Source organism: Streptomyces sp. NPDC002809 (assembly GCF_040295435.1).
In the GTDB taxonomy this organism is placed as follows: domain Bacteria; phylum Actinomycetota; class Actinomycetes; order Streptomycetales; family Streptomycetaceae; genus Streptomyces.
The window spans coordinates 1-114299 of the sequence record NZ_JBEOVJ010000009.1 but is presented as its reverse complement, the minus strand read 5'-3'; the positions used below and the strand labels follow the sequence as shown (position 1 = coordinate 114299).

The 114299-nt window shown below is 71.4% G+C and carries 100 protein-coding genes and 3 pseudogenes (1 of these 103 running past the window's edge); 43 read left to right on the top strand and 60 right to left on the bottom strand.

Annotated elements, in window-relative coordinates; translation table 11 throughout:
• From ABT025_RS08685 to ABT025_RS08670, 4 genes are all read right to left on the bottom strand, one after another.
• A protein-coding gene (locus tag ABT025_RS08685; protein WP_350991378.1) for a thiolase family protein crosses the window boundary here: on the bottom strand, positions 1-1119 show its 5' portion. It extends 102 nt beyond the left edge of the window; only the first 1119 of its 1221 coding nucleotides appear in the window; it begins with the start codon at positions 1117-1119; its stop codon lies beyond the left edge, outside the window.
• 244 nt (positions 1120-1363) lie between these two features.
• Complete coding sequence (locus ABT025_RS08680; RefSeq protein ID WP_350991376.1) at positions 1364-2638, bottom strand: ribonuclease D; 1275 nt, start codon at positions 2636-2638, stop codon at positions 1364-1366.
• Positions 2639-2753: 115 nt separating this feature from the next.
• On the bottom strand, positions 2754-3416 hold the full coding sequence (locus ABT025_RS08675) for a helix-turn-helix transcriptional regulator (protein ID WP_350991374.1): 663 nt from the start codon (positions 3414-3416) through the stop codon (positions 2754-2756).
• A gap of 259 nt (positions 3417-3675) precedes the next feature.
• Entirely contained in the window at positions 3676-4335 is a 660-nt protein-coding gene (locus ABT025_RS08670; protein ID WP_350991372.1) for a DUF3000 domain-containing protein, read from the bottom strand.
• Positions 4336-4427: 92 nt separating this feature from the next.
• On the opposite strand from ABT025_RS08670, the gene hemE reads away from it, so the two are divergent.
• The gene (gene hemE / locus ABT025_RS08665) at positions 4428-5501 is read left to right on the top strand and encodes a uroporphyrinogen decarboxylase (protein WP_350991370.1); all 1074 of its coding nucleotides are present in this window, start codon (positions 4428-4430) and stop codon (positions 5499-5501) included.
• Positions 5502-5525: 24 nt separating this feature from the next.
• Here hemE and ABT025_RS08660 read toward each other — a convergent pair whose 3' ends face one another.
• Complete coding sequence (locus tag ABT025_RS08660; RefSeq protein WP_350991368.1) at positions 5526-6908, bottom strand: FAD-dependent oxidoreductase; 1383 nt, start codon at positions 6906-6908, stop codon at positions 5526-5528.
• An 84-nt stretch (positions 6909-6992) separates the two neighbouring features.
• Positions 6993-7940 carry a DUF4349 domain-containing protein gene (locus tag ABT025_RS08655; RefSeq protein WP_350991366.1) on the bottom strand — a complete coding sequence of 316 codons (948 nt, stop codon included), beginning with the start codon at positions 7938-7940 and terminating at the stop codon, positions 6993-6995.
• Positions 7941-8067: 127 nt separating this feature from the next.
• Here ABT025_RS08655 and hemG point away from each other — a divergent pair, with 127 nt between their 5' ends.
• Positions 8068-9597: a protoporphyrinogen oxidase gene (gene hemG / locus ABT025_RS08650; protein WP_350991365.1), complete on the top strand. Its 1530-nt coding sequence runs from the start codon at positions 8068-8070 to the stop codon at positions 9595-9597.
• 4 nt (positions 9598-9601) lie between these two features.
• On the top strand, positions 9602-10336 hold the full coding sequence (gene hemQ / locus ABT025_RS08645; RefSeq protein ID WP_148021503.1) for a hydrogen peroxide-dependent heme synthase: 735 nt from the start codon (positions 9602-9604) through the stop codon (positions 10334-10336).
• Between the two features lie 134 nt (positions 10337-10470).
• On the opposite strand, the gene ABT025_RS08640 is transcribed toward hemQ, so the two are convergent.
• The 5 genes from ABT025_RS08640 to ABT025_RS08620 all read right to left on the bottom strand — a co-directional run bounded on the left by ABT025_RS08640 (position 10471) and on the right by ABT025_RS08620 (position 15612).
• On the bottom strand, positions 10471-11274 hold the full coding sequence (locus ABT025_RS08640; protein ID WP_350991362.1) for a TIGR04222 domain-containing membrane protein: 804 nt from the start codon (positions 11272-11274) through the stop codon (positions 10471-10473).
• Positions 11275-11338: 64 nt separating this feature from the next.
• A complete protein-coding gene (locus tag ABT025_RS08635) occupies positions 11339-12367 on the bottom strand; it encodes a TIGR04222 domain-containing membrane protein (RefSeq protein WP_350991360.1) in 1029 nt (342 codons plus the stop codon).
• 5 nt (positions 12368-12372) lie between these two features.
• The gene (locus tag ABT025_RS08630) at positions 12373-13728 is read right to left on the bottom strand and encodes an MbnB/TglH/ChrH family RiPP precursor modification enzyme (RefSeq protein WP_350991358.1); all 1356 of its coding nucleotides are present in this window, start codon (positions 13726-13728) and stop codon (positions 12373-12375) included.
• A gap of 133 nt (positions 13729-13861) precedes the next feature.
• Positions 13862-14599, bottom strand: a complete 738-nt coding sequence (locus ABT025_RS08625; protein ID WP_350991355.1) for a DUF4142 domain-containing protein — start codon at positions 14597-14599, stop codon at positions 13862-13864.
• Between the two features lie 266 nt (positions 14600-14865).
• The gene (locus ABT025_RS08620) at positions 14866-15612 is read right to left on the bottom strand and encodes a peptidyl-tRNA hydrolase (protein WP_350991351.1); all 747 of its coding nucleotides are present in this window, start codon (positions 15610-15612) and stop codon (positions 14866-14868) included.
• Positions 15613-15683: 71 nt separating this feature from the next.
• Here ABT025_RS08620 and ABT025_RS08615 point away from each other — a divergent pair, with 71 nt between their 5' ends.
• From ABT025_RS08615 to ABT025_RS08600, 4 genes are read left to right on the top strand one after another with little or no spacing between them, the layout of a single operon-like run.
• Complete coding sequence (locus tag ABT025_RS08615) at positions 15684-16361, top strand: AIM24 family protein (protein ID WP_350991349.1); 678 nt, start codon at positions 15684-15686, stop codon at positions 16359-16361.
• Positions 16362-16387: 26 nt separating this feature from the next.
• A complete protein-coding gene (locus tag ABT025_RS08610; protein WP_350991465.1) occupies positions 16388-17245 on the top strand; it encodes an ATP-binding cassette domain-containing protein in 858 nt (285 codons plus the stop codon).
• Positions 17242-17913 (top strand): ABC transporter, encoded by a 672-nt coding sequence (locus ABT025_RS08605; protein WP_350991347.1) that lies wholly within the window; start codon positions 17242-17244, stop codon positions 17911-17913. Before ABT025_RS08610 ends, ABT025_RS08605 begins: the two co-directional genes overlap by 4 nt.
• Positions 17914-17927: 14 nt before the next feature.
• Positions 17928-18128 (top strand): hypothetical protein, encoded by a 201-nt coding sequence (locus tag ABT025_RS08600; protein ID WP_350991345.1) that lies wholly within the window; start codon positions 17928-17930, stop codon positions 18126-18128.
• Positions 18129-18134: 6 nt separating this feature from the next.
• On the opposite strand, the gene ABT025_RS08595 is transcribed toward ABT025_RS08600, so the two are convergent.
• The 8 genes from ABT025_RS08595 to ABT025_RS08560 form a co-directional block, all read right to left on the bottom strand.
• Positions 18135-18995: a polysaccharide deacetylase family protein gene (locus tag ABT025_RS08595; RefSeq protein ID WP_350991464.1), complete on the bottom strand. Its 861-nt coding sequence runs from the start codon at positions 18993-18995 to the stop codon at positions 18135-18137.
• Positions 18996-19112: 117 nt separating this feature from the next.
• Positions 19113-19961 carry an NAD-dependent epimerase/dehydratase family protein gene (locus tag ABT025_RS08590; protein WP_350991343.1) on the bottom strand — a complete coding sequence of 283 codons (849 nt, stop codon included), beginning with the start codon at positions 19959-19961 and terminating at the stop codon, positions 19113-19115.
• A 9-nt stretch (positions 19962-19970) separates the two neighbouring features.
• A complete protein-coding gene (locus tag ABT025_RS08585) occupies positions 19971-22193 on the bottom strand; it encodes an FAD-dependent oxidoreductase (RefSeq protein ID WP_350991341.1) in 2223 nt (740 codons plus the stop codon).
• Positions 22194-22202: 9 nt separating this feature from the next.
• Positions 22203-24494 (bottom strand): hypothetical protein, encoded by a 2292-nt coding sequence (locus tag ABT025_RS08580; RefSeq protein WP_350991339.1) that lies wholly within the window; start codon positions 24492-24494, stop codon positions 22203-22205.
• Between the two features lie 53 nt (positions 24495-24547).
• Positions 24548-25426 (bottom strand): carbohydrate ABC transporter permease, encoded by an 879-nt coding sequence (locus ABT025_RS08575; RefSeq protein ID WP_350991337.1) that lies wholly within the window; start codon positions 25424-25426, stop codon positions 24548-24550.
• Positions 25423-26376, bottom strand: a complete 954-nt coding sequence (locus ABT025_RS08570) for a carbohydrate ABC transporter permease (protein WP_350991335.1) — start codon at positions 26374-26376, stop codon at positions 25423-25425. The genes ABT025_RS08575 and ABT025_RS08570 overlap by 4 nt, the downstream gene beginning before the upstream one ends.
• Positions 26377-26382: 6 nt before the next feature.
• On the bottom strand, positions 26383-27762 hold the full coding sequence (locus ABT025_RS08565) for an ABC transporter substrate-binding protein (RefSeq protein WP_350991333.1): 1380 nt from the start codon (positions 27760-27762) through the stop codon (positions 26383-26385).
• A gap of 75 nt (positions 27763-27837) precedes the next feature.
• Positions 27838-28821: a LacI family DNA-binding transcriptional regulator gene (locus ABT025_RS08560; protein ID WP_350991331.1), complete on the bottom strand. Its 984-nt coding sequence runs from the start codon at positions 28819-28821 to the stop codon at positions 27838-27840.
• 188 nt (positions 28822-29009) lie between these two features.
• Here ABT025_RS08560 and ABT025_RS08555 point away from each other — a divergent pair, with 188 nt between their 5' ends.
• The gene (locus ABT025_RS08555) at positions 29010-30152 is read left to right on the top strand and encodes a mandelate racemase/muconate lactonizing enzyme family protein (RefSeq protein ID WP_350991329.1); all 1143 of its coding nucleotides are present in this window, start codon (positions 29010-29012) and stop codon (positions 30150-30152) included.
• 60 nt (positions 30153-30212) lie between these two features.
• Here the strand turns inward: ABT025_RS08555 and ABT025_RS08550 are convergent, their stop codons facing one another.
• The 8 genes from ABT025_RS08550 to zapE all read right to left on the bottom strand — a co-directional run bounded on the left by ABT025_RS08550 (position 30213) and on the right by zapE (position 39330).
• Positions 30213-31586 carry an alkaline phosphatase PhoX gene (locus ABT025_RS08550; RefSeq protein ID WP_350991327.1) on the bottom strand — a complete coding sequence of 458 codons (1374 nt, stop codon included), beginning with the start codon at positions 31584-31586 and terminating at the stop codon, positions 30213-30215.
• Positions 31587-31667: 81 nt separating this feature from the next.
• Positions 31668-33194, bottom strand: a complete 1527-nt coding sequence (locus ABT025_RS08545; protein ID WP_350991463.1) for a sensor histidine kinase — start codon at positions 33192-33194, stop codon at positions 31668-31670.
• 23 nt (positions 33195-33217) lie between these two features.
• On the bottom strand, positions 33218-33937 hold the full coding sequence (locus tag ABT025_RS08540) for a response regulator transcription factor (RefSeq protein ID WP_350991325.1): 720 nt from the start codon (positions 33935-33937) through the stop codon (positions 33218-33220).
• Positions 33938-34116: 179 nt separating this feature from the next.
• Positions 34117-35922 carry a CotH kinase family protein gene (locus ABT025_RS08535; RefSeq protein WP_350991461.1) on the bottom strand — a complete coding sequence of 602 codons (1806 nt, stop codon included), beginning with the start codon at positions 35920-35922 and terminating at the stop codon, positions 34117-34119.
• 14 nt (positions 35923-35936) lie between these two features.
• The gene (locus tag ABT025_RS08530; protein ID WP_147969506.1) at positions 35937-36614 is read right to left on the bottom strand and encodes a DUF4956 domain-containing protein; all 678 of its coding nucleotides are present in this window, start codon (positions 36612-36614) and stop codon (positions 35937-35939) included.
• Positions 36611-37507, bottom strand: a complete 897-nt coding sequence (locus ABT025_RS08525; protein ID WP_350991459.1) for a polyphosphate polymerase domain-containing protein — start codon at positions 37505-37507, stop codon at positions 36611-36613. The genes ABT025_RS08530 and ABT025_RS08525 overlap by 4 nt, the downstream gene beginning before the upstream one ends.
• A 218-nt stretch (positions 37508-37725) precedes the next feature.
• Positions 37726-38151: an OsmC family protein gene (locus tag ABT025_RS08520; RefSeq protein WP_148021515.1), complete on the bottom strand. Its 426-nt coding sequence runs from the start codon at positions 38149-38151 to the stop codon at positions 37726-37728.
• Positions 38152-38235: 84 nt separating this feature from the next.
• Positions 38236-39330 (bottom strand): cell division protein ZapE, encoded by a 1095-nt coding sequence (zapE, locus tag ABT025_RS08515; RefSeq protein WP_350991322.1) that lies wholly within the window; start codon positions 39328-39330, stop codon positions 38236-38238.
• A gap of 35 nt (positions 39331-39365) precedes the next feature.
• Between zapE and ABT025_RS08510 the strand changes: the two genes are divergently transcribed.
• The 4 genes from ABT025_RS08510 to msrB all read left to right on the top strand — a co-directional run bounded on the left by ABT025_RS08510 (position 39366) and on the right by msrB (position 42582).
• Positions 39366-40130 carry a pyrimidine reductase family protein gene (locus ABT025_RS08510; protein WP_350991320.1) on the top strand — a complete coding sequence of 255 codons (765 nt, stop codon included), beginning with the start codon at positions 39366-39368 and terminating at the stop codon, positions 40128-40130.
• Between the two features lie 148 nt (positions 40131-40278).
• The gene (locus ABT025_RS08505) at positions 40279-40731 is read left to right on the top strand and encodes an indole-3-glycerol phosphate synthase (RefSeq protein ID WP_350991457.1); all 453 of its coding nucleotides are present in this window, start codon (positions 40279-40281) and stop codon (positions 40729-40731) included.
• Between the two features lie 41 nt (positions 40732-40772).
• Positions 40773-42167 (top strand): UDP-N-acetylmuramate--L-alanine ligase, encoded by a 1395-nt coding sequence (gene murC / locus ABT025_RS08500; protein ID WP_350991318.1) that lies wholly within the window; start codon positions 40773-40775, stop codon positions 42165-42167.
• 10 nt (positions 42168-42177) lie between these two features.
• Positions 42178-42582: a peptide-methionine (R)-S-oxide reductase MsrB gene (gene msrB / locus ABT025_RS08495; RefSeq protein WP_350991316.1), complete on the top strand. Its 405-nt coding sequence runs from the start codon at positions 42178-42180 to the stop codon at positions 42580-42582.
• 31 nt (positions 42583-42613) lie between these two features.
• Here msrB and ABT025_RS08490 read toward each other — a convergent pair whose 3' ends face one another.
• The 3 genes from ABT025_RS08490 to ABT025_RS08480 form a co-directional block, all read right to left on the bottom strand.
• On the bottom strand, positions 42614-43075 hold the full coding sequence (locus ABT025_RS08490) for a hypothetical protein (protein WP_350991314.1): 462 nt from the start codon (positions 43073-43075) through the stop codon (positions 42614-42616).
• A 94-nt stretch (positions 43076-43169) separates the two neighbouring features.
• Positions 43170-45629, bottom strand: coding sequence for a GTPase-associated protein 1-related protein (locus tag ABT025_RS08485; protein ID WP_350991312.1), 2460 nt, complete (start codon positions 45627-45629; stop codon positions 43170-43172).
• A 131-nt stretch (positions 45630-45760) separates the two neighbouring features.
• Complete coding sequence (locus ABT025_RS08480) at positions 45761-46036, bottom strand: hypothetical protein (protein ID WP_350991310.1); 276 nt, start codon at positions 46034-46036, stop codon at positions 45761-45763.
• Between the two features lie 204 nt (positions 46037-46240).
• On the opposite strand from ABT025_RS08480, the gene ABT025_RS08475 reads away from it, so the two are divergent.
• Positions 46241-46735 (top strand): hypothetical protein, encoded by a 495-nt coding sequence (locus ABT025_RS08475; protein ID WP_350991308.1) that lies wholly within the window; start codon positions 46241-46243, stop codon positions 46733-46735.
• 87 nt (positions 46736-46822) lie between these two features.
• Here ABT025_RS08475 and ABT025_RS08470 read toward each other — a convergent pair whose 3' ends face one another.
• On the bottom strand, positions 46823-47644 hold the full coding sequence (locus ABT025_RS08470; RefSeq protein ID WP_350991306.1) for a hypothetical protein: 822 nt from the start codon (positions 47642-47644) through the stop codon (positions 46823-46825).
• Positions 47645-47934: 290 nt separating this feature from the next.
• Here ABT025_RS08470 and ABT025_RS08465 point away from each other — a divergent pair, with 290 nt between their 5' ends.
• Complete coding sequence (locus tag ABT025_RS08465; RefSeq protein ID WP_350991304.1) at positions 47935-48849, top strand: LysR family transcriptional regulator; 915 nt, start codon at positions 47935-47937, stop codon at positions 48847-48849.
• On the opposite strand, the gene ABT025_RS08460 is transcribed toward ABT025_RS08465, so the two are convergent.
• On the bottom strand, positions 48810-49772 hold the full coding sequence (locus ABT025_RS08460; RefSeq protein ID WP_350991302.1) for a helix-turn-helix transcriptional regulator: 963 nt from the start codon (positions 49770-49772) through the stop codon (positions 48810-48812). The genes ABT025_RS08465 and ABT025_RS08460 overlap by 40 nt on opposite strands.
• Positions 49773-50071: 299 nt before the next feature.
• On the opposite strand from ABT025_RS08460, the gene ABT025_RS08455 reads away from it, so the two are divergent.
• The gene (locus ABT025_RS08455; RefSeq protein ID WP_350991300.1) at positions 50072-53077 is read left to right on the top strand and encodes a S8 family serine peptidase; all 3006 of its coding nucleotides are present in this window, start codon (positions 50072-50074) and stop codon (positions 53075-53077) included.
• An 83-nt stretch (positions 53078-53160) separates the two neighbouring features.
• Here ABT025_RS08455 and ABT025_RS08450 read toward each other — a convergent pair whose 3' ends face one another.
• The 3 genes from ABT025_RS08450 to ABT025_RS08440 all read right to left on the bottom strand — a co-directional run bounded on the left by ABT025_RS08450 (position 53161) and on the right by ABT025_RS08440 (position 55121).
• Entirely contained in the window at positions 53161-53931 is a 771-nt protein-coding gene (locus ABT025_RS08450; RefSeq protein WP_350991298.1) for an SDR family oxidoreductase, read from the bottom strand.
• A 132-nt stretch (positions 53932-54063) separates the two neighbouring features.
• Entirely contained in the window at positions 54064-54309 is a 246-nt protein-coding gene (locus tag ABT025_RS08445; RefSeq protein ID WP_350991296.1) for a DUF397 domain-containing protein, read from the bottom strand.
• Complete coding sequence (locus ABT025_RS08440) at positions 54306-55121, bottom strand: helix-turn-helix domain-containing protein (RefSeq protein ID WP_350991294.1); 816 nt, start codon at positions 55119-55121, stop codon at positions 54306-54308. Before ABT025_RS08440 ends, ABT025_RS08445 begins: the two co-directional genes overlap by 4 nt.
• A 153-nt stretch (positions 55122-55274) precedes the next feature.
• On the opposite strand from ABT025_RS08440, the gene ABT025_RS08435 reads away from it, so the two are divergent.
• Positions 55275-55748: an ATP-binding protein gene (locus ABT025_RS08435; RefSeq protein WP_350991292.1), complete on the top strand. Its 474-nt coding sequence runs from the start codon at positions 55275-55277 to the stop codon at positions 55746-55748.
• Between the two features lie 16 nt (positions 55749-55764).
• On the opposite strand, the gene ABT025_RS08430 is transcribed toward ABT025_RS08435, so the two are convergent.
• The 3 genes from ABT025_RS08430 to ABT025_RS08420 all read right to left on the bottom strand — a co-directional run bounded on the left by ABT025_RS08430 (position 55765) and on the right by ABT025_RS08420 (position 58459).
• Positions 55765-56175 (bottom strand): RidA family protein, encoded by a 411-nt coding sequence (locus ABT025_RS08430; protein WP_350991290.1) that lies wholly within the window; start codon positions 56173-56175, stop codon positions 55765-55767.
• A gap of 82 nt (positions 56176-56257) precedes the next feature.
• Positions 56258-56878, bottom strand: coding sequence for an L-threonylcarbamoyladenylate synthase (locus ABT025_RS08425; protein ID WP_350991288.1), 621 nt, complete (start codon positions 56876-56878; stop codon positions 56258-56260).
• Between the two features lie 120 nt (positions 56879-56998).
• On the bottom strand, positions 56999-58459 hold the full coding sequence (locus tag ABT025_RS08420) for an MFS transporter (RefSeq protein ID WP_350991286.1): 1461 nt from the start codon (positions 58457-58459) through the stop codon (positions 56999-57001).
• Between the two features lie 175 nt (positions 58460-58634).
• Between ABT025_RS08420 and ABT025_RS08415 the strand changes: the two genes are divergently transcribed.
• Positions 58635-59081, top strand: coding sequence for a MarR family winged helix-turn-helix transcriptional regulator (locus ABT025_RS08415; protein ID WP_350991284.1), 447 nt, complete (start codon positions 58635-58637; stop codon positions 59079-59081).
• Between the two features lie 75 nt (positions 59082-59156).
• Here ABT025_RS08415 and ABT025_RS08410 read toward each other — a convergent pair whose 3' ends face one another.
• Positions 59157-61148, bottom strand: coding sequence for an RICIN domain-containing protein (locus ABT025_RS08410; RefSeq protein ID WP_350991282.1), 1992 nt, complete (start codon positions 61146-61148; stop codon positions 59157-59159).
• A gap of 352 nt (positions 61149-61500) precedes the next feature.
• On the opposite strand from ABT025_RS08410, the gene ABT025_RS08405 reads away from it, so the two are divergent.
• The gene (locus ABT025_RS08405; protein ID WP_350991280.1) at positions 61501-62337 is read left to right on the top strand and encodes an alpha/beta fold hydrolase; all 837 of its coding nucleotides are present in this window, start codon (positions 61501-61503) and stop codon (positions 62335-62337) included.
• Positions 62338-62346: 9 nt separating this feature from the next.
• On the opposite strand, the gene ABT025_RS08400 is transcribed toward ABT025_RS08405, so the two are convergent.
• Positions 62347-64137 carry a flavin-containing monooxygenase gene (locus ABT025_RS08400; RefSeq protein WP_350991278.1) on the bottom strand — a complete coding sequence of 597 codons (1791 nt, stop codon included), beginning with the start codon at positions 64135-64137 and terminating at the stop codon, positions 62347-62349.
• A gap of 181 nt (positions 64138-64318) precedes the next feature.
• Between ABT025_RS08400 and ABT025_RS08395 the strand changes: the two genes are divergently transcribed.
• On the top strand, positions 64319-65338 hold the full coding sequence (locus ABT025_RS08395) for an SMP-30/gluconolactonase/LRE family protein (RefSeq protein ID WP_350991276.1): 1020 nt from the start codon (positions 64319-64321) through the stop codon (positions 65336-65338).
• A 22-nt stretch (positions 65339-65360) separates the two neighbouring features.
• Here ABT025_RS08395 and ABT025_RS08390 read toward each other — a convergent pair whose 3' ends face one another.
• Together ABT025_RS08390 and ABT025_RS08385 are read right to left on the bottom strand one after the other, a co-directional pair.
• Complete coding sequence (locus ABT025_RS08390; protein ID WP_350991274.1) at positions 65361-65948, bottom strand: TetR/AcrR family transcriptional regulator; 588 nt, start codon at positions 65946-65948, stop codon at positions 65361-65363.
• A 75-nt stretch (positions 65949-66023) separates the two neighbouring features.
• The gene (locus tag ABT025_RS08385; RefSeq protein ID WP_350991272.1) at positions 66024-66752 is read right to left on the bottom strand and encodes a TetR/AcrR family transcriptional regulator; all 729 of its coding nucleotides are present in this window, start codon (positions 66750-66752) and stop codon (positions 66024-66026) included.
• 141 nt (positions 66753-66893) lie between these two features.
• Between ABT025_RS08385 and ABT025_RS08380 the strand changes: the two genes are divergently transcribed.
• The 5 genes from ABT025_RS08380 (at position 66894) to ABT025_RS08360 (ending at position 71935) form a co-directional block, all read left to right on the top strand.
• The gene (locus tag ABT025_RS08380; RefSeq protein WP_350991270.1) at positions 66894-67655 is read left to right on the top strand and encodes an SDR family NAD(P)-dependent oxidoreductase; all 762 of its coding nucleotides are present in this window, start codon (positions 66894-66896) and stop codon (positions 67653-67655) included.
• Positions 67656-67948: 293 nt separating this feature from the next.
• Positions 67949-68977, top strand: coding sequence for an L-threonine 3-dehydrogenase (gene tdh, locus ABT025_RS08375; protein ID WP_350991268.1), 1029 nt, complete (start codon positions 67949-67951; stop codon positions 68975-68977).
• Positions 68978-69102: 125 nt separating this feature from the next.
• A complete protein-coding gene (locus ABT025_RS08370; RefSeq protein ID WP_350991266.1) occupies positions 69103-70296 on the top strand; it encodes a glycine C-acetyltransferase in 1194 nt (397 codons plus the stop codon).
• Positions 70297-70354: 58 nt separating this feature from the next.
• Positions 70355-71275 (top strand): LysR family transcriptional regulator, encoded by a 921-nt coding sequence (locus ABT025_RS08365; protein WP_350991264.1) that lies wholly within the window; start codon positions 70355-70357, stop codon positions 71273-71275.
• Between the two features lie 96 nt (positions 71276-71371).
• A complete protein-coding gene (locus tag ABT025_RS08360; protein ID WP_350991262.1) occupies positions 71372-71935 on the top strand; it encodes a cysteine hydrolase family protein in 564 nt (187 codons plus the stop codon).
• A gap of 16 nt (positions 71936-71951) precedes the next feature.
• On the opposite strand, the gene ABT025_RS08355 is transcribed toward ABT025_RS08360, so the two are convergent.
• Positions 71952-74555 carry an FtsX-like permease family protein gene (locus tag ABT025_RS08355; RefSeq protein ID WP_350991260.1) on the bottom strand — a complete coding sequence of 868 codons (2604 nt, stop codon included), beginning with the start codon at positions 74553-74555 and terminating at the stop codon, positions 71952-71954.
• Positions 74552-75301 carry an ABC transporter ATP-binding protein gene (locus ABT025_RS08350; RefSeq protein WP_502971905.1) on the bottom strand — a complete coding sequence of 250 codons (750 nt, stop codon included), beginning with the start codon at positions 75299-75301 and terminating at the stop codon, positions 74552-74554. Before ABT025_RS08350 ends, ABT025_RS08355 begins: the two co-directional genes overlap by 4 nt.
• Before the next feature lie 129 nt (positions 75302-75430).
• Here ABT025_RS08350 and ABT025_RS08345 point away from each other — a divergent pair, with 129 nt between their 5' ends.
• From ABT025_RS08345 to ABT025_RS08335, 3 genes are all read left to right on the top strand, one after another.
• Positions 75431-76660, top strand: coding sequence for a sensor histidine kinase (locus ABT025_RS08345; protein WP_350991254.1), 1230 nt, complete (start codon positions 75431-75433; stop codon positions 76658-76660).
• Positions 76648-77307 (top strand): LuxR C-terminal-related transcriptional regulator, encoded by a 660-nt coding sequence (locus ABT025_RS08340; protein WP_350991252.1) that lies wholly within the window; start codon positions 76648-76650, stop codon positions 77305-77307. The genes ABT025_RS08345 and ABT025_RS08340 overlap by 13 nt, the downstream gene beginning before the upstream one ends.
• Positions 77308-77515: 208 nt before the next feature.
• Entirely contained in the window at positions 77516-79939 is a 2424-nt protein-coding gene (locus tag ABT025_RS08335) for a family 20 glycosylhydrolase (RefSeq protein ID WP_350991250.1), read from the top strand.
• Between the two features lie 79 nt (positions 79940-80018).
• On the opposite strand, the pseudogene ABT025_RS39470 reads toward ABT025_RS08335, so the two are convergent.
• From ABT025_RS39470 to ABT025_RS08325, 3 genes and pseudogenes are all read right to left on the bottom strand, one after another.
• Positions 80019-80300: pseudogene (locus ABT025_RS39470) on the bottom strand (CLIPPER-2 domain-containing protein); the annotation flags it as partial.
• Positions 80301-80384: 84 nt separating this feature from the next.
• Positions 80385-81872, bottom strand: a pseudogene (locus ABT025_RS08330) (exo-alpha-sialidase); the annotation flags it as partial.
• Positions 81873-82145: 273 nt separating this feature from the next.
• Positions 82146-82532 carry a VOC family protein gene (locus ABT025_RS08325; RefSeq protein ID WP_350991248.1) on the bottom strand — a complete coding sequence of 129 codons (387 nt, stop codon included), beginning with the start codon at positions 82530-82532 and terminating at the stop codon, positions 82146-82148.
• Positions 82533-82616: 84 nt separating this feature from the next.
• Here ABT025_RS08325 and ABT025_RS08320 point away from each other — a divergent pair, with 84 nt between their 5' ends.
• Complete coding sequence (locus ABT025_RS08320) at positions 82617-83258, top strand: nucleoside/nucleotide kinase family protein (protein ID WP_350991246.1); 642 nt, start codon at positions 82617-82619, stop codon at positions 83256-83258.
• Between the two features lie 68 nt (positions 83259-83326).
• On the top strand, positions 83327-84457 hold the full coding sequence (locus ABT025_RS08315) for a M24 family metallopeptidase (protein ID WP_350991243.1): 1131 nt from the start codon (positions 83327-83329) through the stop codon (positions 84455-84457).
• Positions 84458-84517: 60 nt separating this feature from the next.
• On the opposite strand, the gene treZ is transcribed toward ABT025_RS08315, so the two are convergent.
• A complete protein-coding gene (gene treZ / locus ABT025_RS08310) occupies positions 84518-86281 on the bottom strand; it encodes a malto-oligosyltrehalose trehalohydrolase (protein ID WP_350991240.1) in 1764 nt (587 codons plus the stop codon).
• A 165-nt stretch (positions 86282-86446) separates the two neighbouring features.
• On the opposite strand from treZ, the gene ABT025_RS08305 reads away from it, so the two are divergent.
• A complete protein-coding gene (locus tag ABT025_RS08305) occupies positions 86447-87802 on the top strand; it encodes a GH1 family beta-glucosidase (RefSeq protein ID WP_350991238.1) in 1356 nt (451 codons plus the stop codon).
• A gap of 33 nt (positions 87803-87835) precedes the next feature.
• Here ABT025_RS08305 and ABT025_RS08300 read toward each other — a convergent pair whose 3' ends face one another.
• On the bottom strand, positions 87836-88747 hold the full coding sequence (locus ABT025_RS08300; RefSeq protein ID WP_350991236.1) for a GNAT family N-acetyltransferase: 912 nt from the start codon (positions 88745-88747) through the stop codon (positions 87836-87838).
• A gap of 230 nt (positions 88748-88977) precedes the next feature.
• Entirely contained in the window at positions 88978-89934 is a 957-nt protein-coding gene (locus ABT025_RS08295) for a GNAT family N-acetyltransferase (RefSeq protein WP_350991234.1), read from the bottom strand.
• Between the two features lie 175 nt (positions 89935-90109).
• Here ABT025_RS08295 and ABT025_RS08290 point away from each other — a divergent pair, with 175 nt between their 5' ends.
• Positions 90110-90676: an FHA domain-containing protein gene (locus tag ABT025_RS08290; protein ID WP_350991232.1), complete on the top strand. Its 567-nt coding sequence runs from the start codon at positions 90110-90112 to the stop codon at positions 90674-90676.
• A gap of 10 nt (positions 90677-90686) precedes the next feature.
• Here ABT025_RS08290 and ABT025_RS08285 read toward each other — a convergent pair.
• Positions 90687-90839: pseudogene (locus tag ABT025_RS08285) on the bottom strand (oxidoreductase dimerization domain-containing protein); the annotation flags it as partial.
• Between the two features lie 288 nt (positions 90840-91127).
• On the opposite strand from ABT025_RS08285, the gene ABT025_RS08280 reads away from it, so the two are divergent.
• Entirely contained in the window at positions 91128-92141 is a 1014-nt protein-coding gene (locus ABT025_RS08280; RefSeq protein WP_350991230.1) for a cytochrome P450, read from the top strand.
• On the opposite strand, the gene treY is transcribed toward ABT025_RS08280, so the two are convergent.
• Both treY and glgX read right to left on the bottom strand, forming a co-directional pair.
• On the bottom strand, positions 92101-94494 hold the full coding sequence (treY, locus tag ABT025_RS08275; protein ID WP_350991228.1) for a malto-oligosyltrehalose synthase: 2394 nt from the start codon (positions 94492-94494) through the stop codon (positions 92101-92103). The genes ABT025_RS08280 and treY overlap by 41 nt on opposite strands.
• Positions 94495-94628: 134 nt before the next feature.
• On the bottom strand, positions 94629-96785 hold the full coding sequence (glgX, locus tag ABT025_RS08270) for a glycogen debranching protein GlgX (RefSeq protein WP_350991226.1): 2157 nt from the start codon (positions 96783-96785) through the stop codon (positions 94629-94631).
• Positions 96786-97163: 378 nt separating this feature from the next.
• Here glgX and ABT025_RS08265 point away from each other — a divergent pair, with 378 nt between their 5' ends.
• Complete coding sequence (locus ABT025_RS08265) at positions 97164-98396, top strand: DUF5919 domain-containing protein (RefSeq protein WP_350991224.1); 1233 nt, start codon at positions 97164-97166, stop codon at positions 98394-98396.
• Between the two features lie 91 nt (positions 98397-98487).
• Positions 98488-99216, top strand: coding sequence for a 3'-5' exonuclease (locus ABT025_RS08260; protein ID WP_350991222.1), 729 nt, complete (start codon positions 98488-98490; stop codon positions 99214-99216).
• A 139-nt stretch (positions 99217-99355) separates the two neighbouring features.
• Here the strand turns inward: ABT025_RS08260 and ABT025_RS08255 are convergent, their stop codons facing one another.
• A complete protein-coding gene (locus ABT025_RS08255; RefSeq protein WP_350991220.1) occupies positions 99356-100222 on the bottom strand; it encodes a phosphotransferase enzyme family protein in 867 nt (288 codons plus the stop codon).
• Between the two features lie 126 nt (positions 100223-100348).
• Between ABT025_RS08255 and ABT025_RS08250 the strand changes: the two genes are divergently transcribed.
• The 7 genes from ABT025_RS08250 (at position 100349) to ABT025_RS08220 (ending at position 107164) form a co-directional block, all read left to right on the top strand.
• A complete protein-coding gene (locus ABT025_RS08250; protein WP_350991218.1) occupies positions 100349-101311 on the top strand; it encodes a carbohydrate ABC transporter permease in 963 nt (320 codons plus the stop codon).
• Positions 101308-102147, top strand: a complete 840-nt coding sequence (locus ABT025_RS08245) for a carbohydrate ABC transporter permease (RefSeq protein WP_350991216.1) — start codon at positions 101308-101310, stop codon at positions 102145-102147. The genes ABT025_RS08250 and ABT025_RS08245 overlap by 4 nt, the downstream gene beginning before the upstream one ends.
• Positions 102147-103439, top strand: coding sequence for an ABC transporter substrate-binding protein (locus ABT025_RS08240; RefSeq protein ID WP_350991214.1), 1293 nt, complete (start codon positions 102147-102149; stop codon positions 103437-103439). Before ABT025_RS08245 ends, ABT025_RS08240 begins: the two co-directional genes overlap by 1 nt.
• 421 nt (positions 103440-103860) lie before the next feature.
• Positions 103861-103941, top strand: a complete 81-nt coding sequence (locus ABT025_RS08235; RefSeq protein WP_350985409.1) for a tryptorubin family RiPP precursor — start codon at positions 103861-103863, stop codon at positions 103939-103941.
• Between the two features lie 113 nt (positions 103942-104054).
• The gene (locus ABT025_RS08230; RefSeq protein WP_350991212.1) at positions 104055-105101 is read left to right on the top strand and encodes a cytochrome P450; all 1047 of its coding nucleotides are present in this window, start codon (positions 104055-104057) and stop codon (positions 105099-105101) included.
• Positions 105102-105371: 270 nt separating this feature from the next.
• Positions 105372-106574 (top strand): S8 family peptidase, encoded by a 1203-nt coding sequence (locus ABT025_RS08225; RefSeq protein WP_350991210.1) that lies wholly within the window; start codon positions 105372-105374, stop codon positions 106572-106574.
• A gap of 206 nt (positions 106575-106780) precedes the next feature.
• The gene (locus ABT025_RS08220) at positions 106781-107164 is read left to right on the top strand and encodes a nuclear transport factor 2 family protein (protein ID WP_350991208.1); all 384 of its coding nucleotides are present in this window, start codon (positions 106781-106783) and stop codon (positions 107162-107164) included.
• A gap of 4 nt (positions 107165-107168) precedes the next feature.
• Here ABT025_RS08220 and ABT025_RS08215 read toward each other — a convergent pair whose 3' ends face one another.
• Together ABT025_RS08215 and ABT025_RS08210 are read right to left on the bottom strand one after the other, a co-directional pair.
• Positions 107169-108008 (bottom strand): ABC transporter ATP-binding protein, encoded by an 840-nt coding sequence (locus tag ABT025_RS08215; RefSeq protein WP_350991206.1) that lies wholly within the window; start codon positions 108006-108008, stop codon positions 107169-107171.
• A 14-nt stretch (positions 108009-108022) separates the two neighbouring features.
• Entirely contained in the window at positions 108023-108892 is an 870-nt protein-coding gene (locus tag ABT025_RS08210; protein WP_350991204.1) for an aldo/keto reductase, read from the bottom strand.
• A gap of 96 nt (positions 108893-108988) precedes the next feature.
• On the opposite strand from ABT025_RS08210, the gene ABT025_RS08205 reads away from it, so the two are divergent.
• Together ABT025_RS08205 and ABT025_RS08200 are read left to right on the top strand one after the other, a co-directional pair.
• Positions 108989-109573 (top strand): TIGR03086 family metal-binding protein, encoded by a 585-nt coding sequence (locus ABT025_RS08205; RefSeq protein ID WP_350991202.1) that lies wholly within the window; start codon positions 108989-108991, stop codon positions 109571-109573.
• Positions 109574-109641: 68 nt separating this feature from the next.
• A complete protein-coding gene (locus ABT025_RS08200; protein ID WP_350991200.1) occupies positions 109642-110274 on the top strand; it encodes a mycothiol-dependent nitroreductase Rv2466c family protein in 633 nt (210 codons plus the stop codon).
• Between the two features lie 34 nt (positions 110275-110308).
• Here the strand turns inward: ABT025_RS08200 and ABT025_RS08195 are convergent, their stop codons facing one another.
• The 4 genes from ABT025_RS08195 to ABT025_RS08180 are packed head-to-tail and all read right to left on the bottom strand — an operon-like array spanning position 110309 to position 113913.
• Complete coding sequence (locus ABT025_RS08195) at positions 110309-111067, bottom strand: sirohydrochlorin chelatase (protein ID WP_350991198.1); 759 nt, start codon at positions 111065-111067, stop codon at positions 110309-110311.
• Positions 111068-111074: 7 nt separating this feature from the next.
• On the bottom strand, positions 111075-111980 hold the full coding sequence (locus tag ABT025_RS08190) for an ABC transporter permease (protein WP_350991196.1): 906 nt from the start codon (positions 111978-111980) through the stop codon (positions 111075-111077).
• Positions 111967-112758, bottom strand: coding sequence for an ABC transporter ATP-binding protein (locus tag ABT025_RS08185; protein ID WP_350991194.1), 792 nt, complete (start codon positions 112756-112758; stop codon positions 111967-111969). The genes ABT025_RS08190 and ABT025_RS08185 overlap by 14 nt, the downstream gene beginning before the upstream one ends.
• Positions 112759-112797: 39 nt before the next feature.
• Positions 112798-113913 (bottom strand): aliphatic sulfonate ABC transporter substrate-binding protein, encoded by a 1116-nt coding sequence (locus tag ABT025_RS08180; RefSeq protein ID WP_350991192.1) that lies wholly within the window; start codon positions 113911-113913, stop codon positions 112798-112800.
• Positions 113914-114299 lie beyond the last annotated feature (386 nt).

Sequence of the window (114299 nt, the reverse complement as noted above, 5' to 3'; positions counted from 1 at the left end):
CTCCTCGAACTGACGGGCCAGCTGGGTCATCAGCCGGACACCGGAGGAGGCCAGCGGGTGGCCGTAGGCGATCGCGCCGCCGTACTGGTTGACGCGGGCGTCGTCGTCGGCGATGCCGTAGTGCTCCAGGAAGGCGAGCACCTGCACGGCGAACGCCTCGTTGATCTCGAAGAGGCCGATGTCCGAGATGGACAGGCCGGCCTTCGACAGAGCCTTCTCCGTGGCCGGGATCGGGCCGTAGCCCATGACCTCCGGCTCGACGCCCGCGAAGGCGTAGGAGACGAGGCGCATCCTGACCGGGAGGCCCAGCTCGCGGGCGACGTCCTCGGCGGCGAGCAGTGAGGCGGTGGCGCCGTCGTTGAGACCTGCGGCGTTACCGGCCGTCACGCGGCCGTGGGCGCGGAACGGGGTCTTCAGACCGGCCAGGGACTCCATCGTGGTGCCCGGACGCATCGGCTCGTCGGCGGTGACCAGGCCCCAGCCCGTCTCGCCGGCCTCGGGGTTGGTCCGGCGCACGGAGACCGGCACCAGGTCCTGCTGGATCTTGCCGTTGGCGTACGCCTTGGCGGCCTTCTCCTGCGAACGCACCGCGTACTCGTCGGCGCGCTGCTTGGTGATCGTGGGGTACCGGTCGTGCAGGTTCTCCGCGGTCATGCCCATGAACAGGGCGGACTCGTCGACCAGCTTCTCCGACACGAAGCGCGGGTTCGGGTCCACGCCCTCGCCCATCGGGTGGCGGCCCATGTGCTCGACACCGCCGGCGACGACGACGTCGTACGCGCCGAAGGCGATGGAGCCGGCCGTCGAGGTGACGGCGGTCAGGGCGCCCGCACACATGCGGTCGATGGAGTAGCCGGGGACCGACTGCGGCAGCCCGGCCAGGATTCCGGCGGTGCGGCCGAGCGTGAGGCCCTGGTCGCCGATCTGCGTGGTCGCGGCGATGGCGACCTCGTCGATCAATGCGGGGTCCAGGTCCGGGTTGCGGCGCAGCAGCTCCCGGATGGCCTTCACGACGAGATCGTCGGCGCGGGTCTCGTGGTAGATGCCCTTCGGGCCCGCTTTGCCGAACGGGGTGCGGACGCCGTCGACGAAGACGACGTCCCGGATGGTACGAGGCACGGTGGCTCTCCTCCAGGGTGCGGGATGGCACTGCTGCGGGGCACGCCCAGGAGCGCGCCGCCACCCTCATGCTACTTGCGGGTAACCAGACTGCCCAGTCCTTGTGGCGGGAGCGGCGAAGGTCACACCCGCGAAAAAGCCCGGACGGCCCCGAAATGGGGCCGTCCGGGTCATGGAGGGAACGTGGTGAGGCGGCCGTGGACCGCACCAACCTGGCGTGAATACGCCCCTGGCGGATGCCTTCTCAGGCCTCCGAAGCGAGCGCGCGCAGCAGGATCGGGGCCACTTGGCCGATCTGCCAGTGCCGTGCCCCGTATCCGAGGAGCGCGCTCTCGACCGTGTCGGGCGTCAGGTTCTTCGGCGGTTCCCAGCACACCCGGCGGACGGTGTCGGGGGTGATGAGGTTCTCCTGCGGCATGTTCAGCCGTTCGGCGAGCTCGGACACGGCCGCGCGGGCGGCAGAGAGCCGGGCTGCGGCCACCGGGTCCTTGTCCGCCCAGGCGCGGGGCGGCGGCGGTCCGGACAGGGGTGCGCCGGGCTGGGGGAGCTCCGAATCGGGCAGCTCCTTCGCGCGGTCCACGGCCGCCTGCCACTGCTCCAGCTGACGCCGGCCCATGCGGTGCCCGAAGCCGGGCAGCGCGGTCAGGGCCTGGGCGTTGGGCGGGAGCGCGAGGGCGGCCTCCACGATCGCGGCGTCCCCGAGCACCTTGCCGGGGGAGATGTCGCGGCGCTGGGCGATCTGGTCACGCATGGTCCACAGCTCCCGGACCACCGCCATCTGCCGTCGCCGCCGGACCTTGTGCATGCCTGACGTGCGACGCCACGGGTCCTGGCGCGGGGGAGCGGGCGGCGCCGAGGCGATGGAGGCGAACTCCTCCTGCGCCCACTCCAGCTTGCCCTGCCGGTCGAGCTCCTCCTCCAGGGCGTCGCGCAGATCGATCAGCAGCTCGACGTCGAGCGCCGCGTAGCGCAGCCAGGGATCGGGCAGCGGACGCGTCGACCAGTCGACGGCCGAGTGGCCCTTCTCCAGGGAGTAGCCGAGCACGCTCTCGACCATCGCGCCGAGGCCGACCCGCGGGAAACCGGCCAGCCGTCCGGCCAGCTCGGTGTCGAAGAGCCCCGTCGGCGTCATCCCTATCTCGCGCAGACAGGGCAGGTCCTGGGTCGCCGCGTGCAGGATCCACTCGGTGCCGTGCAGGGCCTCGCCGAGACCGGACAGGTCCGGGCAGCCCACCGGGTCGACGAGCGCGCTGCCCGCGCCGTCACGGCGCAGCTGTACGAGGTAGGCGCGCTGCCCGTACCGGTAGCCGGAGGCGCGCTCGGCGTCCACGGCCACCGGGCCGGAGCCCGCGGCGAAGGCCGCGATCACCCTGGCCAGGGCGTCGTCGGAGGCCACCACCGGTGGGATGCCCTCGCGAGGTTCGAGCAAGGGGGTCGGCGCCGGGGCGACGTCGTCCGGGGGAGCGCCCCCGGTGTTTCGCAGTGAAGTGTCTGCTGCGGTCTCTTGGGCGTCGGTCACGTATCAAGGGTATCTGTGTATGTACGGCGCCCGTCGACGGAATGATCCGTCGACGGGCGCCGATGCATGTAATCCAGCCGGTTCCGCATCTCTGCACACCGGCGGGGGTGCGGAATCAGTGGATGATGCCCGTTCGCAGGGCGACGGCGACCATGCCTGCGCGGTCTCCGGTGCCGAGCTTGCGGGCGATTCGGGCGAGGTGGCTCTTGACGGTGAGGGCGGACAGCCCCATGGAGACGCCGATGGCCTTGTTGGACTGCCCTTCGGCGACGAGCCGCAGGACCTCCACCTCGCGGCCGGACAGTTCGCGGTAGCCGCCCGGGTGGCTCGGGGTGCCGGGGGGCCGGCGGTGCATACGGGCGGCGGTGGCGCCGATGGGTACGACGCCGGGACGGGTGGGGTGGCCGATGTTGGTACGGGTGCCGGTGACGACATAGCCCTTGACGCCGCCCGCGAGGGCGTTGCGCACCGCGCCGATGTCATCGGCGGCGGAGAGGGCGAGGCCGTTCGGCCAGCCGGCGGCTCGGGTTTCGGACAACAGGGTCAGCCCGGAACCGTCGGGCAGATGGACGTCGGCAACGCAGATGTCGCGCGGGTTGCCGACGCGGGGGCGGGCCTCCGCGATGGACGACGCCTCGATGACGTCACGTACTCCGAGTGCCCACAGATGGCGGGTGACGGTGGAACGGACGCGCGGGTCGGCCACGACGACCATGGCCGTCGGCTTGTTAGGGCGGTAGGCGACCGGGCTTGCGGGCTGCTCTAGGAGAACGGACACCAGGCCTCCTGGGGAGTGGCGGGACGGGCCGGCTCGGGGATGAAGCCGGGGCGAACCGTGCTTGAAGGGTCACTGACTCCTTCGGCAGCAGACCCCTGCTCCTTTAGAGGAAGATCACGATTTGGTGAGTAACAATTCGGGCAAATAGGACGCGCGATCGATTGTACGAAGAGAGAGCCGGTAAATGTGCGAGGTTCCGTGACGCAGCGTCACGGAACCTCGGATCGTCGGAGAGCGCGGGGAGCGCGGGGATCGCGCCCTACGAAACCTGCGGCCCGCGCCGCTGCGGCAGCGTCACCACCGCCGCGTCCACGTGCTCCGACGGCGGCAGACCCGCGATCTGGCACAGCAGGTCGCCCCACGCCATCAGATGCGCCGCCGAGTCCGGCACACCGCCGCGGCCCTCGCGCGGCGTCCAGGACGCCCGGATCTCGATCTGCGTCGCCGGACGCCGTGTCGCCAGCGCACCGAAGTAGTGCGAACCCGCCCGGGTGACCGTGCCGCCCGCCTCCCCGTACGAAAGGCCGCGCGCCTCCAGCGCGCCGGTCAGCCACGACCAGCACACCTCCGGCAGCAGCGGATCGGAGGCCATCTCCGGCTCCAGCTCGGCGCGCACCAGCGTCACCAGCCGGAAATTGCCCTGCCAGGCCTCGTGCCCGGCGGGGTCGTGGAGCAGGACGAGCCGCCCGTCGGCAAGATCGTCCTCCCCGTCCACGACGGCCGCCTCCAGTGCGTACGCGTACGGAGCCAGGCGTTTCGGCGGCCGTGTCGGCTCCACCTCGAGCTCGGGCCTGAGCCGCGCCGAGCGCAGTGCGTCCACCGCCGAACGGAACGCGGACGGGACGGAGTCACCCTCCGCACTGTCCGTGCCGTCAGCACCATCGGATTGATCGGAGAAGTGTCCCTGCGCCGGAGCCATGCGGGGAAGAGTAGGCGGAACCGGAGCCGCGCGCGCGAAAGGACACCCGCGCGAGGCAGGGCTCCCTCCGTGTGCGTGCGAAGATTCTGTGTGTGAGCGCTATTGACCGCCCCTCGGGCCACCAGACGAAAACCCCCGCCACCCACGAGTCGGTGTTCCTGAAGGCGTGCCGGCGCGAGTCCGTGCCGCACACGCCCGTCTGGTTCATGCGCCAGGCGGGGCGCTCGCTGCCCGAGTACCTGAAGGTGCGCGAAGGCATCCCGATGCTCGACTCCTGCATGATGCCGGAGCTCGTCGCCGAGATCACCATGCAGCCCGTCCGCCGCCACAAGGTCGACGCCGCGATCTACTTCAGCGACATCGTCGTCCCGCTCAAGGCGATCGGCATCGACCTCGACATCAAGCCCGGCGTCGGACCGGTGATCGCCGAGCCGATCCGCACCCGCGCCGACCTCGCCCGGCTGCGCGATCTCACGCCCGAGGACGTCTGGTACGTCACCGAGGCCATCGGCCTGCTCACCGCCGAACTCGGCTCCACCCCGCTGATCGGATTCGCGGGCGCGCCGTTCACCCTCGCCAGCTACCTCGTGGAGGGCGGCCCGTCCCGCAACCACGAGCACACCAAGGCACTGATGTACGGCGACCCGGAGCTCTGGGCCGACCTGCTCGACCGTCTCGCCGAGATCACCGGCGCCTTCCTCAAGGTCCAGATCGAGGCCGGCGTCTCCGCGGTGCAGCTGTTCGACTCCTGGGTCGGCGCCCTGGCCCCGGCCGACTACCGCCGCTCGGTGCTGCCCGCCTCCGCGAAGGTCTTCGACGCCGTCGCGTCGTACGGCGTCCCGCGCATCCACTTCGGTGTCGGCACCGGTGAACTGCTCGGTCTCATGGGCGAGGCAGGCGCGGACGTCGTCGGCGTCGACTGGCGGGTCCCGATGGACGAGGCCGCCCGCCGCGTCGGCCCCGGCAAGGCGCTCCAGGGCAACCTCGACCCCGCCGTGCTGTTCGCCCCGACCGCCGCCGTGGAGGCCAAGACCCAGGAGGTGCTGGACGCCGCCGCCGGTCTGGAGGGCCACATCTTCAACCTGGGCCACGGTGTGATGCCGAACATGGACCCGGACGCGCTGTCGCGCCTCGTCGAGTACGTCCACACCAGCACCGCACGCTGAGCCCGCGGGGGCGGGCACGGCCTCTCAGGCGGTGCCCGCCTTCCGCAGCACGGCCACCGTCCTGCGGGCCGCCACCAGGACGGGGTCCCAGACCGGTGAGAACGGCGGGGCGTATCCGAGGTCCAGGGCCGTCATCTGCTCGACGGTCATGCCCGCGGTGAGCGCCACCGCCGCCACGTCCACCCGCTTCGCCGCCCCGTCACGGCCCACGATCTGCACACCCAGCAGCCGCCCCGTGCGGTACTCCGCGAGCATCTTCACCGTCATCGGCTGCGCCCCCGGGTAGTAGCCCGCCCGGCCCGTCGACTCGATCGTCGCCGTGACGAAGCGCAGGCCCACCGCACGGGCGTCCTTCTCGCGCAGCCCGGTCCGGGCGATCTCCAGGTCGCAGACCTTGCTCACCGCCGTACCGACCACGCCCGGGAACGTCCCGTAACCGCCGCCGACGTTGGCCCCGATGATCTGGCCGTGCTTGTTGGCGTGCGTGCCCAGCGCGATGTGGCGGGTGCGCCCCGCCACCAGGTCCAGCACCTCGACGCAGTCCCCGCCCGCCCAGATGTTGTCGTGGCCCACGACCCGCATCGACAGATCGGTGAGCAGCCCGCCGTGCGGGCCGACCGGCAGCCCGACCGCGCGGGCCAGCGTGGTCTCGGGCTCGACGCCGATGCCGAGCACCACCACGTCCGCCGGGTAGGACGCGTCGGCCGTCTCGACGGCGGCGACCCGGCCGTCCGGCCCGGTACGGATCGCGGTGACCGCGGCCCGGTTCACCGTGGTGATCCCGAGCCCGTCCATCGCGTCGTGGACGAGGCGCCCCATGTCCGGGTCGAGCGTCGCCATCGGCTGCTCCCCGCGGTTGAGCACGGTCACCTCGAAGCCGCGCTTCAGCATCGCCTCGGCCATCTCGACCCCGATGTAGCCCGCGCCGACGACGACCGCGCGCCGCCCCGTCGCCCGGTCCAGGGTGTTCAGCAGGGCCTGTCCGTCGTCCAGGGTCTGCACGCCGTGCACCCCGGCCGCGTCCATGCCGGGCAGCGCGGGCCGCACCGGCCGGGCGCCCGTCGCGATCACCAGCTTGTCGAAACCGGTCCAGGAGGTCTCGCCCGAGTCCCGGTCCAGGGAGCGCACCCGCTGCCCCGCGACATCGATCTCCGTCACCTCGGTGCGCATCCGCAGGTCGATCGCGCGGGCCCGGTGCTCCTCGGGGGTCCGCGCGATCAGGTCGTCCCGCTCAGGGACGTCGCCGCCCACCCAGTAGGGGATGCCGCAGGCGGAGTACGAGGTGAAGTGGCCCCGCTCGAAGGCGGTGATGCTCAGCTCGTCCGGGCCCTTGAGCCGGCGCGCCTGTGACGCTGCGGACATGCCCGCAGCGTCACCGCCGATGACCACCAGTCGTTCCGCCGCCATGCCAGGTCCCTTCGACGCACAGTCCGAGGGGCACACGCTACGGCGCCGGGGACCCCGGGGGCGCCGCGGCGCCCCCGGTCCCGCCTACTCGGCGGCCGGCGGCTGCTGCCCCGCCTTCCCGCCCCGGCGGCGCAGCCTCCGCCACAGGACCAGCAGGACGGCCGCAGCGGCCAGGAACGGGGCCGTGGCGCCCGCCGCCATCGCGAGCCACCGCAGCATCGTCAGGAAGGCGTGCCAGCCGCCGCTGAGCGCGTCCAGGAACCCCGGGTCGCCCTCCTCCTCGGGAGCGGCCTCCGGTTCCGTCAGATCGAGCGTGATCGTGGCCAGCGTCGTGCGGTCCTTCAGCGAGGCCTGCTGGGCGAGCAGCGACTCCAGAGTGGCCTGACGGCTGCTCAGCTCGCCTTCCAGGGTCACCACGTCGACCAGCTTCTCGGCCTGGTCCATCAGCTTGCGCACCCGCGTCACGCTCGCCCGTTGTGTGGCGATCCGGCTCTCCACGTCGACGACCTGGTCGGTGACGTCCTTCGCGGTCGACGTGCGGGAGAGCAGCTTCCCCGCCCCGGCGAGCTCGCGCAGCACACTGTCGTACTCGCCCTGGGGCACGCGCAGGACGAGATGCGAGGAGTCGTGCGTGTCGTCCACCTGCTCGGTGGACTCGTTGGCGACCAGCCCGCCCGCGTTCTGCACGACGGTACGGGCCGCGGCGGCCGCCCTGGACGCGCTCTTCACCTCCACGGACAGTGACGCGGTGCGGATGACGTGCGCGACGGTCACCGGATTCGGCTTGCTCGGAGCCCCCGGCTTCGCCGCGCCCTCCTTGGAGCCGGCCGCCGCCTCACCGGCGGCGGCCGCCTTGTTCTGGTCGCCGGCGGACAGCGCGCGCTCGTCGGAGGCCGAGCCGGAGTCGCTGCTGTCACCGGACGCGCCGCAGCCGCTCAGCGCGAGGACTGCGGTGAGCAGCCCGGCGGCGAGCGCGGTGCGTGTGCGGCGGCCTGATCGTCTGTCGGTACGGATGACGGGTGCTGCCTGCATAACTGTCCCCCCAGGACGAGTGGTTGATTGCGCCGGTTCGACGTACGAGGTGGTGGTCCGGGTTTCGGGAAACCGGTTTCGAAGCGGTCACGGTCAGGACTCGGATGAGGTTTGAGAGAGTGGGGGCATGCAGCGTTCAACACACCGTGCGGACAGTGCCCCCGGCCACGTCGTCGTCATCGGCGGCGGCATCGCCGGACTCGCGGCCGCCCACCGGCTCGTCGGCACCGGGCTGAGGGTCACCCTCCTGGAGGCGACCGACCGGCTCGGCGGCAAGCTCATGACCGGTGAGGTCGCCGGCGTCCAGGTCGACCTCGGCGCCGAATCGATGCTCGCCCGGCGGCCGGAGGCGGTCGGGCTGGCCCGAGCCGTCGGCCTCGGCGACCGGCTGCAGCCGCCCGCCACGGCCACCGCCTCGCTGTGGACGCGCGACGCTCTGCGCCCCATGCCCAAGGGGCATGTGATGGGTGTACCGGGCGACCCGTCGGTCCTCGGTGACGTGCTCTCGCCCGAGGGCCTCGCCCGTATCGCGCAGGAACGCGACCTGACCCCGACCGCCGTCGGCGACGACGTGGCCGTCGGCGCGTACGTGGCGGACCGGCTCGGCCGCGAAGTGGTCGACCGGCTGGTCGAGCCGCTCCTGGGCGGGGTATACGCGGGTGACGCCTACCGGATCTCGATGCGCGCCGCCGTACCGCAGCTCTTCGAGGTCGCCCGGCAGGGGGGCTCCCTGCTCGACGGGGTCACCCGCATCCAGGAGCAGGCCGCCGCCCGGCAGCAGACCGGACCGGTCTTCCAGGGGATCGAAGGAGGCCTCGGCACCCTGCCGGGCGCCGTGGCCGACGCCGTACGCGCCGGGGGAGGCGAGATCCTCACCGAGACCCCTGTGCTGGGTCTGACCCGAAGCGCCGAAGGCTGGGACGTACGCACCGACGCCCGGGTGATCTCCGCCGACGGCATCGTCCTCGCCGCCCCCGCCTGGTCCGCCTCCACCCTGCTCGCCGCCGAGTCGCCGGCCGCCTCCGCCGAGCTCGCGGGCGTCGAGTACGCGTCGATGGCCCTGGTCACCATGGCCTTCCGGCGATCCGACGTGGCGGGTTCCGAGGCCTTCGACGGCTGCTCCGGCTTCCTGGTGCCGCCGGTCGACGGCCACACCATCAAGGCCTCCACCTTCTCCACCCACAAGTGGCAGTGGGTCTCCGACGCGGCACCGGACCTGTTCGTCCTGCGGACCTCGGTGGGCCGCTACGGCGAGGAGGACCATCTGCACCGCGAGGACGGCGAACTCGTCGACGTGTCGCTGAGCGACCTCGCCGCGGCGACCGGACTGGCCGCGAAGCCGGTCGCCACCGAGGTCACCCGGTGGATCGGCGGACTGCCCCAGTACCCCGTGGGCCATCTCGGCCGCGTCGCCCGGATCCGCGAGGAGGTCGCCAAACTGCCCGCGCTGCGCGTCTGCGGCGCGGTCTACGACGGGGTCGGCATCCCCGCCTGCATCGCGAGCGCCCACCGTGCCGCGGACGAGATCGCCCGTGACGTCGCGGGAGCGGGCGCCGGGGGAGAGGACGTGGCGGGAGCGGACGACACGCGGAACGGCGGAGAGATCATCGCCACCCCCACCCTGGTTCAGGGCACACGGAGCGAGGCGGGACAATAGCCGTATGAGTGCTCCTGAGACTGTGACATCAAGCAAGGCCCCCAACGCCGGCAAGAAGGCGAAGGACCTCAACGACGTCGTCCGCTACACACTGTGGTCCGTCTTCAAGCTGCGCGACGTGCTGCCCGCGGACACGGACCGTGCGGCGTACTCCGGTGAGGTCCAGGAGCTGTTCGACCAGCTCGCGGCCAAGGACATCACCGTGCGTGGCACCTATGACGTCTCGGGGCTGCGTGCCGACGCCGACGTCATGATCTGGTGGCACGCCGAGACCTCGGACGCGCTGCAGGAGGCGTACAACCTCTTCCGGCGCACTCGGCTCGGCAAGAGCCTCGACCCGGTCTGGTCGAACATGGCGCTGCACCGCCCCGCCGAGTTCAACAAGTCGCACGTCCCGGCGTTCCTCGCGGACGAGACGCCGCGCGACTACATCAGCGTGTACCCCTTCGTGCGCTCCTACGACTGGTACCTGCTGCCCGACGAGGACCGTCGCCGCATGCTCGCCGACCACGGCAAGATGGCCCGCGGCTTCCCCGACGTGCGCGCCAACACCGTCGCCTCCTTCTCCCTCGGCGACTACGAGTGGGTGCTGGCGTTCGAGGCCGACGAACTGCACCGCATCGTCGACCTCATGCGTCACCTGCGGGCCTCCGAGGCGCGGATGCACGTCCGCGAGGAGGTCCCCTTCTACACCGGCCGGCGCAAGTCGGTCGCAGACCTGGTGGCCGGGCTCGCGTAGCGAGCGGGTTCCGACCACCCCAACCCGGAAGATCAGACGGCGGAATCAGCGGCACCCTGTGCCGGCCGCCGTTCCAGCGACACCGGGTTCGGCTTCCGGTGCGGCGCGCTTCCGGCGCGCCGCACCGGCGTCATTCACGGGATCCGCGCGGCGCCGCCACGGCCGCCGAGCGCGGCCCGCAGCGCCGGATCGGCCACCGCCCCCACACCCCGCACGGCGACCGCCATCAGCACATCGCCCTCCGGGCCGCCCACCGATGCCGTGCGCGCGTTCAGCAGCCGCAGTCCGGCGGGGGAGGCCCACGCGCTGTACGGCTGCACTTCCATCCGGGCGATGGCCAGGCAGCCCAGGGTCAGTACGAGCGGCAGCCCGAACCAGACGAGCACCGGTACGCCCGAGCCGCCCGGACCCTGCTCCCGGCCGGGCGTGAGCAGCGCGGCGGTGCCCATCGCGGTCACCAGCATCGCCGCCCCGCGCACCGCGCGCACCGCCGACACGATGTCCGTCCCCGCCCCGCCCGGCAGCGCCAGGCCCGCGGAGACGAGCCGGTCGGCGAGGGCGCGTACGGCATCGGCGGCGGCCGCCGCCGAGCGGACCGGCGGTATGGGAGACTGGCCCTGCGGGCCGATCGCGCGGATCACCGTGCGTTCAACCTCGTCCCGGCCGTCCGGGTCGACCACCGTTGCCCAGCCCGTGTGGGCGAGCAGCAGCCGGCGGCGCAGATGCATGGTGACGAGCGCGAGATCGGCGACCCGGTGCGGGCCGCCGGCCAGGAACGCGGTCTCGTACAGCGTGAGTTCAGGGCCGTCCGCCGCGCGCGGCGCGTCCTGGGACGAGGTGCCGGGCGGCGGGGCCAGGCGGGCGGCCGCGAGACAGAGCCGGACACAGGAGACGGCCGCCGCACCCCATGCGACCAGCAGGAACAGAACCCAGAGCATGGCGGATTTCTATGCGAGACGGGCCCGGAGCGCCAGGGGGTTTCATGATGCGGACGGCGAACGCTCAGGAACTGCTGCCGCAACTGGACCCGGAACTGCTGCCGCAGCTGGACCCGGAGCTGCTGCCGCAGCTCGATCCGGAACCGCAGCTGGAGCCCGAGCCGCAGCTGGACCCGGAGCCGCAACTCGATCCCGAGCCGCACCCGCCGCCTCCGCTGACGCCACTGTTCCCGGCGGAACTGCCGCAGCCGCCGTCCCCGGGGCTCGATCCGGCACACCACACCGTCGGCACGAGCAGCAGCCCCGAGGAGTCCGCCGCGTGGTGCGGGGGTGCGGGCGACCCCGCGGGCCGCAACCGCGCCGCCGTGACCAGGTGCGTGCGCACCACCGGGTCGGGGAGCGCCCGGGGCCCGGCCGTCGCCACCAGGTGGGCCGCGTCCGTCCGGGACGTGTGGGCGAAGCGGAACTCCGCGGCGGCCCTGCGGCCCGCCTTGGTGATCCGGGAACGGGCGGCGGCCGCGCGGACCAACCCGATGACGGTGCCGGCGGCCAGGGCCGGGAACACCAGGAGGAAGAACGGGAAGGCCACGTCGGACGAGTCGTCCTCCCCGACGAACCGGCTGATGGTCAGCACGAAGGAGACCGGGAGGCCGAGCAGGCAGACGAGCCCCTGCGTCGTGCCCCAGAGGCGCCACTTCCGGTTCGCCCCGGGCGCGTTCAGCAGACCACGCTCGGCCAGGCCGTCGCCGAGCTCCTGCACGGCGGGATGGCGCATCACCGCGATCCGCAGCGTGTGCAGGGCACCGCTCGGAGCCGCGGCCTGCTCCTGGAGCACGGCCCGCTCCACCGGGTCGTGGGCGACCGGCCGTTGGACCGCGACGATCCCGGGCCCGCCGACGACCAGCCGGCCGTCCTCCAGCATCGCGGCGAGCGCGGTGTCCGCCACCCGGCCGGGCCCGCCGTTCAGGAACGCCACCTCGGACAGGTCGTGGACGGGGCCTCCGGACCCGCGACGGGCACGGCCCGACCCCACGATCAGGAGCGTCGAGGAGACCGCCACGGCGAGTGTCAGGACCAGGGCCAGTGCGTTCATCCCGGTCACCTCCCTATGAGAACGGAACGGGCCGCCCGGACCAGCCGGACGGTGCGGCGGGGCGGCCGGGGAGCCGCGCGGTCCTGCCACCAGTGGGTCAGCCGGCGCCGGGCCGCGTCGTCCGCGGGGCGGCCCGCGATGAGCAGCTGCTCGGCGAAGTCCAGGGCGTCACGCCGGTATCCGGCGGACATCGGACGGTTCCTGGCGTACGCGAGGAAGACGCCCCGGTAGTCGCGGCCCAGGATCTCCGGGAGCTCGGGGGCCACCTTGGCGACGACATCGGCACGCTTGGCGGCCAGGGCCCGGCTCTGGATGCCGAGCCGGCGGAGGTCGAAGCCCTCGGGGGCGGGGGTGCCCGCAACGAGCGCGGAAAGCAGCGAGGTCTGTGCGACCGCGACCCGGTCACGCAGGGGCTCCGACGCCGCGTGCGACGGGGTCTCGCGCGACGGGGCTTCGCCTGCTGGTGCCGCGGGCGGCGGGGCCGGGGTCTTCGACGGGCGGGAGGCCGGGGTTCCGGAGTCCGGCCGCGGCCGGGAGCCGTGCCCCGCGTCGAGCGTGGCGCGGATCGCGTCCAGTTCGCCCGCCAGCTCGGCGGCGGGCGGGAAGTCGTCGTCGCGTTCCAGCAGGACACCGGGAGGGGCGATGCGGGAGCGCAGCTCGGCGAGGATGCCGAGCACCGGAGCGGTGACCGGGTGGGCGTGCGTGTCGTGCCAGACGCCGTCCTTCTCCACGCCGCCGGCCACATGGACGTACGCGATGGCCTCCACCGGCAGCTCGTCGAGGGCCGTGGCCGGGTCCTCGCCCCGGTTGACGTGGTTCGTGTGCAGGTTGGCCACGTCGATGAGCAGCCGCACCCCCGTGCGGTCGACCAGCTCCGCCAGGAACTGCCCCTCGGTCAGCTCCTCGTCCGGCCAGGAGATCAGCGCGGCGATGTTCTCCAGGGCCAGCGGCACCGGCAGCGAGTCCTGAGCGATCCGTACGTTCTCGCACAGCACGTCCAGAGCCGCCCACGTACGCGGGACGGGCAGCAGGTGCCCCGCCTCCAGCACCGGTGACCCGGTGCGCGTGCCGCCCGCGCGGACGAACGCGATGTGCTCGGTCACCAGAGGAGTGCCCAGCAGGGTGGCACGAGTCGCGAGGCCCGCGAGCCGGCCCGGGTCGGGGCGGTCCGCCCCGCCCAGGCCCAGCGAGACCCCGTGCGGCACCACGGTGACGCCGCGCTCCCTCAGCCGGACCAGGGACGCGGGCAGATGGTCGGCGCAGAGGTTCTCCGCCACCGCTTCCACCCAGTCGATCCCCGGCAACGCCTCCACCGCATCGGCGATCTCCGGCCGCCAGCCGATCCCGATTCCCAGCTTCATGGTGTCCCCCTCCTCCGCTCCGTGCAGGGGTCATGGCCCCGCCGCGCAGCGGTGAACCCGAAGAGGGGGACGTTCAGAGCCCGATTTGAGGTTCCGGAGCTCGGCCGGCCGGGTGACCCGCCCCTTGGGGCCGTCAGGGCATCGGCGCCGTGGAGGGCCGCGAGGTGAAGGACCGGTCCCCGGTCGGCGCCGCGGGAACCGGCTGTGGGAGGACGGAGCCGTTCGGCGCCACCGGCGGTCCCGTCGGACTGGCCGTGGCCGCCCCGGCCGCCTCGCGGGCGATGGCGTCGAAGTCCACGAAGCTCGTGCTCTCCAGCATGGTGATGTGGTCGAGCACGGTCTGGTTGGCGTCGGTGGCCAGCTGCCGGATCAGCGTGTTGCGGGTGGTGTGCCGGACCTGGGCGATCAGCGCGAAGACCTTGCCGTGCGCGTTGCGCAGCAGGTTGGCGAACTTCCGCTCGTACTCCTCGCCGCTCGCCGCGGTCAGCTCCCGCAGCCAGCCCTGCTGCTGCTCGGTCGGCTGGTTCGGGAGCTCCACGCCGAGCTTGGCCGCCACGTCCCGGGCCCGGCGGTCGAGATCGGTGTGCCCGACGACCAGATGGTCCCCGGTGGCCTTGACCGCCTCGGTCGGTGCCCGCTCGATGGCCTGCTGCCCGGCGGGCAGCTCCCAGAGCCCGGCCAGGCGCACCTTCACCAGGAAGTCCCGGTCGGTCGCGGAGAGCGGACCCCACTGGGTTGCGGTGGACGACGCGTCGAGGTTCGCCCGACCGGTGCCGGAGCGGTCGGCGTACGACCAGACCGGGTAGGCCAGCGCGCCGAGCGTGGCGACGAGCGCGGCGATGATGAGGGCCGTTCCGTTGATGCGTCGCACAGAGGTCTCTCCCGGGCCGAGGCGTGACGGCGTCCAAGCAACCGCCGGTCGCAACGGCCGGGAACTGACCGGCCGTTCAACCTACTGGGCAGTATTGCCAGTGGGGCGGCGTCAGGGGATACGTATCGGCGGACCGGACCGTTCAGTGGTCGGAACCATGGGCGCTGTCCGGCCCGGACCGGTCCGGACCGTTCAGCGGCGTGAACCGTTCAACGGTCCGGACCTTTCAACGGCCCTGGCGGAGACCTGCGTACGGGGCGGGCGGATCAGCGGCGCAGTGCCGGATGGTCGGCGACCACCGTGCACGACCCGGGGGCGATCTCCGTGAACCCGGCGTCCTGCACCACCGGCAGCCCGCTCGCCGTGAGTTCCTGCCAGCGGTCCGCTCCCGGAGTCGCGACCGAGAGCGGGAAGCCCGCCTCGCGCCACGCCTTGCGTTCCGTCTCCGAGAGCTCCCACCAGGCGAGCTGGGCCCCGTGCCCGGCCTGCGCCATCTCCTTGCCCGCCGACATGCCGAGCTCCGGGTTCAGCCAGAGGACCGGCCCGGCGAGGTCGGGCGCGGCGGGCGGCTCGGGGTCGTCCAGGTCCGTTCCGGAGACCTGGAGCTTGGCGAGCTCCTTCGGCCAGCCGTCGAGGGGCACCGGCGGGTAGACCCGTACTTCGGCCTCGTCGCCCGTGACCGTGACCCCGGGCAGCGCGCAGGCCTTGCGCCACTCCGCGCCGCGCGCCCGCCGCACCACCTTGCGGATCCGGGCGTCCTGCCAGTCGCGCATCACCTGCGCCCACTCGCCGTCGCCCGTCGACCGCTCGTCGGAGAGCATCACCAGCACCGCCCTGGCGGCCGTGCGCAGCGCGTCGGTGCGGGCCGGGGGAGCGCTCTTCTCGATATGTACCACCAACGGCAGTACGTACTGAGGTGCTTCGTCCCGGTTCGTCCGCTCGGAACGGAAGGGGCTGTCCGACGGCAGGGCTGCGGGAACGGACGGGGACTCGGGGGTGTCGTTGCTGCTCACTCGTCCAGTCTGCCAGTCGCCCCGGAACCCGTTCTTGGCGGAATGAAACCCTCCGGGTGAGGATGCACCGCATGAAGAGCGATCTCTTTTCCAGCGAGCACATGGCACAGCAGGCCACCGCCCCCGGAATGAGCCTGCAGAACGCCAAATCCATCAAGTACGCGGTCAACGGGGAGATGCACGCCCGCCAGGGATCGATGATCGCCTTCCGCGGTGATCTCCAGTTCGAGCGCAAGGGCCAGGGCCTCGGCGGCATGCTCAAGCGTGCCGTCACCGGCGAGGGCCTGCCGCTTATGGCGGTGCGCGGCCAGGGCGAGGCGTGGTTCGCGCACGAGGCGGCCAACTGCTTCATCGTGGAGATCGAGCAGGGCGACGTCCTGACCATCAACGGCCGCAACGTCCTGTGTTTCGACGCCACACTCGCGTACGAGATCAAGACCGTGAAGGGTGCCGGGATGACCGGCGGGGGACTCTTCAACAGTGTCTTCACCGGCTACGGGAAGCTCGGCCTGATGTGCGAGGGGAATCCCATAGTGATCCCCGTCACGCCCCAGCAGCCGGTGTGTGTCGACACGGACGCGGTCGTCGGGTGGAGCGCCCACCTGAACACGTCGCTGCACCGTTCGCAGAGCGTCGGCTCGATGCTTCGCGGCGGCTCGGGGGAGGCGGTCCAGCTGCGCCTGGACGGCGAGGGGTTCGTGATCGTACGTCCCAGCGAGCTCAAGACCGAGAAGGCGTCGTCCAACTGAGTGCCGGACAACCGAGTGCCGAAGTCCTGCGACTGAGCGGAGTCGGCCGGCGGTACGGCCTCGCCGGACCATGGGTGTTGCGCGGGGTGGACCTCGGTCTGCCCGCGCGCTCCCTCGTCCGCGTCGAAGGGGCCAACGGCACGGGCAAGTCCACCCTGTTGCGGCTCCTCGCCGGGGTCGATGCCCCCACCGAGGGCCGGATCACCGGCGGCCGGCCGCGCACGGCGTACGTTCCCGAGCGGTTCCCGGCGGCGCTGCCCTTCACCGCCGCCGGCTACCTCGTCCACCTGGGCCGGATCCACGGGCTGCGCCGGGCCGAGGCGACCGCGCGGGCGCAGCAGTGGCTGAGCCGCTTCGGGGCCGCCGGGTACGCGCGCACACCGCTCGCGGAGCTCTCCAAGGGCACCGGCCAGAAGGTCGCGGTCGCCCAGGCGCTCCTGGCCGAACCGGAGTTGCTGGTGCTCGACGAGGCCTGGACCGGCCTGGACGCCGCGGCCCGGGACGAACTGGACCGGGCTGTCGCGGCACGCGTGGCCGCGGGCTCCACCGTCGTCTTCGTCGACCACGACGCGCAACGGCTCGCGGGCGCGGTCGACATGGTCCTGCGCGTCCAGGGGACCGGGCCGGCCGCAGCACCCCTTGCCCCTGCCGGGACGGTGGCCGGCCCCCGGGTGCGGATCGAGGTCACGGGCCCGCCCGGCGCGACACTCCCCGCCGGACTGCCCGGCGCTCCCGCGCGGACGGCCGCCGGGGACGGAGCGCTGCGGCTCACCGTCGCGGCCGTGCACTCCGACGCACTGCTGGGCGCCCTGCTCACCGCCCGTCCGCCCTGGCACATCAGGCACCTCTCGACTCTTCCCGGCAACCCCGACGAGGCGGCATGACCGCGCTGATCCGCTACCAGGCCGGCCTTCTGCTGCGCTCCCAGCGCTGGCTCGCGCCCGTGCTCCTGTACGTGGCCCTCCTCGGCGTCGGGGTCCGCTCGGGACAGCCGGTGCTGGACTCGCTCGGCTACACGGCGGCAGGGCTGCTGCCCGTCACGGCGTGGCTCGTGCAGGTCTGTGCCACCCAGGAGCCGGCCGCCGCCCGGACGGTCGTCGCCGCGGCGGCGGGCGGGCAGCCGAGAGCCCACCTGGCGGCCCTGCTCACCGCGCTGGGGTGTGCCGGGCTGCTCGGCGCGGCCGCCACCCTGGTCGTGCTGCTGATCAGCGAGCCGGCCGGCACCGACCACGCGGCCGAGGTCCCGCTGCCGTCCGCCGGGCTCGCCGGGCTGCTCGCCACCGCCTGCTGCGTCCTGCTCGGGGCGGCGGTCGGCGCGTTGTGCACCCGGCCGCTGCTGCACCGGCGCGGCCCGTCGATCGCTGCGACCGTGCTCGCGTCGCTGCTGGCCCTGGTGACCAGCGGATCGCCCGCGAAGTACGCGGTGGCGGGGCTGGTCACCGGTTCGCACACCGGCACCGTCACTGTGCCGGTCCTGCCGCTCCTCGGCGCGGCGGCCGTGGCATCCGCGGCCGCCGCGATCGCCTGCAGACTCACGTCGGTGCGCGGCTGAGTAGGCTCGTACACATGGATGAGAGCAGGGACGAGACCGCGAACGAGGCCTACTGCGAGACTCCGGCCGCCACCCCGGACAGGGCCGCGGGCCCCCCGTACGCCGAGTGCGTGCTGTGCCGGAAGCCGACCGAGTACGCCGAGTCCGTCAAGGGCGTCACGCTCTGCCCGGTCTGCGAATGGCAGGAGGCCCAGCGCACGGCCTGTTCCGGCTGAGGTGCGTCAGCCGGACATCAGCTCCGACACCTTCACGAAGCGGTATCCGCGCTTCCGTAGCTCCGGAACCACCTGGTCCACCGCCTCGTCCGTGACCGGTGCCGCGCTGCGGGTGCAGTGCATGACGACCAGCGATCCGGGCTTCACCCCGTCCAGCACCTGCTGTGCCACGGCGTCCGCGTCCGTCGCGAACGCGTCACCGCTGACGACGTCCCACTGCACCGCCGTCACCTTCTCCGGCGCGAGCGCACGCAGCGAGGCGTCGTCGTAGCAGCCGCCGGGGAAGCGGAAGTACGGCACCACATGGCGGGCGCCGGTCTTCCGGATCGCGCCGAAGGCCCGTTCCACCTCGCCGCGCATCGCGTCGTTCCCCACGGTCGGCAGCCCGTAGCAGGGCGAGGTGAAGGCGTAATGGCTGTAGGAGTGGTTGGCGATCTCGAAGAGCGGGTCCGTGCCGATGGAACGGGCCTGGGACGGGTACTCCTCGGCCCACCGGCCGGTCATGAAGACCGTCGCCGGCACCTTCAGCCGTCGCAGCAGGGCGATCAGCTCCGGATTGTCGAAGTGCTCGCCCTCGGCCGCGCGCGGCCCCTCGTCAGCCGTCATGTCGGCATCGAAGGTGAGCGCCACGACCTTCTCGGCACTTGCGCGGCCGCGCTCGAACACGGGCGTCAGCCCGGCAGGGCCGGGCGCCATGGTGGGCGGCTGCGCTGCCGGGGGTGCCGAGGGCGGGGTGTGGGCCGGTGCGTGGGCGGCGACCGGTGTGCGCCCCGTGGCCGGGTGCGTCTTCCCGCGGGAGTCCCCCGAGCCCCCGCAGCCGACGAGGCCGCCTCCGAGCACCGCGCCCAGAACGGTCATCGCCGTCAGTTTCCGCACATATGTGGTCACTCTTGGAAGCTAACCGATCAATCGGCAGGGTCCCGTCCGCGGCACCTCCTCTGCCGGGAAGCGGCCCCCGGATTCACCCGGTCGTCGAGGATCCGCTCAGTCGTCGAGCAGGTGCTCCGCCGTGAAGCCGAACAGCCGCACGGCCGCCGTGGTGTCGACCGGGGCGGTGCGTCCGGGCAGTGGACGCAGCAGCGGGGTCGTCGGGTGGTAGCGGCGCATCAGCTCCTCCGTCGGGAACGGCACGAGGGTCTCGGGGGCGCACACATGGACGGCGTGGGCGCCCGGGCCCGGGACACCGAGAGCCTGCAGCGCGGCCCGTGCCGCGTCCCGCACCTCCAGATAGGTCCACAGGTCCCGGGCGCCCGCGGCCGGTTCGGCGGTGAGCCGCGCCGCGTGCGCGCGCAGCCGTTCGTCGAATCCGCCGACGAACGGATAGCGCAGGGAGACCACGCTCATCGCATGCCGCCTCGCCATCGTCGCGGCCGTCAGCTCGTCGACCTGCTTGGACAGCCCGTACGCGTCCGCCACCTGGGACTCCATCGCCTCGTCCACCGGGACGTACGCGGGGTGCGGCGACGGCTGCGCCGTCCAGGGCAGTCCCGTGATCCCCCAGGAGCTGGCGACCACGGCGTGCCGCACACCGGCCGACCCCGCCTCCTCCAGGACGGTGAACGTGGCGAGGGTGTTGGTGGCGAAGACCTCCTGCGCGCTGTTGTGCTCCGGTGTGGGGATCGCCGCCAGGTGGATCACCCCGTCGGCGCCGTCCAGCGCCGCCCGCACCGTCGCCGGGTCGGCGGCGTCCCCGGCGACGACCAGCCGGGCGGTCAGGTCGCCCGGGTCCTCCAGGACGAGTGCGTTCGCCTCGACGGAGCGTTCGGCGAGAGTTGCGAGGACCGCCCGGCCGATTCGCCCGGCCGCCCCGGTGACCAGGACTCGTGTGACCACGCGTTGCTCCTATGCGTATGCGCGTACGGCGACGATGTGCGCCGACGCGGCTCCGTTGGTCGATTCGACGACGATCCTCACCGCTGCGGTGGTGACCGGCTCGTCCGGAGTGTGCACCCGGCGGCGGCGCCGGTTGTCCGAGGTGCGCGACAGGACGTGCCAGCTGCCGTCCGGCCTGCGTGCCTCGACGCGGTAGTCGCGCAGCAGGGTGGGAAGCGTGTCGAACGGTGTCCTGTGGTGGTGCAGGTTGATCAGGTCCTCGTTGACGTCGTCGTCGGCGAGCACCTCGATCCGCGACAGGGTGACCGGCCGGGGCCAGGACAGCTGCAGCCATTCCTCCCCGCCCTCCCGCAGCGGCTCGGAGACCCACATGTGCGGTCCCGAGTACGGGCGTGCGTACCCGTCCACGGCCTTGGCGGGGGCGTACGCCGAGGTCTCTCCCGCACGGAGGCAGAAGGTGCGCCTCTGCAGTCCCGCGTCGGTCCATTCACGCAGCGGCTGCGGCGACTCGTCCTGTGGGCGCAGCGGCACCCGGGTGAGGCACAGGACGCCCGGGGCCGGTCCGCCGGCGCTGTACAGGGCGAGGTCCTTGTTGGCGCGGACGACGACGAAGGCGTTGCGGGCGGTGTCCGGCGACCAGCGCAGTCCGGTGCGAACCCACTGCTTCGGCCCGGCGGCCACCGGGACGGTGACGGAGGTGACGAGGCGCCGCGGGACGTAGTTCTGGCCGAGCTCGGGGTCGTACAGCTCGACCACGATCTCCGTGTCCCGGCCGGCGTCGACGAGCAGGTCCAGTCCGGTCAGTTCGGGGTCGACGGGCAGCAGCAGCCCGGCGTCGGCGGTCAGCGGCCACCGCTCCCCGGGCGTCGGCGCATCCGGGCCCGCCAGGGTCGAGGACGCGGTGGCCTCGGCGTTCAGGGCCAGGTCCTCCGGGTCCGCGGAGGCCAGACCGATCACCGAGGCGTCCTCGCGCAACAGCGTCCGCTGCAGCTCGGCGATCTCCAGCGCGCGCGGCGCGACACCGCCCGAGGCGCACAGCGCGGCGGCCGTGCCCGCGGCCTGCCCGATCGTGGCGCAGGTCGCCATCACCCGGGTCGAGCCGAAGGCGACATGGCTGGCGGAGATGTTGCGCCCGGCGAACAGCAGGTTCGTCGTGTTCACCGAATAGAGGCTGCGGTACGGAATGTGGTAGATCCCGTCCGCGTACCGCTGCTTGGCCCCGTCCTCGGTGGCGTACACACCCTTCGGCGGATGCAGGTCGATGGACCAGCCGCCGAAGGCCACCCGGTCGGCGAACTCGGTCTGGCCGAGGATGTCGCTCTGGTGGAGGACGTGGTCACCGAGGAAGCGCCGGTACTCGCGCTTGCCGGGCACCGAGCCCACCCACTCCAGCGTCATGGTCTCGGCGTCGAACTCGCCCGAGTTCTTGATGTGGTCCCAGATGCCGTGGATGACCGCCCACAGTTCGTCGCGGATGCGCTCGTTGTCGTGCACCGTGTCGAGCTCGCCGCCGAACTCGATCCACCAGTAGGCGCAGCCGTTGTCACCGGACTTGATGATGCGGCGCTGCGGGATGGACGTCTCCGCGATGTTCCTGGCGAAGTCGGGCGGCACGAACTTGACGGGGCGTCCGGCGTCCTTGGTGTAGAAGAGCAGCGTAGAGCCGAGCGTGAGCGAGTCGGCGGTCACGGGCGCCCACGGCTCGTCGTACTCCGCCCGGGACTCCCGCCCGATGCGGTGCCGGGCGCCGGCGAGATATCCGATGAGCCCGTCTCCCGAACAGTCCAGGAACAGGTCGCTCTCGAAGCGGATCCGCCGCTCGGAACCCATCATCCAGCCGGTGACGGCGGTGATGTGCCGGGCGTCCTCGGGACCGTCGGCGTCCACCTCGCGCACATCGGTGTTGAGGTAGAGGGTGATGCCGGGTTCGGCGCGGACCGCGTCCAGCACCACGGCGTCCCAGTAGTACGGGTTGCCGTCCGGGTTGCGGAACTGGTTCTCGACGAACAGCTCGCCCATGATGCCGCCCTCACGGGCGTAGTGGTTCCTTCCGTGCCCGGTCGCGCCGCACACCCAGACGCGGACCTCGCTGCTCGCGTTGCCGCCGAGGACGGGCCGGTTGTTGATCAGGGCGACGGTGCGGCCCAGCCGGGCGGCGGCGATGGCCGCGCTGACCCCGGCCAGGCCGCCGCCGACGACGGTGATGTCGTGCCGTGCGGTTTCGTTCCTCATGGGAGGCTCTTACTTCCAGTCAGGGTTGGCGGCGAGGCCGTAGTAGATGCGCGGGGCGCCGTCGAGGGTGAGAGTGACCTTGCCGCCGGACGCGGTGAGGGTGCGTTCCTGTCCGATGCAGTTCAGCTCCTTCACGGTGCCGCCGACCGCCGCGGAGTGGGCGACGACGGCGGTCCTGGTCCTCCAGGTGTCGGTCCACGGCTCGGGCGAGGCGTACCAGGGGTCCTCGCCGTGATCGGCGTTGAGGATGTAGCCGTCCTTCCGGCTCCACAGGATCGAGACCGGGCCGTCCGGGGTGGTGAAGAGCAGGCCCTTGACGTCCGGGTCGGCGAAGACGAGCGGCCGGACGTACGCGGCGCGGTCCAGCACGCGTGCGGCCGTGGCGAAGGCGAGCAGCGAGGGCTTGGGGCTCGTGTCGCGGTTCATCAGGCCGTAGTGGTACTCGGGGTTCGCCGGGTCCGCCTCCTGCGGGTGCAGGACGGTGGAGTCGTGCAGCTGGTACCAGTTGACGCCCCGGACGCCTTCGGCCTTGGCCAGGGCGAGCGTCAGCAGCACGTTCTCCGCAGCGTGCCGGTAGGTGTCGGCCCACCAGGCGTTGGGCTTCGTCGGCGCGTACGCCTCGGTGAGCCACAGCTCCTTGTTCCCGCCGTACTCGGCGATGATCGCGTTGGCCTTGCGGACGGCCCCGAGGAAGTTCCAGTACGTGCCGGCCGAGCCCTGGGTCCACTCGGCCGGGTCCGGTGCGTAGTCGGGGGTGAAGTTCCCGCGGCCCGGATGCACGGCGAAGGCGTCGATGAGGTCCCAGCCGCCCGCCGCCCGGAAGTTCTCGGTCCAGACGTAGTCCATGCCGCCGAGGCCCGCGTTCATCACCTTCATGTCCGAACCGGCCGCGGCCAGCCGGTCGGTGACCTGCTTCAGACCGTCGCGTACGTACAGGTCGGCGCCCCTGCCGGACATCCACGGCTGGTTGACCTCGTTGCTGACCTCGAAGTACCGGGCCTGCGCCGCCAGGGCCTTGGCGACGTTGGTGTCCGCCCAGGCGGCGATCTGCTCCGCAGTGCCGCCGGTGGGGATGCCGCTGAGCTCGACGTTGTGCGCGATGCCGTTGGCGTCCAGGGTCGCGATGTCGATGCCAGGGGCGCCGGCGTACGCGATCCGCACCCATTTGATGCCGAGCGTCTTCAGCAGGCCGAGCACCGCCTCCTTGCCCGGCTTCAGCAGCCAGGGGTAGTTGGCGATCCCGAACATCGACTCCGTACCGGCCTCGTAGGCGAAGTCGGGGAGCACGGCGAGGTTGGTGCGGGCGAGCGCGCTGTCGCTGCCCGAGACGACCTCCACCTCGGTGAAGACGATGCCCTGGGCCGGTGCGGTGACCGGGAAGGACACATCCCAGGAGCCGCCCGCCGCCACCGTCCTTCCGACCGTGGAGCAGCCGAGCTTCCTGCCCGCGAAGTCGCGCGCCCACCAATTCAGGGTCACCGGCTTCGGCGCGGCCCCGCCGTTGACCACCTGCGCCCTGAGAAGCATGGACTGGCCGGCCTCCCGGTAGAGGTTGAACGGCTGGTCGGTCCACACCTCGACGCCCAGCGGACGGCCCGCCGCGAGCGCCCCGGCGGCCCGCGGCCGCAGCTCGCCGAGCACGAACTCGGCCTCGGTGACGGCGGTGTCCGGGCCGGTCGACGTACCGGGGGAGTGGATCCAGGTCGCGTTGGTGTAGGCCGGGTTGGTGGACGTGAGGCAGAAGAATCCCTTGGTGCCGGTCCAGGTGTCGGCGTAGACACCGCCGGCGTTCCTCTCGTACGGTATGCCGCCGCGCGCGTCCCGCTCCCAGACGGTCAGCGCCTCGTACGACTCCGGGGCGCTCGCCCCCTGGAGCGTACGGGCGAACATGAAGCCGGTCGGCGTCAGCGTGCCGGAGCCACCGGCCTCCCACTTCATGTGCACCGTGCGTGCGGTGACGTCGAACGTGCCGCGCACGGTGACGCCCGGTGCGTCACTGCCCATGGTGTACGTGACCTGGAGTGCGGGCCGGCCGTCGGGCAGCGTGATCTGCGCGGGTGTGCCGCCGAAGGTGCGCCGCTGGCCCAGCACACTGTCTTTGATCATGAAATGGCTGATCAGGACGTGGCCAGTGCCCGAGCCGTCCTGGACGAGCACGTTGCCGTCGCTCTGACCGACGATCGTGACGCCCTCGGCGGAGAGGGTGACCGGGGCCGCGGCGTGCGCGGCCCCCGTGGGGAGCAGGGCCGCGCCGGTGGCGGCGGCCGTGCCCTGGAGGAATCTGCGGCGGTGTACGGACATGGTGGTGCCTTTCTCTTGTCCCGAAGAGGAAGGTGCGGGGGGCAGGGCGGAGGTCAGCCCTTGACGCCGGTGAAGCCGAGTCCGGCGACGATGTACTTCTGGCAGACGGCGAAGACGAGCACGGGCGGCGCGACGGCCAGCACCATCGCGGCGATGAGCTGGTCCTGCGGGGCCTGGGTGGCGAGCTGGGCGAGCGCGACGCTGATCGGCTGCTTCTCCGGGTCGGTGATCGCGACCAGCGGCCAGATGAAGTCCTTCCAGCTGTGCATGACCGCCAGCAGGCTGATCACGGCGATCACCGGCCGGCTCATCGGCAGGACGATCTTCGTCAGCAGCTGGCGGGTACTGACGCCGTCGACCCGCGCGGCGTCGAAGAGTTCCCTGGGCAGCGCGTCGAAGAACTGCTTGGCGAGCAGCACGGTGAAGGCGTTCGTGCCTGCGGGGAGCCAGATCGCCCAGTAGGTGTCACCGAGGTTGAGATGGAGGAACGGCACGTCGATCACGGTCATGAAGAGGCTGACCATGTTCACGGTGTACGGCACGAACATCGTCGCGAGGATCGCCCCGTAGACGACCTTGCCGAACCGGGGCTTGAGCACGGAGAGCGCGAAGCCCGCGGTGGCCGAGACGAAGAGCTGGACCAGCCACGAACCGCCGACCACCAGGAAGGTGTTCATCAGATAGTGGCCGACACCCAGGTCGGTGTACGCGGTGGAGAAGTTGCCCGGCACCGGCCGGTCCGGCCAGAGGGCGAGCGGCTGTGTCGTGAGCTCGGTCGGCGGCGACACCGCGCCCTTGACCATCCAGTAGAGCGGCCCGATGCCGATGAGCAGCAGCAGGATCAGTGTGAGGCCCTGCACGGACCGCACGGCCGCCCGGACGGCGGGCCGCTGCCGGTCGTTGGTCGAGACGAAGGTGGTGAGGGAGGTCATGTCTTGCTCCAGCTGCGGGTGGCCCGCAGATAGACCGCGGAGAGCAGGGCGAGGGTGAGCACCATCAGGAAGGAGAGCGCGGCCGCCTGGCCGTACGCGCCGTCCTGGAAGGCGTACCGGAAGATCAGCAGCAGCACGGTGAGGGTGGAGTTCTCCGGGCCGCCGCCGGTGAAGACGTACGGCTCGGTGAAGACCTGCACCGTGTTGATCAGCTGCACGAGCAGCAGCAGCCCGATGACCGGCCTCAGCTGCGGAAGCATGATGTGCCAGAGCCGGCGCCAGATCCCGGCTCCGTCGACCTCGGCCGCCTCGTAGAGTTCGCCCGGGATGCCGACCATGGCCGCGAGATAGATCAGGACGGCGCCGCCCATGCCCGCCCAGGTCGCCTCCAGGACGAGCGACAGCATCGCGCTGTCGGAGGACTCCAGCCAGGGGTACGGGCCGAGTCCCACCTTGCCGAGGGCGCTGTTGAAGAGTCCGCTGCCCGGGTCGTAGAACCACTTCCACAGCAGGATGGCGACCACCGGCGGGATGACCACGGGCAGATAGACGAGGAAGCGGTACACCCCGCCACCGCGCCGGACCGTGGACATGATGGCGGCCAGTACCAGGGGTGCGGGGAAGCCGATCAGGATGCCGAGGCCGACGAAGAGCAGCGTGTTCTGGACGGCGGTGCCCAGCAGCGGATCGTCGAAGACCGCCCGGAAGTTGTCGAGTCCCACCCAGACGGCAGGATCGACGAGATTGGTCCGCTGGAAGCTGATCAGCAGGCTGCGGACGATCGGCCACCAGGCGAAGAGACCGAAGATCAGCAGCGTCGGGACCAGGAACAGCCACGCGGTGACCTGGTTGCGCAGGGCCCCGGTGCGTGGACCGGACCGGCCGGCGGACGCCGCGGGCGGCTCCTTGAGCACGGTGGCGGGGCGCCGGGAGGGGGTGAGCAGGCTCATGGCGGTCTACTTCTGGCCGGCGGAGAGCTTGGTGTTGACGTCCTTCTCGGCGGCGGCCAGCAGGGCGTCCACATCGGCGTCCCGCTTGGTCAGCACCGACTGGACGACCGAGTCGAGCGCCGTGTAGAGCTGCTGCGCCTGGTACGGCGGCTCGGGCTTGAGATCGAGCCCGGACAGGCCCTCGGTGTACGGCCGGAAGTTCTCCGGCTTCACGTTGACGTACGGCTCGATGGCCGCGTTGATCCTCTTCTGCCGCTCGGCGTCGAACACCGGGAGGGTCGGAACGCCCACCGCGGACTTGGGGTCGGCCGACAGCGCCTTGGCCTGCTGCGCCGCGATCTCGGTGCTGTACTGCGGCTGCGCGTACGCGAAGGTCAGCCACTTGACCGCGGCCGCCGCGTGCTTGGGGTCGGCCGACTTCGGGACCATGTAGATGTCGCCGCCGGTCAGCGTGGCGTTGCCGCCGGACTGGGGCATGGCGCCGACACCGAAGGCATCGGTGTCCTCCATGCCGAACTGCATCTTGGCGAGCCGGTAGGTGCCCGGGCTGCCCATGAACATCCCGACCTGCCCCGCCGCGAACTGCTTGACGACGTCGTTCTGGTTGTTGAGGAGGTTGCGGCCCAGCGAGTCGTCCTTCCAGCGCATGTCCTTCAGCAGGTTGAGCGCCTTCTTCGTCTCCGGACCGGTGAGGGTGGCGGTGTACGTGCCGCCCTTCCGTGTCTGCAGCTCGCCGCCGAACGCGTACGACAGCATCGTCAGCTGCCAGCCGCCCTGGTTGTCCTTCGACTCGTGGACGAAGCCCGCCTTGCCGGTCTTCTCGCTGATCGTCTTCGCGGCCGCCCGGACCTCCTCCCACGTCGTCGGCGGCTTGTCGGGGTCGAGACCGGCCTTCTCGAACAGGGCCCTGTTGTAGACCAGGCCCTGGGCGTACGGATTCTGCGGCACGCCGAAGACGTCGCCGGAGCTGTCGCTGACGGGCTTGAGCACCTGCGGGTTGAACTCCTTGAAGTGGTCCCACTCCTGGAGCTGCCCGGTGATCGGCTGGACCTGCTTCTGCTGGATGAGCCGCTGGGGCTCGGTCAGCGGCACCTTGATGACGTCCTCGACGTTGCCGCCCGACAGCTTGGCCGAGAAGGTCAGCGGGTCGAAGACGGTGGTGGAGCCCTTGACCCGGATCCCCGGGTTGGCCTTCTCGAAGTCGGTGACCTGCTGCTTGAACAGTGCCAGGGCCGGCTTGTCGGTGGCCGGGGGCATGCCCTGGACCCGCAGGACGAGATCGCCGCCCGAGCCCGCCTTGCCCGGGGTGACGGAGGAACAGCCGGTGAGGGTCACGGCCACGGCTATGCAGCCGAGTATGGCCGCACGTCGGGAGGTTCTGGACATTTCTTCTCCAAGAAGGGCAGGGGAGGGCAGGGAGAGGGCTCGGGAGAGCTCAGAGGTCTCGGCGGCCGGGGATGTTCAGTGGGTGGGCGCGGGGCCGGTTGAGGCGCGCGGGACCAGGCGGGAGCCGATCTCCACGCAGGGCGCGTCGCCGTCGCCCGTGCGGCCGGCGATCGTCTCGATGAGCAGGTCGCCGGCCCGGGTGGCGATCTCCTCGGGGTCGATCCTGATGGTGGTCAGGCCCGGCGTGGAGACGGAGGCCAGCAGGGTGTCGTCGATGCCGACGACGCTGACGTCTCCCGGGACGCTGATGCCCAGGTTCGACAACTGGTGCAGCACGCCGAGGGCGACCAGGTCGTTGTGGGCGATCACCGCCGTGGCGCCGTGCGCCCCGACGAGCGTGGCCGCGTGCACTCCGGTCTCGAACCGCGGTTCGTACGGCCCGAGTTCCACGAGTGAGAGGTCCAGGGCCTCGAAGGACTCCTGGATGGACTCGCCGCGGCTGAGCTCGGCGCGCGAGGCGTTGATGAACACACAGCGGCGGTGGCCGTAGGCGCGCAGATGCTCGACGGTCTGCGCGATTCCGGCCGACAGGTCGATCCGTACCTCGGGGATGCCCGGCACATGCCGGTTCACCACCACCACCGGCATCCGGTCCGACAGTTCCCGCAGCCGGTCCTCGGTGAGCGTGGAGGCCCACAGCACCAGGCCGTCGACCCGCTTGGAAACCGCCGCGATCGCCTCCAGCTCGTCGGCCTCGCGCTCGTCGCTGTCGGCGACCAGGACCGTGTACCCCAGCCGCCGGGCCCGTGCCTGCATCGCCTTGACGATGGGCGGGAAGAACGGGTTCGCGATGTCGGGGACGATCAGCCCGAGCGTCCCGGTGCCGCCTCCCCGCAGGCTGCGTGCCGCGGGGTTCGGGGAGTAGCCCAGCTTGGCAGCGGCGTCCAGGATGCGCTGCCGGGTCCTCGGCTGGACCTGGTCGGGTGCGGTGAACGCACGGGACACCGTCGACACCGAGACGCCCGCGGCGCTCGCCACCTCCCGGATTGTGACTGCCACGGACGGCCTCCTCGCTGATTCCTGCTGGATGCGGTGGATCCTTGCGAACGTTCCCGGACGTGTCAAGGGTGTTTCCGCAAGGAAAATCTCCTGTCTGCAAGGGACTTGTGCAGGGCGGTTCCTGGTGAGGATGATGCGTTCTCATCAATGATGCTGAAATTGCGGGAACGTTTTCATAGAGGAGTGGCATGAAGATCACCGGCCTGGAAGTGCTGACTCTGCCCGACCACGGCGACAGCATGATGCTCGTGGTGGTCGACACCGACGAGGGCATCCACGGCCTGGGCGAGGTCGGCATCAGGTCCCGTCAGAAGGCGGTCGCCGGGGGGCTCGAGCATCTGGCCGAGCTGATCACCGGTGAGGATCCTCGGCGCATCGAGCACCTGTGGCAGGTGATGTTCCGCCGAGGCTTCTTCCCCGCCGACCGGATACTGGGCGCCGCCATCGCCGCGGTGGACGTGGCGCTGTGGGACATCCGCGGCAAGGCGCTCGGTGTGCCGGTGCACGAGCTCCTCGGCGGCCGGGTGCGCGACCACGTACCCGCCTACGTGCACGTGGGCGACGGCTACCACGACCGTGAGTGGTTCCTCGGCCGCTGCCGCGACCTCGTCGGGGCCGGCTGGCGCCATCTGCGCTTCGCCGCACCGCACGACGCCGACGACGTGCTCGACGCCCGTCGCTGCCTGCGCGACACCGTTGAGCTCTTCCACCAGGTACGGGACACGGTGGGCCACGAGGTGGAGCTCATCCTGGACGTGCACACACGGCTCGATCTGCCCGAGGCGCTGACCCTGTGCCGGGAGATCGAGGCGGCCCGTCCGTACTTCGTCGAGGACCCGCTGCGCTGCGAGAACCCCGACAGCTACCGCATGCTCCGCGCGCGCACCGGCGTCCCGCTGGCCGCGGGGGAGCAGTTCGGCTCCAAATGGGAGTTCAGGTCCCTGATCGAGGACGAACTCATCGACTACGCCCGGGTCGACGTGGGCGTCGCCGCCGGTCTGACCGAGGCGAAGAAGATCGCCGCCATGGCGGAGGCCCACCACATCAAGCTCGCCACCCACAATCCGCTCGGCCCGGTCACCGCGGCCTCCTCGCTCCAACTCAACCTGGCCTGCCCGAACGTGGCGATCCAGGAGCACCAGACCGACCCGGAGCCGGCCATCGCCGCGCTCTTCACCCACCGTCCGGTGGTCGTTCCGGGCCGGATCGAGCTCAGCGAACTGCCCGGGATCGGGGTCGACATCGACCGCGACGAGGCCCGCAAGTACCAGGCCACCGCCGCCGAGCGACCCCATCTGCGCACGGCGGACGGGGCGTTCACCAACTGGTAGGAACCGCGGGGGCGGAGGCGTGGGCGGGCCGGTGCCGCCCCCGCCTCCTCGGTCAGCCGGTCAGCGCCACGGCCCCGTCACCGCGAACGTCGTCCCCGGCGTGTAGCAGTTGACGAACATCGTCTCCTGGTCCGGTGCGAACGTGACCCCGGCGAACTCGCCCCACTCCGGCTCCTCGGCCGTGCCGATGTTCTGCCGGCCGCGGGCCATCGCGTACACCTCGCCGCGGCGTGTCAGACCGAACACGTGCTGGGCCCCGCCGCCGTCCTCGCACACCATCAGCCCCCCGTCGGAGGCCAGACAGATGTTGTCCGGGGACTCGCCGGGCAGCTGGATGTCCGTGTCCGGGCCGAAGACGACGACCAGCGTCAGCCGGCGCCGTGTCGGCTCGTACCGCCACACCTGCCCGAAGTGGTCGGCGGCCGAGCCCTCCGCGCTGTGCGCGAAGCTGGAGACGAAGTAGACCGAGGAGCCGCCCCAGTAGCAGCCCTCCAGCTTCTGGCCGTGGGTGATGCCCTTCGGCCCGAAGTCCTGGAAGCGGATGGGCGTCTCGGCAGCCAGTGGATCCGGTACGGGGACCCACTCGATGCCCTCGAAGACCGTCCCGGTCTCCTGGACGGCGGAGAGGTCGGGGGTGCCCGGCACCCGCATGGCCTCCAGCCGGCCGCCGGCCCGGAGCGAGCCCGTGCCGCCGAGCGGCTTCTCCGGCAGGAAGCGGTAGAAGAGCCCGAACGGCTTGTCGAACGCGTCCTCGGTCTCGTACACGACGCCGTTGCGCGGATCGATCGCGACGGCCTCGTGCTGGAAGCGGCCCATCGCGGTCAGCGGCACGGCGCCGGTGCGGCGCGGATCGGCGCCGTCCACCTCGAAGATGAAGCCGTGGTCCTTGGTGTAGCCGTTGGTGCCGGCCTTGTCCTCGGTCTCCTCGCAGGTCAGCCAGGTGTCCCAAGGGGTGCGCCCACCGGCGCAGTTCACCGCGGTGCCGGCGATGGCGACGCGTTCCCCGAGGACGTTGTTGCGGCCGTCGAGCTCCAGGGCCGTGCAGCCGCCCCTGCCCATCGGGTCGTACGTGAGCCCCTCGACGGTCGGCACGGAGATCGCCGCGTCGACCCGGTTCTCATGGTTGCGCACCAGCCGGACGTGTCCGCGCCGGCCGGCGAAGGCGGCCATGCCGTCGCAGTGGCTGGGGACCGGGCCCTCGCCGGAGCGGAGCGGGTCGCCCTCCCGGGACAGCACCCGGTAGCGGAAGCCCTTCGGGAGATCGAGGAGTCCGTCCGGATCGGGCATCAGTGGGCCGTAGCCCGCGTGGCCGCGGGCGGCGGAGGTCCCTGCGAAGAGTTCGGTGAAGGCGCCGGTGAAGGCGATCGCGGCGGCGGCGCCGCTCGTGGCCAGGACTTGTCGTCGTGTCGCGAGACGGCGGGGTGCGGTTGACATGAGGCAACTCCCTGTTGGCGGACAGGTGACATGGCATCGTCAAAAGCAGGCCTGCCCGTTCGAGGCCTTCGGTGAACGTTTTCATGCTGGACCGGCCGGTTCCGTTCCGACGCTCCGGGGCAGCAGCAGCCGGAACACGGATCCGGAGCCCGGCCGGGTGTCGAGTTCGAGCCGCCCGTGGTGCGCCTCGGCGATGGTGGAGGCGATGGACAGACCGAGGCCCGAACGCGGCTCGGGGCCACCCGGCACCGTCGCGGGCCCGCGGTAGAAGCGTTCGAACACCTGCTGGGCGGCCTCGGGGGTCAGCCCCGGTCCGTCGTCGGCGATCTCGACCACGCACGCAGGAACGCCCGGGGGCAGCGGTCCCGTGGCGCTGCTGCGGCCCGCCCGGTCGGTCCCCCCGGTGGCCGGGCCGGTGCGTACCGAGCCGACCCGCACCTCCACGCGCGCGCCGGGCGGTGTGTGGACACAGGCGTTGGCCAGCAGGTTGGCGACCACCTGGGCGAGCTGATGAGGGTCACCGAGCGTCTCGACCACGTCGAGTGAGTCCTGTGAGCGGGAACCGTCCGGGCCCCCGCCGGCCAGCGGTGCCAGCCGTACATCCCGCCCCGGGTGCGCGACGACTGCCGCGGCGACGCCGTCGGCCGCCAGGGAGAGCAGGTCCACGGTCTCCCGGTGCGCCTCGGGCGCGTAACCCAGCTTGGCCAGCAGGAAGAGATCGTCGACGAGACGGCTCATGCGCTCCGCGTTCCGGGCGATCAGCTCGTGAGCCTCTCGTCGGCGCGCCGCCGGGGTGCGGGGATGCGCGACGAGCAGTTCGGCGAACCCCTGGATGGAGGTGAGCGGTGTACGCAGTTCATGGCCGGCGTCGGCCATGAAGCGGCGCAGCCGTTGCTCGGAGGCGTCCTTGCGGTGCAGCGCCGCCCGCACCTGGTCGAGCATCGTGTTGAAGGCGATACCGAGCCTCCCGGTCTCCGTACGCGGATCGGTGTCGGTGACGCTCAGGTCGGCTTCACCACCGGTGATGCGCAGTGCCGTGCGTTCCATCCGGTCCAGGGGGCGCAGCCCCAGGCGTACGGCCGCGCTTCCCAGCAGCCCGACACCCACGGCGGCGGCGGCACCGATGCCGATGCCGACCCACAGCAGTTTGGACGTGGCGCCCTCGACGGTGTCCAGGGGGAGTGCGACGACGACACGCAGTCCGTCGGGGCCCGTCCGGGCGATCACCCGCCAGTCCGACGTGCCGCGGCCGGCGGGCACGGTGGTGGGCCGCCCGTCCCTCAGCGTGAGGGCGGACGCGGCAGCGGGAAGCAGCGGGCTGCTGCTGCCGTTGCCCAGCGAATCCGGCCGGAGCCGTCCGTCGGCCCCGTAGAAGTAGACCCGGTAGTCGGAGGGCAGGGCGTCCTCGGGGGCGAACCGTTCCGGTCCCTGAGGCGCACTGCCGCGGGCCGGGTCGGTGAGCGAACGGGGAGGCGGGCCGAAACGGGTGAGACGGTGGTCGATCTGGCCGGTGAGCCATGAGCGCATGACCGCCAGCCCGGCGGCCTGGGAGGCCAGCACGGCGACCGTGGCCAGCACCGTGGAGATCAGCACCAGGCGGGTACGCATCGAACGGGGCCGCAGCCGGAGGGTCACAGTCCGTCCTCGCGGGGCAGCCGCAGGCAGTAGCCCACACCGCGCACGGTGTGGATCAGCGGCGGGCCGGTGTGATCGGTCTTGCGGCGCAGGTTCTTGATGTACGTGTCGACGATGCGGGTGTCCCCGGCGAAGCCGTACTGCCACACCTCCTGGAGGATCTCCTGCTTCTCCAGCACCTTCTCCGGACGGGACACCAGGCACACCAGGAGCCGGAACTCGGTCGGGGACAGCTGCACGGGCTGTCCGGCGCGGTGCACGGTGTGCCGGTCGCGGTCGACCCGCAGGTCCGCGTACCGCAGCGGGGGGAGCTCGGCCGGCGGCCGCGCGGAACCGCCGGTGCGGCGCAGGATGGCGCGGATGCGCAGCAGGATCTCCTGGATGTGGAAGGGCTTGGTGACGTAGTCGTCCCCGCCGGAGCTGAGGCCGATGATGCGGTCCTCGATGTCGGTGCGGGCGGTGAGGAAGAGCACCGGCGTGTAGTCGCCCCGGGAGCGGAGTTCGCGCGTCACGGCGAACCCGTCGGTGTCCGGAAGCGTCACGTCCAGCACGATCAGGTCCGGTCGGCGGCGGCCCGTCTCGACGACGGCCTCCCGGCCGTCCGACGCCGAGGCGACGCTGTACCCGGCCGCGGTCAGGGCCGAGGTGAGCAGGGTGCGGATGCTCGGATCGTCCTCGACGACCAGGACGGTGTGCCGGGCTGACTGCGCGCCCATCGGACGGATCACCTCGTGCGGTACGGACGGAACGCACGCCGGGCGGGGCGGCGCTGTGCGGTGCGCGGTGATGGTAGTGGCCGAACATGTGTGGATTCACAGGAACGACACCCCCCCGCACGGCGGTGGCGCGCCCGGGCACGGAAGGTCAGCCCTCCGCTCCCGGGCGCGCCAACCGGTCAGCCGGTCGCCTCCTTGCTCTTCGCCAGAGCCGCGGTGCGCTCGGTGACCGTGGTGCGCAGTGTGCCCACCACGGTGTCGACGTCCTTCACGGGCACGCCGGCCCGTTCGGCCTGCTCCGCAAGGTCCTTGAGCGTCTTCGTGGCCTTGCCGGAGGCGAAGAACTTCTCGTACAGGTCCTGGTACGCCTTCTTGTAGACCGCGTCGAAGGCGTCGAGCCCGAGGAAGCGCTCCTTGAGCGCGTGCCCGGACATCCCGCCGCCACCCTGGCCTCCGCGGCCCGCGGCGGGGTCCTCGTCGCCGCCGGCCGCACCGGGGCCGTTCGCCGTGCCGGGCATGTCAGGCATTCCCTGGGGCGCTTCCCCGGCCTGTCCGTCCTGCGCTCCGCCTTGTTGCCCGGCCCGGCCGCCCGGCCGGCCGCCGCCCATGCTCATCTCGTCGTCCGGCCCGGCGGTCGCGTCCCCGCTGAAGGTGAGGTTGTAGTCCCAGCCGAGGACCGAGAACTTCTTGGTGTTCAGGTCGTACCCGAGGAGGTAGTTCTTTCCCGGGCCGGCCATGTCGTCGAAGTTCATCAGCAGGTTCTGCGTCGCGACGTAATGGGCGAACGAGTCGACGTCGACGTACTTGTCGAGGTCGGCGGCGAACTCCTTGTCCGAGGAGTTCTCCACCCACTTGGTCAGCTTCATCACGGGTTCGAGGTCCTGGCTGCCGACCTTGTTGAGCTGGCGGAAGGACGTCTCGTACTTCGAGGGATCGTCCCCCTGGTAGGCGAAGGTGCCGCCCGCCCTGGCCTTGTACACCACGGACTCGCCCTCGACCGCCTCGGCGTAGTCGGTGTCGGGGTTCTCGACCATCAGGCGCACGGCCGTCGGCCGGTTGTTGACCTTCAGGGTCGAGAAGCCGTACCGCTCGGCCGGCTCCCCGGTCCCGTCGATCAGCGAGAGCGCCAGCGCCTCGTTGACGGGCACCTGGGCGTTGGCGCCCGGACGCAGGGAGATCTCCCGCTCGCCCTGATAGGCACGGCCCTCGACGTACTCGTCGATCTTGATGAGCCAGGGGAGCTCTTCGGGCTTGTCCGCGGAGAGGTTGTACTGCGTCATCCCGCCGCCGGCCCGGCCGCCGCCCGTCTGTCCCGCGCCCTCGGCCTGCCCCGCACCGGCCGTTCCGCCGCCTGCCGCCTGCCCTTCGGAGCCGGCCGTCTGTCCCGCGCCCTGCCGGCCGGGGGCGCCGCTGCCCTCCGGCGCGGGGGCGCTGCCGCCCTGCTCGCCGCCCTGGCCGCCGGGGAATCCGCCCTCGGTCGTGCCGCCGGGGAATCCGCCCTCGGGCATTCCGCCCTCCGGCATACCGCTGGGGAATCCGCCTTCGGGCATCCCGCCGCCCCCCGCACCGCCCCGGCCGCCGCCGGGCATCCCTCCGGTGCCCTGAAGGGACCTCAGGGTGGAGTTCCCCTTGAGCCGGATTCCGACGTCCCTCAGGTAGACCCCGTCGATGGTGAGGTCCGCCGGGATCGAGTCCTTGGTCCCGTCCTTCTTGAACTCCTTCATCATCTTGTCGAAGTCTGTCTGGTTGTACTCCAGTTGGATGGAGTGCCGCACCGCCGTGTCGTACAGCCCGACCGTTCCCCCGACGTTCTCGGTGATCGTGTCGGCCTCGACCCGGGACGCGGAGGTCACGTACGGGGAGATGCGCGCGTCGCCGAACGCGTACAGCATCACCGCGAGCCCCGCGCACAGAGCCCCCGCCGGCTTCCAGTGGTGCCGCAGCCGTACGGGCACGCGGTCGCGGAGCCGTCGCGTCCGGGGCATGCCGTCGCCGGGGCTCACAGGTCGGTCGTGTCGTAACCGGTCAGCACCGTCACCCGCTGGCCGGACGTACGCTCCTGCAACGCGGTGACCAGGTCACCGGGCTCGGTGCCCTTCTTCATGCGGACCGTGTAGAACACCTCGTTCAGCGCCCCGCCCCGGATCGTCTCGGTGCTCACCAGCTCGAACTCGGTCGTGTACTTGATCAGGACGTCACGTATGCCCGGGGTGTAGTCCTCGCCAGCCGGGACCTGGACCTTGACGACCTGGCGCTGGACGTTCAGGGCGAACCAGTCGAACTTGTGCATGATGACGACCACGACGCAGATGACGACCGCGCCGACCGCGGCCAGCGTGTAGAAGCGGGCGCCGCAGGCCATGCCGATCGCCATGGCCAGGAAGATGAAGCCGACGTCCCGGGTCTCCTTGACCGCGTTACGGAACCGGACCACGGACAACGCGCCGACCAGCGAGAACGCCCGCGCGAGGTTGGACCCGACGACGAGCATGATCAGCGCCACGATCATGCCGACGATGACGAGGGTCTGGACGTAGGACTGGCTGTAGGAGACGTTCCGGTGGGTGTACCGGTAGACGTAACCGATCACCGTGCTCAGGACGAACGACAGCACCATCGCCGCGACGACGTCGGTGACGCTGAACGTCCCGCTGAGTTCCTGCAGATCGAAATTCACTGTGCTCCTGCTTTCACCGGCGACTCGTGCGCCGGCAGCTGCGTGTCGAGGGGGTTGGCGGGCCGGGAGAAGTCCGCCTCGTCGAGATGGAAGACGGACCGGGGCGCCAGTCCGAACGCCTCGATCGACTGGACGTACTTGGAGACCCGCACGAGGCTGAGGTTGCGACGCGCGGCCAGGTCGGTGATCCAGTGCGGGGTGCGCTCGTTGACCTTGATCTCCATCACCGACATGTGCGGCGGGATGGTGAACCGGTTCTCCGGATTCGGCTGACCGAGGTGGAAGTCCCGGTCGCGGCCACGGACGCGCCGGTCGAAGGTCACGCGCAGGCCCGTGTCCGAGCCGCGCCCGACCAGCGCCTCGCGCTGGTAGCCGGTGATCGCGGTCGGCCGCAGGTTCAGCCGTACGACCAGGTCGAGCACCTCGTGGATGAAGGCGCGTTCCTTCGCCGTGTGCTCCACCAGCTCGCGCCCGTCGCAGAGCTGACGGGCCGTGCCGTACGGGAGGGTGATGCGGCGCTTCTGCGTGACCCGGTTGACGCGCTGCTTGATCTCGACGCACACCGGCGACGCGTCGGAGACACCGTCAGGATCGCCGTAGTGCCGGATGCGCAGCTTGCGGCGGAACTTGAGACCCTCGATCTTCTCCCAGTAGAACCGGAGCTCCGGTGAGTCGTAGTAGAGGCTCCACACGCCGTAGCCGCCGGCCGGACTGTTCAGGTCACGGTCCATCCGCTCCGCGAGTTCGTCGCGGATCTCCGCGGCCAGGTCCACCGGGACCAGGTACTTGAGCTCGTATCTGTTGAACGCGTGCAGTCTGCTCGCGACATGCAGTGGTGGGGGGTCCTCCTCGTCCTCGGGATGGCCCTGGGCGGGCTCCCGGGACGGAGCCATGTCGGTGTGCGACACCGCGCGCCTCCTTCGTCGTCCGTGCCGGACCGGCCGGCGCGGATCACGCAACCAACGGCGGATGAGGAAGCGATGAGAATCGCGGGTGTATTGCAGGAGGATTCAAGATGGCCGGAAGGTGAACACGGCCGGGTCTCGTCGGTGCGGACAGCACTGTCCCCGGGCGGCAGACGCCGGCCCGGGGACAGTGGGGTGGAGCGTGATCAGGCGAGCGAGGCGCTCAGCGTGATCGTCGTGCCCGTCAGCGCCTGGCTGACGGGGCAGTTCGCCTTCGCGTCCTCGGCCGCCTTGACGAAGCCCGCCTCGTCGAGACCCGGCACCTCGCCCTGGACGGTGAGGTGGATCCCGGTGATGCCTGTGCCGGGCTGGAAGGTGACCTCGGCCTGGGTGTTCAGCCGGGTCGGCGGGGTGCCGGCCGTGGCGAGACCGTTGGAGAGCGCCATCGAGAAGCAGCTGGAGTGGGCCGCGGCGATCAGCTCCTCCGGGCTGGTCTTGCCGTTCGCCTTCTCCGCGCGGGACGGCCAGGAGACCGGGTACTCCCCGATTCCGGAGGAGTCGAGGGTGACGACACCCTTGCCCTCGATCAGGTTGCCTTCCCAGACCGTGTGCGCCTGACGCGTGGTAGCCATGCTGGTTCCCTTCAAACGGAATGCGCGGTTGTACGGGGGTGGTGAGGCACTCCGTCGTGTCTCACCGTTGTCACGTCCCCGAACCTACTGCGCCACCAGCCCCTTCGCGTCACGCGCCAGCGCCGTCAGTCGGGAGATTGCCCGGAAGTACTTCTTCCGGTACCCGCCGTTCAGCATTTCCTCGCTGAACAGCCGGTCGAACGGCATCCCGGAGGCGAGTACCGGAACCTCCCGGTCGTACAGCCGGTCCGCGAGCACCACGAGCCGCAGCGCGGTCGACTGGTCGGGCACCGGCCGCACCTCGGTGAGGCACACCGCCCGGATGCCGTCCGTCAGCGCGCCGTACCGGCTCGGATGGACGCGGGCCAGATGGTCGAGCAGCGCCGGGAAGTCGTCGAGGCTGGCACCCTCGGTCGCGTACGCGGCCCTGGTGACCTGCTCCTCGGAGTACGGCGGCGGGGCGTCGGGCAGTCCGCGGTGGCGGTAGTCCTCGCCGTCGATGCGCAGCGGGCGGAAGTGCGAGGACAGTCCCTGGATCTCCCGCAGGAAGTCGGCCGAGGCGAACCGGCCCTCGCCGAGCTTGCCCGGCAGCGTGTTGGAGGTCGCGGCGAGCGCGACGCCCGCCTCGACCAGCCGGCTCAGCAGCGAGGAGACCAGCACGGTGTCGCCCGGGTCGTCGAGCTCGAACTCGTCGATGCACAGCAGCCGGTGCCCGCTCAGCGTCTGCACGGTCTGCTGGAAGCCCAGCGCGCCCACCAGGTTCGTCAGCTCCACGAAGGTGCCGAACGCCTTCAGCGAGGGCGCGGCGGGCGTGGCGTGCCAGAGGGAGGCGAGGAGGTGGGTCTTGCCGACGCCGTAGCCGCCGTCGAGGTAGACCCCGCGCGGGCCGCTCGGCGCCGCGGCCTTCCTGCCGCCGAACCACTTGCGCTTTCCGGAACCCGTCGCGTGCGCCCCGCCGAGCCCGGTCGCGAAGTCGGCGAGGACCTTGACGGCCTCGATCTGGCTCGGCTGGTCGGGGTCGGGGACGTACGTGTCGAAACGCACCGAGTCGAAGCGCGGCGGCGGCACCATCTCGGCGACCAGCCGGTCGGCGGGGACGTGCGGCTCAAGGGCGCACAGGGACAGCGGGGCCGTTTCGGCTATGGGGCTGGACCCCGGCACGGCGGTGGAGGAGGACACAACTCCCCAGCTTAGAGCGTGTCAGACTGCGGAACATGCGACGCCTGTTCCCTGTGACCGACCTGACAGCCGCCGACGATGTGGGCGAGTGGAGTCTGGACTCCCTCGCCGACGCCTACGCCTACCCCGAGAGCGACGGACCCTGGCTGCGCGCCAACATGGTGTCGACCCTCGACGGCGCCGCCCAGCACGAGGGCCGCTCGCAGCCGATCTCCTGCGAGAGCGACATGCGGATCTTCGGCACTCTGCGGGGTCTGGCGGACGTGGTGATCGCGGGCGCGGAGACCGTACGGCTGGAGGGTTACCGCCCCGCCCGGGCTCGGGAGGCCTTCGCGGCGCGGCGGGCGGCGGCCGGCCAGGGGCCCGCGCCGGCCGTCGCCGTGGTGAGCGGCAGCCTCGACCTGGACTTCTCGCTGCCGCTCTTCGTCTCGCCGCTGGTCCCGACGCTCGTGCTCACCGGTGCGGGAGCGCCGCCCGACCGGATCGAGACGGCCCGGAAGGCGGGCGCCGACGTGGTGATCGCGGGGGAGGGCTCCCGGGTGGATCCCGCCCGCGCCGTGCGGGAACTGGCCGACCGCGGGCACCGGCGACTGCTGACGGAGGGCGGGCCCCGGCTGCTCGGCCAGTTCGTGGCCGCGGGCGTGCTGGACGAGATGTGCCTGACCCTGGCGCCCATGCTCACGGCCGGCGACGCGCAGCGGATCGCGGGTGGCCCTTCGGTGGCTGTGCCGGAACGATTCGCCCTGGCATCACTGCTGGAAGAGGCCGGGTTCCTCTTCTCTCGGTACCGTCGGATCTGACAATCGGCGGAATATTCCGTTCCGGTTAGCGTTCGGTGGGCAGAATGGATCTCGCAGACCCCGTGCGAGCACGGGGAAGGATGGTTTCAGCAGTGATCGACGACGGTCACTGAAGCAGAAGGGCCCTGTGGTGTTCACCAGCGTTTTGATGATCGAGAAGCCCCTCACTTCCGAGGACGTCGAGTTCGTCACCACCCTGCACGGGGAGGAGCAGATCTCCTTCGTCGTACTCATGCAGCCGCGTGGTGACCAGGCGGATGTGCTGTTGCGGGCCATCGACGACCTGGCGATGGGCGAACTGAAGGAAGCGGCCCGCGAGAGCGAGGAGCCGGAGGGCAAGAACGCCAGACAGTCCGCCGAACTCGCACTGGAGGTGTCCCTGGAGGCCCTGCGCCAGGCGGGCTGCGAAGCCGTCGGACAGGTGATCGAGGACCACCCCCTGGACAAGCTCACGTCCGTCGTCGACGAGGCGGAGGCCGACGAGGTCATCGTCCTGACCGCCCCGCACTACGTGGAGGAGTTCTTCCACCGCGACTGGGCGTCCCGAGCCCGCCACAAGGTCGGCGTACCGGTGCTCAAGCTCTTCGCGCACAGCGAATAGGCTGGGAGGCCATACCCGTACGCACCCTGGGAGACACACGCATGGCACCCGGTATTCCTGCCGCCATGGAACGGCCGCACTTCATCGGCATCGGCGGCGCCGGAATGTCGGGCATCGCGAAGGTCCTCACCCAGCGGGGTGCGAACGTCGCGGGCAGTGACTCCAAGGAGTCCGCCACGGCAGAGGCGCTGCGCGCGCTGGGGGCGACCGTCCACATCGGGCACGCCGCCGGCCACCTGGCCGACGACGCCACGTGCGTGGTCGTCTCCAGCGCCATCCGCGACGACAACCCGGAGCTGGTGCGCGCCGGGGAGCTCTCGATCCCCGTCGTGCACCGCTCCGACGCCCTCGCCTCGCTGATGCAGGGGCTGCGGTCCATCGCCGTCGCGGGCACCCACGGCAAGACGACCACCACGTCGATGCTGGCCGTCGCCCTCACCGAGCTGGGTCTCGACCCCTCGTACGCGATCGGCGGCGACCTGGCCGGACCCGGCACCAACGCCACCCACGGCGAGGGCGCGATCTTCGTCGCCGAGGCCGACGAGAGCGACCGGAGCTTCCAGAAGTACGACCCCGAGGTCGCGATCGTCCTCAACGTCGAGCTGGACCACCACGCGAACTACGCCTCGATGGACGAGATCTACGACTCCTTCGAGACCTTCGCCGGCAAGATCGTCCCCGACGGCACCCTGGTGATCTCCGCCGACCAGTCCGGCGCCGTCGAGCTGACCGGCCGGGTGCGTGACCTGTCCGCGCTCAAGGTCGTCACCTACGGGGAGTCCGAGACCGCGGACGTACGCGTCCACAAGATCACCCCCCGCGGTCTGACCAGCGAGGTCACGGTCGTCCTGAACGGGAAGTACCTCACCTTCACCGTCTCCGTCCCCGGCCGCCACTACGCGCTGAACGCGGTGGCCGCCCTCGCCGCGGGCGTCGCCCTCGGTATCCCCGCCCACAACCTGGCCTCGGCCCTCGGCAAGTACACCGGCGTCAAGCGCCGCCTCCAGCTCAAGGGCGAGGCGGCCGGTGTCCAGGTCATCGACAGCTACGCCCACCACCCCACCGAGATGACGGCCGACCTCGAAGCGATGCGCGGCGCCGCCACCGACGCCCGGATCCTGGTCGTCTTCCAGCCCCACCTCTTCTCCCGCACCCAGGAGCTGGGCACCGAGATGGGCCAGGCCCTCGCGCTGGCCGACGCCTCCGTGGTCCTCGACATCTACCCGGCCCGCGAGGACCCGATCCCCGGCATCACCAGCACCCTGATCATCGACGCCGCGCAGGCCGCCGGCGCCGACGTCACCGCCGTGCACGACAAGGCGACGGTCCCCGGGGTCATCGCGGGAATGGCGAAGCCCGGCGACCTCGTTCTCACCATGGGGGCGGGCGATGTCACGGACCTCGGCCCGCAGATCCTGGACCACCTGTCGAGCTGAGGGAGCCACCGTGCCGTACGACATCGAGAAGCCGGACGAGCAGTGGCGGGAGGAACTCACCCCCGCCGAGTACGCCGTCCTGCGCAAGGCGGGCACCGAACCGGCCTTCGCCGGCGAGTACACCGACACCAAGACCACGGGCGTCTACTCCTGCCGCGCCTGTGACGCGGAGCTGTTCCGCTCCGACACCAAGTTCGAGTCGCACTGCGGCTGGCCGTCCTTCTTCGACCCGAAGGACACGGACGCGGTCGAACTGATCAAGGACCGCAGCCACGGCATGGTCCGCACCGAGGTCCGCTGCGCCCGCTGCGGCTCGCACCTGGGCCATGTCTTCGAGGGCGAGGGCTACCCGACCCCGACGGACCAGCGGTACTGCATCAACTCGATCTCACTGCGGCTGACGCCCGACGCCTGAGAACCGGCCCGAGGAGGACTGACGCGACGCGTCAGTCCTCCTCCGGCGTCTCGGGCTTCAGCAGCGGGTGCACCACACCGGGGAAGACCCGGGCCCGCACGACCTCCTCGGCCGAACCGCCCTGGATCACGGTCTCCGCGACACCCCAGGGCCGGCCGGGCAGCTGGACGATCAGCGTGTACGAGGCGGAGCAGCCGGTGCACTCGTAGCGGTCGACCCACGTCTCCACGTCCGTGGCACTGCCGGGGTACCGCGCCACGTGCCGATGCCGGGCGTGGCACCGCTCGCACGTCTCGCCGGGCTCGCACGTGCCGCCGCAGGGGCAGGGCACGTCGAAGGATTCGGCCGGGCGCCAGCGCTGCGTGAGGACGGCGTCACGCGTGGCGCCCATGTCCTTCATCGCCTTGAGGTTGCGGGCGGCCACGTTGTACGACTCACCGGTCGCCGCCATCCGGTCGCGGATCACGTCCTTGCGCCCACGGTTCGTCGTCATCTGTTCCTCCTGGGGGTGACGGCAGGCCCCAGGCCCACGAGATCGTTGTGCCCCAAAGGTACCCGGCGGACGGTGCCCCCGACGACTCGCGCCGTCACCCCCGGCGCACCCGCCCCGCGATCCGCCGCCCGATCCGCCCCAGGGTGCCCCGGCCCCGGCGGTTCCAGTCGTGGAAGGCCTCCGCCCGGCCGCTGCTCCCCGAGCGCCCCACGGCCTCCTCCACCGCCGCGACCCCGTCGGCGGAGAGCGTGCGCACGGCGGGGCGCAGCACCTCCTCCAGCAGGGCGTCCGCGGCCCGGCTCCACTCCGCTCCGGCGTGCGGATGAGCGGTCCAGACGGCGAAGCAGTCCGCGGCGTACGCCGGTTCCGCCTTCAGGCGGGAACGGACACCGGCCTCGCGCGCGGCCCGGTCGTACGCGGCGACGAGGTCCGGATCGCCGCTGTGCACCAGGGCGTACAGCTCGGCCTCCGGCCGGTCCGGCGCGAGCAGCCGCGTGGCAAGCGCCCCGTACGCATGGCCGAGCACCTCCGGTTCCACCGGCTCGGCGCCCCTGCGCAGCGCGCGGGCCCGCTCCGCCCACTCCGGTGCCGCCGCGTCCGACCGGATCTCGCGGGCGAACTCCAGGAGCAGCAGGGCCCCCCGTTCCCGGCCCGTGATCTCCTGCGGGAAGCCGCGCAGCAGGTCATGGGCGAGCTCCGGCGCCTCCTCGTCGGCGGCGGGCGCACCGAGCGCCGCGGCCACCAGGTGCGACCAGGTGCCGGCCGTCCGGTGGGCGTCCGACGTGGCGGCCTCCAGCAGCAGCCGGCCCTCGCCCGCCGTCATCGCGCCCTTGCCCGCGCTCTCCTCCCACACCAGCCCCACGGCCGTCCGCAGCACCAGCGGCTCCGCGAACGGCGACATCCCGGCGGCGCGGAGCACCCGGTGCACCGCGCCCACCCGGTCCGCTCCGCAGCCGGCCTTGGCCTCCGGCGCCTCGGCGCACATCCGCAGATGCGGCAGCAACTGGGTGCCGGTGAAGGGCAGCGGAACCCGGCCCAGCAGCCGCTCGACCCCCGACGGGTCCTGCGGCGCGATCCGGTCCAGCGCACCGAGCAGAGCCGTACGGACGTCGAACTGCTCATCCATCAGCTCCAGCAGCGCGGGCGCCCAGCCCGGCTCGCCGTCCCCGGGCTCCAGCAGGGCGGGCGCGAGCCGGCGGACGACCGCGGGCAGCAGCTCCGCGCAGTCCACACCGAGCAGCCGGGCCACCCGCAACAGCTGCACCGTCCTGGCCACGTCGAGACCGACGCCCGCGCCGCTCAGCTCGGTCAGGATCTCCGGGCCCAGCACCGAGGCGACGGCCGCGCCCTCGGGACCGCTGAAGGCGGTACGGCCGGGCAGCTCCACGGAGCCGTTGCCGCCGCGGACCGCCTCCGTGACCAGCATCGCGGCCAGCGGGGCCGTGGTCGTCGCGGGGGAGCGGCCGTCGAGTGCGGCGAAGAGCCGTCCCGCGGCGTCGAACTCTGGGCCGGTGCGGTCGTCGACCCCCGGCGCGGTCAGTGCGTCGACCAGCTGCCGGGTCCGCTTCGCGTCCAGCGCGTAGGGCCGCTCGGCGGCCCAGCCGGCCGCGGCGGCGCGCCCGCCCGTCCCCAGGGCGATGCCCGCGCACAGGGCCGTCACGGCCACCGGTCCTGCCGCGAACGGCTCCCCGGGCAGCTCCGCGGCCTCCCGGAACAGCTCCGGCGCGCGGCTCCGCCAGATCCGGGCGGCCGTCTCGGCCCAGGCGTCGGCCACGGTCCCTTCCGGGCGCGGACCGGTGCAGGTGTGCACGTGGACACCGGAGCCCGTCAGCTCGTGCGCGTCCTGCGGCAGCACTCCGACGATCTGCTGCGGGGCGCGCTGCGGGTGACGGGTGTAGGTGGTGAACGTCAGCCGTTCGGCGAGTTCGTCGGGCAGCGCGACGCAGGCCAGCGCGACCCACCGGGCCACGTCCGCGCTCTGCCGCTCGACGAGCACGACCCGGCCGGCGTCGTCCTGTCCGTACAGCCGGCGCAGGTCGGCCAGCACACCGGCGAGCCAGGGGCCCCGGGAGACGGCGAAGTCGTTGAGCCCCTCGCGGTCCCGGGCGTGACCGGTGGCGGGCAGGGCGGCGAGGGGGCCGGGCAGCGTACGGTCCGGTGTCGTGGCGGCCCAGCGGGCGGACCGGCAGGCGGTGATCGGGAGGGCGCCGCCCGGCAGCCGGGTGCCGGCGGGGAGATGGACGGCGTGCGCGTGGAAGCCCACGGCGGAGGTCGGTGCGGGCTGCACCGCCACGGTCCGGGCCAGCAGATGACTGCCGTCGGAGAGCACACTGAAGCTGAACGCCTCGGGCAGGGCACGCAGTGCGGCGTCCGAGAGCCGGGGCGCGGTGCCGGCGGGTGTCTCGTAGGCCAGGAGCGGGCCGGCCTCGGTGAGTACGGACGCGGGTATCGAGGCGTCAACTGCCGTGAACCGGGCCGGTATCGGTTCGTCCTCGCCGGTGCCGGGGCCGTTCCCGCCGGTTGCGGAGGTGTAGTGCAACTGCGCGAGGCTCATGCGTCGGCTCTCTTCGTCCCTGCCGTGAAGGTCCCCCTGCCACCCGCACCCGCCGTCCCGTGGTGGCAGCGCCGTCCCGGCAGAGCGACGACCCCGGCGGGGAGTGGTCCGCAGTCGCTGGGGCGACGCTATCAAGGACTGGGGTCCCCGAGACCGGACAAGGGCGGCCGCCACTGAAGATTGCGGTCCGGTACGGCTCGTGACGGTACGTCGATCACCACGTGCAGCCGGCAGTCCTCCTTGTTGTTCACGAACCAGCCCTCGACCCGTTCGCGGCTCGGCTGGATCACCACCCAGCTCACCTCGCCGGGCTGGATCCGCTCCACGACCTTCCGCCGGTCGCTGCTGAACCACTGCCAGGGACGCTGCCGGCCCTTCTCGTGTGCGAGGGCGAACTGGGCCGCCATCGGGCGCCCCTTGATCCGCTTCCGGTGGCACGCTGGGCGTGCTGGTCCGCAGGGGCGCCATCCAGCCAGTGTTTGACGCCTACCTGACAATCTATCAGGTCCTGTGGGACGGTCCATGGCACCCGGATTCGCGTCCTCCCCTCACCACGGACGCGAACGGGGCTGTACGGACACCCCCACAAGTGCGTGGCAAGAAGGAGTGACATGAAGCTCACACCGCAACTCTTGTGCGTCACCGCCCTCGCCGTAGCGGTCACCGCCGGCGCGTCCACGGCGGCGGCCGCGACGGGCCCCGTGGCCTCGCAGCGGGTCGACGGAGTCATCACGGCGGCGGGCAGCACCTGCACCTGGACCGACGCGACCACCAGCGCGAACCCGCCCTCCACCCTCACCATCGACCGCGCCACCATTAACAGCAGCCTGAGCTGCACCGGTGGCGCGAGTGCCACCCTCAACAACAGTCCGGCGCTCACCTTCGACGACGCGGCGGGCACAGCGACGTCCGACCTCATCGACATCACGGTGAAGCAGTCCATCGTCACCTGCAGCTACCGGGCGACAGGCGTCGGGTGGACCCGCGACGGATCCACCCGCACCTACCTGAACCAGGCGTTCACCGCCTCGAAGAGCTCCGGAAGCTTCCTCTGTCCGGGCTCGATCACCGCCGAACCCGGCTCCGCCTCCCTCAGCTTCCGCTGATCCACGCGCACAGCGCCGGCCCTCGCGCCGCCGCCGGTGACACCCGGCGGCGGCGCTCGCCGTGATACCGGGCCATCGTCCGCTACCTCAGCCGCGCCTATAGCTACGGAAGTTGACCCAGAGGTTCCATGAGACGTCGAGCGTGTGCAGGAACGAGCCGTCGGGGCGCGGCAGTACGACCACTCCCTCGGCCTCCGAGACGAGATCCAGGTCCTGCTCGAACTCGCGGGTGACCTGGCCGCTGACCGGGTCGACACGGTTGACGGACTTCTCCCCGTCGTTCGATGTCAGGTAGAGCTGCCCCTCGTGCAGGTCGCCGCCCTGGACGGCGTCGAGCGTGGTGCTGAGCGGCACGGTGCGCACCAGGCCGAAGTCGGAGAGGCGCAGCACCCGCAGGGTGTTCACGTCGTCGAAGTCGGTGGTGTAGGCGAGGCCCTTCGCCGGGTCGAGAGCGATCCAGGAGGCGTGCGTCTGCCCCGAGGCGTTGACGGGCAGCGCGTGGCAGACGCCCGTGTGGTCGAGGGTGGCCGCGCTGTACTCGCACACCCAGGGGTGCGCGTAGTCCTTGTCCTCGATGGGCGCGTAGAGCTTTCCGGCGTGCTGGGCGATGTCGCCGATGTGGTCACCACCCTGGTCGGCGATGGCGTCGGGGATCGCGCTGTTGTCGGTGTCGTACGTCTTCGAGTAGTCCATGCTCACCCTGGACAGGCCTGACTTCCAGGAGAAGAACCAGTCGGTTCCGTCGGTCGCGGCGCCCTGGGAGCGCTGGAGTGCGTAGACGGTGTTGAACTTCTCGCTGTCGGCCTGCGTCCAGGCGGTCGCGGCTCCCGCCGGAGACGCGGCAAGGACGAGGGTGGCGGAGACCGCGAGGGCGGTGGCGGCGGTCAGCAGGCGGGGTGATCTGCGCACGGGGCTTCTCCTGTGGGGTGGGAGGAGGTTCCTACGAGCCGTGTGACGGGCCGTGTGTGGTGCCGGGAGCAACCAGGAACCTATCGGCACGTCAGATGGATGTACACATCACGTGTGAAGCTGCGGGCGGGGGCCAGCCCTTCTGCCCGAGCTGAGGGGCCAGACGAAATGCCCGCCCCGGAGGGGCGCGGACCGGAATATACGAGCCGACCCCCGCGATGTAACGACTGCCAGTAGAACGATCACCGCAGGGCGCGTCGCAGCCCATCGCACGGAGGGGACGGGAGCCGATGAGCCTTCGTCAGTTCGAGTACGCCCTGGCTGTCGCCGAGGAGGGCTCGGTGACAGCGGCCGCGGAGCGGCTGCGCGTGGCCCAGCCGTCGGTGTCGCAGCAGATCCGCGGCCTGGAGCGGGAGCTCGGCGTGGAGCTGTTCGACCGCACCCCGACCGGGCTCGTGGCCACCGCGGTCGGCCGCGCGTTCCTGCGGGAGGCGGAGGTCGCGGTGAGCGCGGCGCGGAAGGCGAGGGCGACGGCGCGGGCCGGTGCCGATGAGCTGGTGGGTGAGCTGGTGGTCGCGGCGCAGATGGGCTTCGGGACGCGGCAGTTGCCGGGCGCGCTGGACGCGCTGCGCCGCCGCTTCCCGCGCCTGGAGGTGACCGTCTTCGAGGAGCCGAGCTCCGCGGAGCTGGAGCGGTTGTGCCGCCGGGGCGTGCTGGACCTGGCCCTGATGGCGGCGTGCGAGCGGAGCCCCGCCGACGCCCACCACCTCGGCGACGAGGAGTTCGTCGTGGTGCTCGGACCCGGCGACCGGCGGCTTGCCGCGGACCGGGTCGACCTGCGTGAACTGGACGGGGAGGCGTGGGTGAGGTTCGACCGCGACAGCGCGATCGACGGCGTACTGCTGGGTGTGTTGCGGGACAACGACCTGACCCCGGCCACGGCCGCCCGCGTGACGCAGATCGCGACGGCCGTGCGCTGGGCCGCCCATGGGCTGGGGGTGACGCTCGTCCCGGCCTCCGCGGTGCCCCACGGCTACGAGCACCTTGTCCGCCCGGTGTTCCCGGCCGTCTCGCAGCCCGTCATCGCCGTGCTCCGACAGGACGCGGGCCCGGGGGAGTCGGCCCTGCTCGACCTTCTGCGCCGGGAGGCCCGGACCGAGTCGTCTCAGACCCAGCCCCGCTCCCGTGCCTCCACTCCGGCCTGAAACCGCGTCACCGCATTCAGCTTCCGCATCAACGCCGCGACCCGACGCGTCGCCGTACGCACGCTGACTCCCAACTGCCGCGCGATCGCTTGGTCCTTGAACCCGGCATGCAGCAACCGCACCAGCATCAACTCCTCCTCGCTGGGGCCCTCCACCATGCCGAGCCCTTGGGAAAGCAGGGGCTCGGCCCGCTCCCAGTAGGCCTCGAACAACTCGATCAGACCGTCCAGCAGGCCCGACGGATGCACCAGCACGATCGAGTCCTTGCTCCCTCCCGCCAACGGCACCACCGCGACCCGCCGGTCCACGATCCGCGCCTTGAACGGAAGGTGCGGCAACAGGCGTGACTGCTCCCCGAGCGCCGCCAGGTTCAGAATCGACTCCAGCCGCCCGGGCGGCTCGATCGACTCCAGGCAGTACACGCCTCGGATGTCCACGCCACGCTCCAGCCACTCCCTCGTCGTCGACGTCTCCTGCTCGTTGTGGTGCGGCTCTCCCACCGGCTCCAGATACGGCGGTTTGTCCAGCGTCCACAGGTGCGTCGTGACGGACCGGCTCAACTCCTCGACTCTTCGAGCCATCACCTCCTGACCCGTCAGCACTTCCACCAGGGCACCCGGATCCGACCGCAACTGCCCGGCCCGGTGCAGGCGATGCAGATCGGCGAGCTCCGTCTCCACCCCGGCGAACACCGTCTCCGTCTCCGACCGGCGGCGGTGCAGCAACGCCGACAAGGCCGAGTGCGGACTCAACGCCTCCCACTGGCCCCGCCCCATTCGCCGCACCAGCCCCAGAGCGGCGAGGCGCTTCAACGCCTGCCCGGTACGCGCCGCTCCGGCCCCCACGCTCTCCGCGAGATCACGCACCGCGACCTGTGGCGCCGTCAGCACCGCCCGGTACACGACCTCGTCGAACGTGCTCACACCCACTGCTTCCAGCAAAATCAGCCTCCCCTGCCCCACATGTCGGGCCGCCCGGACAGATACGGGCAGTGCAGGTCACCGGCCGATCGTCCCCCCGCAGGTGGCGCGTTTGGTCACCGCGCCAAACACGCCATCAGATTATCTGGACACCAAGTGATCGCACAGCGTTCACTTCTCTCGAATCGCCTATCGATCACCCCACATGAACGGCGGTTCGTCACCCCAAGTCGCCGACTCACACCCTGGGCGAGTACCCCCGCTCGCCTCTCCGGCATGCCCGAACACCCGTGAGGAAATCCGTGACACCTCAGCCACGAAGAGCGTCCCGCATCCGGCGCGGCACCATCGGTGCCCTGCTCACCACCACCCTCGCCGCCCTCAGCCTTCCCCTCGCCACCCCCGCCTCCGCGACGGGCCCCGCCAGTCCTCCGGCTGCCGGCACCTACCTGATCACCCTCGCCGACCAGCCGCTCGTCACGTACGACGGCAGCGTCGACGACCTCCCCGCCACGCGGCCCACCGCGGGCAAGAAGCTCGACGTCACCAGCGCGAACGCCAAGCGCTACCGCTCCCACCTGACGGACGAGCAGACGCATGTCGCCAAGAAGGTCGGCGCCACCGTCAGCCAGCACTACGCCGTCACCACCAACACCTTCAGCGCCCAGCTCAACGCCGCCCAGCTCGTCCAGCTGGCCCGCACCAAGGGCGTCACCAACATCGCTCCGGACCGGCTCCACAAGGCCACCGACGACAGGAACTCCACCGACTTCCTCGGCCTCTCCGGCCGCAAGGGGCTGTGGGCAGCCCTCGGCGGCACCGCCAAGGCGGGCAAGGGCATCGTCATCGGCGACATCGACACCGGTATCTGGCCCGAGAGCGCCTCCTTCGAGGCCCCCGCGCTCACGGCCAAGAAGCCCGCGGGCAAGCCCGGCAAGCCCGGCAAGAACGACCCCTACCGGCCCTACCTCGACGGAACCACCACCGTCATGCACAAGGCCGACGGCACCACCTTCACCGGCACCTGCCAGACCGGCGAGAGCTTCACCGCCGCCGCTTGCAACGAGAAGATCATCAGCGCCCGCTACTTCGGCGAGGGCTGGCTCCGGAGAGTCCCCGAATCCAACCGCGGCGGCTACATATCCCCCCGCGACAGCGAAGGCCACGGCACCCACACCGCATCGACCGCGGCCGGCAACGCCGGGGTCCGGGCCACCGTCGACGGCAATGACCTCGGCACCGTCTCCGGCGTCGCCCCGGCCGCCACCGTCGCCGTCTACAAGGCCCTCTGGCAGAGCAAGGACGGCACCCAGGACGGCGGACTGACAAGCGACCTCGTCGCCGCCATCGACCAGGCCGTCGCCGACGGTGTGGACGTCATCAACTACTCACTCGGCGCCGCGTCCGAGAGCGATTACGACGACCCCTCCCAGGTCGCGCTCCGCAACGCCGCCGCCGCCGGCGTCTTCGTCGCCACCGCCGGAGGCAACGCCGGCCCCGAAGCCGCCAGCCTCGACAACACGGCTCCCTGGACCACGACCGTCGCCGCCGGAACCATCGCCCCCTACACGGGCACCGTCACCCTCGGCAACGGGAAGAGCTATACGGGTATCAGCACCAGCGTGCACGACACCGTCGGCTCCGCGCCCCTCGTCCGTGCCGCCGCGGTCAAGAACGCCGACGCCGACACCGCCGACGCCGACCTGTGCACAGCGGGCACTCTCGACCCCGCGCTCACTGCCGGGAAGACGGTCGTCTGCGACCGGGGCGTCATTGCCCGCGTCGACAAGTCCGCCGAGGTCAAGAGGGCCGGCGGCATCGCCATGGTCCTGGTCAACCTGCGTAAGGAGAGCAGCGACGGAGACCTGCACTCCATTCCGACCGTCCACCTGAGCGGCTCCGACGCCACCGCCGTACGCGACTACGCCGCCACGGACGACGCCACCGCCACCCTCACCAGCGGCGGCAAGGGCGCCACCTACCCGCAGGTCGCCGGCTTCTCCTCCCGCGGACCCTCCCTCGTGGGCAAGGGCGACCTCCTCAAGCCCGACATCACCGCGCCCGGTGCCACCATCCTCGCCGCCGTCGCCCCGCCCGGTAACCACGGCCGCGACTTCGACTTCTACTCCGGCACCTCCATGGCGACCCCGCACATCGCCGGCCTCGCCGCCCTCTACCTCTCCGAGCACCCCACCTGGTCCCCGATGAGCATCAAGTCGGCCATGATGACCACCGCTTCCCCGACCAAGAGTGACGACGGCAAGAACAGCGGCGACGTATTCGCCCAGGGCGCCGGCGAGGTCGAGGCCCGGGCGATGCTCCGGCCGGGACTCGTCTACGACTCCAACGAAAAGGACTGGCTGGCCTACCTCGAAGGTGTCGGCATCGACACCCGGACCGGCACCGAGGCCATCGATCCCAGCGACCTCAACTACCCCTCCATCGCCATCGGTGAGCTCTTCGGCACCCAGACGGTCACCCGTACCGTCACCGCCACCTCGGCCGGCACCTACCGGGCCAAGGTCGACCTCCCCGGCATCAAGGCCACCGTCTCCCCGTCCGTCCTGCACTTCAGCCACGCCGGACAGAAGCGCACCTTCACCGTCAAGCTCGACGTGACCACCGCGCACTCGGGAGCCCTCGACACCGGTTCCCTCACCTGGACCTCGGGCCGCACCACCGTCCGCAGCCCGATCGCCGTCACCCCGCAGAGCGTCCACGCCCCTGACGAGGTCAAGGGCACCGGCACGAGCGGCGAGACCACCTACTCCGTCACCCCGGCCACCAGCACCCTCACGGCCACTGCCAACGGCCCGGTCTCCTCGCCCCTCACCAAGGGCACTCTGACCGGAACCACTACCGAGACCTACTACGAGGCGAACATCCCGGCCGGCACCAAGGCCTCCCAGATCACGATCCACTTCGACCCGGCGGCAGACACCATCGTCGGCGTCGTCTGGGGATGGATGGTCGACGGCGTCCCGCAGTACGGTGCCTTCGCTGATCCCGACAGCAACGGAACATCTACCATCAGCCTGCGGCAGCCGAACGCAGGGAAGATCTTCGTGGCCGTGGTCGCCGTCGGCAGTACCGACGACACCGTCACCCCGTACACCTACCAGGTGAACAACATCACCGAGGACAGCCCGGTCACCGGCAAGGTCACGGTCACGCCCGACCACGCCCGTGTCACCCCCGGCACCCCGACCGACCTGACCGCCACCTGGTCCGGCGTTCCGGCGGGAGCCCGGTCCACCGTCTGGATCGAATACCCGAACGGCGCGGGAACCTTCCTGACACTCAATTAACCCCCGCAGTACGCAGGTGGTGGCGGCGCCTGTCTCAGGCGCCGCCACCATTTTCTCTTCCGCGTTCCGGAATTCCGTACGCGTCAGCTCCTGGGGAATTCGCCGCCGTCCACGGTGAGAATATTCCCGGTCACCCAGCTCGCCCGGTCGGAAACAAGGAACAGCACTGCGTCGGCGATGTCGTCGGGTCGGCCGACACGTCCCAGCGGCACGCCGCTGTTGTCCGCGCCCGACCCCGGGAGCATGCGCGCCCACTCCTCGCGCGTCGCTTCGCCGCCGGGGGTCTCGGTCCTGCCGGGGCTGACGATGTTGACCCGGATACCGGACGGTGCCAGCTCCTGGGCCAGCCCACGGCTGTAGTTCTCCAACGCGGCCTTTGCCGCGGTGTAGTGCAGGAACGGCGGGGGAGCGAACGGAGTCGCGGCCGAGGACACGTGCACGATCGCCCCCGAACCCTGCTCCCGCATTCCCGGCGCCAGTAGGGCGTCCAGCCGCACAGAAGCCAGGTAGTTCAGGTCCAGCTGGTTCTGCCACTCCTCGTCCGGGATGTCCGCGGTCTGCCGGAACGGCCCCGCCCCGCCCGCGTTGTTGACCAGGATGTCCACCCCGCCGAGCGTCTTCTGCGCGGCTGCGGCGATGGCCTCCGCCCCGGCCCGTGTCCGCACGTCGGCCTCGACGAAGGTGACGCCCTCCTGTACCCCGTCCGGCGCCGACCGTGCGGTGGTGAGCACCTCGGCGCCCGCCTCGCGGAGCTGGCGCACAATCGCCGCGCCGATTCCACGGGAACCACCTGTGACGAGGGCCCGCTTTCCGGCGAGTTCCCGCGTTCCTGATCCGTTCTCCGTCGTGCTCATTGCCGCATTTCCTCTCGGTGAAGTCGTACGCTTCCGCGTTGTTCTGAAGGTACGACCGGGAGAGAACGAGAGGCAAAGACCAAATGTCAGCAGGCGCTATAGGAGATTCCTATAGCGCCTGGGACCGCGTGCTCAGCCCTGGACCGCGTACGCGACGAAGTGGGTCCAGGTGGTGGGGGAGAGGGCGAGATGGGGGCCCTCTTCGACCTTGGAGTCGCGGATGTGGACGGTGGTGGAGCAGGTGGCGACCTCTACGCAGTCGTCGCCGGATCCGCTGCTGTAGGTGGACTTGTGCCAGGACAGGGCGACCTCTACGCAGGAGTCGCCGGAGCCGCTGCTGTAGCTGCTCTTGAACCAGGTCAGTTCCGTCGTGCTCATAACGCTCCTCGCATCTGCCGCAGCAGGCTCACGGAGTCCTCCAATGAGAGAGCCTGCGATCGCATCCTGGCATACCGCATTTGGAGCGTGCTCACGACTCGTGACTCGGAGATGAACTGGCCGCTCTCCTGCCCTTCGCCATAGCCGAACCACCGGTTCTCAGGCGTCTCCAGGAGTTGCATCGGGCCACCGAGCCCCGCATGCCGCTCCCGCACCACCGGCATGATCTGAAGCTCGATGTTCCGGAGCGAGGCGAGATCCAGCAGATGCTCGATCAGCCCGGTGGTGACGGTCCGCCCGCCGGTCCTGCGCAGCAGTAGGTGTTCCTCCAGGATGAAGCTGTACGCGGTGTTGGGCCGCTGCCTCAGCAACTCCTGCCGTTCGAGCCGGGCTGCCAACTGCGCCTCGATCTGCTCGTCACCCAGGGGCGGCAACTGCTCGGCGAACAGCGTCCTCGCGTACGCCTCCGTCTGCAACAGCCCCGGGATCAAGCGGCATTCGTACGTGTACAGGGTGATCGCCTCTCGCTCCAGCTGCGCCCACTGCCGGAACCAGCTCGCCAGTCCCGGCCGCCGCGACAGATGCTTGGCCGCCGCGCGCACCACCCCCATGGCGTCCAGGACGTCCTCGGCCCGGTCCACGAACTGCGGCGGGGGGAACCTTCGCCCCTGCTCGATCGACGCGACCATCGTCACCGAGTACTGCACCAGCGGGGCGAACTCCTCCTGGGTGAGCCCGGCCCGTCTGCGCAGGACCTTGACCACCTCACCGAACGCCTTGAGGCTGTCCGAGCAGTCGGGTTCGTCGGTCATGTGCGGCCACCTTTCGTACGCAGTCCCCAGTCCGCAACCCGCCCATGGTTACGCATCGTTACGCGTACCGTCCACTCTCCGTACTCGTACGCTGACCCAGCGTACGAGTGGCGGAGCTGGTCCGGGCGGTCCGGTGGGGTGACGCTGGGGCGCATGGAAGCACCCGTCACCCCACACCGGCCGCGCACCGAGAAGCTGTTCGTGCAGCGGTTCAGCTCGACGCCCCGGGGCGCGCGCCTCGCCCGCAGGCTGGCCGTTCATCAACTGCATGTCTGGGGCGTCCCGTACCGCACGGACGTGTCGGACACCGCCGCGTTGCTGGTGGCCGAGCTGGCGGCCAACGCGGCGACCCACGGCCGCGTACCGGGAAGGGACTTCGAGCTGCTGCTGGCCCTGGCTTCCGGCGGTCCGGAGATCGTCGGCACGCTGCGTATCGAGGTCACCGACACCCGGGGCGAATGCCGGCCGCCGGGCCCCGGGGAGGTCGTGGCCCCGCCGCCCGGGTCGGACAGCGGTCACGGGCTGGTGCTGGTCGAGGCGTTGGCGGACCGGTGGGCGGTGCTGGAGCGCGTACCGCCGGGGTGGCCGGGGAAGACGGTCCGCGCGGAGCTGGACCTGCTGTACTGATCGGCTCCCGGTGGTGTCAGGCGTCGAGGACGGCGGCGACGGACTCGATCTCGACGAGCTGGTCGTGGTAGCCGAGCACGGTGACGCCCATCAGGGTGCTGGGAACGTCATGGTCGCCGAACGCGTCCCGGACCACCTTCCAGGCGGTCCCCAGGTCCTCCTGCCGGGTGGAGGCGACGAGCACGCGCGTACTGATGACGTCATCCAGGGACGCGCCCGCGTCCTTCAGCGCGGTCCGCATGTTCTCCACGGCTTTCGCCGCCTGGCCCGCGTAGTCCCCGACCGCTGCCGTCGAACCGTCCTCGTTCAACGGGCACGCGCCCGCCAGGAAGATCAGCCGTGCCTCGGCGGGGGCCGTGGCGGCATAGGCGTACTCGGCGACGTCGGACAGGGCGGCGGAGCGTATCAGCGTGACGGCACGGGGCATGGTCGGTCAGGTCCTCCGGTGTGAGGGGGCAGGGGGATCGGGCCCGGCGGGCCGGGGGTGTGGTCCCGGCCCGCGCACCCGGCTACTCGAAGCGGGACGGGTCGCCGGCTCCGCGTCGTACGATCTCCGCCTCGCCGCCGGAGAAGTCGATGACGGTGGTCAGCTCCGTACCGCAGTCACCGGAGTCGAGGACGGCGTCCACCTCGTGGTCGAGGCGTTCCTTGATCTCCCAGCCCTGGGTCATCGGCTCCTCCTCGTCGGGCAGCAGGAGGGTGCTGGAGAGCAGCGGCTCGCCGAGTTCGGCCAGCAGGGCCTGGGTGACGACGTGGTCGGGGATGCGGACGCCGACGGTCTTCTTCTTCGGGTGCAGCAGCTGCCGCGGCACCTCCTTCGTCGCGGGGAGGATGAAGGTGTACTGGCCGGGGGTCGCGGCCTTGATGGCGCGGAACACGTCGTTGTCGATCTGCGCGAACTGCCCGAGCTGGGCGAAGTTCTGGCACATGAGCGTGAAGTGGTGACGGTCGTCGAGGTTGCGGATCGCGCGGATGCGGGAGATGCCGTCACGGCTGCCGAGCTGACACCCGAGGGCGTAGCAGGAGTCCGTCGGATACGCGACGAGTGACCCGGAGCGGATGCTTTCGGCCACGGTGGTGATGGTGCGCCGCTGGGGATTTTCGGGATGTACGTCGAAATACTTGGCCATCCGGCGAGTCTACGGCCGAGGCGGTGAGCGGTTCGAGGCAAAAGCAGGTTGTCCTGCCCCTGGAGGGGACAGGACAACCATTTCGGGTGGTGGGGCGTTGCTCAAACCTTTTCGGCCACGTCAGACCTTGGCCGTGGTGACCTCGGGCGTCGCGGGAGCGGCTGCGAGCGGATCGCCCTTCGCCGATGCCCGTACGGGGATGAGGACGGCGAGGACCGCCGCGGCGAGGGCGATGCCGCAGCCGATCAGCATGGCGGCGCGGAAGCCGCCCGCCGACGTCAGGGCGTGGCCGCCGAAGTCGGTGGTCATCTGGGCCATCACGACACCGATGACGGCGGCGGACAGGGAGCTGCCGATCGAGCGCATCAGTGTGTTGAAGCTGTTGGCGGAGGCGGTTTCGGACTGCGGCACGGCGCCCATGATGAGTGCGGGCATGGCGCCGTAGGCGAAGCCGACACCGGTGTTGCAGACGAGGGTCACCGCGAGCAGGCTCCAGGTGGAGCCGCCGTCGATCATCGGGACGGCGAGTCCGTAACCGAGGGAGATGATCAGCGCGCCGATGGCGAGGGTGACCTTGGGGCCCTTGGCCGCCGAGAGCTTGGCGCCGACCGGCGACATGGCCATCATCATCAGGCCGGACGGGGCCATCCACAGGCCCATCGCGAGCATCGACTGACCCAGGCCGTAACCGGTCCCTTCGGGGAGCTGGAACAGCTGGGGCACGACCAGGGACTGGGCGTACATGGAGAAGCCGATCAGGACCGAGGCCGCGTTCGTCAGGAGGATCTGGGGGCGGGCGGTCACCCGCAGGTCGACCAGCGGGTCGGTGGTGCGCAGTTCCCACCGGCCCCAGACGAGCAGGATGACCACCGAGGCGGCGAGCAGGCCGAGGGTGGTGCCGCTGCCCCAGCCCCAGTCGGCGCCCTTGGAGACGCCGAGCAGGAGGCAGATCAGCGCGATGCCCAGGCCGATGGCGCCGAGCACGTCGAAGTGCTGTGCGGCCCTGCTCTCCGCGTCGGCGGGGACGAGGAACCAGATCAGCGCACCGACGGCCAGGGCCAGCGCGGCGACGACCCAGAACAGGACCCGCCAGCTGGAGTTCTCGGCGATGGCGGCCGCGAAGGGGAGCCCCAGCGCGCCGCCCACGCCCATGGAGGCGCTCATGATCGCGATGGACGAGCCGAGCTTCTCGGCGGGCACCACGTCGCGCAGCAGACTGATGCCCAGCGGCACCACGCCCATCCCGAGGCCCTGCAGTCCGCGGCCGACGATCATCGGGACAACCGAGGAGGAGAGGGCGCAGACCACTGAGCCCGCGACGAGCGGGACAAGGGAGACGAGCAGCATGCGCCGCTTGCCGAACATGTCGCCCAGGCGTCCGGCGACGGGCGTGGCCACCGCGGCGGCGAGCAGTGTCGCGGTGATGACCCAGGAGGCGTTCGACGTGGAGGTACCGAGCAGCTCGGGGAGTTCCGCGATCAGCGGCACCACCAGGGTCTGCGTGATCGCGGCCACGATGCCCGCGAAGGCGAGGATGCCGACAACGCCGCCGGAGCGGGCTGTGGGCCGGATTGTTTTCACGGGTACTCCTATAGCTCTGCCGGGCCATGGCGGATCGCACCATGCAGTAGATATGCACAGTACATGGGAAGTGCATTATGCACATCACGTGCATGATGCATACCTGTGGTATATATGTACAAAAGAGGTCGCCCGCCCTACGGGGGGCGAGCCCGGCAGTCGAAGGAAGCCTCGCGTGGACATGCCTGTGGACCGGATCGAATTCGAGACGATGCTGCTCGGCAGGCATATGAGCCTGCTGACCTCGCGGGGTGGCGGGCGGCTCGACCGGAGCGCCTACATCCTCCTCAGCCGCATCCGGGCCCAGGGCCCGATGTCCATCGGTCAGCTGCACGACGCCTTCGGCCTCGACACCTCGACGCTGAACCGGCAGACCGCTGCGATGCTCCGTGTCGGTGTCGTCGAGCGCATCGCCGACCCGGACGGCGGGATCGCCCGGAAGTTCGTCATCACGGCCGAGGGCGAGCACCGGCTGGACAAGGACCGGGCCGAGAACCGGGAAGGTCTGGAGCGCGTCCTGGCCGAGTGGACCCCGGAGGAGGCCGCTCAGCTCGCGGACAGCCTCGCCCGTCTCAACCGCGACATCGAGCGCCTCGACGGGCGGCCCTGGCCGCGGGACTGAGCGTGGTGGCAGTCATGGCGACGGGGCCGGGCACCCATTCGGATACCCGGCCCCGCCCGTTCCGCCGCGGTCCGGTCAGGACAGCTTGGTGAAGGTCCAGGTCTGCACCGCGGTGGTGGAGGCCGCCTGCTGGGTGAGCAGCGCCCCGTTCGTGGTGGAGGCGGCGGTGAGGAGCAGCCCGCTGGACTTGCTCGTCAGCTTGTAGCCCCCGGTCGCGGGAGTGGCGGTCCAGCGCTGGTTCGCGTCGCCGCTGCACGCCCACTGGTCGATGGCGGCCCCTGCCGCCTTGGAGTTCTTGTAGACCTCGGCGCACAGGCCGTTCTGCACGTTCTTCAGGGTGTAGGTGCCGTCGGTGTTGGCGGTGACGTTCCACTGCTGGTTGGTGCCGCCGTTCCAGAGCCAGCCGACCAGCTGGGTGCCCTGGACCGTGGAGTGCGCCGGTACGTCGATCGCCTGGGTGCCGGCGGAGATCCGGTTGACCCCGGCCGCCGGACCCGTCGGCTGGACGCAGGCGGTGGACGACTGGTGCGCGCCGCGGTCCGGTACGCAACCGGCCGCGACCGGGCCGCCGAAGTAGTCACGTACGCCCGCGTTCGGCACGACCGCGCCGTTGGCGAGGGCGGAGGAACCCGCCTGGAGCCGGTAGCCGTCGGCGTCCGTGCGGGAGGTGGCCGTGCCGGGGGCCGTCAGCTTCGGGTCCGTCGTCACCTTGTTGGCGTCGGCCGGCTCACCGGCCGGGTGGGTGCCGTAGAAGACGTTCGCGTTGTAGCCGAGGCCCGCGGCGTTGACGTAGCTCGCGTCGGCCGTCGCCACGTGGAAGATGTTGTTGGTGAACGTGGCGTTCGCCGCCGTCGAACCGTTCGAGTTGCTGATGATCTCGACCGGCTTCGAGAGGTAGAAGGTGTTGTTGTAGATCTGCGTGTTCGTCGTCTTGGCGCAGACCATGTCGAAGAGCTGGCCGCCGTCGTTCTGGCTGATGTTGTACCGGACGATGTTGTCGGCGGTCGTCGACCCGCCGCCGTTGCACAGGAGGATGAAGCCACCCTCGTTGTCATGGCTGTAGTTGTACTGGTAGATGGTGCGGATATTGCCCTCGTCGAGGTCGAGCCCCTGCCCGTCGCAGGTGCTCTTGCCGCCGCTCACCTCGTTGAACTGGTACAGCGTGTCCTCGGTGTTCCATCCCCAGAGGCCGGCCGCGCAGTGTGCGGGCTCGCGCTCGCGGAAGCCGTCGACCTTGTTGTATTCGAGGAGCGCGCCCTCGGTGTGGTGCGGCACGATCGCGTCGCCGCCGATGTCGGTGACGGTGTTCCCGCGGATGACGACCCGTGTCTGCGGGGTCCACGCCCCGCAGGTCGTCCCGCAGTTGGCGTTGGCGAGCTCGGGGCGCTGCATCCACCGGGTCCAGAAGTGGATCCCGTAACGGTCCACGGCCCGCACGGTGTTGCCCGTCAGGACGACGTCGTCGAACTTCGTGGGTGTCGTGTTGCCCAGGACCTCGAAGAAGATTCCGGCGCTGGCGTCGTCGTCCTTCTTGGTCTGGTTCCCGTTGACGTCGTGGACGTCGAGACCCGTGAGCCGGTAGTAGGTGCCGGTGCCCGAGTCGGTCCTGGTGATGTGGACGCCGCGTCGGGTCGCCGCGGCCGCCCCCTTGTTGGAGATGTCCAGGTTGCGGACCTCCCAGTACTGCTGGTCCGCGAGCTGTACGACATCGGTGACCTGCCCGGCGCCGGCCAGCGCGGGCTTGGCGCCCGTACCGTAGGCGTCGACCACGATCGGGGCTCCGGCCGCGCCCGAGCCCTTGGGGAAGAGCGTCTGGCCGGTGCAGGTCGATCCGCGCTTGAGGAGGATCGAGTCACCCGGCTGGAACGTGTGGGCGTTCACCGGTGTCAGTGAGTTCCAGGGCGTGGCCTGGGCCCCGTCGCCGGCGGCGGTGGCGCCGCAGTCGACGTAGAAGGACTGCGGGGCGGCAGGTGCCGCGGCCTGTGCTGCCGAGGTGGGGGACACGGTCAGAAGCGATGCCAGCGGCAGCGACAGGGCGGAGAGGAGCAGGGTTCGTCTTCCGGTCATGGAACAACTCCATTTTCTGAAAACGGACAGCAGACGTCTGATGCCCGATCACATTAGGGAGCTGCGGCTTCAGTGGTCAAGACCTGTTCATGTCAATCAGTTGCCCGGTCCGGCGAAGGTGGGCGGTCCGGCGCAGCCGAGCGGTCTCGCGGCAAGCCCTTTGCGTACGGCGGCCGTTCGGCGCCTCGCCGGCCCTCGGGCCGGCCCGGGCGACCGTGCGTGCCGTCGCGGCGAACCGGGGACGGGCCCGCTGCCCCGGACCGTACGCATCGGTGTGAGCCGTCTGTTCCCGGCCCGCCGCTGGGTACGGTGAGGTGACTGATGCGGGACTGCCGGCGAAGAGGGGTACCGAATGGCCGAGTTGGAACTCTCCGCAGGAATCGTGGAGTACGAGGACACCGGCGGCGACGGACCGGTCGTGGTCCTGCTCCACGGCGTGGCGATGGACGGTTCGCTGTGGCGGCACGTCGTCGCGGATCTGCGGGACGGCCACCGGTGCATCGTGCCGACACTGCCGCTCGGCGGCCACCGGAGGCCGATGCGGCCCGACGCCGACCTTTCGGTCCTCGGCGTCGCACGGCTGGTCGCGGAGTTCCTCCAAGCGCTCGGCCTCACCGACGTCACCCTGGTCATGAACGACTGGGGCGGCGCCCAGGCCCTCGTCGCGGACGGCAGGGACCAGCGGATCGGCAAGCTGGTCATCACCTCCTGCGAGGCCTTCGACAACTTCCCGCCAGGCCTTCCGGGCAGCAACCTGTACGCCTCGGCCAGGATGCCCGGCGGCCTGAAGGCGGCCTTCACCCTGCTGAGGTTCAAGCCGATGCGGCGGCTGCCGATGACGTGGGGCCGGATGAGCAAGCGGCCGGTACCGGACGCCGTGATGGGCGCCTGGTTCCGGCCGCTGTGGAGCTCCGGGGAGATCCGCCGGGACCTGAGGAAGTACGTCCTGGGCGTGCCACCGAAGGCCGAGCTCCTGCGCTGGGCGGAGGCCCTGCGCACCTTCGACCGGCCGGCGCTCGTCGTCTGGGCATCGGAGGACAGGGTCATGCCGCCGGAACACGGCCGCCGGCTGGCCGGACTGCTGCCCAAGGGCGAGCTGGTGGAGATCGCGGACAGCTACACCCTCATCCCGGAGGACCGGCCGGAGGAACTCGCCCGGCATCTGCGGGAGTTCCTCCGGAAGGGCTGAGCGTGCTCCCTACCGGGTGAGCACCTCGTCCATGGACTTCTCCCGCCAGTGGCGCAGGAGCTCGTGGAAGGCGGTGGCGCCGTGCGGATAGGCGCTCGGGGCGTTGGGGCGGCCGCGCCCTTCACGGTTGTAGTAGCCGGGAGTGCACTCGGCGTGGAACCACGCGTGGTCCGGGGCGCCCTGCGCCATGGTGGCGAGCCAGGCGTCCTCGGCCTCGCGGGAGGGTTCCAGGAGCGCACCCCTGTCCTCGGCCGCGGCGACGAGGGCGGCGGCGTGCACGGCCTGCTCGTCGAGAATGTGCGTGTAGTTGACGCTGCTCGCGTTCTGCAGTGAACCCATCTGGATCAGATTCGGGAAGCCGTTGCAGGTGAAGCCGTGGAGGCTGCGGACACCGTGCTGCCCCCAGGCGTGGAGCAGTTGGGTGCCTCCCCGGCCGTGGACGGGCAGCCTGCCGGAGAGGACGCCGGAGACGCCGACGGAGAACCCGGTGGCGAAGATCAGGCAGTCGAGTGCGTACGAGGCACCGCCCACGACGACGCCGTCCTCGGTGATGCGCTCGATGCCGTGGGTGTCCGCGGTGTCGACCAGGGTGACGTTGTCGCGGTTGAACGCCGGGTAGTACAGGTCGGAGAAGGTGGGGCGCTTGCAGGCGTACCGGTACCAGGGCTTGAGCGCCTCGGCCGTCGTCGGGTCCGTGACCGTGCGCTCGACACGGGCCCGTACCTCGTTCATCTTGGCGGCGTCGGCGGCCTCGTAGGCTGCTTCGAACTCCTCCCGGTCGCCGGGACGGCGAAAGCTCGGCAGCAGCTTCTCCAGCAGACCGGCCGATGACGTCCAGCCGTCCGCCACGAGATCCTCGCCCGACACCTCGCCCGAGACGATGCGCAGGAAGTTCTCGCGCCGTGCACCGGCCCAGCCCTCGCGGTCCGCGCCGACGTCGGCGGCCGTGGTGCGGTGGTTGGCGCGCACGTCCACCGTGGAGGGGGTGCGCTGGAACACGTAGACGTGCCCGGCGTCCTCGGCCAGCATCGGGATGACCTGAACACCGGTGGCGCCCGTGCCGACGACACCCACGTTCTTGCCCGCAAGCCCGGTCAGGCCGCCTTCCGGGGAGCCGCCGGTGTAGGCGTAGTCCCACCGGGAGGTGTGGAAGGTGTGCCCCGTGAAATCCTCGATGCCGGGTATGCCGGGCAGCTTCGGATCGGACAGGGTGCCGGTGGCGGTGACGACGTACGTCGCCCGGAACGTGTCGCCGCGATCGGTGGTGACGACCCAGGTGCGGGAACTCTCCTCCCAGGTCAGAGCGGTGACGGTGGTCGAGAAGAGGGCGTCCGCGTAGAGGCCGGACTTCTCCGCGATCCGGACGGCGTGACGCCGGATCTCTTCTCCCGGGGCGTACTTCCACCGCGGTACGTACCCGGTCTCGTCGAGCATCGGCAGGTATACGTGGGACTCGATGTCGCAGTGGATGCCGGGGTACCGGTTCCAGTACCAGGTGCCTCCGAAGTCGCCCCCCTTGTCGATGACGCGGACGCGTTCCACGCCCTGCCGGCGGAGTCGTGCTCCGGCGAGGATGCCGCCGAACCCGCCGCCCACGACGGCGACGTCCACGGTGTCGCGCAGTGGTTCGCGCCCGGCCGGCTCCTCCACGTACGGGTCGGCGGCGTAGAAGCCGAACTCGGCGTCGGTGCCCCGGTACTGGCGGGGGCAGTCGGGCCGCACGCGTCGCTCCCGCTCGTGGCGGTAGCGCCGGCGCAGTGCGGAAAGCTCGTCGGGGGTCGGTGTCTGAGGCTGCGTCATGTGGGGGGCCTCGATTTTCTCTTCGCCGTTCGTGCGTCTGTCAGTTGTGGGCCGAACCGTCCATGTGCTGCCTGACTGCCTTGGAATCGGGCGGCCTTCCGCACCGTAGCAACAACCGGACAGTGCTGTCCGGTTAGAGTGCGGGGGCACGTCGATCTTCGGACAGAAAGAGGGACCCCCCATGCGACGACTCCGGAACCGCTCACTGGCCGTGCTCGCCACCCTCGGTACGTTGGCCCTGGCCGGGTGCGGCACCGAGACGTACAGCCCCGGTGGAGCGGCGGACTCCGCGGCTTCCGGCAGGACCGTCACCGCCCGTGAACTCATGCGGCTGACCACGGTGCACGAGGAGACCGGGATGACTCTCCTGGAGGGTCCGGTCTTCGGCGCGGACGGCGAACTGAACGTCGTCGACGTCACCGCGCCCCCGGGGAAGCCGAAGGTGCTGCGCGTGGATGTCCGGAAGAAGACGGTGCGCACGGTCTTCACCGACAGTCGGGGGACGTACACCTCGGCCCAGTTCAGCCCTTACGACGGGCGGCTCTATCTGTCGGACATCACCCACGGCGAGATCGTCTCCCTGGCACCGGACGGAAGCGACAAGCGCACCTTCTTCGCCGCCGAGGTCGACGGCGCACGGATGCAGCCCGACGACATCGCCTTCGACCCGGACGGCAATCTGTACGTCAGCGACGCCCTCGGCATGTCCGAGGGTGAGGCGCGAGGGCGTGTGGTGCGCATCGGCCGGGACGGCGGGAACGCCACCGTGCTGGCCGGCGGCCTCTCGGCGACGAACGGCATCTCGTTCGACGTGGACTACCGCGGGCTGTGGATCAGCGAGCTGACGGAGAACCGGATCTCCTACCTCCCCGTCGAGGAGCGGCCCGGAATGGCGGGCCGGCACACCGCCGTCCGCGTCGACGGAGGCGTCGCCCAGACCGACTCGATCGCCGTGGACGCCGACGGCAACCTGTACCAGGCACTGCACGGCCGGCCCGCGATGGCCGTGTACAGCCAGTACGGTGAGCGCCTCGCGACGGTGGAGGTCCCGGCCCGCGCCGAAGGGCTGGAGTCGGCGACCAATGTGGCGATCACACCCGGCGGGACCAAGGCGTACATGACCGTCAGCGGACCCGCCGGCGGCTACCTGTACACCTTCGAAGCGCTCGCCGAGGGCATCCGGCAGTCCAACGGCGGCTGAACCCGCCCGTCCCCTCGCCCCCTCACCCCTCGAAGGGGCGCACCGGTCCCACCGTGACGCCGAGCAGGCCCCAGGCCGCCAGTGCCCGGTGCTCACGCTTTTCGTGGGTGGGGCCGGTGACGGCCCCCGAGACCATGGAGACGGCGAGCATGAGGTCGTCCGGCGTGCCCAGCCGGTGGCCTTCGGGCAGGCATGCCCGAAGGGCGCGCTCGACCCGGTCGTGCATGTCCAGGGCGAACGTACGCGTGTTCGGGTGACCGCTCGCCTCGTCGGCGTGCAGGAGGCTGATGAAGGCCGCCGACTGAGTCAGGTGCCAGGTCAGTACTCCCAGGACCTCGGCAAGGGCCGTACCCTCGCCGGCCGCCTGCTCGATCTGGCGCACGTTCTCCTCCAGGACCGCGGCCGCGATGGCGTCCCGGTCGGGGAAGTGCCGGTACAGAACGGCCTGCCCGACCCCGGCCCTGCGCGCGATCCCGGACAGCGGGGCGTCCAGACCGTGCGCCGCGTAGATCTCCCGGGCGGCGGAGACGAGGGCGGCCCGGTTGCCGGCGGCGGCCTTCGGCCCCCGGTTCGCGGGCCGCCGCTCGGCCGCTGTGGGGTGCTGGGTCATCCGGTCAGGGTAACGGGCAGGTGCCGGGCCCCAGCCGCGCCGCTTCCGCCCCTCCGCGGTTCCCGTGGGGCGGCCCTACCTGACCCCCTCCGCGGCGGCGGCGAGGGCCTGACGCAGGGTCGCCTCCAGCTCGCGTTCGGCCGTTGCCTGCTCGTTGTGCGCGGTGTGTTCGGCCTGCTCGGCCTGCTCGGCGTGCCCGGCCTGCTCGGTCCGCCCGCCGTGCTCGGTCTGCTCGCCGTGTTCGGCCTGCGGGGCGGCGTCCCGCCAGGCGTAGTGCTCGACCGCCGAGCGCAGGGCCGCGTTGAACATCGCCGCGCGGATCGTCACGCGAAGGTCATCGGACGGCAGCCCGGACCGCTCGGCCAGGGCGCGGGCGAACGCCGGTTCGGCCTCGTCGTAGGTCTGGAGCCAGACGGCGCGCAGTCCCGGTTCGGTCCGGGTGAGCCGGACCAGGGCGCGGACGGTGGCCTCGTCGGGGCCGCCGGCCAGGTCCCGCCCCGCCGTGAGCCATTCGTCCAGGGCCCGGTCCAGGGGCTGCCCGGGCGGCCACTCCCGCAGGAGGCCGGTGATCGTGGCGATGCCTTCCGAGAACAAGGGCGTCACACAGCTCTCCTTGCTGGGGAAGTAGCGCCACACCGTGCGCGCCGACAGGCCGACGGCCCGGCCGATCTGCTCGCCGGTCGTGGCGGTCACGCCGTGGGTGACGAACAGGTCCACCGCGGCCCGGGCGATCTCCCGCCGGATCTCGTCCCTGCGTGCCTCGGTCAGGGGCGGTCGTCCCGTTCGGCCAACGGGTGCGGTCATGGTTTCCTCCGGCTCCGCTCAGCGTGTGATCGAGCTCTCGGGGATTCTCCACCATGACTTCGTGTCACTCACGGACATTAAGTCGTAGGGTGGTGATGACCAGGGGCGGGCGCCGCCCCGAACGACGAACAGGAGAGCTTCATGGCGGGCACATTCGACGGGCGCGGCGTCATCGTCACCGGGGCGGGGTCCGGGATCGGCAGGGCGGCGGCCCTCGCCTTCGGCGCCGAGGGCGCCCGGGTCCTGGTCGCGGACCTCGACGCGCAGGGCGCCGCGTCGGCGGTCGAGTCGATCGAGAGGTCGGGCGGCACAGCGGTCGCCGTCACCGGCGACCTCAGTGACCAGGCGGTCGTGGACGAAGTGGTGCGGACCGCGGTGGAGCGCTTCGGCGGCGTGGACGTCCTGGTGAACAACGCCGGAATCATGGACGGAATGGAAGCGGCGGCGGACGTGACCGACGCGGTGTGGGAGCGCGTCCTGCGGGTCAATCTGACCGCGCCGTTCCTGCTCACCCGCGCCGTACTGCCGCACATGCTGGCGGCGGGCGGGGGCGCGATCGTCAACACCGCCTCCGAGGCCGGTCTGCGGGGCAGCGCGGCGGGCGCCGCCTATACGGCCTCGAAGCACGGCCTGGTGGGACTGACCAAGAACCTTGCGGTGATGTACCGCAAGCAGGGCATCCGTACGAACGCCATCGCTCCGGGAGGCACCGCCACCGGCATCGTCGCGGACGCGGACCCGGCCGCGCACGGCCCGGCGGCGCTGGGCCCCCACTTCGTCAACCTCGGCCGCCTGGCCCGGCCCGAGGAGCAGGCGGCGGCCATCCTGTTCCTCGCCTCGGACGCGGCGAGCAACATCAACGGGGCGATCCTGCCGGTGGACGACGGCTGGGCGGCGGTGTGACTCCCCACCGGGGCGGTACCCCTGCCCCGGTGTCCGTCCCCCGGACGGAGCAAGGGCCCGCATTGCCCGTACGGCAGGGCGTGAAGCCAAGCTGCGGGCGTGCTTAAGAAAACCTCGATGGACCTGGGGCGCGGGGTACGGCAGATTTCTCCGTGACGGCGGAGGATGGTGCGCGGCAGCCGGTCGAGCGCGCTGCCACCGTCCCTCTCATACTTCCCCGGGCCGCAGGCTTCCTCTGGCATGCCCCCGGCCCGGGGACATCAACGCCGTACCAGGTACAGGGAGCCGCAGCCGTGAAGGCACTCGTGAAGCAGAAGGCCGAGCCGGGACTCTGGCTGATGGACGTGCCGGAGCCGGAGACCGGTCCCTCGGACGTGCTGATCAAGGTGCTCCGTACCGGCATCTGCGGCACCGACCTGCACATCCGCAACTACGACGGCTGGGCACAGAACGCCATCAGGACCCCGCTCGTCCTCGGCCACGAGTTCGTCGGCGAGGTCGCCGCGATCGGCTCCGACGTCGTCGACATCGCCGTCGGCGACCTGGTCAGCGGCGAGGGCCACCTGGTCTGCGGCAAGTGCCGCAACTGCCTGGCCGGACGCCGCCACCTCTGCCGCTCCACGCTGGGACTCGGTGTCGGACGCGACGGGGCCTTCGCCGAGTACGTCGCGCTGCCCGCGTCCAACGTGTGGGTGCACCGGGTCCCCGTCGACCTGGACGTCGCCGCGATCTTCGACCCGTTCGGCAACGCCGTGCACACCGCGCTGTCGTTCCCGCTGGTCGGCGAGGACGTCCTGATCACCGGCGCCGGCCCGATCGGCATCATGGCCGCCGCCGTCGCCAAGCACGCCGGAGCCCGCAAGGTCATGATCACCGACGTCAGCGAGGCCCGCCTGGAGCTGGCCCGCAAGGTCGGTGTGAGCCTCGCCCTCAACGTCGGCGAGCAGACCATCGCCGACGGGCAGCGGGAGCTCGGACTGCGCGAGGGCTTCGACATCGGTCTGGAGATGTCCGGCCGCCCCGAGGCGATGCGCGACATGATCGCGAACATGACGCACGGCGGCCGGATCGCGATGCTCGGACTGCCGTCGGAGGACTTCGCCGTCGACTGGTCCCGGATCGTCACCTCCATGATCACGATCAAGGGCATCTACGGCCGCGAGATGTACGAGACCTGGTACGCCATGTCCGTCCTGCTGGAGGGCGGCCTCGACCTCGCCCCCGTGATCACCGGCCGGTACGGCTACCGCGACTTCGAGGCGGCCTTCGACGACGCGGCGAGCGGACTCGGTGGCAAGGTCATCCTCGACTGGACCGCCTGACCCACTGCTGTCCGGCCTCCTGCCGCCCGCTCCTGCCGCCCGACCTCCTGCCGCCCGACCTCCTGCCGCCCGACCTCCTGCCGCTTCCGTCCGGCCGCTTCCGTACCCAGCTGGGAGACATCCATATGTTCGACTCCGTGCGCGACGACATGCGCACCACCCTCGCCGAGATCGAGGCCGCCGGGCTGCACAAGCCCGAGCGCGTCATCGGCACCCCGCAGTCCGCGACCGTGGCCGTCACCGCGGGCGGCCGCCCCGGTGAGGTGCTGAACTTCTGCGCCAACAACTACCTGGGCCTCGCCGACCACCCCGACGTGATCGCCGCCGCGCACGAGGCGCTGGACCGCTGGGGCTACGGCATGGCCTCCGTCCGCTTCATCTGCGGCACCCAGGAGGTCCACAAGGAGCTGGAGCAGCGGCTCTCCTCCTTCCTGGGCCAGGAGGACACGATCCTCTACTCCTCCTGCTTCGACGCCAACGGCGGAGTCTTCGAGACGGTCCTCGGCCCGGAGGACGCGGTCATCTCCGACGCCCTCAACCACGCCTCGATCATCGACGGCATCCGCCTGTGCAAGGCCAAGCGATTCCGCTACGCCAACCGCGACATGGCCGACCTGGAGAAGCAGCTCAAGGAGGCGTCCGGGGCCCGTCGCCGCCTCGTCGTCACCGACGGCGTCTTCTCCATGGACGGGTACGTCGCCCCGCTGCGCGAGATCTGCGACCTCGCCGAGCGCTACGACGCCATGGTCATGGTCGACGACTCGCACGCCGTCGGCTTCGTCGGCCCCGGTGGCCGCGGCACCCCCGAGCTGCATGACGTGATGGACCGCGTCGACATCATCACCGGCACGCTCGGCAAGGCGCTCGGCGGTGCCTCCGGCGGGTACGTGGCCGCCCGCGCCGAGATCGTCGCCCTGCTGCGCCAGCGCTCGCGCCCCTACCTCTTCTCCAACTCGCTCGCCCCGGTCATCGCGGCGGCCTCACTGAAGGTCATCGACCTGCTGGAGTCCGCCGGCGACCTGCGCGAGCAGCTCAACGCCAACACCGCGCTCTTCCGTACCCGGATGACCGAGGAAGGCTTCGACGTCCTGCCCGGCGACCACGCCATCGCCCCCGTGATGATCGGGGACGCGGCGAAGGCAGGCCGGATGGCGGAGCTGCTCCTCGAGCGCGGTGTGTACGTGATCGGGTTCTCGTACCCGGTCGTCCCGCAGGGCGCGGCCCGTATCCGCGTCCAGCTGTCCGCCGCCCACTCCACGGCGGACGTGAACCGCGCGGTGGACGCCTTCGTCGACGCGCGGGCGGCACTGGGGGAGTAGTTCCCGAGCGTTCGCGGGGGCGTTCGGCACGCCCCCGCGACCTGGGACAATAGGTCACATGATCGACGCACGGCGGCTGCGCATCCTGCGTGCGGTGGCGGACCACCGCACGGTGACCGCTGCGGCCGCCGCGCTGTATCTGACCCCCTCCGCCGTCTCCCAGCAGCTCGCCGCGCTGGAGCAGGAGACCGGACACCGGCTGGTCGAACGGGGAGCCCGCGGCGCCCGGCTCACCCCCGCCGGGGAGATCCTGCTGACCCACACCAACGCGGTGCTGGCCCAGCTGGAGCGGGCGGAGGCCGAGCTGGCCGCGTACAGCTCGGGCGACGCAGGTACGGTCACCGTCGCCGCGTTCGCCACCGGCATCGGTCTGGTCCTCGCTCCCGCGATCGCGGCCCTGGGCCGGACCGCACCCGGCATCAAGGTCCGCGTGCAGGACGCCGAGGGCGACGCGAGCGTGCCCATGGTCCTCGACCGGCAGGTCGATGTGGCGGTCGCGGTCGAGTACCGGGGCGCACCGGGGGAGGACGACCGGCGGCTGACCCGCGTACCGCTGTACTCGGAGCCGTTCGACGCGGTGCTCCCGGTCGGGCACCGGCTGGCCGGCCAGGAGCAGGTGGCGGTCGCCGACCTGGCGAAGGACGCGTGGATCGGCCCCTACCCGGGCAACCCCTGCCACGACGTTGTCGTCCTGGCCTGCGAGTACGCCGGCTTCGCACCGGACCTCGAACACTCCTCGGACGACTTCCACGCGGTGGTGGCGCTGGCGGGCGCAGGCGCCGGAGTGGCCCTGGTCCCGCGTTCCGCGCTGCGCGGCATGGCTCTGGCGGGCGTGGTGGTCCGCCCGGTACGGGGCAGCGCCCCGACACGCCGGGTGTTCGCGGCGGTACGCCGGGGCGCCGAGGCACATCCGCTGATCGCCCCGGTGCTGGGGGCGCTGGCGGGGGCGGCGGGCGACGACGTCCTGGGGTCGGGCTGACCTGCGGGTCCGCCGCGGATCTCCGGAATCCCCGCCGCTTTCCTTGCTGACCGGCCAGACTTGCTCCTGCTTCCCGGTGGCGAAAGGACAGCAGGCATGATGAACAGCGCGCTCCTTGTGATGGACGTTCAGCGCGACATCGTGGACATCACCGATGCCGACTCCGGATATCTGTCCCGCCTGAGCAGTGCGATCGAGGGGGCCCGAGCGGCGGACATCCCCGTGATCTACGTGGCCATCGCTTTGCCGGCGGGCGACCCGGAAGTCAGCCCGCGCAACAGGGTGATCACGAACGCCGTGCAGGCCGGCTGGTTCACCGAGGGCGAGTCCGGCACCGCGATCCATGAGGCCGTCGCGCCCCGGCCGGGCGACGCGGTCGTCACCAAGAGGCGGGGGAGCGCGTTCTCGGGCAGCGACTTCGACCTGGTGCTCAGGGCCCGTGACATCGACAGCCTCGTGGTCACCGGCATCGCCACGAGCGGAGTGGTGCTGTCCACCCTGTGCCACGCCGTCGACCTGGATCTCGGCCTCACCGTCCTGGTGGACGCCTGCTTCGACCCCGACCCCGAGCTGCACCGGGTCCTGACCGAAAGCCTGTTCCCGCGGTGGGGGGACGTCATCACGGTCGATGAATGGCTGAAGGCCGTCGCACGGCGGTAGCGGGCGGACCACCGCATCAGCCCGCCCCGGAACCGGCCCCGGAACCGCCCCGCGCCACCGGCAGCAGCGTGCCCACGGCAGTCGCCGCCGTCACGGACAGCGCCAGCACCCCGTACTGCGCCGGCGCGAGGTAGGGCAGCCCGCCCGTCGACGGGAGCGCGAACGCGAGCAGCGGGACCGCCGCGACCGCCGTCCCGATGGCCAGACCGGCCACCGTCACCAGGCCCGTTTCCAGGACCCGCATCCGCAGCAGCTGACCGCGCCCCGCGCCGACCAGCCGCAGCAGACGGAATTCCGGGCGGCGGCCGACCGAGATCAGGGCCAGCGTGCTGACCACGGCGAGGAGCGCGAAGCCGCCGATCACACCGGTGCCGATGATGAGCAGGGCGTCGTCCTGCTCCGAGGAGGACGGGCTGATCCGCACGTCGTCCGCCGTCGCGGTACGGACCTCCAGACCGCTGTACGGGGCCAGCGCGCGCCGTACGGCCGATGCGGCGTCCCCGTCCGCCGAGCGCACCAGGATCTGCCGGTCGCGCAGCGCCGAGACATGACCGGCCAGTGCCTCGCGGGGCAGCATGAACTCGCCCAGTCCCAGGGACCGTTCGTAGAGCGCCACCACCCTGAGACGTACCTGCGTGCCGTCCCCGAGACGCAGCTCCACCGTGTCCCCGACACCGGCGCCCAGTTCGGTGGCCCGGTCCCTGCCGACGGCGACCGTGCCCCGGCCCGTGAGTGCGGCCGCGTCGCCCGCCGTGACGCGGGCGTCGAGCGTGCCGGACAACTGGTCCGCCGTGACGCCCAGTACCGGGAAGCGGTCCAGCGCAGGGTCACCGGCCTCGCGGTGGGCGAGCACGACGGTCGAGCGCAGCAGACCCGTCGCAGCGGACACCCCGGGGGCCCGGCGTACGGCCTCGGCCGCCTCCGGCGGGATGCCCGCTGCAGGGCCCGTCACCACCAGGTCCGCCCGCAGGGCGTCGGACGCCTGCCGGCCGGCGGCCCGCTCCAGCGTCGTACCGGCCGCCAGCTGGACGCAGACGAACGCGACGGCCAGCACGATCGGGGTGAGCGCCGCACCCAGCCGGCGGTTGTGCGCGGCGGCGGACCGGGCGGCCAGGAATCCGGAGGCCCCGCCCGCACGCCGGGCCGGTGCGCCGAGGACCCGCATCGAGACCCGGGCGATCCACGGACCGAGCAGCGCCACCGCGATGATCAGCGAGGTCGCCGCACTCGATGCCGCGAGTGCCGCCGCCCGGCCGCTCTGCGTGGCAGCCGTGCCCGCCGAACCGATCCCCGCGACCGCGAGCAGCACCCCGGCGCCCGTGCGCAGCCGCCCCGGTTCGCCGGGCTCCGGCGCCCGCGCCGCGCCGAGTCCGGCGGCCGGGCGCATCCCGGTGACCGACCGGGCCGCCAACACCGCCAGTGGCCGGGCGGCCGGTGCCACGAGCAGCGCGCCCACGGCGCCCGCCGCGAACGGCAGCCACACCGGGACCGGCAGGGGCAGCGAGTCCGTGGTCAGCAGCGACCGCAGCAGCAGCCCGAGCGGCACCGACCCGACCGCGCCCAGCGACGCGGCGGCGCCCGCGACGCGGCCCGCCTCACGGCCGATCGCCGACCTGAGCTGCCTGGGTGTCGCCCCGACCGCCCGCAGCAGCGCCAGTTCACCGGAGCGCTGGTGAACCGCCTGGGAGACCGTCGTGGCGATCACGAGCAGGGCCACCAGGAGAGCCGTTCCGGCGATGGACGCCAGCATCGCCAGCAGATCACCGCGTCCGCCGAGTGCGTCGATGTGCTCGGCCTCGCCGCGCCCCGCCCCTGTCAGCACGCGCGGCCCGCGCTCGCCTCCGCTCTGCCCCGCCACCGCCTCGCCCAGCGACGCTCGCAGCGCGTCGGCTGACACGCCACGCTCGGCCAGGACGCCGATCGCGTCCACGGTGCCGGGGTGCCCGGCCAGCGCGGTGAGCCGCGATGCGGTGAAGAACACGGCGGGTGTGCCGCCGCGCCGACCGGTGGCGGCCACCCCGGTGACCGTGTACTGCCGGGCGGCTCCGCCCACTTGAAGCGTGACACGGCCGCCGGGTCCGCCACCGGGGGCTGCCAGAGCCGCGTCCACGACCACCTCGGAGGCGGTTCTCGGCGCGCGCCCCCCGGACAGTTCGTACGCGGTGAGCGCCGCGGACGGCCAGGAACGGCCCACCGCCGGAGCCCCGTTGCCCACCGTCACCGGAACGGAGTCGTCCGCGACGGCCCGTGCCACGCCGTCCGCCGCTGCCGCCCGCGCCACCACGGAACGGTCCAGCCGCACCCGTTCCGGCAGATGGGCCCGTGCCGTCCGCGGCTCGCTGCCCCAGGGCTTCGCCGTGTACGAGACCCGCTGATCGGCCACCACCACCGCTTCGGCGCCGGCGTACCGCGCCACCGGCGGCCGCGCCGACAGCAGCGAGCCGAGTACCAGGGCGAAGGCGCCGAGCAGCGCGGCCGCGGCCGCGGCCGCCGCGAACACCGCGGTCCAGGACCGGCGATGGGTCCTCAGCGAACGGCGTGCCAGGAACGCCGATGCCCGCCGGCTCCCGGTCCGTACGGTCTCGCGCACCGGCTTCTCCTGTGTCCTGGTGACCGTCATCGCAGCCGGCCGCCGTCCATCGTCAGTACGGTGTCCGCCCAGCTCGCCGCCGCCGGGTCATGGGTGACCATCACCACCGTGCGGCCGTCGATCCGTACCGCGTCCCGCAGCAGGCCGAGCACCAGTGCCGCCGACTCCGGGTCCAGGGAGGCAGTCGGCTCGTCCGCGAAGAGCACGTCGGGTCCGGTCACCAACGACCTCGCCACCGCCACGCGTTGCTGCTCACCACCCGACAGGGCCGCCGGCCCGCCGCCGCCCCGGCCGGTCAGCCCGACCCGCTCCAGCAGCCGCCGCCCGCGGTCCAGTACTCCTGCGGCCTCGGGATCGGCGCCGGCCAGGACCAGCGGCAGCACGACGTTCTCCTCGATGCTCAGCGACGGCACCAGGTTCAGCGCGTGCGACTGGAACACGAAGCCGATCCGGTCCCGGCGCAACCGGGTCAGCGCGGCCTCGGAGAGCTTGCCGAGATCGGTCCCGGCGATCCGTACCGTCCCCGACGACGGACGGTCCAGCCCCGCGGCGCACTGGAGGAACGTGCTCTTGCCCGATCCCGAAGGGCCGACCACCGCGGTGAAGCTCCCCGCGGGGACCACGCAGCTCACCGCGTCGAGGGCGACCACCTCCCGGCCGCCGGGGCGTCGCCCGTGGCGCCGGCTCACCGACTCCAGCTCCAGCGCCGCCGTGCGCACTGCCGTGGTTGTCCCCACCGTGGACCTCTCACTTCTTCCGTACCATCTGACCTGCATAAACAGTAGAATTGGCAGGGTGTGCGGGCGAGGGTGCGCGCTCCCGGACAGGGGTGCAGCCAGCACCACCACCGTCCGGGGTGACCGCTCCACTCCGGTGGTGGGCAGGCCCCCGTAACGTGGGTCGGCATGAGTACCGCCCCCGCCCCGCTGACGGTCGCAGTGCAACGCTCCTGGCACGCCTCGCGCTATGTCCTCATCGGCATCCCGATCGCGCTGTTCGCGTACCTCGCCACGTTTCTGGTGGTGGCGGCACTGCTGTTCGCCGTCGTGGTGATCGGGCTGCCGGCGCTGCCCGAGGCGGCCAAGGCACTGCACAGGTTCGCCGAGTTCGAGCGGAGCAGGGCGGCGGCGTATCTCGGCGTCCCGTTCCGTCCGGCGCCGTATCCGTCGCTCGACAGGGGTGAACTCACCGAGCGGGTCAGGCATGTGCTCACCGATCCCGTCGCCCGTCGCGAGGCCCTGTGGCTGCCGTTCCAGGCGGTGGCCGGCAATGTCATCGGCTACCTCGCGATGGTGCTGTGGCCGGTCGGGCTGCTGGTGGACGGGATCGCGCTGACCGTCGTCCACCTGCTGGACAGGCGGGCCAGCGACGAGTACGGCACGGCACCCCCCGAGCGCCGCGGCCTGGCCCTGCGCTGGCATCCCGTGCTCGCCGGACTGTCGGCGAGCTGGACCAGGTCCCTGCTGACCACCCCGCACTCCGCGGAACTCGCCGAACGCGTCGTCCAGCTGACGGAGAGCCGGGCCGGGGCGGTCGAGGCTCACGGGGCCGAGCTCCGTCGTATCGAACGGGACCTGCACGACGGCGCGCAGGCCCGCATCGTCGCCCTGTCGATGCGCATCGGCCTGGCCAAGCAGGTCCTGGACCGGGACCCGGCCGCCGCGCGGCAGCGCCTGGACGAGGCCCAGGACGGTGTCGACGCGGCCCTCGCGGAGCTGCGGCACGTGGTCCGCGGCATCCACCCGCCGATCCTGACGGACCGTGGACTGGCGGGCGCGGTAAGGGCGTTGGCGGCCGACTCGGCGGTTCCCGTCGCGGTGGAACTCGACGGCGTGGAGGACGGGCGCCGGCTGCCGGCCGCCATCGAGGCCGCCGTCTACTTCGTGATCGCCGAGGCGCTCACCAACATCGGCAAGCACAGCGGGGCCACGGCCGCGCGGGTACGGATCGACCGGGCCCCGGGCGCCCTGCTCGTGGCCATCGGCGACGATGGGCGCGGCGGCGCGGACGAACGCGGCGGCAGCGGGCTGGTCGGGATCAGGCGGCGGATCGCCGCCCTGGACGGCACCACCCGCATCAACAGCCCCACCGGGGGGCCGACGGGCATCGAAGTGGAGCTGCCGTGCGGATCGTGATCGCCGAGGACAACGCCCTGTTGCGGGAGGGCCTGATCCTGCTGCTCACCAGCTCGGGCCACGAGGTGGTGGCGGACGCCGCGGCCGGCCCCGAGGTGCTGCCCGCCCTGTTGGAGCACCGCCCGGACGCGGCCGTACTCGACGTACGGCTGCCGCCCACGTTCCGCGACGAGGGGCTGCGCGCCGCGATCGCAGCCCGTGAGGAGATGCCCGACCTGCCGATCCTGGTCCTCTCCCAGTACGTCGAGGAGACCTACGCCGCCGAGCTGCTCGCCCGGGGCGCGCACGGCATCGGCTACCTGCTCAAGGACCGGGTGGGCCGTGTCGACCAGTTCCTCCAGGCCCTGGACCGGGTGGCGTCCGGCGGCACCGCACTCGACCCGGAGGTGGTCAGCCAGCTGCTGACCCGCAAGGCGTCGGCGAAGCCGCTGCTCAGCCTCACACCCCGCGAGCGCGAGGTCCTGGAACTGATGGCGCAGGGCAAGGCGAACGGCACCATCGCCGCCGAACTCGTCGTCACGGAAAGGGCGGTGAGCAAGCACATCGGCTCGATCTTCGCCAAGCTCGGCCTCGAACCGGACGACGGCTCGGTCCACCGCCGGGTCCTGGCGGTCCTGGCCTATCTGGAGGGGAACGGGGCGCGGTGACCGGGGGACCGGTCCTCCGGCCACCCGGTCACCGGGCGGTCGGTCATCCGACCCGGGCCGTGGGCGGTCGGTCCACCGATCCGCGCCGTGGGCGGTCGGTCCTCCGACGCGGGCCGTGGGCGTACGGAGACTAGTCACGCACGGGGCGCTCTCCTAAGGTCTGACATCAGATGTCCCATCGTTGTCGAACCTCAGGACGGTTTCACGCATGAGACGACTCATCCGCCATGTCCTGGCGGTCACGCTGCTGGCCGCGGGGGCTGCTCCCCTCGGTGCACCGGGCGCCGTCGCCGCGGACCCCGGCAATCCCGCTCCCGCCGTGCAGCCCGGCATCCGTGAATGGCAGGGCGGGCAGGGCGTGTTCCGTCTGGCATCCGGCTCGCGGATCATCCTCGAACCCGCCGGCGCCGCTTCGCTCCGCGCCACCGCCCGCACCTTCGCCGCGGACCTCTCCACCATCACCGGGCGGAACCTGCCCGTCGCCACGGGCGGCACCGCACGGGCGGGCGACATCACCTTGCGCGCGGACAGCACCGATGCCGGACTCGGGCCCCAGGGGTACGCGTTGGACGTCGGTGAGGTGCTCGCCGTGCAAGCCACCGGTGACACCGGCGTGTTCTACGCCACGCAGACCATCGAGCAGGCACTCAAACTCGACGACCACCGCACCTCGATCCCCCGCGGAACCGCCCGTGACCGGCCCGGTGTCGAGCAGCGCGCTCAGATGCTCGACGTCGGCCGCAAGTACTTCCCGCTCAGCTATCTCAAGGAGCAGATCCGTGAGATGGCCTGGCAGAAACTCAACACCTTCCACCTGCACCTCAGTGACTGGTCGGGCTTCCGCATAGAGCTGGACGAGTTCCCCGGCCTGGCCTCGGACGATGCCTACACCCCCGCCGAGCTGCGTGAACTGCAGGACTACGCCCGCACCTATCACGTCGACGTCGTCCCCGAGATCGACCTGCCCGGCCACGCCACCGCCCTCACGTCCTACGATCCGACGCTGCGCTTCGCCTGCGCCTCCATGGACTACGCGACCTGGCCCGGCGGCGAGCGCGGGGGCTGGACGCTGGACATCACCCGGCAGCACACCCGCGACTTCGTCCACGACCTCCTCGAAGCCGTCATCCCTCTGTTCGACAGCGAGTACTTCCACGTCGGAGGGGACGAGATCGGTCTGGACGACAGGAAGAACGCCTGTCCCGAACTCGTCGGCCACCGAGACGCCCGGGGCTTCGGCCACACCGGGGACGTCTTCGTCGACTTCCTCAACACCCTGAACACACAGGTGCGTTCCCATGGAAAGACCGCGCAGGCCTGGGAGTGGTGGGACCAGTACGGCCAGAAGTCCTCGGTCGAACCAGACCGGACGATCGTGTTCGACGACTACATCGACCGCGACCCGACGCCCCTGGTCTCCAAGGGGTACACCGTGGTCGCCGCCCCCGAACCCGTGCTGTACGTGAGCCCGGGCATGGGGCAGAAGCTCGGCCAGTACGGCTACGTCGACATCCGTGACGCGTACGAGAACTACACCTTCCCGACGCCGGAGGCGGGTGGCGGACGCGTCCTCGGCTACAAGGTGGCCCGCTGGGCGGACGGGGCCGAGACCCGGAGCGCGGCCTTCTTCGACCACTTCGCCCGCAGACCGCTGCAAGTGATGGCCGCACGCACCTGGGGCTCACCCGGGGAATCCTCCGTGTGGGCCTTCCTGGGCCGCGTGGACGCGATCGGCGGCCCACCCGGCACACCCACCGGTCATCTCACCGCCGTGCCCAAGGCCGGGATGACCGCCACCGCGGACAGCGAGGAGAGCGACGCGGAGAACGGGAGCGCCGCAGGTGTCATCGACGACAATCCCTACACCGCCTGGCACACCGCCTACAGCACGGCCGTGACGCCGCCGCCCCACCACGTGACCCTGGACCTGGGCGCCGAACAGCAGATCGCCGGGTTCCGGTACCTGCCCCGGCAGGACGCCGCCACCAACGGCCGCATCGGCTCGTGGACCTTCGACGTCAGTGCCGACGGGGTCTCCTGGCGGACCGTCGCCCGTGGCACGTTCGCCGACGACCAGACGGAGAAGGAGATCACCTTCCCGCAGGCCCGGGCACGTCATGTGCGGCTCACCGCGGTCTCCGCCGCCAACGGCCTCCCGTACGCGGGAGCGGCTGAGCTCACTCTGCTGCGCCCGGCCGCCCCGGCCGCCCCGGCCACGCAGGGCAGCACCTTCCATCTGCTGAACGCCCTTTCGGGCAAGGCCGTCGACGTCCCCGCCTCGACGAAGGTCCCGGGCGCCCGGCTCGGTACGTGGGCGCCGCACGACGGCTCCAACCAGCGATTCACCGCCCAGGCGGGTCCCGACGACGGTCACACGCTCCGCAACGCCGGGAACGGCCTGTGCCTCGACGTCGAAGGAGGCGGGACCGCGGCGGGCGCGGCCGTCATCCAGTGGACCTGCACCGGCGCCGACAACCAGCGCTGGTCCGTCACCCCGGCACCGGCCGGCGGCTTCACCCTCACGTCCGCGAGGAGCGGGCTGGCACTGACATCGTCCGGTACGGGCGACGGTGCGCCGCTCACCCAGCAGAAGGACACCGGAGCCGCCGACCAGCGGTGGGTCTTCGACTGATCACCCTGCGCGCCGCATCCCCCGCGCCCCGGCCGGCCGTCCTTCGTCCGACGGCCGGCCGGGGCGTACCGACTGCGCGTCAGTGGACGTCGCTGCGGTCCCCCGCGACGGCGGTGGCCGTCCGCGTTCCGTCAGGTGCGGTGGCGGACACCGTCAGTTCCGGTGCGAAGCCCTGGTCGATGTCGGCCTGGGTGACGGTCCTCCTGCCGCTCGCGGCGCCACGGCAGACGTACTCGGCACCCGGGGCCAGGGTCGCGCGGCCGCAGACCGCCAGGTTGTCCAGGTTGCCGCTCAACTCCACCTGTGTCAGAGGCGCGTTGCCGGGGTTGGACACGCGGATCCAGTAGGACATGACGTCGCCGAGCGCTCCGGGAGCCCCGGCTGCCTGGAGGTTGTCCAGCACCGGGAGGGCAAGGACGGCGGGCGCCGCGGGGGCATTCGCCGCAGGTGTGACGCCGAGGGAGCCGGTGCCGTAGGAGTGTGCGTCGCGTACCGAGTAGACGGCCTTGAACTCCTTACGGCCGGTGGCGGTCACGGGCACGTCGACCGACACCTTCACCGTGGCGCCCTGGCCGGGGTTCAGGGCCGGCACCTCGGCCGAGGTGGCGTTCCACTCCGGCGGGAGGTCTACCGTTGCGTGTCCGGCCGGCAGCGCGCGGTCGTTCTGGTTGACCACCCGCACCGACAGTTCGGCCCGCTCGCCCGCCCCGGCCTGCGGAGCGGTGACGGTGACAGGGGCGCAGACCCCGCCGAGCCACGTGAGGTCGAAGGACGAGTAGGTGATGTGCTGATAGCCGGCGCGCTCCCAGAGCATCCCCACGCGGGGGTTGCCGCCGGTGCCGTCGCTCAGCGGAGTGAGGGTCGAGTACCCGGACGCCCCCGTGTTGACGACCTTGCGAATCGGCCAGGTCCTTCCGTCGTCGCACGACAGCTTCACGGTGAGGTTGCGTCGGATGCCGTTGTCCTCGGTGTTGCTGAACAGCAGCCACTTCGCCCGCGGATGGCCTGCGGGCACGTCCGGTGCGAAGCGGGTGACCGATCCGTTGTTCGCGGGGTCGACGAGGGAGGAGTCCTGCTGGAAGGGGGTGTAGGTCACCCCGCCGTCCGAGGAGAGGGCGACCGTACGGTAGGGCGCGGAGCGGTTGTTGAGCATGACCCGGCCGTCGGACAGCTCGACGGTCTTGTTCTCGTCGCCGCCCGGACCGATGAGGGTTCCGGCCTTCCAGGTCTCACCGTGGTCGTCGCTGTACGCGCTCATCGCGTAGTTGCCGCCGTTCGACCGGACTGCGTACTGCTGGATCAGCCGCCCCTCGTGGGCGCCGTACCGCAGCTGGATTCCCTCACCGGACGCCGCGAACAGGCCGCCCCAGGCAGGGTCCTTGATCTGCGCGGTGATGCGACGGTGCTGCCAGGTGAGTCCGTCGTCGTCCGAGTAGCTGTAATCGGCCTGCTGGATGTCGGGATCGTTTTCGTCGTTGCCGGTGTGCGAGCCCGCGAACCCCTGGTTGACGGTGGAGGAGTAGAAGACGAAGACGCGGCCCGTATCCCGGTCGACCAGGATGCTGGGGTCGCCGTTGCCCCGGGGAGCGGGCTCGCTGCGAACGGTCCGCTGCTCCTGCCAGGTGGCGCCGTTGTCCGTGCTGCGGCGTATCACCACGCCGATGTTGCTGGGCAGGTCGGCCATCGAGGGGCGGAGATCGTAGGCCGCGACGAGTGTGCCGTCGACCGTTCTCGTCAGTGCCGGAATGCGCTGGACCGGGGCACCCTGGCCACGGGTGGCCAGGTCCTGGCTGACCAGGCTGCCGGCGGTCACCGGGCCGGCGGCCCGAGCGCCGGAGGCCGGGACGGCGGCCCGGGCGGCGGATGCCGAAGTGGCGACGACCGCGAAGGACAGCAGGAGGGGGATGAATCCGCGTGGAGCGATTCGCCGCATGAGGTGCCCTCTTTCGGACGGGATGGAAGACGCCTGGCAGCGTGCCCCGGTGGCCGGCCGGAACACGGAGCCTCCCTGTCGCGCGCCGACCGGAACACGGCGAGGGCCGTGAACGTCGGCCGGCAGAAGCATGACAACAGACGTCTGATGTCTTGAGGGGGGACGCTAGGGCTCCTCCGGGCGACCGTCAAGAGTGCTGCACCGCAGGCACGTTGCGCCGGCCGCGGGCGCGCAGCCGCACGGGGCGGCCGGGCGCCCGGCCGTGCCAGGTGCTCACGCGGGCTGGAGCAGATCCCAGCGGTTGCCGTACAGGTCCTCGAACACCGCGACCGAGCCGTAGGTCTCGTGCCGGGGCTCCTCCAGGAACCGCACTCCGGCCGCCCTCATGCGCGCGTGGTCGCCCGCGAAGTCCTCGGTGTGCAGGAAGAAGCCGACCCGCCCGCCGGTCTGCGCCCCGACCGCCGCTCCCTGCGTCCCGTCCTTGGCGCGGGCCAGCAGCAGCCCCGTGCCTTCGGTGCCGCGCGGCCGCACCACGACCCAGCGTGAGCCGTCTCCCCGGTCGGTGTCCTCCACCAGCTCGAAGCCGAGGGCGTCGGTGTAGAAGTCGCGGGCCTCGTCGTAGTCGTGGACGACCAGGGTGACCAGAGCGATGTGGGACATGGGATTCCTCGCGGGACGGAAGGGAGGGGGCGACGGGTCGCGGTCCGTGACGGGACAGTGGGCGGGACAAGGACAATATCCGCCATGGACACCAGCGACCTCACCGGACTGACGGCCCGCGCCCGCCGCCTCGCCCTGGCCGGGGGCCGTCGTGTCCTCGGAATCGCCGGGCCGCCCGGCGCCGGGAAGTCCACCCTGGCGGAGCAGGTCGTCGACGCGCTGGGACCCCTCGCCGTCCTCGTGCCGATGGACGGTTTCCACCTGGCCCGGGCCGAGCTGGAACGGCTCGGCCGGGCGGAACGCAAGGGTGCGCCCGACACCTTCGACGCCGCCGGGTACGCGGCCCTGCTCCGGCGGCTGCGGACACCCGAACCGGGGACCGTCGTGTACGCCCCCGCCTTCGACCGGTCCCTGGAGCAGCCCGTCGCAGGCTCCGTGCCCGTACCGCCGGACGTCCCACTGGTCGTCACCGAGGGCAACTACCTCCTGTACGAGGAAGGGCCATGGGCACCGGTGCGCGGGCTGCTCGACGAGGCGTGGTTCCTGGAGCTCGATGACGGCGTACGCGTCCGCAGGCTCGTCGACCGGCACGTGCGGTTCGGCAAGGCGCGGGCGTACGCGGAGCGCTGGGTGGCCGGTTCCGACGAGGCCAACGCGCGACTCGTCGCCCCGGGCCGCGACCGCGCCGACCTCGTCGTCCGGCTCGCCACCGGCACGCCGTCCTGACCGCTCGCGGCCGGGCCCATGGGCAGGCAGGATGCAGAGAGCCGTTCCGCGTCGCCAGGAGGTCCCGCATGTCCAGCCAGCACCAGCCCGTACCGTTCACCGCCGACGACTACCGGGCCCGGATGACGCGGGCCGCCGAGAGCGCCGCCGCGGCCGGACTCGCGGGCGTCCTGGTCGCGCCCGGCCCCGACCTCGTCCATCTGACCGGCTACCAGCCCACCGCGATCACCGAGCGCCTCACCGTCCTCGTCCTCACCGCGGGCCAGGACCCGGTGCTGGTCGTCCCGACCCTGGAGGCCCCCGACGCGGAGAAGGCCGTCGGCGCACCCGCCCTGACCCTGCGCGACTGGACCGACGGCAAGGACCCGTACGCCGTCACCGCGCCACTGCTCGGCGCGCAGGGCCGGTTCGGGATCAGCGACAACGCCTGGGCGATGCATCTGCTCGGCCTCCAGCAGCTGCTGCCCGGGACGTCGTACGCCTCCCTCACCGAGGTGCTGCCCATGCTGCGCGCCGTGAAGGACGCCCACGAACTGGACCGGCTGGCCGCCGCCGGGGCCGCCGCCGACGCCACGTACGAGGAGATCCTGAAGGTCCGGTTCTCCGGCCGCAAGGAGACCGAGGTGGCGGCCGACCTGGCACGGCTGCTCACCGAGTTCGGCCACTCCCAGGTCGACTTCACCGTCGTCGGCTCCGGACCGAACGGCGCCAACCCGCACCACGAGGCGGGTGACCGCACCATCGAACAGGGCGACATGGTGGTGCTCGACTTCGGCGGCCTCAAGCACGGCTACGGCTCCGACACCTCCCGCACCGTCCACGTCGGCGAGCCCACCCCCGAGGAGCAGCGCGTCCACGACATCGTGCGGGAGGCGCAGGCGGCGGGCTGCAACGCGGTGCGGCCCGGTGTCGCCTGCCAGGAGATCGACCGGGCGGCCCGCGCCGTCATCACCGAGTTCGGTTACGGCGAACGCTTCATCCACCGCACCGGCCACGGCATCGGCGTCACCACCCACGAACCCCCGTACATGATCGAGGGCGAGGAGCTGCCGCTCGTCCCCGGCATGTGCTTCTCCGTGGAGCCCGGCATCTATCTGCCGGGCCGGTTCGGAGTCCGGATCGAGGACATCGTGACCGTCACCGAGGACGGTGGCCGGCGCCTCAACGCCACCGCACGCGAACTGGCGATCGTCGAGTAGAGGCGGGCCGCCGGTCAGGGCCCCGGCGGAGCAGGCCTTTGGTCAGGCCCCCGGGGCGATTCAGTCGTCGGCCAGTACCACGCACGACTCCGGCGGCAGATGCAGCGCACCGTCCGCGCCGGGTGCATCCACGGGCAGCCAGGCGGCCAGCACCCGGCCCCCGCCGCTGCGGTGCCGGCCGCCGCCCAGCGGGATGGTGGCCGGCTTCTCGTCGAGATTGACCGCGATCCGCAGATCGCCCCGGCGCAACGCCAGCCAGCGGGCCTCGTCGTCGTACGCCGTCCGCACCGTCGCCAGGTCCGGGTCGCAGAGGTCGGGCAGGGCACGGCGCAGTGCGATCAGTTCGCGGTACCAGGCGTGCAGGCGGGCGTGCGGTTCACGCCGCGGCTCGCTCCAGTCGAGGCAGGAACGGTCGCGGGTGGCCGGGTCCTGAGGGTCGGGGATGTCCTCCTCGGCCCAGCCGTGCGCCCCGAACTCCCGCCGCCTGCCGGTGCGTACGGCCTCGGCCAGCTCCGGATCGGTGTGATCGGTGAAGAACTGCCAGGGCGTACGGGCGCCCCACTCCTCGCCCATGAACAGCATCGGGGTGAAAGGGCCGGTCAGTACGAGCGCCGCCGCGCAGGCCAGCAGACCGGGGGAGAGGGAGGCCGCGAGCCGGTCGCCGAGCGCCCGGTTGCCGATCTGGTCGTGCGTCTGGGCGTAGCCGACGAAGCGGTGTGCGGCGCTGCGGGTGACGTCGACGGGACGGCCGTGCGTACGGCCCCGGAAGGTGGAGTACGTGCCGTTGTGGAAGAAGGCGCTCGTCACGGTCCTGGCGAGCCCGGCCAGCGGGGCGGCGGCGAAGTCCGCGTAGTAGCCCTGGGCCTCACCGGTCAGCGCGGTGTGCAGACAGTGGTGGAAGTCGTCGTTCCACTGGGCGTGCAGACCGATGCCGCCGGACTCGCGCGGAGTCGTCGTGCGCGGGTCGCAGAGGTCGGACTCGGCGATCAGCGAGAGCGGGCGGCCCAGTTCGGCGGCGAGCGCGTCGGTGGCGGCCGACAGTTCCTCCAGGAACGTCAGCGCCCGGGTGTCCGCGAGCGCGTGGACCGCGTCGAGCCGCAGTCCGTCCAGCCGGTAGTCGCGCAGCCAGGCGAGCGCGCTGCCGAGCAGGAAGGCCCGCACCTCGTCGGATCCGGGCGCGTCCAGATTGACCGCCGCGCCCCACGGGGTGTGGTGCGTCTCGGTGAAGTACGGGCCGAAGACGGGGAGGTAGTTGCCGGACGGGCCCAGGTGGTTGTGGACCACGTCCAGGACGACCGCGAGACCGAGCCCGTGTGCCGTGTCGACAAAGCGCTTCAGCCCCTCGGGGCCGCCGTACGGTTCATGCACGGCCCACAGCGAAACCCCCTCGTACCCCCACCCATGGACACCGGGAAACGGGCAGACCGGCATCAGCGACACATGGGTGATGCCCAGCTCGGCGAGGTGCCCCAGCCTGGCCGCCGCCGCGTCGAAGGTGCCGTCGGCGGTGTACGTACCGATGTGCAGCTCGTACAGGACCGCGCCCGGCAGCCCGCGCCCCGTCCAGCCCTCGGTGCGCCAGCTGTACGCGTCGTGGTCGACGACGGCGCTCTCGCCGTCAGGCCCGTCCGGCTGGCGGCGCGAGCGGGGATCGGGGCGCACCGGGCCGCCGTCGAGGGCGAAGCCGTAGTGGTCGCCGGCCGCGGCCTCCGCCTCCTCGGTCCACCAGCCGGGCCGGTCCGGATCACGGTCCATCGTCCGCAGCTCACCCGACAGCCGCAGGGCGGCCGACTCCGCGTCCGGTGCCCATACCTCGAACAACATGCAGCGCTCCCTCGTCTCCGTGTACCGGCCCATGGTCGGCAGAAGGTGCGATCTTCGACCCGCGACACTGGATCGAGCCCATTACTGGCGATTAAGGTCTGGTCCTGATCATTTCCCTGCCAGGTTCTGTCCTACGCACCCCCTCTTACGGCTGTGGAGGCCGAGATGACTGTGCCGCCGTTCCCGCCCGGTTTCCTCTGGGGAGCCTCCGCCTCCGCGTTCCAGACCGAGGGCGCCGCCGACACCGACGGAAAGGGACCCTCCGGCTGGGACGCCTTCGCGGCGCAGCCCGGACGGATCAAGGACGGCACCGACACCACCCGCGGCACCGGCTTCCACCGGCACTACCGCGAGGACGTCGCCCTGCTGGCCGGGCTCGGCGCCGACGCCTTCCGGTTCTCGGTGAGCTGGCCGCGCGTCGTCCCCGGAGGCAGCGGACCGGTCAACCCCCAGGGGCTCGACTTCTACGACCGCCTCGTCGACGAACTCTGCGCCCACGGCATCACCCCGGCCCCCACCCTGTACCACTGGGACACCCCGCTCCCGCTGGACGAGGCCGGCGGCTGGCTGAACCGGGACACGGCCTACCGCTTCGCCGAGTACGCGGGCATCGTCGCCGAACGGCTCGCCGACCGAGTACCCATGTGGATCACCCTCAACGAACCCGCCGAAGTGACCATGCTGGGCTACGCACTCGGTGAGCACGCCCCCGGCCGCTCCCTGCTCTTCGACGCGCTGCCCGCGGCCCACCACCAGCTCCTCGCCCACGGCCTGGCCGTACGCGCGCTACGGGCCGCGGGAGCCGAGAACATCGGCATCGCCGTCTCGCACTCCCCGGTCTGGACCGCCGGCGAGTCCGAGGAGGACCGCTTCGGCGCCGAGCTGTACGACACCCTCACCAACTGGCTGTTCGCCGACCCGCTCCTCACCGGCCGCTACCCCGACGAGAACTTCGCCGCGCTGATGCCCGGCCCCGTCGAGGACGACCTGCGGACCATCTCCACCCCGCTCGACTGGTACGGCGTCAACTACTACAACCCCACCCTGGTCGGAGCCCCCAGGGCCGACGCCCTCGACACGTTCGCCGGCTTCGGCATGCCTGCCGAACTCCCCTTCGGAATAAGGGAGATCGAGGGATACGAGACGACGGACTTCGGCTGGCCCGTCGTCCCCGACGGCCTGCGCGAGACCCTCGTCCAGCTGCGGGACCGCTACGGTGACCGGCTCCCTCCGCTCTACATCACCGAGAACGGCTGCGCCGTCGACGAACCCACCGCGGACGCCCGCCGGATCGCCTTCCTCGACGGCCACCTGGGCGCCCTGCGGGAGGCCATCGACGCGGGCGTCGACGTACGCGGCTACTTCACCTGGTCGCTCACCGACAACATCGAGTGGACCGAAGGGGTCAGCAAGCGTTTCGGCCTGGTCCACATCGACTTCGAGACGCTGCGCCGCACCCCCAAGGACTCGTACGCCTGGTACCGCGACGTCATCAGGGAGCAGCGCGGGCACGGGGGCTGACGCGCATCCACGCACCGTCCCCCGTGCCGGCCCTCAGACCAGGTGGATCCGCTCCTGCGTCACCGGATGCCCGGCCCTCGCGAACGCGGCCGCCATCGGAACGTTCCCCCGGTCGGTCGCGCCCGCGATGAACTCGGCTCCCCGGGCGGCCAGGAAGTGCGTGCACTCCACCAGCAGGTCGTAGCCGTAGCCGTGGCCACGGGCCTCGGGCAGCACCCCGATGAAGCCGATGCACGGCCCCGAGGGGTTGTGCGCGGGCACGTGCAGACCGGCCGGCTCACCGTCAGGGGTGTACGCCACCTGCCACCACTCCCGCGGCGAGGGGCACCAGTGGAAGAAGTCGAGCTCCTCCTGGGCCGCCGCCTCCAGCCCGCCGGGCCCCTCGATCGCCCGCAGGGCGTGCGCGTCGAGCGTGACCGTGTGGATCCGGCGCAACAGGCCGAGGATCACCGAGTCGTCGGGTTCCGGGCGGAAGGTCAGCCGGCCGGGGCGTCCGGGCAGGCCGCAGTCCGGCGTCCACCTGTACTGGTACCGCTCGACGAGCGGTTTCATACCGGCCGCCGTGGCGGCGGCGATCCGGGCCTCGGCGGCGGCCCGGACCTCGGGGACCTCACGCCAGTTCGCGGGAAGGCCCAGTTCGTACTCGGTGCGCAGCGGGGAGCGGCGAAGCAGTTCCGCGCCCGCCTCGTCCTCGCCGTCGGCGAAGTCGAACCAGTTGAGCACGACGGGCTCGGTGTCATCGGGACCGGCCCACCAGGCGGCCCTCGCGACGACGGTGTCGTCGCGCAGGGCGATCCAGGTCCACTCGGGGCGGTACTCCCCGCCGTCGCCCACCGTGGTGTAGCGGTGCCCGAAAGCGGCACGGCCGACGAGTGAGGCGTCCTGAAGGGAGTCGAAGAGAGAGGCGTCGCTCTGTGAGAGCGCGCGAATGACCAGATCGGTCATGGAGAAGTCCTCCGGAAGCAAGCTGAGCGCTCCCGGTCAGACCGAGTCGGACACCGCCCGACGGACGGGGCGGGAGCGCGGGAACGAAATGGAACGCGGGACGGTGTTGTTGCTCGTACCCATGTGCCTCGCCTCCTTCCTCGACCGGGGCCGGACGCCCACGCGGGCCACCCTAGCCTCTTCGAACGGGCCGGCCAAGGGATTTCGGACGGCCCCGCACGCCGACTCCGTCAGTCGTCCCACACCATGTCGAAGGCGCGCTCGAAGTTGACGTACCCCAGGCGCGCGAAGGACTTGGCCATCGGCAGGTTGCCGAGGTCCGTCGCGGCCCGGATGCGCTCCACACCGTCCTGCCCGGCGAGTACCCGGGTTCCCTCGGCGAGGAGTTCGTCGATGTGACCGTGACCGCGCTGCGCGGGCACGACGCCGATGTACGCGATGATCGGGTTGTAGCTGTTGCGGGCCGGGATGACGAAACCGACCGGCTCGCCGTCCGGGAGTTCGGCGACGCGCCACCACTCCCGCGGGGTGGAGTAGTGGGCGAACTCCTCGTCGTAGTGCTTCTCCGCGGCCTCGCGCGCCGACAGGCCGGACGCCAGGTCCCGCCGGCCATGGGCGTCGAGGGTGCCCTCCAGGACCGGCGCCATCAACGCGAGGAGGTCCTCGCGCCCGGCGACCGGACGGAACCGCAGCCGGCCGCTGTCGGCGGGCACGGGGGTGCCCGCCCGCCACTCCAGGCGCAGCCGTTCCACGAGCATCCGGGCGCCGGTGCGTTCCATGACCCGGACGCGGGCCTCGACGACGTCACGGGCGGCCGGGTCCTCGCGCCAGTCGGGCGGCACGAACCGCCCGTACTCGGGGCGCGCGGCACCGGCCGGAACGACGGCGGCGGTCGCCGTCTCCAGCAGCCGCAGCCCCGACTCCCCACGCTCCGGCTCGGGCAGGGTGTCGTCCAGGTCGAAGAAGTCGAGGAAGAGCGGCTCCCTGCCGTCCTTGCTCCACCAGGCGATCCGCGCCACCACCCGGTCGCCCCGCAGGGCCACCCACATCCACTCCGGGCGGCGGCGGCCGGTCGCGAGATCGTCCGCGAGTTCGTGGTCGAGGACATAGGACAGCCGGCAGAAGAGGTCCAGTTCCTCCGGGCCACGCAGCGGACGGACGGTCAGGCCGAGTGGAGCGTCGAGCACGAATCCCCCAGAGGGTGTACGAGCCCGCCCCGGCGGTCGCCGGGACGGCGCGGCGGCCGACAGTAGCAACGTCCGCCGCGCACGCCCCTGAACATTCACGGCGCGTGCAGGTCAGGAGGGCGGGAATCGGGGTTGTTCTGGACACTCCGGGGCGGTCGGGCCGACAATTGGCTCCGTGACGTCCTCCTTCGAGTCCCACACGTATCCCGCGCGGCTGTCCGACGCCCAGCGCGACCGTGTTCTCGGTGTGCTCAGAGAGGGCGCGGCACAGGGCAGGCTCTCCCACGACACCTTCATGCGGCGCATGGAACTGGCCCTGAGCGCCTCCCGTTCCGAGGAACTGGCTGCGCTCACCGCCGACCTGGAGGGCGAGGGCCGCTGGTCGCGGCAGCTCTTCCGGGTCGTGAGCGGGGTCTCCGGCTTTCCCGAGCGGGTGCGCAGGGCGTGGCGGTCCGAGCGGCTGCCCAAACTGCTGCTGCCGGCGCCGAGCCCGTACCCCCTGCTCATTGGCCGTGATCCGGGCAACGGACTCCGTCTCAGCCACGAGACGGTGTCCCGGACGCACGCCGAACTCACCGCGCACGGCGGCCGGTGGCGGCTGCGCGACCTCGGCTCGACCAACGGCACCTGCGTCAACGGGCAGCGCGTCACGGGGACGGTGTCGGTGCGAGAGGGGGACCAGGTGAGCTTCGGCAGGATGACCTTCCGGCTCTCCGCACCCTCGCTCCGGCCGCCGGCCTGACCGGGCGCGATCACGCCCGCTGATGCAGTCCGCGGCCCGCCAGGGTGAGGAAGGCCTCGCCGACCGCCTCCGAGAGCGTCGGATGCGGGTGGATGTGGTGGGCCACATCGGAGGGCTCGGCATCCCAGCCGACGATCAGCTGGCTCTCGGCGATCATCTCCGCCGCGAGACCGTCCGCATCACGGCCGACAGCGCCGCCGCGAGCGGCGGATCGAGTCACCGCTTCACCGTCGAGGACCGGCCGGGCGAGCTCAAGGAGACCCTGAACGGGCACCGCCTGAGCCGAGTCCGACCCCCGTGGTGTCCGTGCGCCGCCCGGGCGCCGGCGCCCCCGGACGCGGGTGCCGTGTCACCCGGACGGCCGCACGCCGACTGCGGCAGGCCCGTTCAGGTGATCCCCTGAGAGGGATCGCGCCGCGCACCGGCGCACCGAATGCCCGGGGGGTACGTCATGCAGGCAGACACGTCCGGAGACATACCGGCCCCGACGCCCTCGCCCGAAGGCCGCACCGCCCGGCGCCCGTCCACGCTGCCCCGCCGCACCGCCCGGGCCGGTGGCGGCCCCAGTCTTCTCGCGCCGGGTGCGGCGCACGACCCGTACCGGCTCTACCGGGTGCTCCGAGAGGAATACCCGCTCAGCTACGACGCGCCGTTGGGCGCCTGGCTCGTCAGCCGGTACGACGACGTCGCCACCGCCCTCACGGACCCGAAGTTCGCGGGCTACCCGCACGACGGAGCACCCAGGGGCGGCCCGGCCCCGCTCGGGCTCTGCCACGGCAGCGCCCGCTGCCTGCCCCGCGACCGGTACGAGGTGGCGGCCGGCTCCGTTCCCGGGCATCTGGCGTCGCGCGTCGAGCGGACCGCCTATGTGCTGGCCCGGCGCATCGCCGGACGCCCGCAGGCCGATCTCGTCGAGGAGTTCTGCCGCTGGCTGCCCGTCGGAGCCGATGCGGGCGCGGGCACCCGCGCGGCCGGCCCCTGCACCCGGTACACCGGACTGCGAGAGACCGCCCTCGCCTCCCTCCTCGCCAATCTGCTGGACGATCCCGACCTGCTGGCCGCCCTGCGCATCGAACCCGGGCTCACCGGCCGGGCCTGGACCGAGTCGCTGCGCCGCGACCCGCCTGTCCAGGTCGTGCTGCGCCGCACCGTCGCCGAGGTCACCCTCAGCGGCGGCACCCTGCCGCCCGGGGCGCCCGTCGCCTGCCTGATCGGCTCGGCAGGGCGTGACCCGGAACGGTTCGCAGCACCGGACGTCTTCGACCCCTTCCGTCGCGACCAGGACCGCGGCACACCCGGCCCCGCGGGCTGCCCCGCCGTGCTGCTGGGCCGGCTGGAGGCCGAACAGGGTCTGCGCGCCCTGCTCGACGCGATGCCCGCCCTGCGCTGGGCGGACGGATTCCGCCCGGCCGCCACCGGCCTGCTCACGCGGGGACCGCGCTCCCTTCTCGTCCAGCCCGGATGAGAAGAGCCACCGGCCGTTCGGCGAACAGCTCCGCCACCGGGACCGCGCCGCCGGAGAACTTCCGGCCCGGCGTCAGCAGATCGCTCCACACCCCGTCGTCCGGCAGCGCCAGCTCCGTCCCGCGCCAGCCGCCCGACTCCGCCAGCCGCAGCGACAGCCGGGTCACCGCCGTGACGACCTCGCCGGACCGGCCGAAGGCCAGGCAGTGCGCCGCAGCCGGACCGGAAGCGGCCAGGGGGGCGTACGTCCCCGACTCGCCGAACACCTCGGGCCGCTCCCGCCGCAGCCGCAGCGCCGCCGACGTCAGCGCCTCCTTCTCGTCGGTGGGCGCGTCGTCGGCGGGCGGTGCGAAGGGCCGCCGGTTGTCCGGGTCGACCAGCGCCAGGTACTCCCGCTCCGTGCCCTGGTAGAGATCCGGCACCCCCGGCATCGTCAGATGCACCAGTGCCGCGCCCAGCACATTGGCCCGCACGTGCGGGACCAGCGTCCCGGCGAACCGTTCGAGCAGCTCCCGCACCGGACCGGCGCCGGCGGCCGGACCGGCGGCCACGAAGTCCGTCGCCACCCGCTCGTACAACGGGTCGGGTTCGGTCCAGCTCGTGAACAGGCCCGACTCGCGCACCGACTTCAGCAGCGCCGGCTCCAGCCGGACGGCCTGCTCCCCGGGCGGGAACCCCACACAGCCGATCGCGGTCTGCCACGCCTGCCAGGCGAGCTGCGGATCGGGAGCGGCGGGGGCCGTCCGCGTCAGCTCGGCGACCAGCTCCGTCCACCGCCCGGGACACTGCGACAGCACCGCGATACCCGCCCGGACGTCGGCGCTGCGCTTGGTGTCGTGCGTCGTCAGGGCCGTGCCGGTGGCGGGCCAGTCGCGGGCGAGCCGCGCGCAGAAGGTGTGGAACGCCTCCGGCGCCACCGCAGGCTGCCCCGGATCACCGCCCACCTCGTTGGCCGAGATCAGCGGCACGTACCGGTAGTACGCCGTGTCCTCCACCGCCTTGGCGCGCAGCGCGGAGGCGGTCTGGGCGAAGCGGGCACAGAAGGCCGCCCGGTCCTCGCCCCCGCCGAGCCGCCCCAGGGCCAGCTCCCGCACCACGTCGACGGCCGCGGCCTCCTCCCGTACCGCGAACCCGGCCTTGGCGTCGCTCACCGCGACCGCGTCGAGCGCCGCCTCGGCCGTCGCCGTGCAGGGGCCGCCCGCCGTCACGTACGGGCGGTAGACCGGGACCCGGACCAGCAGTTCGCGCACGGCGGTGTGCAGGGCCCAGGGGGCGTGGTCGCGCAGCGCGGGGTCCTGGGCGCAGATGCGTGACGCGAGCCGGGTCAGCAGCTCTGTCTCGGCGGCCAGTTCATGGGTGACGACGCGGTACGCGGACCGGCGCACGGTCGCCGTCCAGTAGCCTCCCCGGTCGCCCGCCGGGGACGCGTACTCCCGGTAGCCACCGAGCAGCCCGGCCGCGCCCTCCGGGTCCACGAAGAGCCCGTCGATCCGGTGCAGCGCGTCGTACCCCGTCGTCCCGGCGACGGCCCAGCCCGCCGGCAGCGGCTCGGGCCCGGTGAGGATCTTCTCCACCACCGTCCACACCCCGCCGCTCGCCCCGGAGAGCCGCGCCAGATAGCCGGCCGGGTCGGCGAGCCCGTCCGGGTGGTCGATCCGCAGGCCGTCGACGACCCCGTCCCGTACCAGCTCCAGGATCTTGGCGTGGGAGGCGGCGAACACCTCGGGGTCCTCCACCCGCACCCCGATCAGCTCGGAGATGGTGAAGAACCGCCGGTAGTTCAGTTCGGTGCGGGCCAGCCGCCACCAGCCGAGCCGGTAGTGCTGGGCGTCCAGCAGCTCGGGCAGATCGAGGTGGGCGGTGCCGGCCCGCAGCGGGAACTCCTGCTCGCCGTAGCGCAGCACGTCTCCGTCGACCCGCAGCCGGTCCGTCTCCTCGCCGATCCTTCCGGCGAGGACGGGCAGCAGGATCCGCCCGTCGCCCGCCGCCCAGTCGATGTCGAACCAGCGGGCGTACGGGGAGCCCGGCCCCTCGCGCAGGACCTCGCGCAGTGCGTGGTTGTGCCTGGGGTCGGCGGCCATGTGGTTCGGCACGATGTCCAGGACGAGCCCGAGCCCGTGTTCCCGTGCGGTGCGGGCCAGCCGGCGCAGCCCCTCCTCGCCGCCCAGCTCGGCGCGTACCCGGCTGTGGTCGACGACGTCGTAGCCGTGCCGTGAGCCGGGCACGGCCTCGAGCACCGGTGACAGGTGCAGATGGGAGACGCCGAGGGAGGCGAGATACGGCACGGCGTCCTCGGCGGCCGAGAACGGGAACTCCGGCTGGAGCTGGAGCCGGTACGTGGCGGAAGGCGTCATGGGAACGTTCGTACCCAGATCGGGGCCGCCTGTGTCACCCGGGCACGGACGAGTGACGACCGGCGGCCCCGCGACGGCGTGCTTCCCCTCACACGGGCCCGGTCTCCTCCTTGCGCGGGCCCGGCCTCTCCCTCCTACGCCGGCCGCTGGAGCACCACCATGCTCCGTCCCACCAGCGTCACCCGATCGCCCGCCGCCACCTTCGGCCCCGCACCGGTCAGCACACCGTCCGGGCGGGCGGTGTCGACGACCGCGAGCCACTGCCGCCCGTGGTTGACCGGAACGGCGAATTCCAGCGTTTCGGCGCCGGCGTTGAACATCAGCAGGAACGAGTCGTCGGAGATCCGCTCCCCGCGCGGTCCCGGTTCCGAGATGGCGTGCCCGTTCAGGAAGACCGTCAGGGCCTTGGCGTGCGCCGCCTGCCAGTCCCGCTGGGTCATCTCCTCGCCCTCGGGCGTGAACCAGGCGATGTCGGAGAGCTCGTCGTGGGTGCCCTCCACAGGGCGCCCGTGGAAGAACCGCCGGCGCCGGAAGACGGGATGGTCGCGGCGCAGCCACACCATCGCCCGGGTGAACTCCAGCAGGCTGCTGCCGAGCCCGTCGCCGCCGTCCTCCGCGTCCTCGGCGTCCGCCGCCCCGGCCGGGTCCGGCCAGTGCACCCACGACAGCTCGCTGTCCTGGCAGTAGCCGTTGTTGTTGCCCCGCTGCGTACGGCCGAACTCGTCGCCGTGACTCAGCATCGGCACGCCCTGGGACAGCATCAGCGTGGCGATGAAGTTGCGCATCTGCCGCTCGCGCAGCTCCAGCACCTCGGGCCGGTCCGTCTCGCCCTCCACGCCGCAGTTCCACGACCGGTTGTGGCTCTCGCCGTCCCGGTTGCCCTCACCGTTGGCCTCGTTGTGCTTGTCGTTGTACGAGACCAGGTCGTGCAGGGTGAATCCGTCGTGGCAGGTGGTGAAGTTGATCGAGGCGAGCGGCCGCCGCCCGTCGTCCTGGTACAGGTCGGAGGAGCCCGTCAGCCGGCCGGCGAACTCGGCCAGGGTCCGGGGCTCGCCGCGCCACAGGTCGCGCACCGTGTCCCGGTACTTCCCGTTCCACTCGGTCCACAACGGCGGGAAGTTCCCCACCTGGTAACCGCCCTCGCCCACGTCCCACGGCTCGGCGATCAGCTTCACCTGGCTGACCACCGGGTCCTGCTGCACCAGGTCGAAGAACGACGACAGCCGGTCCACCTCGTGGAACTGCCGGGCCAGCGTGGCCGCCAGATCGAAGCGGAAGCCGTCCACGTGCATCTCGGTCACCCAGTAGCGCAGCGAGTCCATGATCAGCTGGAGCACGTGCGGGGAGCGCATCAGCAGGGAGTTCCCGGTCCCCGTGGTGTCCATGTAGTACCGCTGGTCGTCGGCGAGCCGGTAGTACGAGGCGTTGTCCAGCCCCCGGAAGGAGAGGGTCGGCCCCAGGTGGTTGCCCTCCGCCGTGTGGTTGTAGACCACGTCGAGGATCACCTCGATGCCTGCCTGGTGCAGGGCCCGCACCGCCTGCTTGAACTCCAGCACCTGCTCGCCCCGGTCGCCCCAGGAGGCGTAGGCGTTGTGCGGGGCGAAGAAACCGATGGTGTTGTAGCCCCAGTAGTTGGCGAGGCCCGCGTCCGCCAGCCGGTGGTCCTGGACGAACTGGTGCACCGGCATTAATTCGATCGCCGTGACCCCGAGCTCCGTCAGATGCGCGATGACCTCCGGATGGGCCAGCCCCGCGTACGTACCGCGCAGCTCCTTCGGCAGCCCCGGATGAAGCATCGTCAGACCCTTCACATGGGCCTCGTAGATCACCGTGCGGTGGTAGTCCGTACGGGGCCGCCGGTCGTCGCCCCAGTCGAAGTAGGGGTTCACCACGACCGAGGTCATGGTGTGCGGCGCGGAGTCCAGGTCGTTGCGCGCGTCGGGCCGGCCGAACGGATAGCCGTACACCGCCTCGCCCCACTGGATCTGCCCGGCGACCGCCCGTGCGTACGGATCCAGGAGCAGCTTGGCGGAGTTGCAGCGGGCCCCTCGCTGCGGTTCGTACGGCCCGTGCACCCTGAATCCGTACCGCTGACCGGGCATCACCCCGGGCAGGTAGGCATGGCGGACGAAGGCGTCGGTCTCCCTCAGCTCCACCGCCGTCTCGGAACCGTCGTCGTGCAGCAGGCACAACTCGATTCGGTGGGCGGCCTCCGAGAAGACCGCGAAGTTGGTCCCGGCGCCGTCGTACGTGGCACCGAGGGGGTACGCCTGTCCCGGCCAGACCTGCATAGATTCGACTCTTCCACTTCTGATGCGGTTGCCTGGGGAATGCGGGCTCCCTGGGGCAGATCTTCCCCGAAAGAGCGGCCCTTACCTAGGACCGGTCGGCAAATGGGGGCGGCGTCGCCCGGTCCGGTCAACATCGGGCCCCTCCGTGTCGCCCGGAACCGGAATCCGGCACCGGCGCCCGGCCGGTTGTCCGGAATGCGGCTTGGGGTGGGGTGTTTAATCACTATGAATCCGCTCACTCCGGCAGATCTCGCCGCACGGAACACGAGTTCACCGCAGGGGAGTTGGTAAAGGAGCCTGCGCATCCGGCTGCACCGGCTCCCGCTCCCGGAGTACCCTTCCTTGATCGTTGGTGGGGGAGTGGAAGGCGGTGCGCGGGTGAGCTCGGGAGGGTTCGAGCTGCCCCCAGGTGACACGGGTCACGAGGGGGATTCGGCTGATGTCCCGCCCGGGGCGGTTTCGCTTGCGCAGCCCCTGGAGATCGGTGCGGAGCTGGACTGGGGCGCGGAGGCCTGGAGCGAGGTGCGCACCCGTGCGCAACGGGCCGGGCGCGCCTACATCTGGCTGAATCTCGTGGAGCAGCGGCTGCGCGCCGTCGTCGCCGCGGTGCTCCGGCCCATCTACGAACCGGTCCACGGCGAGGACTGGGTGGTGGCCGCGGCGGGACCCGCCGGGCAGGAGTGGGTGCAGCGCGCCGTCGCGGTGCGCGAGGTGTCCCGCCGCAAGGGCTATCTGCTGGACCCGGCCGACGACAACGTCCTGAGCTTCCTCACGCTTCCGCAGCTGCGCGAGCTGATGGTCCAGCACTGGCCCTGCTTCGAGCCGTACTTCGACGACCGGCGCGACGTCGAGCTGGCCCTGGACGAGCTGGAGGTCGCACGCAACGTGGTCTCCCGCAACCGGGCCCTCAACGAGGCGGTGCTGGCCCAGGCCGAGCGGGCCTCCGCCCGGCTGCTGGAGATCCTGGGCAGCGGCGCGGCCGTCCCGTCCGCCGACCGTCTTCCGGTCGACGCCGTGGAGGAGCTCGTCGGGGACCGGTACGCGGATGTGGTGTCCGTCCATCCCGACCGGGTGCGGCTCCAGCGCCAACTGCCCGCCGAGGACCTCTTCGGTGGTTCGCGCCGCCTGGACGCGATCGGGATAGGGCTCAACCTGCTGGTCCAGAACTTCTCCGGCCGGCGGCTGATCCGGCTGGCCGAGTCGGGCTGCCGGATCCGGCTGCTCTTCATCAACCCGGCCAGCAGCGCGGTCAAGCGCCGGGAGCGGGAGCTCGGCCTCAAGAAGGGCGAGCTGAGCCGCTCCGTGGAGATGAACATCCTCCACATGCGCCGGGTCCGCTCCAAGCTCCGCGACCCGGGCGCCTTCGAGATCCATGTCTTCGACGAGACACCGCGCTTCACGGCATACCTGGTGGACGGCGACGGCGCCGACGCCGTGGGGGTCGTCCAGACCTACCTGCGCCGGGCGCGCGGCATGGAGGCGCCGGTGCTGGTGCTGCGGGGCGGCGGACGGGCGGTCGTCCGGGCCGGCCAGGACAGCGAGCACGGCCTGTTCGAGACGTACCGCGAGGAGTTCGAATCCGTGTGGACGGACTCCCGGCCGGTCTCCTGAGGGACCGCTCCTCCGGAGGGGCCCTGCTCGTTGTCAGTGCCCCGTGCGAGGGTGGTCGTCATCTGGGGGAGCACCACGAAGGAGGTACGGGATGAGCTGGCACCGGCAGGCGCTGGTCGGATTCGACCTGGAGACGACGGGTACGGAACCGCTGGAGGCCCGGATCGTGACAGCCGCGGTCGTCCGTGTCGACGGCAGCGACGGTGATCCGGTGAGCCGGCACGCCTGGCTGGCGGATCCGGGGATCCGGATCCCCGCACAGGCGTCCGCGATCCACGGCATCAGCAGCGAGCGGGCGGCGGCGGAGGGCCGGCCGGTGCGTGAGGTGGCCGACGAGATCGCCGACGCGCTGACCGGGTACTGGCGCCAGGGTGTCCCGGTGGTCGCGTACAACGCGGCCTTCGACCTGACGCTGCTGACGGCCGAGTTGCGCCGCCACGGGCTGCCCTCGCTCAGCGACCGGCTCGACGGGGCGGGGATCGGGCCGGTGATCGACCCGTACACGATCGACCGGGCCGTCGACCGCTACCGCAAGGGCAAGCGCAACCTCGAAGCGGTCTGCGTCGAGTACGGCGTGGTCCACGGGGGAGCACACGACGCGGGGGCGGACGCGCTCGCGGCGGTGCGGGTGGCGTACGCGATAGCCGCCCGGCACGGCTCGGTGGCCGCGCTGTCGGCGCCCGAACTTCACGAGCGCCAGATCACCTGGTACGCGGAGTGGGCCGCCGACTTCCAGCAGTTCCTGCGTCGCAAGGGCACGGCGGACGCGGTCATCGACAGCCGCTGGCCGGTACGGGAGCCGGTGCGGGTCTCGGGCTGAGTGGACCTTGCCCGGCCCGCAGCCGTGCGGTGTCCTCGATCGCCGGACGGGCTCGAACCGGCCCGGGCCGTTGCCCGCCCGCGGGCGGAGTCCGGGCGGGCGGCCGAGCCCGCCCGCCCGCCGATCGAGGACAACATGATCAGAACGGGTACCACCGGACCCCCGCGTCTCCGTCCCGCAGGGATGCCACGCGGCGGCGGAACTCCGCGAGTGCCTTCGGGTTGGCCGGGGCGTGCTGGGCGACCCAGGCACAGCTCGCCGTCTCCCGGGCTCCGCGCAGCACCGCGCAGCCGTCCCATTCCCGTACGTCCCACCCGTACGCCGAAGTGAAGGCGTCATAGGCCTCGGCCGCCAGCCCGTACCGGTCGCGGGACAGGGCGAGCACCACCAGATCGTGCTCGCGCAGATCCGTGGAGAAGGTCTCCAGGTCCACCAGGACCGGCCCGGCCGGACCGACATGGACGTTGCGTGCGAGCGCGTCGCCGTGGATCGGGCCCGGGGACAGATGGGGGACCAGCGCGGCGGCCGCCACCTCGAATCCGTCGCGGCGCTCGCGCAGGTACGCCGCGTCCGCCGGATCGATCGCCTCGCCGGCCAGGCGCAGCCACCGCTCGACGCCGCCCAGCAGCTCCCGGCGGGGCAGGGTGAGGCCCTCCGGGGCCGCCAGTGCGTGCACCGCGCTCAGCAGCGGCGCCAGATCCCGCGGCTCGGCCGGCCGCACCGCGTCGGGCAGCCGGTGCCACAGCGTCACGGGGTGGCCCTCGACGAGCCGCGCCCCGGGCTCGGCTGCCCGCACGGCGGGGACACCGGACGCGGTGAGCCACTGCGCCACGGCCACCTCGCGCTCGGCCCGTTCCAGCAGTTCCGGGCTCCGTACGGCGTCCCGGCCGATCTTGACGACCAGGTCGCCCACGCCGAACACCGCGTTCTCGCCCAGCGCGATCAGCTCCGCGTCGCCGGGCAGTCCGGCGGCGGTCAGCACCTCGCGCGCTCGCATCTCGTTCATGGATCCGATTTTCGCATCCGTGCAGGCCACCTTGACGAACCGACGGACCGTCAGCACGATGGCGGAGGCCACCTGAGCGGCCAGAACGGTATAAAGCCGGTCGAATGACGCAAGGGGGTCGCATCCATGACATTGGCAAATGCAACCGTGCAGTCCGGGCGGCAGGGTCCGCCGGGCGGTCCACCGGGTGGTGGGCGCGGCAGGCGGCCCGCACGGATCAACCGGAACGCCGGGACCTGGTTCCTGGTGCTGCCCGCCCTGATCCCGATCCTCGTCCTCAGCGTCGGGCCGCTGCTCTACGGCATCGCGCTGGCGTTCACCGACTCCCAGTCCGGCCGCACCCGGTCCACGCAGTGGGTCGGCGTACTGAACTTCCAGGACCTCCTCCACGACGGACTGTTCTGGGAGTCGTTCCGGATCGGACTGGTCTGGGCGCTCGGGGTCACCGTCCCGCAGTTCGTGCTGGCCCTGGGCCTCGCCCTGCTGCTCAACGAGAACCTGCGGCTGCGCTGGCTGGCCCGTGCCCTGGCGATCATTCCGTGGGCGATGCCCGAGGTCGTCGTCGGCATCATGTGGCGCCTCGTCTACAACCCGGACGCCGGAATCCTCAACGAGACCATCCGCGATCTGGGGCTCGGTGACGGCCGGGACTGGCTGACCGGCCTCGCCACCGCACTGCCGGCGGTGATCGTCGTCGGCATCTGGGCCGGCATGCCGCAGACCACGGTCGCCCTGCTGGCGGGGCTGCAGAACACCCCGCACGAGCTCCACGAGGCCGCCGCCCTGGACGGCGCGGGCGCCTGGCGCCGGTTCCGTACCGTCACCTGGCCCGCGCTCAGGCCGGTCGCCCTCTCCATCACCGCGCTCAACTTCATCTGGAACTTCAACGCCTTCGCCCTGGTCTACGTGCTGACCAACGGAGGTCCCGGCGGCCGCACCCGGCTGCCGATGCTCTTCGCCTACGAAGAGGCTTTCCGGTACGGACAGTTCGGCTACGCCGCGGCCATGGGCTGTGTGATGGTCGCGGTGATCTCCGTGATCCTCGCCGTGTACCTCGCCGGACGGCTCAGGGGAGGCGAGGACCGATGAGTCTGCGTACCAGCAGGCCCGCACGCGCAGGTCAGTACGTCGCGCTGCTCTGCTATCTGGTCTTCCTGGCCTTCCCGTTCCTGTGGCTGATCTCCACCGCCTTCAAGCCCGCACCCGAACTGGGCTCGCTGCACCCCACCTGGATCCCCGAGCACCCGACGCTGGACAACTTCCGGCAGGCCTTCGACGAACAGCCGCTGCTGCGGGCCGCCGGCAACTCGCTGATCGCCGCGCTCTCCGCCGGTGTCATCGCCGTCGTCGTCGCGACCCCGATGGCCTATGTGATGGCCCGCCACCGCTCACGCCTCTCCACGGCCGCCACCGGCTGGGTCGTGGTCAGCCAGGCGTTCCCCTTCGTCCTGCTGATCATTCCGCTCTTCCTGGTCCTCAAGCACCTGCATCTGATCAACACCCTGTGGGGACTGATCATGGTGTACGTGGTGTGGGCGCTGCCGTTCGCGCTGTGGATGCTGGTCGGCTACGTACGGGCCGTGCCGCCCGAACTGGAGGAGGCCGCGGCGGTCGACGGGGCGGGCCGGCTGCGGACGCTCGTCTCGGTGACCGTCCCGCTGCTGGGCCCGGGGATCGTCGCCACCGCACTCTTCGCGTTCGTCACCGCCTGGAACGAGTTCTTCTTCGCGCTCGTTCTGCTCAAGACACCGGAGAAGCAGACCCTGCCGGTCGTACTGACCCACTTCCTCGGCGCGGAGGGTGCGAGCGACCTCGGGCCGCTCGCCGCCGCCGCGTTCCTCGCCACCCTTCCCTCGCTCGTCCTCTTCGCCGTCATTCAGCGGCGGATCACGGGCGGCATGCTCGCCGGGGCGGTGAAGAGCTGATGCGCGCACTCGTACGCACGGCCGCCGCGGCGGCCACCGCGCTCGCCCTGCTGCTCACCGGTTGCGGCGGGGGCGGCGACGACGGGACGGACGGGAGGATCAAGCTCCGCTTCCAGTCGCTGGCCTGGCAGAAGGAGTCCGTCGACATCAACAGGCAGCTGGTGAAGGAGTGGAACGCGAGCCATCCCGATGTCGAGGTCCAGTACGTCCAGGGCAGCTGGGACAGCGTCCACGACCAGCTCCTCACGTCCTTCGAGGGCGGTGAGGCGCCGGACGTCATCCACGACGCGTCCGACGACCTCGCGGACTTCGCGTACGGCGGCTACCTCGCCGATCTGCGGACCCTTCTCCCGGACCGGCTGACCGGCGACATCCCCGCGCAGAGCCTGCGGACAGCCACGTTCGACGGCGGGGTCTACGGGGTGCCCTTCCTCCAGGAGCCACGGGTCCTGATCGCCAACACCAAGATCCTCAAGGCCTCCGGGGTCCGCATCCCGACCCCGGAGAGGCCCTGGAGCTGGCCGGAGTTCCGTCAGGTCACCAAACAGCTGACGGGCAAGGGCCGTTACGGGATCGCGTGGCCGCTCAAGGAACCGGTCTCCGTCACCCTGAACCTGGGCCTGTCGGCGGGCGGCGAGCTGTTCCACCGAGGCGCCGACGGAAAGGTGACCGTCGCCATGGGCGAGGGCGACCAGGTCGTCCCGGGCATCATCCACGACCAGGTCAACACCGACCACAGTGCCGCCCGTACCGCGCTCGGCATGGGCGGTGGCGACACGCTGCCCGGCCTCTTCGGCGGGAAGTACGCCATGGTGCCGCTCGGCTTCTCCTACCGCCAGCAGGTGGTCGAACAGGCCCCGAAGGGGTTCGAGTGGACCGTGCTGCCGGCCCCTGCCGGCAGCGAGGGACTGGCCCAGGGCGTGAGCCCGCAGACCCTGTCCGTCGCCGAGGACAGCCCGCACAAGAAGGAGGCCGTGGAGTTCATCGACTTCCTGCTGCGGCCCGCCAACATGGTGCGGCTGGCCAAGGGGGACTGGATGCTGCCGACGGGTACGGCCGCCCTGGCGGATCCCTCGCTGCACACCGCCGAGCGCGGCTGGGCGACGGGCGCCGCCCTCGCGACCGCGCTGCGCTCCGCGCCGGCCCAGTCCGTGCGCGGCTACCCCGAGTGGAAGGACAAGGTCGCCACGCCCGCGCTCCAGGAGTACTACAGCGGTGCGATCGACGCGGATGAGCTGAGGAAACGTCTGGTGGAGGACGGTAACCGGGTTCTGGCCCGATACCAGCGATGACTTCGGGCAGGGAGGAAAGAGATTACCGACCGGTACGTATCTTTCCCGCGCCGAAGCGTGGACGATCCGGGCGCCGGACGCCTGCCTGGAGTCGCGGCAAGACATTTCTGAACGACGGCGATTCAGACAGTCATCGGCTTGAATTTGCTTCTTCACACCCTTGCCGGGACGTGCGCATACGGGTATGGCCGGGGAAACGCTCCGTTTCTCTTCGGTCCGTTGAATGCAGACTGAAACGGAACGCGCGGCCGCTTTTGGCTGAAAAGGAGAACATTGACAACGTCAATTGCTCTGGGCTGTACTCCTGTCGGTGGTCGGTCGTGGTGCGGAATTTCTGCCGAGGCGGGAAGTCCGTATCGCAATAACGACCGAGTTCGCGTCCCGGAAAAGTAAATTCAAAGTCAAAGATGGAGGTGCTGTTATGAAGTTCCTTTTTCTGCTGAAGGACAAGATGACGCCGGAGAAGAGCCTGAAGGCATACGCCTGGTACCACTGGTACTAAACCGGCATTCGAGTCCGGCCGGCCGGCGGACGCGGTCCGTCGGCCGGGTCCGTGCCCGGCGTGGCCTCAACGGCCCGCCGGGCGCGGGCGCCTCTCGCTTCTTGGAGACCACGATGCAGATATCCGGTACCGGCAGCCGTGCCCGGGACGTCGTCTTCGCGCCGAGACTCCAGGCGCTCCTGAGGGACCACCGGGGCGAGGAGATCTTCCGGCTGGACTCCGGCACCGTCGGCGTCGCCGGGGCCGGTCTGACCGACCGTATCCTCGCCGCCAGGCCGGCCACCGAGGACGAGCGCCCCACCTTCAAACCTCTCCACGGGCGGTCCATTCCTCGCGCCGAGGCCGCCACCGTCATGCAGGCCATCGGCCGCGACGTCCGGACGGCCCTGAAGAAGCCCGTTCCCGGGAACGCCGACCTCCGGGGTGAATGGCCGCATGTGGGCCACGTGTACCTGCGTGACCTGATGCTCGGGGACGACCCCTACCGGCTGCGCGTCCTCATGGACCGCGTCCTGGAACTGACGCCCAAACTCACCTGGTCGGTCATCGTCGCCGGAGCCGCGCTGCCCGGCAGGCTGCGCCCCGGCGCCCCGGTCTCCGCCATCGCGGGCCTGACCGCCGAGGCCAAGGGGTACGGCGACCGCCGCTACGCGATGGGTTTGTACCGCAGAGCCGCGGCCCCGGTCTGCTTCACCGTATCGACACTTGTCGCCAACGCGCTCTGGCTCGGATCACCGTTCGACGACGCGACCTCGAACCGGAACATCCTGTACGAGGCCATGCGGCTGCTGCCGCCCTCCTGGAACATTCTGCGAAGGGCGTCCCCGGAGTACCTCGCGCTCGACCCCCGGATCGGCGCCGGCGACGACGTCCTGCTCCTGCCGCTGCTGAGTCACCGGGATCCCGCCCTCTGGGAGGACCCCGATGTGTTCAGGCCGGGGCGATGGGACCTTCTCGACCCGGACGACCTGCCCGGCTACCTGCCCTTCGGCCATGAATCCGAGCGCTGTTGGGGACGGCACATGGTGATGCCGCTCGCGGAGATGCTGCTCGACATGGTGCGTGGCGGCGGTCTGACGGTGGATCCCGCACAGACGGCCGCCGAAGTCCCCCTCGCCGGGCTGATGGGTGTGGCAGGGGTGCGGATCACTCGACGCTGAACCACTACGCTCCGCCCCGTCCGTGAGGTGGCGTCACGGACGGGGCGAAGTGCTGTGTCCGTGACGCGCACGCCCCGACAGGGCGGAAGTTGTGACCGAGTTGGGGACCACCGGTCGGCTTCTTGTGACGAAACCTTGTCGGGGACGCCACAGGCGCAAGGGGGGTCTTGATCTGCGCGCGTCAATCGGTAAGGGTTTCGAGCCAGCCCCCGGAGATCTTCCGGCCGAGGGCCAATCCCCCCACAAAGAATGACGAGGAGATCCCTCTTCATGGCAATTCACAAGCGCGCACGCCGGTTCAAGCTCACCGCCGCCATCACCGCGGTGGCCGCCGCAGCCGGAGTCACCCTGCTGGCCAGCCCCTTCGCCGGAGCGGCACCCGCCCCCGCGACGGGCAAGATCTACGGTGCCGACGCGGCGACCGCCGTCTCCGGCAGCTACATCGTGATGCTGGACCAGAAGGCGGACAAGGCGAAGCTCGCCAAGCAGTACGGCGGCAAGCTGAAGCGCAACTACAGCTCCGCCATCAACGGCTTCTCCGCCAGCGGCCTTTCGGAGACCGAGGCCAAGCGGCTCGCCGCCGACCCGGCCGTCTCCAAGGTCGTCCAGAACAAGAAGTTCCACATCGACGCAACCCAGGACAACCCGCCGTCCTGGGGCCTGGACCGCATCGACCAGGCGGAGACCGCCGGGGACAACGCGTACACCTACCCGGACAGCGCGGGCGAGGGTGTCACCGCGTACGTCATCGACACCGGGGTCCGCACCACGCACGAGGAGTTCGAGGGCCGGGCCAGCTCGGGCTTCGACGCCGTGGACAACGACGACAGTGCCGACGACGGCAACGGCCACGGCACCCACGTGGCCGGCACCATAGCCGGGGCGACGTACGGCGTCGCCAAGCAGGCCAAGATCGTCGCCGTCCGCGTTCTGGACGACTCGGGCTCGGGCACCACCGAGCAGGTCGTCGCCGGCATCGACTGGGTCACCGAGAACCACGAGGGCCCGTCCGTCGCCAACATGAGCCTCGGCGGTGGCGTGGACGAGGCGCTCGACGCGGCGGTCCAGAAGGCCATCACCTCCGGAGTCACCTTCGCGGTGGCCGCCGGGAACGAGTCGAGCGACGCGAGCGAGGGCTCCCCGTCGCGCGTCCCGGAAGCGATCACCGTCGCCTCGTCCACGGTGGACGACGAGCAGTCGTCGTTCTCCAACTACGGCTCGGTCGTGGACATCTACGCCCCGGGCTCGGACATCACCTCGTCGTGGAACGACAGCGACGACGCCTCCAACACCATCTCCGGTACGTCCATGGCGACCCCGCACGTCGTCGGTGCCGCCGCCGTCTACCTGGCCGGGCACCCGGACGCCACCCCGGAGGAGGTCGCGACGGCGCTGACCGAGGGAGCCACCCCGGACGCCATCAGCAACGCCACCGAAGGGACGGCGAACAAGCTGCTGAAGGTCGTTGAGTAACACGGGCACCATCTGACCGGCGGCCACCGCGCCCTCCCCCACGGGGCGCGGCGGCCGCACGGCTCGGGAAGATCGTCCTATGGTGTGCCCATGATGATGTACGCGGTGTCGTCGCCCGGGACGAGCGGGAGCGGTCACCGGGGGCTCCCCACAGCCGGGCCCCGCGAACTGCCCAGCGGATCCTCCCGGACGGCCGGAGACGGCACATGAGCGAGCCGACCCCGGGCGTGGCCGCGGCGGTCGAGGGCGAACTCCGGCTCCTCGACCCGGTGGTCCGGGCCTCCACCGAACTCCTCGTCCAGGTCCTGCACCCCGACTTCCACGAGGTGGACACCACCGGCCGACGCTGGGACCGCGAGATGGTCATCACCTCGCTGATCTCGGACACGGCCCCACGGCCCGGTCAGCTCACCGCCTCACGGATGCGCGGGATCCAACTGGCCGACGAGCTCGTCCACGTCACGTTCGACACCGAGGCCAAGGGGAAGCGCGCCCACCGCAGTTCGCTGTGGCGCCTCGCCGGGACGCGATGGCTGCTGTACTACCACCAGGCCACCCCCTTCGACCCTTCGGCGGCCGCCGAGGGGTGAGGTGTCAGCGGCGGTCCGCACGATGCGCCCGCGCCGACCACCGTCCGTCCGTGCGGGAGATCCGTACCGGATGGCCGAAGCAGTCACTGACCTGATCGGTGGTCAGCACCTCGTCGGCCGGCCCCGAGGCCACACTCCGCCCGCCGCGCAGCAGCATCGCATGCGTGGTCGAGGCCGGCAGCTCCTCCAGATGGTGGGTGACCAGCACCGTCGCCAGCTCCGGAGTCTCCTCGCGCAGCGCGTCCAGGCTGTCGAGCAACTGCTCCCGGGCGGCCAGATCCAGCCCGGTGGCCGGCTCGTCGAGCAGCAGCAGCCGGGGCTGCGGCATCAGCGCGCGGGCGATGAGCGTACGACCGCGCTCACCCTGCGACAGGGTCGGCCAGCGCGACCGCGTCCTGCCGCCCATGCCCAGCATCTTCAGCAGCCGCTCGGCACGCTCCCGCTGCTCCGCCCCGGGTGACCAGCGCGGCAGCGGCTCGACCGAGTTGGTCAGGCCGGTCAGCACCACCTGGCTCACCGTCAGCGGGGAACGCAGCGGATGACGCGGATCGACATGCCCCAGCAGGGTCCGCAGCTCCCGCAGATCGACCCGGCCGAGCGTACGTCCCAGCACCTCCACCGAGCCCCGGGTGGGATGGGTGACCGCGCCGAGCAGCCCGAGCAGGGTGCTCTTGCCCGCACCGTTGGCGCCCAGCAGGGCCCAGTGCTCACCGCTCCGTACGGTCAGCGAGACCGAGTCGAGCAGGACGTTCCCGTCACGTACGAGGCAGACGCGGTCGGCCCGGATCACCGGCACCGGGGCGGTCGGGATGCTCCGGGCGGGAACGGCGTCGGTCGTGGTCACGTGCGCGTACTCCTTCATACGGTTGCGAGCGCCTCCAGGCGGCTCATGTCCTCGGCCGTCAGCCGGATCTCCCGCGCCCCCAGGTTCTCCGAGAGGTGGACGGAAGAACCGGTGCCCGGCGTCGGGCACAGCACGGGGGAGCGGTGCAGGAGCCAGGCGAGGGCGATCTGCCCGCGGGTGGCGCCGTGGCTCTCCGCGACACCGTCGAGCGTGGCGGAGGCGTCGCCGGTCAGTGCGCCGTCGGCCAGCGGGAACCAGGGGAGGAACGCCAGGCCGTGGGCTTCGCACACCTTCAGCACCGCGTCCGACGCGCGGTCGAGGAGGTTGAAGCGGTTCTGCACCGAGGCGATCCCGGTCAGGGAGAGCGCCTGCTCCAGCTGGTCGGCGGTGAGGGTGTCCAGACCGATGCAGCGGATCTTACCCTCCTGCCGCAGCGCATCCAGAGCGCCCAGCTGATCGGCCATCGGCACCTGCGGGTCCAGCCGGTGCAACTGGTACAGGTCGATCCGGTCGGTCCGCAGCCTGCGCAGACTCGCCTCGCACATGGCGCGCAGATCCTCCGGACGCCCCGCGATGTGCCAAGCGCTGTCGCCGGTGCGGACGACACCGCCCTTGGTCGCGATCACGAGCTCGTCGCGGTACGGGTGAAGCGCCTCGGCCACCAGTTCCTCGGCCACACCGGGCCCGTAGTTGTCGGCGGTGTCGATCAGCGTGACCCCCTGCTCGACCGCCGACCGGAGTACCGCCAGCGCGTCCCGGCGCTCGCCGCGCGGGCCCCAGTACCCGGGGCCGGTCAGCTGGGCGGTGCCGTAGCCGAGACGCCGCACGGGCAGCTCGCCGCCGAGGAGGAACGAGCCGTCGGGGGAGGGGAGCGAAGCAGACATGAAGGAACAGTAGTACCGGGGTCCGGTGCCCCTCCGGCCGGCGCCTGTCGCCTTTCTTCAAGACCCGGAGCGGCGGCCCTTCCTAGAGTGCTGTGCATGAAGACCGAGCACACCCATATGACCGAATGCGCCGCCGAAGCCGCCCGCGTGGCCCGCGGCGTCCGCCCCGAACAGCTCGACGCGCCCGTCACTCCCTGCGCCGGCTGGGACGTCCGCGGGCTCATCAACCACTGGGTGCTCTACACCTCGCACGGCATGGAGCACCGCGCTCTGCGCACGGAGATCCCCGAGGAGTTCACCGCGCGGGACTTCACGGCGGAGGCCGACTGGGCCGAGCGGTACGCGGCCCAGCTGGACCGAGCCGTCGCCGCCTGGTCGGACCCCGCCGCCTGGGAGGGCGTGATCGGCACCGGTGAGTCGGCCACCCCGGCCGCGGACACCGCCGCGATGCTCATCGAGGAGACGGCCCTGCACGGCTGGGACGTGGCCCGGGCCACCGGCCAGGAGTTCCGGCTCTCGGACGGGGCGGCCGCCCATGTCCTGGGGATCGTCGAGAAGACCGCGGCGCTCTACCGCCAGTACGAAGGCTTCGCCGCTGAGGTCACCCCCGCTGCGGGGGCCGGCGACTTCACCCGCGCAGTGGCCCTGAGCGGCCGCGATCCGCAGTGGACCGCCGCCTGAGAATGGCCCAGCCCCACGGGCGCTGAATGGCCCGCGGGGATGAGCCACCGGCTGGCTAGGCTCATTCCATGACCACTCACCGCAGCCCGGACCCGGGCAGGGCCGTCATCGACTTCTTCTTCGACCCGGCCTGCCCGTTCGCCTGGATCACCTCCCGCTGGATGCTGGAGGTGGAGCAGCAGCGCGACATCGAGCTCCGCTTCCACGTGATGAGCCTCCACCTGCACAACACGGGCAATGAACTCCCCGACTGGTACCGCACCCTGGTCGACAAGTCGATCGGGCCGGTACGCGTCGCCGTCGCCGCGGCCGGACTGCTGGGCGAGGGCGTCCTGCGCGATCTGTACACGGCCTTCGGGGTCCGGATCCACCAGCAGAAGAACGAGGACTTCGACGAGGTGATCGCCCAGTCCCTCGACGAGCTCGGCCTGCCCGCCGAACTGGCCGCGGCCGCTCACGACCCGGCGTACGACGAGGCGCTGCGCCGCAGCCACGACGCCGGCAAGGACCCGGAGGCGGACGGATACGTGGGCACGCCCACGATCCACGTCGACGGGACGGTCTGGTTCGGCCCCGTGCTGCGGGCCGTGCCGCGCGGCGGGGAGGCGGCCCGGCTGTTCGACAGCTTCCGGGTGCTCGCCGGGTACGACGACTTCTTCGAGCTCAAGCGGACCCGCACGGGCGGCCTGGATTTGGGCTGAGAGAGCCCCGGCAGGATTCCGGGCGGGAGGCGCCCTACGCGCTGACCGGGGCGGACCGGGCCGACTTGACGCGGGCCTCGTCGTACCGGTCCAGCAGCAGCCGCGCCAGTTCCGGCGACGGACCCAGCACGCCGGCCAGCACATCCGCCCCGGCCTCGGCAGCCCCTGCCGCGATGCGGTCCGGGAGACGGCCGGGCGCGATGACGTACGGGGCGACCGCCACCCGGCGCACACCGTCGGCCCGCAGGGCGCGTACCGCGTCCTCGGTACGGGGACGGGATGCGGAGGCGAACGCAGGCCGCACGGAACACCAACCGGTGTGCCGCAGCTCCCGCGCGATTTCAGCGATCACTGCGATCGCCTCCGGGTCTGTGGAGCCCGCCGAGGCCAGGACGAGCCCGGTCGAGCCTTTGTCGCCGGGGCGGACTCCGGCTTCGTACAGCCGCCGCTCCAAAGCGGAGTTCAGCAGCGGCGAGGGGCCGAGCACCTCGGCCTGCCGCACCCGCAGCCGCGGCAGCCGGGCGCGTGCCTCCCGCAGGACCGCCGGGATGTCGGACTTGGCGTGGAAGGCGCGGGTGAGCAGCAGCGGAAGCGCCACCACCTCACCCGCGCCCTGCGCGTCCAGCCGTTCCAGGACCCGTGGCACCGACGGTGCGTTGAAGTCCAGGAACCCGGTCTCCACCCGCAGCCCCGGCCGCAGCGACCGTACCCGCGCGGTGAGCGCGTGCACGGTCGCCGCGTGCCGCGGATCACGGCTGCCGTGGGCGATGACGAGAAGGACCGGAGATGTCATGACGCTCTCAGCTCTTGACGAGGAGGCCGCGGCTGCGCAGCACCCACCGCTCCAGCGGACTGAAGATGAGCAGATCGATCGCGATGCCGACGATCAGGATCAGGAAGATGGCGAGGAAGACCATAGACATGCTGCTGGTCTCACGCCCCTGCTCCAGCAACTGCCCGAGTCCCACACCCAGATCGGGCGACGAGGCGATGATCTCGGCGGCCATCAGCGAGCGCCAGGAGAAGGCCCAGCCCTGCTTCAGTCCCGCCAGGTATCCGGGCAGCGACGCCGGCAGCACGATGTGCCAGGTGCCGCGCAGCCCGGTGGCACCGAGCGTCTTGCCGGCCCGCAGGTGCAGCGGCGGGATCTGGTCGACACCGGCCACGAGCCCGTTGGCGATGGACGGGACGGCACCCAGCAGGATCACCGCGTACATCATCCTGTCGTCCAGCCCCAGCCAGATGACGGCGGGCGGCACCCATGCCACCGACGGCAGCGACTGGAGCCCGGAGAGCACCGGACCGATCGCCGCTCGCACCACCTTCACCCGGGACACCAGCAGCCCCAGCGGGGTGCCGATGACGAGAGCGAAGAGGAAGCCGAGCAGACCGCGCGAGACGCTCGTCCAGATGTAGCCGATCAGGGTGCCCTGCGCCCAGGCGTTGGACACCTCGTCCCAGACCAGTGCGGGCGACGGCAGCTTGTAGTCGTCGGTGACCTTCGCCCAGATCAGGATCTGCCAGATGAGCAGCACCAGCGCGACGGCCACCACCGGAGGCAGGACCTTCTGCGTCAGTACCTGGCGCACCGGTGTCCGGCTCACCCGTACCGCGTCGAGTGCGTCGAGTCCCGCCTCCAGACCGGCCAGGTCCTGGGCCTCGTCCCTCGGGGCGGAGTCCTTGGCAGAGGTCTCAGTGCTGGCCATGTCGGCGGATCTCCCCACGCAGTTGTTCGGTGATCTCGACGGACAGTTCCGCCACGGCGGTGTCCTCGATGCGGCGCGGCTGCTGGATGTCGACCGTCCACTCACGGGCGATCCGGCCGGGGCGGGACGAGAGCAGCACCACACGCTCGGCGAGCCGCACCGCCTCGCGCACGTTGTGCGTGACGAAGAGGACGGAGACCTTCGTCTCGCGCCAGATCCGGGTCAGTTCGTCGTGCAGCACATCGCGGGTGATGGCGTCGAGCGCGGCGAACGGCTCGTCCATCAGCAGCAGCTGACTGTCCTGGGCGAGCGCCCTGGCCATCGCCACCCGCTGCCGCATGCCGCCCGACAGCTCGTGCACCCGCTTGCCGTACGCCCCGCCCAGACGCACCAGCTCCAGCAGCCGCTCCGCCTCCGTACGGCGTTCCGACTTCGGCACGCCGCGCAGCCGCAGCGCCAGTTCGATGTTCTTGCCCGCGGTCAGCCACGGGAAGAGGGCATGCTCCTGGAACATCAGGGCCGGCCGTCCTCCAGGAGTCTCGATGGACCCCGCGGTCGGACGGTCGAGTCCCGCGACCAGGTTGAGCAGCGTCGATTTGCCGCACCCGGAAGCCCCCAGGAGGGTGACGAACTCGCCGGGAGCGACATCGAGCGTGATGTCGTCCAGCACGAGCTGCTGCCCTTCCGGTCCGGCGAAGGACTTCGAGACGTGGTCGATCCGGGCGGCGTGCCCGACCGCCCTACGGTCCTCGGCCTTGGTGAGCGTCGTCGTCGCCATGGTCGTCACCTCCTGGGAGATCCTGTAACGGTCGGGTGGTTACTTGACGCCGAGACCGGCGTCGGCGACCTCGGGCTTGCCCGCGGCCTTGAGGATCTTGTTCAGCGGCTTCAGGTCGTAGATGCCCGTCAGATCCGTCTCGTCCAGCAGGCCGGCCTTCACCGCGTGCTTCGCCTCCGTGTCGAGCGTGGCGGCCAGCGGGTCATCGGTGAACTGGATCGACTTCCACGCCGGGTCCAGGACGTCCGCGGGCAGTTCCTTGCCGGACAGCGTCTTGAGCGCGGCGTTGGCGGAGGCCTTCGCCTTGTCCGGGTTGGCGTTGATCCACGCGTTGCTGTTGACCGAGCCGCGCAGCACCGCCTCGACGACATCCGGGTGCTCGGTGAGGAACTTCTGCGACACGATGATGTTCGTGATCACGAACTTGTTGTCCGGCCAGAGCGTCGACTCGTCGAGCAGCACCTTCGCACCCTGGGCGACGAGCTTGGACGCGGTCGGCTCAGGCACCCAGGCGCCGTCGATGGAACCCGACTTGTAGGCGTCCGGGGTCACCTTGTTGTCCGTGCGGACGACGGAGACGTCACCCTTGCCGCTCTGCGCGTCGACCTCCCAGCCCTTCTCGGAGATCCAGTTGAGGAAGGCCACGTCCTGGGTGTTGCCGAGCTGGGGGGTGGCGATCTTCTTGCCCTTGAGGTCGTCGAGCGACTTGACCTTCTTCGGGTTGACGACCAGCTTGACGCCGCCGGAGGCCGAACCGCCGATGATACGAAGGCTCTTGCCCTTGGACTTCGTGAAGCCGTTGATGGCGGGCGAGGGGCCGATGAAGCCGATGTCGATCGAGCCGGCGTTGAGGGCCTCGATCTCGGAGGGCCCCGCGTTGAACGTCGAGGGCTTGACCTCGGTGGAGCCGAGCTCCTTGGCGATGATGCCTTCCTGGATACCGACCAGCGCGGTGGCGTGCGTCAGGTTCGGGAAGTACCCGATCTTCACGGTGTCCGTGGAGAGCTTCTTGCCGTTGGAGGCGACGTTCGCCTTCTTGGCGTCGTCGTCCTTCGCGTCGGAGCCGTAGCCGCAGGCGGTGAGCGCAACGGCGAGCAGCGGCAGGGCGGCGGCAGCTGCGATGCTGCGGCGAAGCGTGGTACGGGGGGCAGACACGGGAGGTCTTCCTCTCGGAGGCCCGGTTCTCACGTCCCTCGGAAGTCCGGGGACGTGGCCGGGAAGTCGGCAGGTCTTCGTCTGAACTGGCGGTGCAGGTGGTGCTGCCGGGCGCGCAGGCAGTGCGCGTACGTCATCGCGCACATCGCGCAACCCCGCCCTGGCCGCTGCCGAGGGCACCGCTGCCGACACGGCCGCCCTCCTTCGCGAAGGTCGAGAAAATGTCCTGGCTCATCAGAAGTCCCACTCCGTGTCGTCGTCCACAGGAGTCCCGGCCTGCGGGACGGCTTCGAAGGAGGTGCCTGCCATGCCGGCGGTGAGGGTGGTGCCGTCGGTGGGGTCGATGAGGAGGAAGGAGCCGGTGCGGCGGGAGTCGGCGTAGGTGT

Excerpts from the sequence above, each read along its gene's own strand:
- ABT025_RS08670 (WP_350991372.1), bottom strand. The coding sequence starts at position 4,335 with ATGGCTCCGGCGCAGGGACACTTCTCCGATCAATCCGATGGTGCTGAC.
- ABT025_RS08660 (WP_350991368.1), bottom strand. The coding sequence starts at position 6,908 with ATGGCGGCGGAACGACTGGTGGTCATCGGCGGTGACGCTGCGGGCATG.
- ABT025_RS08655 (WP_350991366.1), bottom strand. The coding sequence starts at position 7,940 with ATGCAGGCAGCACCCGTCATCCGTACCGACAGACGATCAGGCCGCCGC.
- hemG (WP_350991365.1), top strand. The coding sequence starts at position 8,068 with ATGCAGCGTTCAACACACCGTGCGGACAGTGCCCCCGGCCACGTCGTC.
- hemQ (WP_148021503.1), top strand. The coding sequence starts at position 9,602 with ATGAGTGCTCCTGAGACTGTGACATCAAGCAAGGCCCCCAACGCCGGC.
- ABT025_RS08640 (WP_350991362.1), bottom strand. The coding sequence starts at position 11,274 with ATGCTCTGGGTTCTGTTCCTGCTGGTCGCATGGGGTGCGGCGGCCGTC.
- ABT025_RS08635 (WP_350991360.1), bottom strand. The coding sequence starts at position 12,367 with ATGAACGCACTGGCCCTGGTCCTGACACTCGCCGTGGCGGTCTCCTCG.
- ABT025_RS08630 (WP_350991358.1), bottom strand. The coding sequence starts at position 13,728 with ATGAAGCTGGGAATCGGGATCGGCTGGCGGCCGGAGATCGCCGATGCG.
- ABT025_RS08615 (WP_350991349.1), top strand. The coding sequence starts at position 15,684 with ATGAAGAGCGATCTCTTTTCCAGCGAGCACATGGCACAGCAGGCCACC.
- ABT025_RS08605 (WP_350991347.1), top strand. The coding sequence starts at position 17,242 with ATGACCGCGCTGATCCGCTACCAGGCCGGCCTTCTGCTGCGCTCCCAG.
- ABT025_RS08600 (WP_350991345.1), top strand. The coding sequence starts at position 17,928 with ATGGATGAGAGCAGGGACGAGACCGCGAACGAGGCCTACTGCGAGACT.
- ABT025_RS08585 (WP_350991341.1), bottom strand. The coding sequence starts at position 22,193 with ATGAGGAACGAAACCGCACGGCACGACATCACCGTCGTCGGCGGCGGC.
- ABT025_RS08580 (WP_350991339.1), bottom strand. The coding sequence starts at position 24,494 with ATGTCCGTACACCGCCGCAGATTCCTCCAGGGCACGGCCGCCGCCACC.
- ABT025_RS08575 (WP_350991337.1), bottom strand. The coding sequence starts at position 25,426 with ATGACCTCCCTCACCACCTTCGTCTCGACCAACGACCGGCAGCGGCCC.
- ABT025_RS08570 (WP_350991335.1), bottom strand. The coding sequence starts at position 26,376 with ATGAGCCTGCTCACCCCCTCCCGGCGCCCCGCCACCGTGCTCAAGGAG.
- ABT025_RS08565 (WP_350991333.1), bottom strand. The coding sequence starts at position 27,762 with ATGTCCAGAACCTCCCGACGTGCGGCCATACTCGGCTGCATAGCCGTG.
- ABT025_RS08555 (WP_350991329.1), top strand. The coding sequence starts at position 29,010 with ATGAAGATCACCGGCCTGGAAGTGCTGACTCTGCCCGACCACGGCGAC.
- ABT025_RS08550 (WP_350991327.1), bottom strand. The coding sequence starts at position 31,586 with ATGTCAACCGCACCCCGCCGTCTCGCGACACGACGACAAGTCCTGGCC.
- ABT025_RS08545 (WP_350991463.1), bottom strand. The coding sequence starts at position 33,194 with ATGCGTACCCGCCTGGTGCTGATCTCCACGGTGCTGGCCACGGTCGCC.
- ABT025_RS08540 (WP_350991325.1), bottom strand. The coding sequence starts at position 33,937 with ATGGGCGCGCAGTCAGCCCGGCACACCGTCCTGGTCGTCGAGGACGAT.
- ABT025_RS08535 (WP_350991461.1), bottom strand. The coding sequence starts at position 35,922 with ATGCCCCGGACGCGACGGCTCCGCGACCGCGTGCCCGTACGGCTGCGG.
- ABT025_RS08525 (WP_350991459.1), bottom strand. The coding sequence starts at position 37,507 with ATGGCTCCGTCCCGGGAGCCCGCCCAGGGCCATCCCGAGGACGAGGAG.
- ABT025_RS08520 (WP_148021515.1), bottom strand. The coding sequence starts at position 38,151 with ATGGCTACCACGCGTCAGGCGCACACGGTCTGGGAAGGCAACCTGATC.
- ABT025_RS08510 (WP_350991320.1), top strand. The coding sequence starts at position 39,366 with ATGCGACGCCTGTTCCCTGTGACCGACCTGACAGCCGCCGACGATGTG.
- ABT025_RS08505 (WP_350991457.1), top strand. The coding sequence starts at position 40,279 with ATGATCGAGAAGCCCCTCACTTCCGAGGACGTCGAGTTCGTCACCACC.
- murC (WP_350991318.1), top strand. The coding sequence starts at position 40,773 with ATGGCACCCGGTATTCCTGCCGCCATGGAACGGCCGCACTTCATCGGC.
- ABT025_RS08490 (WP_350991314.1), bottom strand. The coding sequence starts at position 43,075 with ATGACGACGAACCGTGGGCGCAAGGACGTGATCCGCGACCGGATGGCG.
- ABT025_RS08485 (WP_350991312.1), bottom strand. The coding sequence starts at position 45,629 with ATGAGCCTCGCGCAGTTGCACTACACCTCCGCAACCGGCGGGAACGGC.
- ABT025_RS08480 (WP_350991310.1), bottom strand. The coding sequence starts at position 46,036 with ATGGCGGCCCAGTTCGCCCTCGCACACGAGAAGGGCCGGCAGCGTCCC.
- ABT025_RS08475 (WP_350991308.1), top strand. The coding sequence starts at position 46,241 with ATGAAGCTCACACCGCAACTCTTGTGCGTCACCGCCCTCGCCGTAGCG.
- ABT025_RS08465 (WP_350991304.1), top strand. The coding sequence starts at position 47,935 with ATGAGCCTTCGTCAGTTCGAGTACGCCCTGGCTGTCGCCGAGGAGGGC.
- ABT025_RS08450 (WP_350991298.1), bottom strand. The coding sequence starts at position 53,931 with ATGAGCACGACGGAGAACGGATCAGGAACGCGGGAACTCGCCGGAAAG.
- ABT025_RS08445 (WP_350991296.1), bottom strand. The coding sequence starts at position 54,309 with ATGAGCACGACGGAACTGACCTGGTTCAAGAGCAGCTACAGCAGCGGC.
- ABT025_RS08440 (WP_350991294.1), bottom strand. The coding sequence starts at position 55,121 with ATGACCGACGAACCCGACTGCTCGGACAGCCTCAAGGCGTTCGGTGAG.
- ABT025_RS08435 (WP_350991292.1), top strand. The coding sequence starts at position 55,275 with ATGGAAGCACCCGTCACCCCACACCGGCCGCGCACCGAGAAGCTGTTC.
- ABT025_RS08430 (WP_350991290.1), bottom strand. The coding sequence starts at position 56,175 with ATGCCCCGTGCCGTCACGCTGATACGCTCCGCCGCCCTGTCCGACGTC.
- ABT025_RS08425 (WP_350991288.1), bottom strand. The coding sequence starts at position 56,878 with ATGGCCAAGTATTTCGACGTACATCCCGAAAATCCCCAGCGGCGCACC.
- ABT025_RS08410 (WP_350991282.1), bottom strand. The coding sequence starts at position 61,148 with ATGACCGGAAGACGAACCCTGCTCCTCTCCGCCCTGTCGCTGCCGCTG.
- ABT025_RS08405 (WP_350991280.1), top strand. The coding sequence starts at position 61,501 with ATGGCCGAGTTGGAACTCTCCGCAGGAATCGTGGAGTACGAGGACACC.
- ABT025_RS08400 (WP_350991278.1), bottom strand. The coding sequence starts at position 64,137 with ATGACGCAGCCTCAGACACCGACCCCCGACGAGCTTTCCGCACTGCGC.
- ABT025_RS08395 (WP_350991276.1), top strand. The coding sequence starts at position 64,319 with ATGCGACGACTCCGGAACCGCTCACTGGCCGTGCTCGCCACCCTCGGT.
- ABT025_RS08390 (WP_350991274.1), bottom strand. The coding sequence starts at position 65,948 with ATGACCCAGCACCCCACAGCGGCCGAGCGGCGGCCCGCGAACCGGGGG.
- ABT025_RS08385 (WP_350991272.1), bottom strand. The coding sequence starts at position 66,752 with ATGACCGCACCCGTTGGCCGAACGGGACGACCGCCCCTGACCGAGGCA.
- ABT025_RS08380 (WP_350991270.1), top strand. The coding sequence starts at position 66,894 with ATGGCGGGCACATTCGACGGGCGCGGCGTCATCGTCACCGGGGCGGGG.
- ABT025_RS08370 (WP_350991266.1), top strand. The coding sequence starts at position 69,103 with ATGTTCGACTCCGTGCGCGACGACATGCGCACCACCCTCGCCGAGATC.
- ABT025_RS08365 (WP_350991264.1), top strand. The coding sequence starts at position 70,355 with ATGATCGACGCACGGCGGCTGCGCATCCTGCGTGCGGTGGCGGACCAC.
- ABT025_RS08360 (WP_350991262.1), top strand. The coding sequence starts at position 71,372 with ATGATGAACAGCGCGCTCCTTGTGATGGACGTTCAGCGCGACATCGTG.
- ABT025_RS08355 (WP_350991260.1), bottom strand. The coding sequence starts at position 74,555 with ATGACGGTCACCAGGACACAGGAGAAGCCGGTGCGCGAGACCGTACGG.
- ABT025_RS08350 (WP_502971905.1), bottom strand. The coding sequence starts at position 75,301 with ATGCAGGTCAGATGGTACGGAAGAAGTGAGAGGTCCACGGTGGGGACA.
- ABT025_RS08345 (WP_350991254.1), top strand. The coding sequence starts at position 75,431 with ATGAGTACCGCCCCCGCCCCGCTGACGGTCGCAGTGCAACGCTCCTGG.
- ABT025_RS08335 (WP_350991250.1), top strand. The coding sequence starts at position 77,516 with ATGAGACGACTCATCCGCCATGTCCTGGCGGTCACGCTGCTGGCCGCG.
- ABT025_RS08325 (WP_350991248.1), bottom strand. The coding sequence starts at position 82,532 with ATGTCCCACATCGCTCTGGTCACCCTGGTCGTCCACGACTACGACGAG.
- ABT025_RS08320 (WP_350991246.1), top strand. The coding sequence starts at position 82,617 with ATGGACACCAGCGACCTCACCGGACTGACGGCCCGCGCCCGCCGCCTC.
- ABT025_RS08315 (WP_350991243.1), top strand. The coding sequence starts at position 83,327 with ATGTCCAGCCAGCACCAGCCCGTACCGTTCACCGCCGACGACTACCGG.
- treZ (WP_350991240.1), bottom strand. The coding sequence starts at position 86,281 with ATGTTGTTCGAGGTATGGGCACCGGACGCGGAGTCGGCCGCCCTGCGG.
- ABT025_RS08305 (WP_350991238.1), top strand. The coding sequence starts at position 86,447 with ATGACTGTGCCGCCGTTCCCGCCCGGTTTCCTCTGGGGAGCCTCCGCC.
- ABT025_RS08300 (WP_350991236.1), bottom strand. The coding sequence starts at position 88,747 with ATGACCGATCTGGTCATTCGCGCGCTCTCACAGAGCGACGCCTCTCTC.
- ABT025_RS08280 (WP_350991230.1), top strand. The coding sequence starts at position 91,128 with ATGCAGGCAGACACGTCCGGAGACATACCGGCCCCGACGCCCTCGCCC.
- treY (WP_350991228.1), bottom strand. The coding sequence starts at position 94,494 with ATGACGCCTTCCGCCACGTACCGGCTCCAGCTCCAGCCGGAGTTCCCG.
- glgX (WP_350991226.1), bottom strand. The coding sequence starts at position 96,785 with ATGCAGGTCTGGCCGGGACAGGCGTACCCCCTCGGTGCCACGTACGAC.
- ABT025_RS08260 (WP_350991222.1), top strand. The coding sequence starts at position 98,488 with ATGAGCTGGCACCGGCAGGCGCTGGTCGGATTCGACCTGGAGACGACG.
- ABT025_RS08255 (WP_350991220.1), bottom strand. The coding sequence starts at position 100,222 with ATGAACGAGATGCGAGCGCGCGAGGTGCTGACCGCCGCCGGACTGCCC.
- ABT025_RS08250 (WP_350991218.1), top strand. The coding sequence starts at position 100,349 with ATGACATTGGCAAATGCAACCGTGCAGTCCGGGCGGCAGGGTCCGCCG.
- ABT025_RS08245 (WP_350991216.1), top strand. The coding sequence starts at position 101,308 with ATGAGTCTGCGTACCAGCAGGCCCGCACGCGCAGGTCAGTACGTCGCG.
- ABT025_RS08240 (WP_350991214.1), top strand. The coding sequence starts at position 102,147 with ATGCGCGCACTCGTACGCACGGCCGCCGCGGCGGCCACCGCGCTCGCC.
- ABT025_RS08235 (WP_350985409.1), top strand. The coding sequence starts at position 103,861 with ATGAAGTTCCTTTTTCTGCTGAAGGACAAGATGACGCCGGAGAAGAGC.
- ABT025_RS08230 (WP_350991212.1), top strand. The coding sequence starts at position 104,055 with ATGCAGATATCCGGTACCGGCAGCCGTGCCCGGGACGTCGTCTTCGCG.
- ABT025_RS08225 (WP_350991210.1), top strand. The coding sequence starts at position 105,372 with ATGGCAATTCACAAGCGCGCACGCCGGTTCAAGCTCACCGCCGCCATC.
- ABT025_RS08220 (WP_350991208.1), top strand. The coding sequence starts at position 106,781 with ATGAGCGAGCCGACCCCGGGCGTGGCCGCGGCGGTCGAGGGCGAACTC.
- ABT025_RS08210 (WP_350991204.1), bottom strand. The coding sequence starts at position 108,892 with ATGTCTGCTTCGCTCCCCTCCCCCGACGGCTCGTTCCTCCTCGGCGGC.
- ABT025_RS08205 (WP_350991202.1), top strand. The coding sequence starts at position 108,989 with ATGAAGACCGAGCACACCCATATGACCGAATGCGCCGCCGAAGCCGCC.
- ABT025_RS08200 (WP_350991200.1), top strand. The coding sequence starts at position 109,642 with ATGACCACTCACCGCAGCCCGGACCCGGGCAGGGCCGTCATCGACTTC.
- ABT025_RS08195 (WP_350991198.1), bottom strand. The coding sequence starts at position 111,067 with ATGACATCTCCGGTCCTTCTCGTCATCGCCCACGGCAGCCGTGATCCG.
- ABT025_RS08190 (WP_350991196.1), bottom strand. The coding sequence starts at position 111,980 with ATGGCCAGCACTGAGACCTCTGCCAAGGACTCCGCCCCGAGGGACGAG.
- ABT025_RS08185 (WP_350991194.1), bottom strand. The coding sequence starts at position 112,758 with ATGGCGACGACGACGCTCACCAAGGCCGAGGACCGTAGGGCGGTCGGG.